General features: G+C 65.8%; 102 protein-coding genes (1 of these 102 running past the window's edge). 57 read left to right on the top strand and 45 right to left on the bottom strand.

Annotated elements, in window-relative coordinates; genetic code table 11:
• The 3 genes in view from nuoN to AC1DYS_RS23025 are tightly spaced (at most 7 nt apart) and all read left to right on the top strand, a layout consistent with a single transcriptional unit that may run on beyond the window.
• Positions 1-658, top strand: the 3' portion of a protein-coding gene (gene nuoN / locus AC1DYS_RS23035; protein WP_477903486.1) for an NADH-quinone oxidoreductase subunit NuoN. The gene continues 824 nt to the left of window position 1, outside the view; the window shows 658 of its 1,482 coding nt (coding positions 825-1,482); the start codon falls outside the window, past its left edge; it ends in the stop codon at positions 656-658.
• Positions 659-665: 7 nt separating this feature from the next.
• The gene (locus tag AC1DYS_RS23030) at positions 666-1,268 is read left to right on the top strand and encodes an NUDIX domain-containing protein (protein WP_477903484.1); all 603 of its coding nucleotides are present in this window, start codon (positions 666-668) and stop codon (positions 1,266-1,268) included.
• A gap of 7 nt (positions 1,269-1,275) precedes the next feature.
• Positions 1,276-1,740: a DUF1178 family protein gene (locus tag AC1DYS_RS23025; RefSeq protein ID WP_477903482.1), complete on the top strand. Its 465-nt coding sequence runs from the start codon at positions 1,276-1,278 to the stop codon at positions 1,738-1,740.
• On the opposite strand, the gene AC1DYS_RS23020 is transcribed toward AC1DYS_RS23025, so the two are convergent.
• Complete coding sequence (locus tag AC1DYS_RS23020) at positions 1,734-2,012, bottom strand: DUF2917 domain-containing protein (protein ID WP_477903480.1); 279 nt, start codon at positions 2,010-2,012, stop codon at positions 1,734-1,736. The genes AC1DYS_RS23025 and AC1DYS_RS23020 overlap by 7 nt on opposite strands.
• Positions 2,013-2,166: 154 nt before the next feature.
• Here AC1DYS_RS23020 and gcvA point away from each other — a divergent pair, with 154 nt between their 5' ends.
• Positions 2,167-3,099: a transcriptional regulator GcvA gene (gene gcvA, locus AC1DYS_RS23015; RefSeq protein WP_477903478.1), complete on the top strand. Its 933-nt coding sequence runs from the start codon at positions 2,167-2,169 to the stop codon at positions 3,097-3,099.
• Here gcvA and AC1DYS_RS23010 read toward each other — a convergent pair.
• From AC1DYS_RS23010 to AC1DYS_RS22990, 5 genes are read right to left on the bottom strand one after another with little or no spacing between them, the layout of a single operon-like run.
• Entirely contained in the window at positions 3,064-4,563 is a 1,500-nt protein-coding gene (locus AC1DYS_RS23010) for an amidohydrolase family protein (protein WP_477903476.1), read from the bottom strand. The two genes, gcvA and AC1DYS_RS23010, sit on opposite strands and share 36 nt — an antisense overlap.
• 17 nt (positions 4,564-4,580) lie before the next feature.
• Positions 4,581-5,708 carry a cyanuric acid amidohydrolase gene (atzD, locus tag AC1DYS_RS23005; protein WP_477903474.1) on the bottom strand — a complete coding sequence of 376 codons (1,128 nt, stop codon included), beginning with the start codon at positions 5,706-5,708 and terminating at the stop codon, positions 4,581-4,583.
• Positions 5,705-6,523, bottom strand: a complete 819-nt coding sequence (locus AC1DYS_RS23000) for a cysteine hydrolase family protein (protein WP_477903472.1) — start codon at positions 6,521-6,523, stop codon at positions 5,705-5,707. The genes atzD and AC1DYS_RS23000 overlap by 4 nt, the downstream gene beginning before the upstream one ends.
• A 59-nt stretch (positions 6,524-6,582) precedes the next feature.
• Positions 6,583-7,986, bottom strand: coding sequence for an FAD-binding oxidoreductase (locus AC1DYS_RS22995; RefSeq protein ID WP_477903470.1), 1,404 nt, complete (start codon positions 7,984-7,986; stop codon positions 6,583-6,585).
• Positions 7,983-8,390, bottom strand: a complete 408-nt coding sequence (locus AC1DYS_RS22990; protein ID WP_477903468.1) for a DUF2069 domain-containing protein — start codon at positions 8,388-8,390, stop codon at positions 7,983-7,985. The genes AC1DYS_RS22995 and AC1DYS_RS22990 overlap by 4 nt, the downstream gene beginning before the upstream one ends.
• 20 nt (positions 8,391-8,410) lie before the next feature.
• Here AC1DYS_RS22990 and AC1DYS_RS22985 point away from each other — a divergent pair, with 20 nt between their 5' ends.
• Complete coding sequence (locus AC1DYS_RS22985) at positions 8,411-9,646, top strand: YihY family inner membrane protein (RefSeq protein ID WP_477903466.1); 1,236 nt, start codon at positions 8,411-8,413, stop codon at positions 9,644-9,646.
• Here the strand turns inward: AC1DYS_RS22985 and AC1DYS_RS22980 are convergent.
• Genes AC1DYS_RS22980 through AC1DYS_RS22965 form a run of 4 tightly spaced genes read right to left on the bottom strand, consistent with a single transcriptional unit; the run spans position 9,636 to position 13,392 of the window.
• Positions 9,636-10,928 carry a sensor domain-containing diguanylate cyclase gene (locus tag AC1DYS_RS22980; protein ID WP_477903464.1) on the bottom strand — a complete coding sequence of 431 codons (1,293 nt, stop codon included), beginning with the start codon at positions 10,926-10,928 and terminating at the stop codon, positions 9,636-9,638. The two genes, AC1DYS_RS22985 and AC1DYS_RS22980, sit on opposite strands and share 11 nt — an antisense overlap.
• A gap of 18 nt (positions 10,929-10,946) precedes the next feature.
• The gene (locus AC1DYS_RS22975) at positions 10,947-11,276 is read right to left on the bottom strand and encodes an Mpo1-like protein (RefSeq protein WP_477903462.1); all 330 of its coding nucleotides are present in this window, start codon (positions 11,274-11,276) and stop codon (positions 10,947-10,949) included.
• Positions 11,273-12,094: an alpha/beta fold hydrolase gene (locus AC1DYS_RS22970; RefSeq protein WP_477903460.1), complete on the bottom strand. Its 822-nt coding sequence runs from the start codon at positions 12,092-12,094 to the stop codon at positions 11,273-11,275. The genes AC1DYS_RS22975 and AC1DYS_RS22970 overlap by 4 nt, the downstream gene beginning before the upstream one ends.
• The gene (locus AC1DYS_RS22965; protein WP_477903458.1) at positions 12,091-13,392 is read right to left on the bottom strand and encodes an O-acetylhomoserine aminocarboxypropyltransferase; all 1,302 of its coding nucleotides are present in this window, start codon (positions 13,390-13,392) and stop codon (positions 12,091-12,093) included. Before AC1DYS_RS22965 ends, AC1DYS_RS22970 begins: the two co-directional genes overlap by 4 nt.
• A 141-nt stretch (positions 13,393-13,533) precedes the next feature.
• On the opposite strand from AC1DYS_RS22965, the gene AC1DYS_RS22960 reads away from it, so the two are divergent.
• From AC1DYS_RS22960 to AC1DYS_RS22935, 6 genes are all read left to right on the top strand, one after another.
• A complete protein-coding gene (locus AC1DYS_RS22960; protein WP_477903456.1) occupies positions 13,534-14,013 on the top strand; it encodes a CBS domain-containing protein in 480 nt (159 codons plus the stop codon).
• A 198-nt stretch (positions 14,014-14,211) separates the two neighbouring features.
• A complete protein-coding gene (gene aroC / locus AC1DYS_RS22955; RefSeq protein WP_477903454.1) occupies positions 14,212-15,327 on the top strand; it encodes a chorismate synthase in 1,116 nt (371 codons plus the stop codon).
• A 141-nt stretch (positions 15,328-15,468) separates the two neighbouring features.
• Positions 15,469-17,448 (top strand): methyl-accepting chemotaxis protein, encoded by a 1,980-nt coding sequence (locus tag AC1DYS_RS22950; RefSeq protein WP_477903452.1) that lies wholly within the window; start codon positions 15,469-15,471, stop codon positions 17,446-17,448.
• A gap of 143 nt (positions 17,449-17,591) precedes the next feature.
• Positions 17,592-18,617, top strand: coding sequence for an aldo/keto reductase (locus AC1DYS_RS22945; RefSeq protein ID WP_477903450.1), 1,026 nt, complete (start codon positions 17,592-17,594; stop codon positions 18,615-18,617).
• Positions 18,618-18,801: 184 nt separating this feature from the next.
• Positions 18,802-19,974, top strand: a complete 1,173-nt coding sequence (locus AC1DYS_RS22940) for an efflux RND transporter periplasmic adaptor subunit (RefSeq protein WP_477903448.1) — start codon at positions 18,802-18,804, stop codon at positions 19,972-19,974.
• A gap of 27 nt (positions 19,975-20,001) precedes the next feature.
• Complete coding sequence (locus AC1DYS_RS22935; protein WP_477903446.1) at positions 20,002-23,214, top strand: efflux RND transporter permease subunit; 3,213 nt, start codon at positions 20,002-20,004, stop codon at positions 23,212-23,214.
• 184 nt (positions 23,215-23,398) lie between these two features.
• Here AC1DYS_RS22935 and gntR read toward each other — a convergent pair whose 3' ends face one another.
• Entirely contained in the window at positions 23,399-24,421 is a 1,023-nt protein-coding gene (gntR, locus tag AC1DYS_RS22930) for an HTH-type transcriptional regulator GntR (protein ID WP_477903444.1), read from the bottom strand.
• Between the two features lie 205 nt (positions 24,422-24,626).
• On the opposite strand from gntR, the gene AC1DYS_RS22925 reads away from it, so the two are divergent.
• From AC1DYS_RS22925 to AC1DYS_RS22910, 4 genes are read left to right on the top strand one after another with little or no spacing between them, the layout of a single operon-like run.
• Positions 24,627-25,142: a gluconokinase gene (locus AC1DYS_RS22925; RefSeq protein ID WP_477903442.1), complete on the top strand. Its 516-nt coding sequence runs from the start codon at positions 24,627-24,629 to the stop codon at positions 25,140-25,142.
• Positions 25,139-25,639 carry a TRAP transporter small permease subunit gene (locus AC1DYS_RS22920; protein WP_477903440.1) on the top strand — a complete coding sequence of 167 codons (501 nt, stop codon included), beginning with the start codon at positions 25,139-25,141 and terminating at the stop codon, positions 25,637-25,639. Before AC1DYS_RS22925 ends, AC1DYS_RS22920 begins: the two co-directional genes overlap by 4 nt.
• A gap of 40 nt (positions 25,640-25,679) precedes the next feature.
• Positions 25,680-26,969: a TRAP transporter large permease gene (locus AC1DYS_RS22915; protein ID WP_477903438.1), complete on the top strand. Its 1,290-nt coding sequence runs from the start codon at positions 25,680-25,682 to the stop codon at positions 26,967-26,969.
• A gap of 28 nt (positions 26,970-26,997) precedes the next feature.
• Entirely contained in the window at positions 26,998-28,020 is a 1,023-nt protein-coding gene (locus AC1DYS_RS22910; protein WP_477903436.1) for a TRAP transporter substrate-binding protein, read from the top strand.
• A gap of 86 nt (positions 28,021-28,106) precedes the next feature.
• Here AC1DYS_RS22910 and AC1DYS_RS22905 read toward each other — a convergent pair whose 3' ends face one another.
• Positions 28,107-29,339: a polyhydroxyalkanoate depolymerase gene (locus tag AC1DYS_RS22905; protein WP_477903434.1), complete on the bottom strand. Its 1,233-nt coding sequence runs from the start codon at positions 29,337-29,339 to the stop codon at positions 28,107-28,109.
• A gap of 127 nt (positions 29,340-29,466) precedes the next feature.
• On the opposite strand from AC1DYS_RS22905, the gene AC1DYS_RS22900 reads away from it, so the two are divergent.
• Complete coding sequence (locus tag AC1DYS_RS22900; protein ID WP_477903432.1) at positions 29,467-30,222, top strand: glutathione S-transferase family protein; 756 nt, start codon at positions 29,467-29,469, stop codon at positions 30,220-30,222.
• Between the two features lie 38 nt (positions 30,223-30,260).
• On the opposite strand, the gene AC1DYS_RS22895 is transcribed toward AC1DYS_RS22900, so the two are convergent.
• The 4 genes from AC1DYS_RS22895 to AC1DYS_RS22880 form a co-directional block, all read right to left on the bottom strand.
• Positions 30,261-30,683, bottom strand: coding sequence for a cupin domain-containing protein (locus AC1DYS_RS22895; RefSeq protein WP_477903430.1), 423 nt, complete (start codon positions 30,681-30,683; stop codon positions 30,261-30,263).
• Positions 30,684-30,801: 118 nt separating this feature from the next.
• Entirely contained in the window at positions 30,802-31,998 is a 1,197-nt protein-coding gene (locus AC1DYS_RS22890; RefSeq protein WP_477903428.1) for an amidohydrolase family protein, read from the bottom strand.
• Between the two features lie 30 nt (positions 31,999-32,028).
• Positions 32,029-32,766 carry a TetR family transcriptional regulator gene (locus tag AC1DYS_RS22885; protein WP_477903426.1) on the bottom strand — a complete coding sequence of 246 codons (738 nt, stop codon included), beginning with the start codon at positions 32,764-32,766 and terminating at the stop codon, positions 32,029-32,031.
• Positions 32,767-32,779: 13 nt separating this feature from the next.
• Entirely contained in the window at positions 32,780-33,553 is a 774-nt protein-coding gene (locus AC1DYS_RS22880; RefSeq protein WP_477903424.1) for a ferredoxin--NADP reductase, read from the bottom strand.
• A gap of 139 nt (positions 33,554-33,692) precedes the next feature.
• Here AC1DYS_RS22880 and AC1DYS_RS22875 point away from each other — a divergent pair, with 139 nt between their 5' ends.
• From AC1DYS_RS22875 to AC1DYS_RS22785, 19 genes are all read left to right on the top strand, one after another.
• Positions 33,693-35,309 (top strand): 6-hydroxynicotinate reductase, encoded by a 1,617-nt coding sequence (locus AC1DYS_RS22875; protein WP_477903422.1) that lies wholly within the window; start codon positions 33,693-33,695, stop codon positions 35,307-35,309.
• A 1-nt stretch (position 35,310) separates the two neighbouring features.
• The gene (locus AC1DYS_RS22870) at positions 35,311-36,219 is read left to right on the top strand and encodes a UPF0280 family protein (RefSeq protein ID WP_477903420.1); all 909 of its coding nucleotides are present in this window, start codon (positions 35,311-35,313) and stop codon (positions 36,217-36,219) included.
• A gap of 36 nt (positions 36,220-36,255) precedes the next feature.
• On the top strand, positions 36,256-36,897 hold the full coding sequence (locus tag AC1DYS_RS22865; protein WP_477903418.1) for an amino acid synthesis family protein: 642 nt from the start codon (positions 36,256-36,258) through the stop codon (positions 36,895-36,897).
• Positions 36,898-36,916: 19 nt separating this feature from the next.
• Positions 36,917-37,501 carry an amino acid synthesis family protein gene (locus AC1DYS_RS22860; protein WP_477903416.1) on the top strand — a complete coding sequence of 195 codons (585 nt, stop codon included), beginning with the start codon at positions 36,917-36,919 and terminating at the stop codon, positions 37,499-37,501.
• A 63-nt stretch (positions 37,502-37,564) separates the two neighbouring features.
• Positions 37,565-38,761 carry an ABC transporter substrate-binding protein gene (locus AC1DYS_RS22855; RefSeq protein WP_477903414.1) on the top strand — a complete coding sequence of 399 codons (1,197 nt, stop codon included), beginning with the start codon at positions 37,565-37,567 and terminating at the stop codon, positions 38,759-38,761.
• Between the two features lie 6 nt (positions 38,762-38,767).
• Positions 38,768-40,654, top strand: coding sequence for an ABC transporter permease (locus AC1DYS_RS22850; RefSeq protein WP_477903412.1), 1,887 nt, complete (start codon positions 38,768-38,770; stop codon positions 40,652-40,654).
• The gene (locus AC1DYS_RS22845) at positions 40,651-41,418 is read left to right on the top strand and encodes an ABC transporter ATP-binding protein (protein ID WP_477903410.1); all 768 of its coding nucleotides are present in this window, start codon (positions 40,651-40,653) and stop codon (positions 41,416-41,418) included. The genes AC1DYS_RS22850 and AC1DYS_RS22845 overlap by 4 nt, the downstream gene beginning before the upstream one ends.
• On the top strand, positions 41,415-42,140 hold the full coding sequence (locus AC1DYS_RS22840; RefSeq protein ID WP_477903408.1) for an ABC transporter ATP-binding protein: 726 nt from the start codon (positions 41,415-41,417) through the stop codon (positions 42,138-42,140). Before AC1DYS_RS22845 ends, AC1DYS_RS22840 begins: the two co-directional genes overlap by 4 nt.
• Positions 42,141-42,199: 59 nt before the next feature.
• Positions 42,200-42,922 (top strand): bifunctional nicotinamidase/pyrazinamidase, encoded by a 723-nt coding sequence (pncA, locus tag AC1DYS_RS22835; RefSeq protein WP_477903406.1) that lies wholly within the window; start codon positions 42,200-42,202, stop codon positions 42,920-42,922.
• A complete protein-coding gene (locus AC1DYS_RS22830) occupies positions 42,919-43,401 on the top strand; it encodes a (2Fe-2S)-binding protein (protein WP_477903404.1) in 483 nt (160 codons plus the stop codon). Before pncA ends, AC1DYS_RS22830 begins: the two co-directional genes overlap by 4 nt.
• Positions 43,398-47,024, top strand: coding sequence for a molybdopterin cofactor-binding domain-containing protein (locus AC1DYS_RS22825; RefSeq protein ID WP_477903402.1), 3,627 nt, complete (start codon positions 43,398-43,400; stop codon positions 47,022-47,024). The genes AC1DYS_RS22830 and AC1DYS_RS22825 overlap by 4 nt, the downstream gene beginning before the upstream one ends.
• A 167-nt stretch (positions 47,025-47,191) precedes the next feature.
• Positions 47,192-49,099: a protein-disulfide reductase DsbD gene (gene dsbD, locus AC1DYS_RS22820; RefSeq protein WP_477903400.1), complete on the top strand. Its 1,908-nt coding sequence runs from the start codon at positions 47,192-47,194 to the stop codon at positions 49,097-49,099.
• Positions 49,100-49,170: 71 nt separating this feature from the next.
• The gene (locus AC1DYS_RS22815) at positions 49,171-49,824 is read left to right on the top strand and encodes an acetyltransferase domain-containing protein (protein WP_477903808.1); all 654 of its coding nucleotides are present in this window, start codon (positions 49,171-49,173) and stop codon (positions 49,822-49,824) included.
• Positions 49,825-50,051: 227 nt separating this feature from the next.
• On the top strand, positions 50,052-51,161 hold the full coding sequence (locus tag AC1DYS_RS22810; RefSeq protein ID WP_477903398.1) for an ABC transporter substrate-binding protein: 1,110 nt from the start codon (positions 50,052-50,054) through the stop codon (positions 51,159-51,161).
• 117 nt (positions 51,162-51,278) lie between these two features.
• Positions 51,279-54,089, top strand: coding sequence for a response regulator (locus AC1DYS_RS22805; protein WP_477903396.1), 2,811 nt, complete (start codon positions 51,279-51,281; stop codon positions 54,087-54,089).
• 36 nt (positions 54,090-54,125) lie between these two features.
• Positions 54,126-54,488, top strand: coding sequence for a response regulator (locus AC1DYS_RS22800; RefSeq protein WP_047484486.1), 363 nt, complete (start codon positions 54,126-54,128; stop codon positions 54,486-54,488).
• A gap of 22 nt (positions 54,489-54,510) precedes the next feature.
• Positions 54,511-55,245 (top strand): 23S rRNA (guanosine(2251)-2'-O)-methyltransferase RlmB, encoded by a 735-nt coding sequence (gene rlmB, locus AC1DYS_RS22795; protein WP_477903394.1) that lies wholly within the window; start codon positions 54,511-54,513, stop codon positions 55,243-55,245.
• A gap of 172 nt (positions 55,246-55,417) precedes the next feature.
• Positions 55,418-56,044, top strand: coding sequence for a uracil phosphoribosyltransferase (gene upp, locus AC1DYS_RS22790; protein ID WP_047484489.1), 627 nt, complete (start codon positions 55,418-55,420; stop codon positions 56,042-56,044).
• A 200-nt stretch (positions 56,045-56,244) separates the two neighbouring features.
• A complete protein-coding gene (locus AC1DYS_RS22785; protein ID WP_477903392.1) occupies positions 56,245-56,703 on the top strand; it encodes a hypothetical protein in 459 nt (152 codons plus the stop codon).
• Between the two features lie 18 nt (positions 56,704-56,721).
• On the opposite strand, the gene AC1DYS_RS22780 is transcribed toward AC1DYS_RS22785, so the two are convergent.
• From AC1DYS_RS22780 to AC1DYS_RS22770, 3 genes are all read right to left on the bottom strand, one after another.
• Positions 56,722-57,258 carry a chromate transporter gene (locus AC1DYS_RS22780; RefSeq protein WP_477903390.1) on the bottom strand — a complete coding sequence of 179 codons (537 nt, stop codon included), beginning with the start codon at positions 57,256-57,258 and terminating at the stop codon, positions 56,722-56,724.
• The gene (locus AC1DYS_RS22775; protein WP_477903806.1) at positions 57,255-57,812 is read right to left on the bottom strand and encodes a chromate transporter; all 558 of its coding nucleotides are present in this window, start codon (positions 57,810-57,812) and stop codon (positions 57,255-57,257) included. The genes AC1DYS_RS22780 and AC1DYS_RS22775 overlap by 4 nt, the downstream gene beginning before the upstream one ends.
• Positions 57,813-57,890: 78 nt before the next feature.
• Positions 57,891-58,901, bottom strand: a complete 1,011-nt coding sequence (locus AC1DYS_RS22770) for a D-2-hydroxyacid dehydrogenase family protein (protein WP_477903388.1) — start codon at positions 58,899-58,901, stop codon at positions 57,891-57,893.
• Between the two features lie 78 nt (positions 58,902-58,979).
• Here AC1DYS_RS22770 and AC1DYS_RS22765 point away from each other — a divergent pair, with 78 nt between their 5' ends.
• Together AC1DYS_RS22765 and AC1DYS_RS22760 are read left to right on the top strand one after the other, a co-directional pair.
• Complete coding sequence (locus AC1DYS_RS22765; RefSeq protein WP_477903386.1) at positions 58,980-59,489, top strand: DUF1993 domain-containing protein; 510 nt, start codon at positions 58,980-58,982, stop codon at positions 59,487-59,489.
• Positions 59,490-59,496: 7 nt separating this feature from the next.
• On the top strand, positions 59,497-60,135 hold the full coding sequence (locus tag AC1DYS_RS22760; protein ID WP_477903384.1) for a LysE family translocator: 639 nt from the start codon (positions 59,497-59,499) through the stop codon (positions 60,133-60,135).
• Between the two features lie 25 nt (positions 60,136-60,160).
• Here the strand turns inward: AC1DYS_RS22760 and AC1DYS_RS22755 are convergent, their stop codons facing one another.
• Entirely contained in the window at positions 60,161-60,496 is a 336-nt protein-coding gene (locus AC1DYS_RS22755) for a hypothetical protein (protein ID WP_477903382.1), read from the bottom strand.
• A 165-nt stretch (positions 60,497-60,661) separates the two neighbouring features.
• Here AC1DYS_RS22755 and AC1DYS_RS22750 point away from each other — a divergent pair, with 165 nt between their 5' ends.
• Both AC1DYS_RS22750 and AC1DYS_RS22745 read left to right on the top strand, forming a co-directional pair.
• Positions 60,662-63,085: a penicillin acylase family protein gene (locus AC1DYS_RS22750; RefSeq protein ID WP_477903380.1), complete on the top strand. Its 2,424-nt coding sequence runs from the start codon at positions 60,662-60,664 to the stop codon at positions 63,083-63,085.
• Between the two features lie 267 nt (positions 63,086-63,352).
• Entirely contained in the window at positions 63,353-64,837 is a 1,485-nt protein-coding gene (locus AC1DYS_RS22745; protein WP_477903378.1) for a hypothetical protein, read from the top strand.
• 79 nt (positions 64,838-64,916) lie between these two features.
• Here AC1DYS_RS22745 and AC1DYS_RS22740 read toward each other — a convergent pair whose 3' ends face one another.
• The 5 genes from AC1DYS_RS22740 to lexA are packed head-to-tail and all read right to left on the bottom strand — an operon-like array spanning position 64,917 to position 67,486.
• Positions 64,917-65,447: a DUF3224 domain-containing protein gene (locus tag AC1DYS_RS22740; RefSeq protein WP_477903376.1), complete on the bottom strand. Its 531-nt coding sequence runs from the start codon at positions 65,445-65,447 to the stop codon at positions 64,917-64,919.
• 31 nt (positions 65,448-65,478) lie between these two features.
• Entirely contained in the window at positions 65,479-65,880 is a 402-nt protein-coding gene (locus AC1DYS_RS22735; protein WP_477903374.1) for a VOC family protein, read from the bottom strand.
• Positions 65,881-65,901: 21 nt separating this feature from the next.
• Positions 65,902-66,411 carry a P-loop nucleotide/nucleoside kinase family protein gene (locus AC1DYS_RS22730; protein WP_477903372.1) on the bottom strand — a complete coding sequence of 170 codons (510 nt, stop codon included), beginning with the start codon at positions 66,409-66,411 and terminating at the stop codon, positions 65,902-65,904.
• A 44-nt stretch (positions 66,412-66,455) separates the two neighbouring features.
• Complete coding sequence (locus AC1DYS_RS22725) at positions 66,456-66,797, bottom strand: helix-hairpin-helix domain-containing protein (RefSeq protein WP_477903370.1); 342 nt, start codon at positions 66,795-66,797, stop codon at positions 66,456-66,458.
• An 11-nt stretch (positions 66,798-66,808) separates the two neighbouring features.
• A complete protein-coding gene (lexA, locus tag AC1DYS_RS22720; RefSeq protein WP_477903368.1) occupies positions 66,809-67,486 on the bottom strand; it encodes a transcriptional repressor LexA in 678 nt (225 codons plus the stop codon).
• Positions 67,487-67,568: 82 nt separating this feature from the next.
• On the opposite strand from lexA, the gene AC1DYS_RS22715 reads away from it, so the two are divergent.
• Positions 67,569-68,516, top strand: coding sequence for an asparaginase (locus tag AC1DYS_RS22715; protein WP_477903366.1), 948 nt, complete (start codon positions 67,569-67,571; stop codon positions 68,514-68,516).
• Positions 68,517-68,601: 85 nt separating this feature from the next.
• On the opposite strand, the gene AC1DYS_RS22710 is transcribed toward AC1DYS_RS22715, so the two are convergent.
• The 3 genes from AC1DYS_RS22710 to abc-f all read right to left on the bottom strand — a co-directional run bounded on the left by AC1DYS_RS22710 (position 68,602) and on the right by abc-f (position 71,645).
• Positions 68,602-69,027 carry an organic hydroperoxide resistance protein gene (locus AC1DYS_RS22710; protein ID WP_477903364.1) on the bottom strand — a complete coding sequence of 142 codons (426 nt, stop codon included), beginning with the start codon at positions 69,025-69,027 and terminating at the stop codon, positions 68,602-68,604.
• Between the two features lie 42 nt (positions 69,028-69,069).
• A complete protein-coding gene (locus AC1DYS_RS22705; RefSeq protein ID WP_477903362.1) occupies positions 69,070-69,558 on the bottom strand; it encodes a MarR family winged helix-turn-helix transcriptional regulator in 489 nt (162 codons plus the stop codon).
• Positions 69,559-69,668: 110 nt separating this feature from the next.
• Positions 69,669-71,645 (bottom strand): ribosomal protection-like ABC-F family protein, encoded by a 1,977-nt coding sequence (gene abc-f, locus AC1DYS_RS22700; protein WP_477903360.1) that lies wholly within the window; start codon positions 71,643-71,645, stop codon positions 69,669-69,671.
• A 53-nt stretch (positions 71,646-71,698) separates the two neighbouring features.
• On the opposite strand from abc-f, the gene AC1DYS_RS22695 reads away from it, so the two are divergent.
• The 3 genes from AC1DYS_RS22695 (at position 71,699) to AC1DYS_RS22685 (ending at position 74,885) form a co-directional block, all read left to right on the top strand.
• On the top strand, positions 71,699-72,931 hold the full coding sequence (locus AC1DYS_RS22695; protein ID WP_477903358.1) for a cystathionine gamma-synthase family protein: 1,233 nt from the start codon (positions 71,699-71,701) through the stop codon (positions 72,929-72,931).
• A gap of 70 nt (positions 72,932-73,001) precedes the next feature.
• Positions 73,002-73,628: a TetR/AcrR family transcriptional regulator gene (locus AC1DYS_RS22690; protein ID WP_477903356.1), complete on the top strand. Its 627-nt coding sequence runs from the start codon at positions 73,002-73,004 to the stop codon at positions 73,626-73,628.
• A gap of 39 nt (positions 73,629-73,667) precedes the next feature.
• Positions 73,668-74,885 (top strand): MFS transporter, encoded by a 1,218-nt coding sequence (locus tag AC1DYS_RS22685; protein WP_477903354.1) that lies wholly within the window; start codon positions 73,668-73,670, stop codon positions 74,883-74,885.
• A 1-nt stretch (position 74,886) separates the two neighbouring features.
• Here AC1DYS_RS22685 and prmB read toward each other — a convergent pair whose 3' ends face one another.
• The 7 genes from prmB to queF are packed head-to-tail and all read right to left on the bottom strand — an operon-like array spanning position 74,887 to position 81,693.
• Positions 74,887-75,771, bottom strand: a complete 885-nt coding sequence (gene prmB, locus AC1DYS_RS22680) for a 50S ribosomal protein L3 N(5)-glutamine methyltransferase (RefSeq protein WP_477903352.1) — start codon at positions 75,769-75,771, stop codon at positions 74,887-74,889.
• Positions 75,768-76,913, bottom strand: a complete 1,146-nt coding sequence (dapE, locus tag AC1DYS_RS22675; RefSeq protein ID WP_477903350.1) for a succinyl-diaminopimelate desuccinylase — start codon at positions 76,911-76,913, stop codon at positions 75,768-75,770. The genes prmB and dapE overlap by 4 nt, the downstream gene beginning before the upstream one ends.
• A complete protein-coding gene (locus tag AC1DYS_RS22670; protein ID WP_477903804.1) occupies positions 76,913-78,133 on the bottom strand; it encodes a PilT/PilU family type 4a pilus ATPase in 1,221 nt (406 codons plus the stop codon). Before AC1DYS_RS22670 ends, dapE begins: the two co-directional genes overlap by 1 nt.
• Positions 78,134-78,193: 60 nt before the next feature.
• A complete protein-coding gene (gene dapD, locus AC1DYS_RS22665; RefSeq protein WP_477903348.1) occupies positions 78,194-79,018 on the bottom strand; it encodes a 2,3,4,5-tetrahydropyridine-2,6-dicarboxylate N-succinyltransferase in 825 nt (274 codons plus the stop codon).
• A 6-nt stretch (positions 79,019-79,024) separates the two neighbouring features.
• Positions 79,025-80,239: a succinyldiaminopimelate transaminase gene (dapC, locus tag AC1DYS_RS22660; RefSeq protein ID WP_477903346.1), complete on the bottom strand. Its 1,215-nt coding sequence runs from the start codon at positions 80,237-80,239 to the stop codon at positions 79,025-79,027.
• A gap of 7 nt (positions 80,240-80,246) precedes the next feature.
• Positions 80,247-81,224 (bottom strand): DUF72 domain-containing protein, encoded by a 978-nt coding sequence (locus AC1DYS_RS22655; protein ID WP_477903344.1) that lies wholly within the window; start codon positions 81,222-81,224, stop codon positions 80,247-80,249.
• 31 nt (positions 81,225-81,255) lie between these two features.
• Positions 81,256-81,693: a preQ(1) synthase gene (gene queF, locus AC1DYS_RS22650; RefSeq protein WP_477903802.1), complete on the bottom strand. Its 438-nt coding sequence runs from the start codon at positions 81,691-81,693 to the stop codon at positions 81,256-81,258.
• Positions 81,694-81,843: 150 nt separating this feature from the next.
• On the opposite strand from queF, the gene opgC reads away from it, so the two are divergent.
• Positions 81,844-82,977, top strand: a complete 1,134-nt coding sequence (opgC, locus tag AC1DYS_RS22645) for an OpgC domain-containing protein (protein ID WP_477903342.1) — start codon at positions 81,844-81,846, stop codon at positions 82,975-82,977.
• Here opgC and AC1DYS_RS22640 read toward each other — a convergent pair.
• Positions 82,922-83,734 (bottom strand): SGNH/GDSL hydrolase family protein, encoded by an 813-nt coding sequence (locus AC1DYS_RS22640; RefSeq protein WP_477903340.1) that lies wholly within the window; start codon positions 83,732-83,734, stop codon positions 82,922-82,924. The genes opgC and AC1DYS_RS22640 overlap by 56 nt on opposite strands.
• Before the next feature lie 251 nt (positions 83,735-83,985).
• On the opposite strand from AC1DYS_RS22640, the gene smc reads away from it, so the two are divergent.
• From smc to AC1DYS_RS22605, 7 genes are all read left to right on the top strand, one after another.
• Positions 83,986-87,501, top strand: coding sequence for a chromosome segregation protein SMC (gene smc / locus AC1DYS_RS22635; RefSeq protein WP_477903338.1), 3,516 nt, complete (start codon positions 83,986-83,988; stop codon positions 87,499-87,501).
• Between the two features lie 40 nt (positions 87,502-87,541).
• Positions 87,542-88,597: a cell division protein FtsZ gene (locus tag AC1DYS_RS22630; RefSeq protein ID WP_477903336.1), complete on the top strand. Its 1,056-nt coding sequence runs from the start codon at positions 87,542-87,544 to the stop codon at positions 88,595-88,597.
• A 48-nt stretch (positions 88,598-88,645) separates the two neighbouring features.
• Complete coding sequence (ligA, locus tag AC1DYS_RS22625) at positions 88,646-90,721, top strand: NAD-dependent DNA ligase LigA (RefSeq protein ID WP_477903334.1); 2,076 nt, start codon at positions 88,646-88,648, stop codon at positions 90,719-90,721.
• 145 nt (positions 90,722-90,866) lie between these two features.
• Entirely contained in the window at positions 90,867-91,571 is a 705-nt protein-coding gene (locus tag AC1DYS_RS22620) for a J domain-containing protein (RefSeq protein ID WP_477903332.1), read from the top strand.
• A gap of 45 nt (positions 91,572-91,616) precedes the next feature.
• On the top strand, positions 91,617-92,198 hold the full coding sequence (locus AC1DYS_RS22615; RefSeq protein WP_477903330.1) for a hypothetical protein: 582 nt from the start codon (positions 91,617-91,619) through the stop codon (positions 92,196-92,198).
• Between the two features lie 251 nt (positions 92,199-92,449).
• Positions 92,450-94,048: an ABC transporter substrate-binding protein gene (locus AC1DYS_RS22610; protein WP_477903328.1), complete on the top strand. Its 1,599-nt coding sequence runs from the start codon at positions 92,450-92,452 to the stop codon at positions 94,046-94,048.
• A gap of 31 nt (positions 94,049-94,079) precedes the next feature.
• A complete protein-coding gene (locus AC1DYS_RS22605) occupies positions 94,080-97,424 on the top strand; it encodes a response regulator (protein WP_477903326.1) in 3,345 nt (1,114 codons plus the stop codon).
• Here AC1DYS_RS22605 and AC1DYS_RS22600 read toward each other — a convergent pair.
• A complete protein-coding gene (locus tag AC1DYS_RS22600; RefSeq protein WP_477903324.1) occupies positions 97,400-98,974 on the bottom strand; it encodes an ABC transporter substrate-binding protein in 1,575 nt (524 codons plus the stop codon). The genes AC1DYS_RS22605 and AC1DYS_RS22600 overlap by 25 nt on opposite strands.
• 289 nt (positions 98,975-99,263) lie before the next feature.
• Here AC1DYS_RS22600 and AC1DYS_RS22595 point away from each other — a divergent pair, with 289 nt between their 5' ends.
• Positions 99,264-100,187: an amidohydrolase family protein gene (locus AC1DYS_RS22595; protein ID WP_477903322.1), complete on the top strand. Its 924-nt coding sequence runs from the start codon at positions 99,264-99,266 to the stop codon at positions 100,185-100,187.
• Between the two features lie 30 nt (positions 100,188-100,217).
• Here AC1DYS_RS22595 and AC1DYS_RS22590 read toward each other — a convergent pair whose 3' ends face one another.
• Both AC1DYS_RS22590 and AC1DYS_RS22585 read right to left on the bottom strand, forming a co-directional pair.
• Entirely contained in the window at positions 100,218-100,901 is a 684-nt protein-coding gene (locus tag AC1DYS_RS22590; protein ID WP_477903320.1) for a haloacid dehalogenase type II, read from the bottom strand.
• Between the two features lie 45 nt (positions 100,902-100,946).
• Positions 100,947-101,690, bottom strand: a complete 744-nt coding sequence (locus AC1DYS_RS22585; RefSeq protein WP_477903319.1) for a dienelactone hydrolase family protein — start codon at positions 101,688-101,690, stop codon at positions 100,947-100,949.
• Positions 101,691-101,836: 146 nt separating this feature from the next.
• Between AC1DYS_RS22585 and def the strand changes: the two genes are divergently transcribed.
• Both def and AC1DYS_RS22575 read left to right on the top strand, forming a co-directional pair.
• Entirely contained in the window at positions 101,837-102,373 is a 537-nt protein-coding gene (gene def, locus AC1DYS_RS22580; protein ID WP_477903317.1) for a peptide deformylase, read from the top strand.
• Between the two features lie 126 nt (positions 102,374-102,499).
• A complete protein-coding gene (locus AC1DYS_RS22575) occupies positions 102,500-104,794 on the top strand; it encodes a DUF6600 domain-containing protein (RefSeq protein ID WP_477903315.1) in 2,295 nt (764 codons plus the stop codon).
• A gap of 37 nt (positions 104,795-104,831) precedes the next feature.
• Here the strand turns inward: AC1DYS_RS22575 and AC1DYS_RS22570 are convergent, their stop codons facing one another.
• Complete coding sequence (locus tag AC1DYS_RS22570) at positions 104,832-105,488, bottom strand: arylesterase (protein ID WP_477903313.1); 657 nt, start codon at positions 105,486-105,488, stop codon at positions 104,832-104,834.
• A gap of 16 nt (positions 105,489-105,504) precedes the next feature.
• Between AC1DYS_RS22570 and AC1DYS_RS22565 the strand changes: the two genes are divergently transcribed.
• Positions 105,505-106,179 (top strand): ABC transporter ATP-binding protein, encoded by a 675-nt coding sequence (locus AC1DYS_RS22565; protein WP_477903311.1) that lies wholly within the window; start codon positions 105,505-105,507, stop codon positions 106,177-106,179.
• A 154-nt stretch (positions 106,180-106,333) separates the two neighbouring features.
• On the opposite strand, the gene AC1DYS_RS22560 is transcribed toward AC1DYS_RS22565, so the two are convergent.
• From AC1DYS_RS22560 to AC1DYS_RS22540, 5 genes are all read right to left on the bottom strand, one after another.
• Positions 106,334-107,149, bottom strand: a complete 816-nt coding sequence (locus AC1DYS_RS22560) for a peptidylprolyl isomerase (protein ID WP_477903309.1) — start codon at positions 107,147-107,149, stop codon at positions 106,334-106,336.
• A 111-nt stretch (positions 107,150-107,260) separates the two neighbouring features.
• A complete protein-coding gene (locus tag AC1DYS_RS22555) occupies positions 107,261-107,527 on the bottom strand; it encodes a BolA family protein (protein ID WP_477903307.1) in 267 nt (88 codons plus the stop codon).
• A 9-nt stretch (positions 107,528-107,536) separates the two neighbouring features.
• Positions 107,537-108,187: a septation protein A gene (locus AC1DYS_RS22550; protein ID WP_477903305.1), complete on the bottom strand. Its 651-nt coding sequence runs from the start codon at positions 108,185-108,187 to the stop codon at positions 107,537-107,539.
• A gap of 36 nt (positions 108,188-108,223) precedes the next feature.
• Positions 108,224-108,625 carry a peptide-methionine (R)-S-oxide reductase MsrB gene (gene msrB / locus AC1DYS_RS22545; RefSeq protein WP_477903303.1) on the bottom strand — a complete coding sequence of 134 codons (402 nt, stop codon included), beginning with the start codon at positions 108,623-108,625 and terminating at the stop codon, positions 108,224-108,226.
• Positions 108,622-110,094: a protein adenylyltransferase SelO gene (locus tag AC1DYS_RS22540; RefSeq protein WP_477903301.1), complete on the bottom strand. Its 1,473-nt coding sequence runs from the start codon at positions 110,092-110,094 to the stop codon at positions 108,622-108,624. Before AC1DYS_RS22540 ends, msrB begins: the two co-directional genes overlap by 4 nt.
• Before the next feature lie 145 nt (positions 110,095-110,239).
• On the opposite strand from AC1DYS_RS22540, the gene AC1DYS_RS22535 reads away from it, so the two are divergent.
• Entirely contained in the window at positions 110,240-111,886 is a 1,647-nt protein-coding gene (locus tag AC1DYS_RS22535) for a 3-(methylthio)propionyl-CoA ligase (protein ID WP_477903299.1), read from the top strand.
• A gap of 139 nt (positions 111,887-112,025) precedes the next feature.
• On the top strand, positions 112,026-113,237 hold a 1,212-nt coding region (locus tag AC1DYS_RS22530), incomplete at its 3' end, for a branched-chain amino acid ABC transporter substrate-binding protein (protein WP_477903297.1).

Here is a 113,237-nt window from a genome sequence, read left to right as displayed (position 1 = left end):
GATACTGCTTTCCGTGGCGTCGATGCTGCTGGGCAACCTGGCTGCCATCGCGCAGAGCAACCTGAAGCGCATGCTGGCCTACTCCACCATCGGCCAGATCGGTTTCATGCTGCTGGGCTTCACGCCCACGGTGATCTCGAACAACACCTTCTCGGCCGCCAACGGCTACTCGTCTGCATTGTTCTACCTGATCAGCTACGTGCTGACGACGCTGGGCACCTTCGGCATCATCATGCTGCTGTCGCGCCGCGGCTTCGAGAGCGAGCAGATCGACGACCTGAAAGGCCTGGCCAAGCGCAGCCCCTGGTACGCCGCGGTCATGGCGATCTTCATGTTCTCGCTGGCCGGCATTCCGCCGACCGTGGGCTTCTACGCCAAGCTCGCAGTGCTGCAGTCGCTGGTCTCTACCAACGACGCCACCTACGTGGTGCTCGCCGTCATTGCCGTGGTCCTGTCGCTGGTGGGCGCGTTCTACTACCTGCGCTTGGTCAAGGTCATGTACTTCGACGAGCCGCGCGAAACGGCGCCGATCACCACCACCGGTGACGTGCGGGTGTTGCTCTCGCTGAACGGCGCGGCGGTGCTCGTCTTCGGCCTGTTGCCCGGCTGGCTGATGACCATGTGCGCCAACGCCGTGCTGCAAGCACTGAAGACCTGACCGTCCAATGGCCGACGAGCACCTGCGCGAAGAGCTGGTCAGTTCGCAGCGGGTCTATCGCGGTCACTTTCTCGATGTGCGGCGCGACGAAGTCCGTCTGCCCGATGGCAGCCTCGCCGGGCGCGAATACGTCGTCCACCCGGGTGCGGTGATGATCGTGCCGCTGCTTGACGATGGCCGCTTGGTTGTCGAGCGCCAGTTCCGCTACCCGATGGGCCGGGTGATGCGCGAGTTTCCTGCCGGCAAGCTCGACGCTGGCGAGCCTCCGCTCCACTGTGCCGTTCGAGAGTTGCTCGAAGAAACCGGCTACCGCGCTCGCGAATGGGCGCGTGCCGGCATCCTGCACAACGCGATCGCCTACTCGAACGAAGGCATCGAAGTCTGGTTTGCCCGCGGCTTGGAGTTGGGCGAACGCCGCTTGGACGCCGGAGAGTTTCTCGACGTCGAGATCGCCTCCTTGGCGGAGCTCGAAGACCAGGCCCAGCGCGGTGACCTCACCGATGCCAAGACATTGATCGGCCTGTTGTGGTTGCAAAATTGGCACTCTGGCCGTTGGCAACTCACTTGGCAGATGACCCCAGCAAGCGCGCCGGGGAGCACGTCCCCATAATGCGGTCATGAAAGTTCTCAACCTGCGCTGTGCCCATGCGCATCAATTCGAAGGCTGGTTCGCCTCCGAAGAAGACTTCCAATCGCAATTCGAGCGTGGTCTGGTCGAGTGCCCGTTGTGTGCCGACAAGACCATCAGCAAGCTGCCGACGGCCCCGCGGCTGAATGTCTCCGGTGCGCGCGAGCCCTCGACCGAGATCGTCGCCGTCAATCCGCAGCCCACACCCGCCTTGTCGCCCGAGGCGATGACGATGCAGTCGATGTGGCTGCGCGCAGTGCAACACGTGATGGCGAATACCGATGACGTCGGCGAGCGTTTTGCTGAAGAGGCCCGCCGCATCCACTACGGCGAGACCGAGGAGCGGGCCATTCGCGGCCAGGCGACACACGAAGACGCCATCGCTCTGCAAGAAGAGGGCATCGACGTGATGCCGCTGCCCATACCAGCCGCAGTCAAGGGCCGCATTCAGTAGGCTGCGCTTTCGGCTGGCGTTTGGGGCGGTACCGGTGCGGCGTCGGTGCGCAGCACGAAAGACGCATCTTCCAGCGCCGAGACCAAGGTGTGGCCCGAGCGATCGAGCGTGAACGACTCATCGCTGCCGAGAATCACATCGCGCGAGTCGCCGTCCTGGGTGACCCAGATTTGGCCGGTTCGGCATTCGATGCGCTGGCCCTTGCGCGTGCGCAGATTGAATGTCTGGCGGCGCATCAGGTAGGCTGGTTGAGAGACGGTTGCAAGGTGCATGGTGGGCTCCTGGAGTTTCACTTCGCATGCCACCTGATCATGTGATCGAGCCAGGCTGCAGAGAACGTAGCCAGAGTGTCCATGGCGGTAGGCGGGTTCGCAAACGCTATGTCATCATGCGTTGCATGCGAAATTGGAATGTGAAGAGGCATCCTTGAGACGCTACCAATTGCCCCCGCTGGACTTGCTCGAAGCGTTCGAGGCCGCAGCCCGGCACCTGAGCTTCACCCGGGCCGCCGACGAACTGTCTCTCACGCAGTCGGCCATCAGCCGGCAGATCGCCGCACTCGAGGAGCGGCTGAACGTGCCGCTGTTCCAGCGCCTGCACCGCGCGCTGCGTCTCACCGAGGCGGGGCAGCAACTGCACGTCACGGCCAGTGCGGTGCTGCAGCAGTTGCACAGCGTGACCGAACAGCTTCGCCAGACCCCGAGGCAGAAGACGGTGGTGGTGACCACCACGCCAGGATTCGCGGGCTTGTGGCTGATCCCCCGGCTCACGAGCTTCACGGTTGCGCATCCCGATGTCGACGTACGCATCTCGGCCGGCCTCAAACTCGTGAACCTCGAACGCGACGGCGTGGACCTGGCCGTGCGCTACTGCGCGACCAGCAATGCCGGCCCGCAGGCGGTGAAGCTGTTCGGCGAGGTGATGACGCCGGTCTGTAGCCCGTCGCTGCGCAAGCAGGCTGGCAAGCCGCTGAAGCGTCCTGAGGACCTGCAGCATCACACGCTGCTGCACACCGAAACCCACAACGACGCGCACGTGCCCGAGTGGTCGCTGTGGCTGCGGGCAATGCAGATCGAGCGGCTCAAGTCAGCCGGCTCTCTGCATTTCTCCGATTACGACCAGATGATCCAGGCCGCCATTCGCGGGCAGGGCGTGGCTCTTGGGCGCATCCCGCTGGTCAGCCACCTCATCAAGGAGCGCAAGCTGGTCGCGCCCTTCGGGCACAAGATGGCGTCGCCGCACGGCTATCACCTGCTGCGCTCGATTGCGTCAGAGCGCAAGCCCGAGGTGAACGACTTCGCCGAGTGGCTGCTTGCCGAAGCTCTAAGCGCCCAGTCGGCGAGCAAGGTGGAACGGTGACTGGCCGACGCCGCAGCAGAAAGCGCTGACCCACGGGCGCAGCGCTTGCGCCAGGTGTCGCCCTTCGGCGTTGAGCGCGTCCAGCCGTTCGGCAGCCGCCTGAGCCTGCCGGCGCAAAGCCGCTTCGTTGATGGTCAGCAGGCGGCCCTGTTCGACCACCACTTGGCCACCCACCAGCACACGATCCACCGCGGCGCCGTTCTCGCCGTACACCATCTGCCGCAAGGCATGCCGCAGCGGCACATAGATGGGCTGCGCGAGATCGAGCAACACGAGGTCGGCTTGGTAGCCGGGCGCGATGCGGCCCAGGCGCCGGCCCCAGCCCATCGCATGTGCGCTGTGCTCGGTGCCCATGCGGAAGACCTCATGGGCGGACACCCAGCGCGCTTCGTCGGACCCGACCACACGCGAGAGGTAGGACGCGAGCCGTGCCGCTTCAAAGAGATTCTGCGTGTCGGAGGTGTTGGCCCCATCCGTGCCCAGCCCCACGCGCAGGCCACGCTCGATCATGCGACGCAGCGGTGCCACACCCGAGCCCAGGCGCAGGTTGCTCAGCGGGTTGTGGATGGCAGTGACATCCGCCGTGGCCAAGGTGCTGATGTCGTCGTCCGAAATCCAGATGGCGTGCGCAACGCTCAGCCGTGGGCTCAACACGCCGAGCCGCGACAGGTGCGCGACCAGGCTGCGCCCGTAACGTTTCTCGCCGAACACGGCTTGCTGTTGGCTTTCGGCCAGGTGCGTCTGCATCGGCAGGCCGAATTCTTCGGACAGCGCGGCGCAGCCCTGCATGAACGCGTCGGAGCAATTCAGCGGAACGGTGGGTGCGATGCCCAGGCGCACACGGTCGCTGTCGAACGGCCAATCGTTCGCAGCCTGCCGAACCACGGTCAGGCACGCGTCGGTGTCAGAAGCCCGCAGTCCCGCCAGCCCAGGCTGCATCGCCTCGGGCAGGCTGGCCAGCAGCTCCGGATAGGCCTGGTAGAGCGTGCGGTCGGCCATCATCGGTGCGACCACGGCACGAATGCCCACGGAGGCATACGCATTCGCCACCGCGTGCAAGCCGGCCACGGAGGGCAAGGGGAGTTCGAGCGCCATGTCGAAGAGGGCGGTGCAACCCTTCTTCAGCAGCTCGGCACCGGTGAGCGTGGCGCTGAGTGCGATGTCGTCGAGCCCGCGCTGCCCGTTGATCGAGGGCGACGCCGCCAGAAACCCTTCGAGCGCCACATCGGCCACTGCGCCGCGGCCCAAACCCCCGTGCGCGTGGGTGTGTCCGTTGACGAGGCCGGGAATCACCAGCCGGTCGGTCGCGTCGATGACGCGCGAACCTTCAATCGCCGCGATGAACTGCCCCGGGACGCCGATCTCGCGGATGCAGCCATCTTCGACCAGCATGTCCGCGGGCCGCGCGTCTTGTGCGGCATCGGGCAGCACCAGGCCGTTGATGATCAGCAGGCGATCGGTCATGTGGCGTTGAGGCGTTGTCAGGCCACGCGCAGGATGGCAGCCACCGGCCCACCACCCGCTGGGCCCTGGTGCTCGGCACCGCCTGACACATAAAGCGCCGTGTGGCCCACCACCGAGGCGAGAACGCCACCGACCACGGCGCGTGCATGGCGTGTGGCGTTGATGTCCGAGTCGTTGAGCATCGTGTGGCGCTCGCCGCGCACGCTGCCGCTGGGGCTGGCTTCGGCTTTCGCGAGCAGGTTGACGAGTCGACCGGCAAGCGTGTCGGCATCATGTTCCGCATCGAGGTCAAAGGCTTCTCGCAGCAAACGGCGCACGGCCATGGCGTCGATGGCGTCGTGCATCACCGTGTGTGCAATGCGGTAGGGTGATGCGGCGCCGACGGCTTCTCCGAGCACGATCACGACGTTGCCTTCCAGCTCGATGCCGGCCGACGCCGAGGCGCGCGCCGAGAAGAGCGAGAAGTCGCTCAGCACCGATTCGTCGCGGATCGCGCTGCGCTGCACTTCCCCCAACGCTACCGCCACGCCCAGCGCCGACGCGCCACGCGAATAGCCCATCGACTCATAGGTGTCACGCGTGACGGGCACTGCGCCGCGCGCCACCGCGTCGTTCACCTTGGTCGATGTCAACAAGGGGCATTTCACCTGGACGAAGTGAACGTCTGCCGTGTCGCTGATGTCGGCATCCGCCATCGCGTCACGCACCGCTTGTGCCGTGGCGTCGATCTGCGCCGCGCGGCCGATCTCCTCGGGTGCGAACCCGCGCGTGTGCGCGGTGCCGACCACCAGTCGCTTCTCATCGTGTGCCGAGGCATCACCTGTCACCCATCGCCGCGTGAACACCGTGAAATGGGGCGACAGCACGCCCTCGGTGCCGCCAGACATCACGAGTGCCACGCGCTGCTCCACCTCGTGCGGTGTGCAACCCAGCGGTCCGCTGAGCAGGTGGCACCACGCCATCGAGGCGTATTCGCGCGTGTGGTCGTTGACGCAGCCGTTGCCTTCGGTCTTGCCCATCACCGCGACGATGTCTGCAGGAACGAGCGTGCCGGTGTCGATCAGCGCCTGCACGCCGCGCAGGTCGCCAGGCCCCTGGCAGCCAATGCGAAACACTTCCACGTGCTGGTGGCGAGGCAATGTCATGTTGGCTGCTCTGCAGTTGAGGGAAGTTCGGCCAGCGCCGCGCGCACTGCGCCCACGCTGGCGTTGAAACCGTGCAGCTGCTGCACCATGAAGTGGATGGCGCGGCTCACGTAGGCGGGCGAGCTGCTGCTGCAGGCGTCGTTCAGCAGGATGCAGTCGTAGCCCAGGAAGCCGGCGTCCTGCAGCGTCGAGAACACACAGCGGTCGGTGTTCACGCCGGTGAACAAGAGGGTCTGCACGCCGGCCTGGCGCAAGACGCTGTCGAGCTCGTTGTCCCAGAAGCCGCTCAGGCGGTGCTTTAGCACGGTGGTGTCGTCCGCGGCCACATCCAGGTCATCCACCACCTGTGCGCCCCAACTGCCAGGCACGAGACTCGGGCCATGGTCTTCGGGCGAGACTTCGGCAAATCCCACGCCGTCTGCGCTGCGCTTGCCCTTGAACTGCACCGTGGGCGACAAGTTCAGGCGGTCAGGCCGCACGCCCCAGTTCAGCCACACCACCTTGGCGCCAGCCGCCCGCCAGGCGGGCAGCAAGCCGGCCAGTACCTTGATGGGTTTGCGCATGGTCTTCATGTTGACGCCTCGCTGGCCGAACCAGCCGCGCGGGTGGCAGAAGTCGTTCTGCATGTCGACCACGATGAGCGCGCTGCGCGCCAGGTCGATCTCGATGGGCTGCGGCAGCGCCTCGATCCAGAGCGGGCGCGCCGCCAACGGGGTGCGCACCAGGCTCAGGTGCGTGTCGCGCAACGTCCAGGCGTTTTGTGGGGTAGGGCCGAAGGTCGCTGGCAGTGCAGGGCGAGGCGCTTTGTCGGTCATGGCCACGGAGCACAGCAGTGTTCGTGCCCGGTCGCGCCCGCAAGCGGGAGGCGCCTGCCTCAGAGCATGCGACCGGGATTCATCACGCCTTGCGGATCGAGCGCCTGCTTGATCGCCCGCATCATCTGCAGGGCGACGGGCGATTTGCGTTGTGCCAGTTCATCGCGTTTCAGGCTGCCCACGCCGTGCTCGGCTGAGATCGAGCCGCCGTGCGCCATCACCGCGTCGTACACCACCGTGTTGACCGAATGCTCATGCTCGCGCAGGAAAGCCGCACCATCCACGCCGACGGGTGCCTGCAGGTTGTAGTGCAGGTTGCCGTCGCCCAGGTGGCCGAAATTCACTGAGCGGGTGCCGGGGTGGGCAACTTGGAGCGCCACGTCGGTGGCCGCCACGAAAGCGGGAATCCGCGACACCGGGATCGAGATGTCGTGCTTGATGTTGGGGCCTTCTTCGGGCTGCGCCAGCGGGATCGATTCGCGCAGGTGCCACATCGCGCGCGACTGTTCGATGCTCTCGGCGACCGCCGCGTCGCTGATCAGGCCGTTCTCCATCGCCGATTCGAGCAAGCCTTCGAACAGCGAACGTGCGTGCGACTCGCTCTCGGTGTCCGACTGCTCGAGCAGCACCGTCCACTCGGCCTCAGGCAAAGGCTGCCGCAGCTGCGGAAAGTGCTTGCGCACCAGGGCCAGCGAAAACCGGTTCATCACCTCGAAGCCGGTGAGCCCGGCACCCAGGCGCGACTGCGCCAGTTGCAGCAATGACACCGCGGCTTCGAGCGAGGGCAGCGATGCCAGTGCGGTCGTGCGTGCGGCGGGTTGCGGATAGAGCTTGAGCGTGGCGGCGGTGATCACGCCCAGCGTGCCTTCGCTGCCGATGAAGAGGTCGCGCAGGTCGTAGCCGGTGTTGTCCTTGCGCAGGCCGGCCAAGCCGTCCCACACCTCGCCCTGGGCGGTGACGACTTCGAGGCCCAGGCAGAGTTCGCGTGCGTTGCCATAGCGCAGCACCTGCGTGCCGCCGGCGTTGGTGGCAAGGTTGCCGCCGATGGTGCAGCTGCCTTCCGCGGCCAGGCTCAGCGGGAACAGGAAGCCTTGCGCGGCAGCCGCCTCCTGCACGGTTTGCAGCACGCAGCCGGCTTCGACCGTGAGGGTGAGGTTGGCACTGTCGATGCCGCGCACGCGGTTCATTCGTGTGAGGCTCAGCAGCACCTGGGAGCCGCTGTCGTCGGGCACCGAGCCGACCACGAGGCCGGTGTTGCCACCCTGTGGCACCAGCCCGGCACCGTGGCGCGCGCACAGCTTGACCACCGCCGCCACTTCGGTGGTGTTGCCCGGCCGCACCACCGCCAACGCGCGGCCGCGATACCGTTTGCGCCAGTCTTGCTCGTAAGCCGAGAGGTCGCCCTCGACCAGCACGTTGGCCGCGCCGACCGCAGTGCGTAATGCGTTGAGTAGATTGTTCATGACACCACCCCAGCCGGTTGAGGGTGACGCAGCCGCCACCGCACATGCATCGCACAAGCGCCGAACAGCACCAGGCACAACAGCACTTCGATCATTGCCAGCGGCGCGCCCAAGCCGCGGTCGCTGGTGGCGCGCACTGCGCCTTCGGTGAAATACAGCCACACCAGCAGGCTGACCCAGCGGTAGGTGTACATGCGGTTCTTCAGCAGGCCGGCCAGCGGCAAGGTCAGCGGCAGGGCTTTGAGCGCGAGCCAGGAACCGCCGGGGCGCAGCGGTGCGAGCCACAGCTCCCACAGCAGGCTTAACACGATCAGGCCGAGCAGGCTGCCGACGGCGAGCGCACGGGTGCGGCTCACGAACGGCGGGAGGGCGGGGGGCAGGGAGGTGGGAAGGGCATCAGTCATCGCTGGCTATGATGCCGCAAATGAATTTACTCTCGTGGTTGAAGCCCCGTTGGCGAAAGCCGATCGCCGAGCTGCTGGCCACCCTGCAGAACTGGCCCTGGCTCGACACGCTGCGCACGCTGCGCCAGCGTTTTCGCGAAGACCGCCTCGGTCTCACGGCCAGCAGCCTGACGTTCACGACCCTCATCTCGCTCGTGCCGCTGGTCACGGTGATGTTGGCGCTGTTCACCGCCTTCCCGATGTTCGCCAAGTTCCAGGACGCGCTGCAGAAGTACTTTCTGCAGACCCTCGTGCCCGACAGTATCGCCCGCCCGGTGCTGGGTGCGCTCACCCAGTTCGCGGCCAAGGCCAACCGCCTGGGTGGCTTCGGCCTGGTGGTGCTGCTCTTCACCGCCGTGACGCTGATGCTCACCATCGACCGCACGCTCAATGGCATCTGGCGCGTTCGCAAGCCGCGGCCCATCGCGCAGCGCGTGCTCATCTACTGGGCTGCCGTTACGCTCGGGCCCTTGCTGCTGGGCGTGAGCCTGACCTTCACGTCGTACGCCATCTCGGCGAGCAAAGGCCTGGTGGCCGACATTCCCGGCGGCGTGAGCATCATCCTCAACGCACTGCAGTTTTTGTTGCTCTCCGGCGCCATTGCAGGCTTGTTCCACTACGTGCCCAACACGCACGTGCGGTGGCGGCACGCGCTGGGCGGGGGCGTGTTCGTGGCCGCCGGCTTCGAGCTGGCCAAGCGCGGCCTGGGCTGGTACCTCAGCAGCGTGCCCACCTACGCCACGGTCTACGGCGCCTTCGCCACGGTGCCCATCCTGCTGATCTGGATGTACCTCGGCTGGGTGATCGTGCTGCTGGGTGCCGTGGTCGCAGCCTATGCGCCGAGCCTGCAGATGCGCGTGGTGCGGCGGCCCGCGGTGCCCGGTTATCGCTTCGAGCTGGCGGTCGGCATGCTGCGTGAACTGTCGAATGCACGCACCGGCACCCGGCACGGCCTGAGCGCCGCGAAACTTTCCGAGAACCTGCGCACCGACCCCCTGCAGATCGAGCCCCTGCTCGACATCCTGGTCGCCATCGACTGGGTCGGCCGGCTCGAAGAAGCGGGCAGTGCCCGCTACGTGTTGTTGTGCGACCCGGCCACCACGCCGGCCGAGCCGATGCTCGCCAAGGTGCTGCTCGATCCGTCGCCCAACGTGCGTGGCTTCTGGGACCGCGCAGGCTTCGCGAACACCACGCTGCAGGACCTGATCAGCGACTAGGCAGGGCGGGACCGGGCGCGGTGGTACGCGATGCGCCGCCGTACACCACGCGGTCCTTGCCCAGGCGCTTGGCCTCGTACATGGCCTCGTCGGCCAGCTGCAGCAGCTTGAGCGGTTGTTGCGAATCGGTGGGTGCCAGGGCGTAGCCGATGCTCGCGCTGACCGGGTGGTCCGGCAGGCCGCGCACCGCGGCGAGCATGTGCAGCGCCAGCGCATGTGCCCCCGCCGCGTCGCGGATGGGCGCGAGCACGAGGAACTCGTCTCCGCCGAAACGCGCCACTGAGTCTTCGGCGCGCACCGCGCCCTGGAGCGCGCGGGCCACGCCGATCAGCACGCTGTCGCCGGCGCGGTGGCCGAGCCGGTCGTTCACTTCCTTGAAGCCGTCGAGGTCGACGAAGAACAGCGCCATCGGCGTCTGGTGCGAGGTCGCCAGCGCGGCTTCCAGCCGGTCCATCATCGTGCGCCGGCTCAGCACGTCGGTGAGCGAATCGCGTTCGACGCTGCGCTTGAGGTTTTCTTGCGCCAGCGTCAGCTCGTGCACGTCGATGGTGACGGTGTAGAGGCCGATCACCTCGCCGTCGTCGCCGAAGTCGGGCACGTAGCTGGTTCGCATCCAGCGCGGGCCTTCGGTCGCCAGGTCGACCAGGCGGGTGTAGTGCACCGGCTTGCCTTCGAGCGCCCGCTCGAAGTAGGGCTTGTGCTCCTTCCAGCGTTTGGCGCCGCGCACATCACCGATCGGTTGCCCGAGCAGCTGCTTGGGTTGCTGGCCGGTGGCTTCGATGTAGGCCTTGTTGACGAAGAGCAGCACGAAGTTGCGGTCGACGTAGGTCAGCGGGTAGGGGATGTTCTCGGTGAAGCGGTCGAGGCGCTCCCGGGCGGCCGTGAGCGCTTCACGTTGCACCACGTCGTCGTGAATGTCGAACGCGATGGTGAAGATGCTGTCGACACGCCCCTGCGCGTCAGCATCTGGGAAGGCCTGGATGCGCGCCCAGCGGCCCCCTTTTCCGACATGCGTGAGCCGGCGCTCGTAGGTGACGGTGCGGCCCTGGAACGCCGCTTCGAAGGCTGGCTGCGCGCATTGCCACGCCTCGGTGCCGAAGATCTCCTGCAGGGTGCGGCCGATCAGTTCCTCACGCGTGCGAGCGGCCCATTGCAGGTAGGGTTTGTTGCAGAAGACCAGGCGGTTGCCGGCATCCCAGCGGCCGATGGGCAGGTCGATCGCGTCGACCAACCTTTCGTTGTGGGAGAGTCGTTCGGCGGCGGGCGGGCCGGTGGGGTCCATCGCGTGTGCATCCTTCGATCAGAAGGGAATCTTGCCGGTCCAGATGTCTTTGTACATGACCCAATCACCCATGAAGCTGAACAGCGGCCGCTTGAACGAGGCAGGCTTGTTCTTCTCGAAGCCGAAATGCCCGACCCAGGCAAAGCCATAGCCGCACAGCAGCCCGTACAGCAGGAAGGCAGGCTGGCCACGCACCACGGCGGCCATCAGGCAGAGCAATGCAAGTGTCGAGCCCACGAAGTGCAGGCGCCGGCAGGTTCGGTTGCTGTGTTCACTCAGGTAGAACGGGTAGAACTCGGCGAAGCTCTTGAGCGTGCGCGGATCGACGGGGGTGGCAGCAGTGTTCATGGCGTGCTCCTGGTCAGAAATGACCGTATGTCATTCAACACGCCGTCGGGTGCTTCTCCCATCAGGGAATGTCCGGCGGGCAGCGTGATGCTTTCGGCACGCAGGGCGCTTGCCAGTGCCGCGCTGGTCCTGGCTGGCGTCATCTGGTCGCTGCGCCCGAGAATCAGCCGGCTCGGGCAGCGCACCCGGCCTGCGGATTCGAGCCCGGCGGTGTAGCCGTCACACATCTGGAAGTCGTGGTGGAACAGGTTGCAGTGGCCGCCAGCGGCATAAGCGGCCTGGAGCCTGCGCATCAGCGCCCGGTTGGCGCCGTGCAGCCAAAAGCCGGGTGCAGGCGCCGATGGCTTGGCGGCCAGGGTGGAATACGAGAGCGCGTTCACCATGTCGATCGCCTTCAGCGGCTGCTCGAGCGCGGTGCTCAGCAGCACAGGCGACACCTTCATCGGGAAGGTGCTGGCCACCAGCACCAGATGGGTGGCACGTTCTCCGAGCAGGGCCGCCGCTTCCAGGGCAATCAGCGAACCGAGGCTGTGGCCCACGAGGGCAGCGCGTTGCACGCCCGCTGCTGCGATCAGGTCGGCCACCCACCGGGCCGCGGCTTCCACGCTGGCCGGCGCCGGGCCGACGCTGCGGCCATGGCCGGGCAGATCGACGGCGAGCACCCCAAAACCCTGGTGCGCCAGGGCGCGGGTCTGCAGCCCCCACACGCTGTGGTCGTGCATGGCGCCGTGGATGAACACTATGGTGGGCAGGCTCGTGTCGAAGGCCTTGCCACCGGTGTAGGCAAAGGCCTCGCAGTCGTTCACGCTGAGCTTCATGTGCCTGCCTTCTGCGCCGCCTTGAGCGCGCGCGACAGGTCGTCGAGCAGGTCGTCGGCATCTTCCAGCCCGATCGACAGGCGGATCGTGCCCTGCGTGATGCCAGCCTGCGCCAGCGCGGCATCGTCCATGCGGAAATGCGTGGTCGAGGCCGGATGGATGACGAGCGAGCGGCAGTCGCCCACGTTGGCTAGGTGAGAGAACACCTTCAGCGCCTCGATGAAGGCCTTGCCCTGCGTGCGGTTGCCTTTCAGGTTGAAGCTGAAGACCGAACCGCAGCCGCGCGGCAACAGCTTGGCGGCGAGTGCATGGCTCGCGTGGCCCGGCAGCTCGGGGTAGCCCACGCTGTCGACCATCGCGTGCGAGGCCAGAAACTCGACCACCTTGCGCGCATTGCTCACGTGCCGCTCCATGCGCAGCGACAAGGTCTCGATGCCCTGCAAGATCAACCATGCGGTGTGCGGGCTCATGCAAGCGCCGAAATCGCGCAAGCCTTCTCGACGTGCGCGCAGCAGGAACGCACCGACGGTGCTCTCTTCGCTGAACACCATGTTGTGGAAGCCGGCATAGGGCTGTGCCAGCTCAGGGAAACGGTCGGATGAACTCCAGTCGAACTGCCCGCTGTCGACCAGTACGCCGCCCACCACGGTGCCATGCCCACTGAGGAACTTGGTGGCCGAGTGGTAGACGAGGTCGGCTCCGTGATCGAAGGGCTTGATCAGGTAGGGCGAGGTGAGGGTGGAGTCCACCATCAATGGCAGGCCGTGTTCGTGCGCGATGGCGCTGAGGGTGGGAATGTCCAGCACGTCGAGGCCGGGATTGCCGAGCGTCTCGCCGAACAGCATGCGTGTGTTCGGGCGGATGGCAGCACGCCAGCCGTCGATGTCACCCGGCTTGACGAAGGTGGTCGAGATGCCGAAGCGCGCCAGCGTGTAGTGCAAAAGGTTGTGCGAGCCGCCGTACAGCGCGCTGCTCGAAACGATGTGCGAGCCGGCACCGGCCAACGTGGCGATGGCAAGGTGCAGGGCCGCCTGGCCGCTGCTGGTGGCGATGGCACCCACGCCGCCTTCGAGTGCCGCCACGCGCTCTTCGAGCACGGCCGTCGTGGGGTTCGAGATGCGGCTGTACACATGCCCCGAGCGCTCCATGTTGAACAACGAGGCCGCGTGATCGCTGCTCTCGAAGACGAAGCTGGTGCTCAGGTAGATGGGCACGGCGCGTGCGCCGGTGGTCGGGTCTGGCCCTGCACCGGCATGCAGTGACAGGGTGTCGAATCCAGGGTCGGAATGGCCAGGCATGGGGTCTCCGTGTGTTGCGCATGCCCAGGTCTGCGGGAGGGATGCAAACATCGGTGGCCCGGCGCTTGCCCTGGGAACTGCATCTGTTGCTCTCAGGAATTGTGGGCTATATTGACCCGACACCTGCCACGGGAGATCACCATGAAAGTCGCAGACATCCTGCGTGTCAAAGGAGGCACGCTGTTCACCGCGTCGCCCGATCAGGCGCTGGGCGAAGCCGTGGAGGCCATGGCCGAGCGCGACATCGGCTCGCTGGTCGTGATGGACCACGGCGAGCTCACCGGCATGCTGACTTTCCGCGAGGTCATCCAGGCCATCGTGAAGAACGGCGGCTCGGTCGGCAACACCACCGTGCGTGGCGTGATGGACGACCACCCGCTCACCTGCACCCCCGAAACCGAGATCGACGAAGTGCGCCGCATGATGCTCGAGCGCCACGCGCGCTACATGCCGGTGATGACGCAGCGCACGCTGATGGGCGTGATCTCGTTCTACGACGTGGCCAAGGCCGTGGTCGACAGCCAGGATTTCGAGAACCGCATGCTCAAGGCCTACATCCGCGACTGGCCAGTGGAGAACGAGAGCCCCCCAGTCGCTTTCGCTCCTGCTCCGAGGGGCTGAGCCCGGATGCATCTCGTCCTGAGGACGAGATGCCCCTGGCGAAGAGCCGGGCGTCCTCGCCCGGCGCGGCCTGCAAGGCCTGACCAAGACGGCCGGGAGACCCGGTCCATCGGTCATTGCTTGAGGGTCTCGCCGGCAAGGAAGCGGTTGCGCAGCGCCTAAAATTGGCGCCTCCCGCAAGCCCCTTTCAAGGCCCTCATGTCCGGCAGCACACTCGGCACTCTCTTCTGCGTCACCAATTTCGGTGAATCCCACGGCCCGGCTATTGGCTGCGTGATCGATGGCTGCCCACCGGGGATGGAACTGTCCGAGGCGGACATTCAGCCCGAGCTGGACCGCCGCCGGCCGGGCACGTCGCGGCATGTGACGCAGCGCAGCGAGGCCGATGCGGTCGAGATCCTGTCGGGCGTGTTCGAAGGCAAGACCACGGGCACGCCGATCTGCCTGCTGATCCGCAACACCGATCAGCGCAGCAAGGACTACGGCAACATCCTGCAGACCTTCCGCCCAGGCCATGCCGATTACACCTACCTGCACAAATACGGCCTGCGCGACCCACGGGGCGGTGGGCGCGCGTCGGCCCGCCTGACGGCGCCGACGGTGGCTGCCGGGGCGGTGGCGCGCAAGTGGTTGCAGCAGCAGTACGGCACCACCTTCGTCGGCTACATGACGCAGATCGGCGACATCGAGATTCCATTCGAATCGCTGAAGCACATCCCTGACAACCCGTTCTTCGCGCCGAACGTGAGCGACATTGGCCGGCTCGAGGCCTACATGGACGAGCTGCGCAAGGCCGGCGACAGCTGCGGTGCGCGCCTGTCGGTGGTGGCGCACAAGGTACCTGTTGGCCTCGGTGAGCCGCTGTACGACAAGCTCGACGCCGACATCGCCTACGTGATGATGGGCCTCAACGCCGTCAAGGGCGTCGAGATCGGCGCCGGCTTCGGCAGCGTCACTCAGCGCGGCACGACGCATGGCGATGAACTGACGCCGCAAGGCTTTCGCAGCAACAACGCAGGCGGTGTGCTGGGTGGCATTTCGACCGGGCAGGACATCACCGTCTCGATCGCGGTCAAGCCCACCAGCTCGATCCGCAGCCCGCGCCAGTCCATCGACCTGCAGGGCGACCCGGCCGTCGTGGAGACCTTTGGCCGGCACGACCCGTGTGTGGGCATCCGTGCCGCGCCGATCGCCGAGGCACTGCTCGCGCTGGTGGTGATGGACCACGCGTTGCGGCACCGCGCGCAGTGCGGCGACGTGACTGTCGCCACACCGCCGATCCCAGGCGAAGTCGACGCGGGCCCCGCCGACTGAGATTTATCCCCGGTTCCTTGCCCTGCGCTGCAGGGCGTTTCTCAAGTTGCCTTGGATCCAGCCGAATAGCCGGTGGAGCGCCAAGATCCAGAGGGCGCCTGTGCCGGCATACCGGCCACGAGACAACACAGGAACCGTGTGATGGACCAATCCCTTGGAGCGAGGCCGACGGCCGCGCCTGACTCGACGCAAGCCGCCACAGGCCCGACCGAATTCTTTCGGTACCACAGCGTGTGGGCACCCGGCATCCGCTTGTTCCGCCAAGTGCACTTCAAGACCAAGGCCGCGATGGTGTCGGCCATGTTCCTGGTGCCGGTGCTGGCGCTCGGCTGGAGCTTTTACACCGACAAGGCCGCATCGATCGAGTTCTCGGCCAAGGAACGCCTCGGCATCGAATACGTTCGCGACCTGATGCCTCTGCTGAAGCTGTCGGTGCAGCAGCGCACGCTGGCCGGCACGCCATCGGCAGCCGACATGCGCAGCAAGGTCGACGCGCAGCTCAAGGTCGTTGGCGCCACTGAGGCTCGCCTCGGCGCGGGTCTAGGCACCAGCCCGCAATTTGCCAAGGTGACCGAAGCGGCCTCGAAGCTCGCCGCGTCGGCAGGCAACGCGGAAGCCGCGTTCGATGCCCACACGCGTTTCATTGCCGCGCAGCTCGATGTGCTCGGGCAGGCGACCGACGGCTCCAATCTCATCCTCGACCCCGATCTCGACACCTACTACCTGATGGATCTGTCGACCACGCGCGTCCCGCAGCTCATCGAGCTGATGGCACGCGTGCAGGCCGCTGCAGCGCAGGCGCTGGCGGCACCTTCGCCTGATGCGATGCGCGTGATTGCCGACCGCATGCCGCTGGTCGAGTACCACGAAGACCAGACCAAGATCGGCCTGGCGAAGGCCACCACGGCCACACCCGAGCTCGTGGGCTCGCTGAAGGCCGACGCGGCAATGAAACCCTTGCGCGGCTTCATCGAGCTGTCGCGCAGCAACCTGCTGGGTGCCGACGGCGCCAAGGGCGATAAGGCGGCGTACAACGATGCCGCCAGGCTGGCGATCGATGCCCAGTTCGACTTCTCGACCCACCTGCTCGATGACCTCGACCGCCTGATCGAGAAGCGCATCGCCGGCATGAAGTCAGTGCGCGACGTGACGACGGCGATCGTCGCCGTGGCGCTCGCTGCCGGGGTCTACCTCTTCTACTGTTTCTTCCTCGTCACCCAGGGCGGCCTGCGAGAGGTGCAGAAGCACCTCGAAGCGATGACCTCCGGTGACCTGACGACTCGGCCTCGCCCCTGGGGCACGGACGAGGCCGCCAAGCTGATGGGCACGCTGGCCGACATGCAGGCCTCGTTGCGGAACATCGTCTCGAAGGTGCGCGGCTCGTCAGGGCTGATCGTGCAGGCCAGCTCCGAGATCGCATCGGCATCGATGGACCTGTCGGCCCGCACCGAGCAGACAGCCTCCAACCTGGAAAAGAGCGCCTCGTCGATGGAACAGATCTCGGCCACGATCAAGAACACGGCCGACAACGCGCATCAGGCCTCGGTGGTGGCGGTTGCCAACTCCGGTGTGGCCGCGCGCGGCGGCGAGGTCATCGGCCAGGTGGTCACGACCATGCAGCAGATCCACGCGTCGTCGAGCCAGATCAGCGACATCATCGGCGTGATCGACGGCATCGCATTCCAGACCAACATCCTCGCGCTGAATGCCGCCGTGGAAGCGGCGCGTGCGGGCGAGCAGGGCCGCGGTTTTGCTGTCGTGGCCGGCGAAGTGCGCAGCCTGGCGCAGCGCAGCGCCCAGGCGGCCAAGGAGATCAAGGGCTTGATCACGACCAGCGTCGAGCGGGTCGATTCGGGCACGCGCATCGTCGAAGGTGCCGGCGTCACGATGAAGGAACTGGTGAGCAACGCCCAGCGCATGAGCGACCTGCTGCGCGAGATCTCGGGTGCCGCGAAGGAAGAAAGCTCGGGCGTGACGCAGATCGGCGGCGCGGTGCAAGAGCTCGACCGCATGACTCAGCAGAACTCCGCCCTGGTGGAGCAGACCGCGGCAACCGCGTCGACGCTCAAGGGCCAGGCGCTTCAGTTGGCCGAAGAAGTGGCCATGTTCAAGCTGCCCTGAGATCAAAGCTTGCAGCGGCAGTGCCGCTTACCGGTCCCGATGCCGTTGACCGGCAGCGACCGCCTCACAAACGTGGGGGAGCCAGCGCGCCTGAGTTGACCTAAGCTCTCGGTTTGCCGCCCGCACGGCGAACCGGAGCCTCCATGAAATACACCCGCCTCGGGTCCACCGGCCTCAACGTTTCCCGCCTCTGCCTGGGCATGATGACCTACGGCACACCGGCCTGGCGCCGGTGGATTCTTGATGAAGCGGCGAGCCGTCCGCTGGTCAAACGCGCGGTCGAGCTGGGCATCAACTTCTTCGACACCGCCGATACGTACTCTGCCGGCCAGAGCGAGGTGATGACCGGCAAGTTTCTCGGCGAGTTCTGCAAGCGCGACGAAGTAGTCATCGCCACCAAGCTGTTTTTTCCGGTGAGCATGACGGAGGCCCGCTTCACCGCCGGCTCGACCTCGCAGGTGCCACCGAACACGCAGGGCCTGAGCCGCAAGCGGATCTTCCACGCCATCGACGCAAGCCTGAAGCGCCTGAACACCGACTACATCGACCTGTACCAGATCCACCGCTGGGATGCCCACACGCCGATCGAAGAAACGATGGAAGCGCTGCACGACGTGGTCAAGGCCGGCAAGGCCCGCTACATCGGCGCGAGTTCGATGTGGGCCTGGCAGTTCGCCAAGGCGCAGCAAGTGGCCAAGGAGAACGGCTGGACGCGCTTCGTCAGCATGCAGAACCACTACAACCTGGCCTACCGCGAAGAAGAGCGCGAGATGCTGCCGCTGTGCCGCGACCAGGGCATTGGCGTGATCCCCTGGAGCCCGCTGGCGCGCGGCTTCCTGGCCGGCAACCGTGCCAAGGACGACAAGACCAGCGGCAGCACCTCGCGCGCTCAGACCGACGACCTGGCGCAGAACTACTACTACCGCGACAGCGATTTCGCCACCGTCGAGCGCCTGAAAGCCATGGCAGCGCAACGCGGCGTGAGCGCCGCCACGCTGGCCTACGCCTGGCTGCTGCACCAGCCAGGCATCACCGGGCCCATCATCGGCGCCAGCAAGCTGCCTCAGCTGGACGACGCGGCGGCCGCCGTCGAGCTGCGCCTGTCGGCCGACGAACTCAAGACGCTGGGTGAAGGCTACGAGCCGCACCCGGTGCTTGGTCACGCATAGGAGCATTTCAGCCACGAGTTCCGGCCGCCCGTCGCCTACCGGCACGGTTCGGCCCCTTCAATCTGCAGTTTGTCGCAGCACCGGCTTGGCAAGGGAACCCCGCCCATAAACTGCCGCCGGTAACGACATCTGACAAACAACAGGGCGCATCCCCACAAGGGCTGGCGCAGCAGGAGAGAGCAGGATGAGCATTTCAAGAAAGCGGCTCTGGGTCAGCGGCTTCATCGTCGCGGCCGTGGTGGCAGGGATCGGGCTGGCAGTCGTGCCCCGCATGGGCAACGGAGCCAAGGACGCGCCGTCCAAAGATGGCAAGAAGCCCGACGTGCCGCTCGAATTCACCACCCGCGAGGTGGTGCAACCCCTGCTCACGGTGATGCCCGTGACCATCGAGTTCTCGGGACCGCTGGTCGCACCGCGAACCGCGGTGGTCAAGGCCAAGGCGGCCGGTACCCTCCTGGCACTGAAGGTGAACGAGGGCAGCCGCGTCAAGGCGGGACAGGTGCTCGGCGACATCGACCTGGCCGACCTGCAAAGCCGCGTCACCGAGCGCTCGGCGAGCGTTGAATCCGCCCAGGCCTCGGTGGACGAAGCCGAGCGCCAGCACCAGGCCAACATCAGCCTGGCCAGCCAGAGCTTCATCTCCTCGACGGGCCTGCAGTCGTCACAGGCACGGCTCGACGCAGCCCGTGCGCAGCTCAAGTCGGCCCAGGCCCAGCTGTCGACCGTGCGCCTGGGTGTGAAGGAAGCAGCGCTGGTGGCACCGATCTCCGGCATCGTCGGCAAGCGCCACGTGGTGCCTGGCGAGAAGGTCAGCGCCGAGCAGCAACTGCTCACGGTGGTGGACCTGTCGACGCTGGAGCTGGCCGGCATGGTTGGCACGCACGAGGTCTCGATGCTCAAGGCAGGCCAGGCGGTCAAGGTGAGGGTGGAAGGCCAGGGCGAGCCGGTTGTCGGCCGCATCGACCGCATTGCGCCTGCGGCTGAACCGGGCACGCGCGCCATCGGCGTGGTGGTGGTGCTCGAGAACCAGCGAGAGCTGTTCCGCGCCGGGCAATACGCCCAGGCGAGCGTCGAGCTGCACGACGACACCAAGCGCCTCACGCTGCCCGACAGCGCACTCGGCCAGGCCTCGGGCCAGGACTTCGTGTGGACGGTGGAAAAGGGCGCGCTGGTGCGGCGCATCGTGATCACCGGCCGCAAAAGCCCGGGGACGGGCCGCATCGAAGTGATCCGCGGCCTGGCCGCCGATGCCCAGGTGCTGGGCTCGCGCTTCGACAACCTGAAGGAAGGCTCGCCGGCCAAGGTGGTCGAGGTGCGGTCGGCGCCGGCCGCATCTATCTCGTCGGCCAAGTCCTGAACGCGCAGCGAACTCACGGAGCATCACATGTGGTTCACCCGCGTTTCCATCAACAACCCCGTCTTCGCGACCATGATCATGGTCGCGCTGTGCGTACTCGGGCTGTTCTCGTACAGCCAGCTGCGCGTCGAGCGCCTGCCCGACATCTCGCCGCCCATCGTGTTCGTGAGCGTGGCCTACCCGGGGGCTTCGCCCGACGCGATCGAGACCGAACTCACGCGACCGATCGAACTCGCGCTCAACGGCATTGCCGGCGTGAAGATGATCCGCTCCAACAGCTTCGAGGGTCGCAGCGAAACGGTCGTCGAGTTCCAGCTCAGCGCCGACATGACACGCGCCGTGCAGGATGTGCGCGACAAGATCGCCGCTGCGCAGGCCAACTTCCCGCGTGACGCCAAGACGCCGTTCGTCAACCGTTTCGACGGCGACAACGCGCAACCCACGGTCTATCTGTCACTGCTCTCGCCGACGCGCAGCGCACGCGAGCTCTCGCTGCTGGCCGACCAGGTCGTGCGCAAGCGATTGGAGCGCACAGGTGGTGTGGCCCGCGTCGACGTGGGCGGCCTCACAGTGCGCCAGGTGCGCATCGACCTCGACCCGCAGCGCCTGCGTGCCTACCAACTGACGCCCAGCGACGTGTCAGCCGCGCTGCTGCGCGCCAACGCCGACATGCCGGTCGGCCTGCTGAGCGGCGCGAAAGAAGACACCATCGTCCGCGTGGAAGGCAAGATGCGCGACGCCAAGGCCTTTGCCGACGTAGTGGTGGCCACGCGCAATGGCGCAGTGATCCGCCTCGCCGACCTGGGCGAGCTGGTCGAGCGCGAGCGCGAGCCGACATCGATCTCCCGCGTCGACGGCGTGCCGGCGATCTCGTTCCAGGTGTTCAAGCAGCAAGACGCCAACATCGTCGAGACCGGCCAGGGCATCAAGGACGCAGCTGAAGAACTGCGCAAGCAGATGCCGCCCGGCGTGGAGCTGCGCCTGGTCTATGCCGACAGTGACTGGGTGGCCAACTCGCTCTCAGGCGTGAAGCACACGCTGATCGAAGGCGCGCTGCTCACGGTGGCGATCGTGTTCTTGTTCCTGCACTCCTGGCGCAGCACCATCATCACCGGGCTCACGCTGCCGATCGCGGTGATCTCGTCGTTCATCGCCGTCTACGCCTTCGGCTTCACGCTCAATTTCATGACACTGATGGCGCTGAGCCTGTGCGTTGGCCTGCTGATCGACGATGCGATCGTGGTGCGAGAAAATATCGTGCGGCATGTCCACATGGGCAAGGACCACCATACCGCCGCGAGCGACGGTACCAACGAAATCGGCCTGGCCGTGATGGCTACCACCTTCGCCATCTGCGCGGTGTTCGTGCCGGTGGCGTTCATGAAGGGCATCGTCGGCAAGTTCTTCTTTCCGTTCGGCATCACCGTCACGGCGGCGGTGCTGGTCTCGCTGTTCGTGAGCTTCACGCTCGATCCGATGCTCTCGAGCATCTGGCGCGACCCGCCCACCAACCGCCTGGCTCGACTGCCGGTGCTCGGCCACCTGATGCGTGGCACCGACCGCCTGCTCGACCTGATGCACGGCATCTACGAGCGCCTGATCCACTGGGTGTTCTCCGGCCAACGCTATCGGCTGCTGGTGCCGCCGATTCCGGCCTACGGCCACCCATTCGACGACGCCGGCAAGCGCGACAAGGCACAGCCACGGCGCTTGCGCTTTGCCACGCTCACGCACCGCGGCGTGGTGGTCTGGCTCGGGCTCGCCAGCTTCGTCGGCGCGATCATGCTGGCGCCGTTGGTGGGCAGCGAGTTCATCCCCGAAACCGACAACAGCTACATCCAGATGAACGTGACGCTGCCGGTGGGCACGAGCCTGCAGCGCGGCAACGAGAAGCTGGCGCAGATCGAGTCGGTGGTGCGGCAGTTTTCCGAGGTGCGCCTGATGTCGGCGACGCTGGGCGATACCGGCAGCACGGCACGCAACAGCGCGGCGCTGAGCCTGCAGCTCGTCAAGCCGCACGAGCGCAAACGCACGCAAAGCGAAGTCGAGCAGGCGCTGCGTGAGGCGCTCAAGCCCATCCCCGGCATCGAGCTGTCGTTGGGCAACCTGCCGATCTACGTGGCGCTGCTCGGCCCCGACCCCAACGTGCTGGAGGCCGAAGTGCTGCGTCTGCGTGACAAGGTGGCCAAGGTCAAGGGCATCAGCGACCTGACCACCTCGGTGAAGCCCGGGCTGCCGGCCTATGCCGTTCGCCCGAAGCCCGACGCCGTGCGCGAACTCGGGCTGACGTCGAGCCAGTTGGCCGCCAGCCTGCGCAGCTTCATCAACGGCGATGTGGCAACGTACTGGACGGCACCCGACGGCGAGCAGGTCGAAGTGGAGCTGCGCTTGCCGCAAGCCTCGCGCGAAACCATTTCGCAGCTCGACAACCTGCCGGTGGCGTACGCCAAAGACGGCACGCCGATCGCGCTCTCGCGCGTGGCCGACATCGTGCCCGTGGTCAACCCCGAGGTCATCAAACGCCAGGACCTGCAACGCCGCCAGGCGATCTACGCCGGCGCACAAGGCCGCCCGAGTGGTGACGTGGGCGCCGATGTGCAGAAGCTCGTCAAGGAAACGCAGCTGCCTCCTGGCTACCGCTTCGACGTGGGCGGCCAGACCAAGGACCAAGAGGAAGCCTTTGCCGGCATCCTGATGGCGCTGGGCGCGGCGGTGATCTTCATCTACATCGTGCTCGCATCGCAGTTCGGCAGCTTTCTCCAGCCGCTGGCCATCATGGCCTCGCTGCCCCTCGCGCTCATCGGCGTGATGCTGGCCTTGCTGATCACGCGTTCAACGCTCAATCTGTTCTCGATGATCGGGCTGGTGATGCTGATGGGCCTGGTGACGAAGAACGCGATTCTGTTGGTCGACTTTGCCAACCACGGCCGCCGGGCTGGCCTGAGCGTGCCCGAGGCCTTGCTGCAAGCCGGGCTGGTGCGCATGCGCCCGATCATGATGACCACGGCCGCCATGGTGTTCGGCATGCTGCCGCTGGCGCTGGCGCTGAATGAAGGTGGCGAGATCCAGGCCCCGATGGGGCGCGCGATCATCGGCGGCGTGATCACGTCGACCTTGCTCACGCTCGTGGTGGTGCCGGTCTTGTATTCGTACCTGGTGCGCGACAAGAAGGTGAAGGTCGAAGAGTCCGAGTCTGCTGCGGGCCCGAGCGTGATGCCGGGCGATCTGATCGCCAAGTGATGTGACGGAGCGGCAGCGCCTAGGGCGACGCTGAATAAGTTCCTGCGAGGCGGCGCGCCTCGGTTTGGGATGGGCTGCAAGGCGCAAAGCGCAGCGATACCCACAGGTATCGCGAGCATTTGCAACGCCGCAGACCGCCCAAAACGAGGATGCGCCGTCCGCGAGGGACTTGTTCAGCGTCGCCTTAGGTGCTGCCGCGCACGATCAGCTCGTAGCCCACGTCGATGCAGGTTCGCGCGAGCGGCTCGCGGCGCATCAGTTGCAGCAGCATGCGCGCCGCTTGCTCGCCGATCTCGGTGCGAGGTGTGTGCACCGTGGTCAAGGGCGGCAGCATCTGGTCGCTGCCATTCAAGTCGTTGAAGCCGGCCACGGCGATGGTGTCGGGCACTTTGACGCCGATGCGCAGAGCGGCGAGCAAGCCGCCCTGGGCCAGGTCGTCGTTGCAGAAGAAGATCGCGTCGACATCTGAGTGCATGCGCAGCATCTGTTCGAAGAGCTGGCTGCCGAGCGCCAGCGACGAGGGTTCGGGGTTGAGCAGCTCCAGCTTCGGGTCGTAGAGCCCGGCCTCGCGCAGGCAGCGCCGGTAGCCTTCGGCGCGCTGCATCACCCGCGGGTCGAGCTGCGAGGCGACGAAGGCGATGCGCTTGCGTCCGCGCGCGAGCAGGTGGGCGGTGATGGCATGGCCGGCGTCGGTCTGCGAAAAACCCACGCTGTGCACGCCTTGCGCCGTCGTCATCTCCATCACGTGCACGCAGGGCACCTTGCTGGCTGCGATCAACTGCCGGCTGGCTTCGGTGCGGTCGAAGCCTGTCACCAGCAGGCCGGCGGGCCGGTGTGCCATGTAGCTGTTGAGCAGCAGCTCTTCTTCGTGAGGGTCGTAGTGCGTGACGCCGATCAGCGTCTGGTAGCCCGCCGGCAGCAGCGTGCGGTGCACGGCTTCGAGCAGGTCGACGAAGAGCGCGTTCGTCAGCAGCGGGATCAGCACCGCCACGTGCGAGCTGCGGCTGGAGGCGAGGGCACGCGCTGCCGGGTCGGGTACGTAGCCGAGCTGAAGCGCTGCGGCGCGCACCTTCTCCACCAACTCGGCGGCCACGCTGCGCTCGCCGCGCAGCGCGCGTGAGACGGTGATGGGGCTGACGCCGGCGGCAGTGGCCACATCGTTCAGGGTCACGCGGCCAGTGGCGCGGGGGCGGTGGGGTGATGTCATCGGGAGCGAGTGTCGCAGCAGGTGGGTTGCGGGTAATCCCGGATGGGTGGCCGCTGATTCGCCCGTAGGATAGCGCTATCTCGCGAGTGGCAGCAAGCTTGGCGGCAGTGAGTTCTCCTGTGGACGGAGGCACCGAAACGCATGGCGATACCTGCCCGATCTCGCATATTTTTTCGACATTTGAGATAGCGCTATCCCAGACGAGATGACGAGTTCAGCGGTGTTCATGGGTGTGGCCGGTTGCGGCAAGTCGAGTGCAGCGAGTGCCGTGGCCGCGCGCATGGGCTGGCCGCTAGTGGAAGGTGACGACTTCCACTCCGAAGCGAGCAAGACCAAGATGCGGCAGGGCATCGCCCTTGACGACACGGACCGCGCTGCCTGGCTCGCCAAGCTCGGCGATCTGCTGGCTGAGCACCAGCGCCGCGGCGAGCCGGTCGCGCTAACCTGCTCGGCGCTGAAGCGTAGCTACCGCGATGGCCTGCGCCGCCACGATCCCGGCCTGCGCTTCGTCTTTCTCGAGATCGACAAGCCGCATGCGCTGGCCCGCGTAGCTGCCCGCGCCAGCGCCCACCTGTTTCCACCCAGCCTGGTCGACAGCCAGTTCGCAACGCTCGAGCCGCCTCACGGCGAAGCCCGCGTGCTGTGCGTCGACGCACTGCGCGAGCGCGACGACCTGGCTCAAGAGATCGCCACCTGGCTCGCGACGAGGAGTACCCCATGAACGTGCCCGCCCCGCGCAACCGCTGGCAGCGGCTTGCCGACACCTCGATGGCCGTGACGCTGGGCGTGATGGCCTTCGCGGTGTTTCTCAACGTGGTGCTTCGCTATGGCTTCGGCAGCGGCATTGCGGCGAGCGAAGAACTGTCGCGCCTGCTGTTCGTCTGGATGGTCTTCATCGGCGCAACGGCCGCGTACCCGCTGGGCGAGCACATGGCCTTCACGAGCCTGCTCCATCCCTTGCAGGCCAAGCCGGCGGTATTGAAAGTCGTCACGCGTGTCATCCATGCGTTGGTCGTGCTGACCTGCGTGCTGGTGGCCTGGGGTGCCTGGCAGCAGGTCGTCGTCGGCATGGACAGCAAGAGCGTGGTGCTGGGCTACCCGTCCGCACTGTTGCCGCTGCCGGCGTTTCTTTGTTCGGTGGCGATCGGCGTGATGGCATTCGTCAACTTCGTTCGAGGCAGCGCCATTGCCTTCGACCACAGTGCAGAGGTGGAGTGATGGCGACCCCAACGCTCACTTTCTTCACGGGACTTGCCGCATGAACCAAAGTCTCGTCGCCGTCATCTTCATCGTCGCCATGCTCGGCTTCATGGGCCTGGGCGTGCCGCTCGCTTTCTCGCTCGTGCTCACCGGCGCGTCGATGGCCTGGGCACTCGGCTTCTGGGACACGCAGCTCTTCGCGCAGAACCTCGTGGCCGGCATCGACAGCTTCCCGCTGCTGGCCGTGCCGTTCTTCATCCTTGCCGGCGAGTTGATGAACGCGGGCGGTATCAGCCGCCGCATCATCGAGATGGCGCAGGCCTGGGTCGGCCACATTCGCGGCGGGCTCGGCTTTGTCACCATCGGCGCGGCGATCCTGATGGCCAGCATGAGCGGCTCGGCGTTGGCCGACACCGCGGCGCTCGCGACGATCTTGCTGCCGATGATGCGGGCGCACGGGTATCCGATGGCCACATCTGCCGGGCTGATCGCCTCGGGCGGCATCATCGCGCCCATCATTCCGCCGTCGATGCCGTTCGTGATCTACGGTGTGACGACCAACACGTCCATCTCGTCGCTGTTCCTCTCGGGCATCGTGCCGGGGCTGATCATGGGCACGGGCCTGGTGATCGCTTGGAAGCTGCAGCTGCGGCAAATGGATCTGCCGGCCGGTGTGGCGGTGCCAGTCACACAGCGCCTGCGCGCCACGGCCAAGGCCTTCTGGGCGCTATTGATGCCGCTCATCATCATCGGCGGCATGAAGACCGGCTGGTTCACGCCGACCGAGGCGGCGGTGGTTGCGGCTGTCTATGCGCTCGTGATCGCGTTCTTCGTACACCGCGAGATGACGCTCGGCCAGTTTCACGGTGTGCTGGTGCGTGCCGCCAAGACGACGGCCATCGTGATGTTTCTCTGCGCTGGAGCCCAGGTGGCTAGCTACATGGTCACGCTGGCCGACCTGCCGGCCACGATGACGGGCTGGCTCGGGCCGCTGGTCGAGTACCCGCGCGTGCTGATGGCGGTGATGATGATTCTGTTGGTGCTCATCGGCACCGCGCTCGACCTCACGCCCACGATCCTGATCTTTGCGCCGGTGATGCTGCCGATCGCCACCAAGGCTGGCATCGACCCGGTCTACTTCGGCCTGATGTTCGTGCTCAACGGCGCCATCGGCCTCATCACGCCGCCCGTGGGCACGGTGCTCAACGTGGTGGCCGGAGTAGGGCGCATGCGGCTCGACGAAGTGATTCGCGGTGTGAACCCGTTCCTCATCACCTACGTCGCGATCCTCGCGCTGTTCACCCTGTTCCCGCAGATCGTGACCGCACCGCTGGTGTGGCTGCGCTGATTTTCACAAGACCTTGAAGGAGACCTCCATGACTCAACTGATTCGCCGCAGCGTGCTCGCGGTTGCCGTGGCACTCGCGACGACTGCTCTCACACCGGCCTTTGCGCAAGACATCAAGCCCCGCCTCATCCGCTTCGGCTACGGCCTCAACGAACAATCGAACCAGGGCCGCGCGACCAAGGTCTTCGTCGACGAGGTCGACAAGCTCTCGGGCGGCAAGATGAAGATCCGCGCCTTCGGTGCCGCGAGTCTCGGCTCGGACGTGCAGATGCAGCAGGCGCTGGTAGGCGGCGCACAAGAAATGATGGTCGGTTCCACCGCCACGCTGGTCGGCATCACCAAAGAGATGGCGTTGTGGGACACACCATTCCTGTTCAACAACGCGCGGGAAGCCGACGCTGTGCTCGACGGGCCGGTGGGCACCAAGGTCAAGGCCAAGCTCGAAGAGAAGGGCCTCGTCGGCCTCGTCTACTGGGAGAACGGCTTCCGCAATCTCACCAACAACAAGCGCGCCGTTGCCAAGCTCGAAGACCTGGATGGCATCAAGCTGCGCGTGATGCAGAACAACGTCTTCCTCGACAGCTTCAGAACGCTCGGCGCCAACGCCATTCCGCTGCCCTTCAGCGAGCTGTTTAGCGCGCTCGAGACCAAGGCCGTCGACGGACAGGAGAACCCGTTCAACACCATCCTCTCCAGCAAGTTCTACGAAGTGCAGAAGTACCTCACCGTCACCAACCACGTCTACAGCCCGTGGATCGTGACGGTCAGCAAGAAGTTCTGGGACGGCCTCTCGCCCGCCGAGAAGAAGGTGCTGACGGACGCCGCCGTGAAGAGCCGCGATTTCGAGCGCAAGGACACGCGCGACGAAGCCGCCAAGGCGCTCGCCGATCTCAAGGCCAAGGGCATGCAGATCAACGAACTCTCGCCTGCCGAAGCCGGCCGCATGCGCGACAAGCTGACCAAGGTGAACGCCTCCGTCTCTGTGAGCGTGGGCCAAGACTTGTGGAACGACACGCAGGGCGAGCTGGCCAAGATCCGCGCCAAGAAGTGACTTGAACCGGGTGGCCGGGCACTCGCCGGCCGCTCACGCGAGGAAATCCTGGAGGTCGACACCGCCGCGGCTGCGCTTCAGTCGGTTTACTGTGAGACGTGGATCACGCCGCGAACCACTGGGTAGATCTGGTTCTGCCAGCGCCGGCCGCTGAACACGCCGTAGTGGCCCACGCCGGCCTGCACGTAGTGCGTGCGCATGTAGGGCCGCAAGTTGCTGCAGAGGTCCTGTGCCGCGAGCGTCTGCCCGGTGGCGCAGATGTCGTCTCGCTCGCCTTCCACCGTGAGCAGCGCGGTGCGGCGGATGGCCGCCGGGTTGATGGTGCGGCCGCGAAACTTCAGTTCGCCCAGCGGCAGCGCGTACTCCTGGAACACCTTGCTCACGGTTTCGAGATAGAACTCGGCCGGCAGGTCGGCCACCGCGAAATACTCTTCGTAGAACTTGCGCGTGTGCTCGGCCTTCTGCAGCTTCTCTTCGTCGGGATCGGACAGGTTGGCGTAGTACTCCTTGAAGGCGGTGACGTGCCGGTCCTTGTTCATCGCCATGAAGGCGGTGAGCTGCATGAAGCCGGGGTAGACCTTGCGGCCACCGCCGCGAAAGCGCCAGGGCACGGTGCTCACGAGGTTCTTCTCGAACCAGTCGATGCCCTTGGTCATGGCCAGCTTGTTGACCTCGGTCGGGCTGATGCGGCAGTCGATGGGCCCCGCCATCAGCGTAAGGCTGGCCGGCGTGGCGGGGTGCTTGTCTTCCGACATCAGCGCCACCGCGCTCAGCGCGGAGACGCAGGGCTGGCAGATGGCCATCATGTGGCTGCCCGGGCCGATGACATCGAGGAAGTTGATCAGGTGCTCGGTGTACTCGTCGAGCCCGAAGCGTCCGGCAGAGAGCGGTACGTCACGTGCGTTGTGCCAATCGGTGATGTAGGTGTCGTGGTCGGGCAGCACGGTCTGCACGGTGTCGCGCAGCAAGGTGGCGAAGTGGCCCGACATCGGCGCCACGATCAGCACCTTGGGTTGCGGAACGGCGGGGCTGAATTCTTTCTTGAAGTGCAGCAGCGTGGCGAAAGGCGTCACATGCGCGGCTTCTTCGGTGACGGCGATGGCTTCGCCCTTGAGCGTGACGCTCGTGATGCCGAACGGCGGGCGCTTGTGCGTCACCTCGCCCAGCTTCAGCACCTCGCAGGCGGCGGCTAGCTTGCGGTTGGAGTCGAACCCCGCCCAGCCGAAGCTGTTGTCGTTGAGCATCGGCAGGGAGGTCTTGGCCCAGGCACGCAGCGGCCACATCAGGTCGGTATGGGCTTGGTAAGCCTGGTACATCATGGATTCTCCCCCTCGCTGTGATCGGCTGACGCGAGCAACTAACGCGCCAGCAAGGAGCGCATGAGCGCGCACAGAGATGGCACACGCCTTGCAATGGGCCAGGGACACGCACCAGGAGACAACGCCCATGTCGCAAGTCGCCACCAAGCCTGCCAAGGCAGCCGCCAGCAAGGCCGCAGCCAAGAAGGCCACCGCGAAGCCCAGCCCTGCAGTGCGTGCCAGCACGAAACCCACCGCTACGCTGAGCCTGAGCAGCAAGAACTACTCGTCGTGGTCGCTGCGTGGCTGGCTGATGGCCCGCTTTGCCGGGCTCGAGTTCGAAGAAGTGATGGTCTCGCCCGACGATGCAGACGCCCGCAAGGAGCTGCTGCTGCTGGCTCCGTCGATACGCGTGCCTTGCCTCACGCACGAAGGTGCCAAGGTGTGGAACACCCTTGCAATCGCGCAGTACCTCAACGAGATCAAGCCTGACGCCGGCCTGATGCCTGATGACCGCATCGCGCGCGCGCATTGCCGCTCGGTCAGCGGCGAGATGAACTCAGGCTTTGCGAACCTGCGGGCTTCACTGCCGATGAACCTGAAGGCGCGCCACCCCGGCTACAAGATCTGGGCCGGGGCTCAGCCCGACATCGACCGCGTCGTCGAGATCTGGACCGAGTGCCTCGCCACTTACGGCGGCCCGTACCTTTTCGGCAAGCGACGCGGCATGGCCGACGCGATGTTTGCGCCGGTCGCCACACGCTTTCTCACCTACGACGTGAAGCTCAACAAGCCGTGCATCGAGTACTGCCAGACCATCATGGCGATGCCGGAGATGAAGGAGTGGGTAGAGGCTGCGAAGAAAGAGCCCGATGACATCGAAGAGTTGGACATGGACTTCTAAAGAGAGGACTCAGCCGCGCCAGCGTCCTTTTGGAGTGGCTACTTCCAGGGGGTAAACGGCGGCACGTCGCAGGGCGCTTCGGCATCCACCGTCTTGAAGTCTGCAGGGCTGACGATCTCCAGGTACTCCATGTCGGGCGAGTAGTCGAAGAGGTAGTGCACGATGCCGGGCCGCTGGTGGACGCAGTCGCCGGCGGAAACGAGCGTCTCCTGGTCGCCGTACATGAACTTGGCCCAGCCCTTGGTCATGATGACGATCTGGAACTCCGCTTCATGGCGGTGCCACCCGGTGCCCTTTTCGGGTGCCATGTTGGCCTTGACCAGGTGGGCGATGACCTTGCCCTGCGTGGCTTCGGCCACGCCCAGGTCCTTGTAGAGGAAGAAGTCTCGCAAGCCATCGCTGCGCCAGCCAGTGTCTTCGGGTTTCACATGCGAAAACTTGGTCGCTGTCGTGTCCAACATGGCGAGGCTCCCGGGGGCTGCGATGCAGGCTCCGTATGCATGAAGCGTTCCAGAAGCAAGCCTTGATCGGGTGCGAGCGCCGCCGATCAGCGCGACGCGTCAACCTGGCAAGGCGCCGTCAGTGCTGTGTCACCACCGCGGGAATCTCGGTCGCCGGCGGCGTGTTGCGGCTGCGTCCACAGCGCACGATGCCGTCGATCATCACCATGCCGACGCCCGGAATGTCGCCGAGCTGAACGCTCTCCATCAGCGTGCGGCCGGCGGTGTGCTGCGCCCGGTCCATGAATACGAAGTCGGCGGCCCGGCCGACCTCGATCAGCCCGCAGTTGAGCTTGCGGATGCGCGCGGTGTTGCCGGTCGCGAAACAGAACACCAGCTCGGCCGGAATGCCGCCGAGGCTGGACAGCAGCGCCACCATGCGCAAGATGCCGAGCGGCTGCACGCCCGAGCCCGCCGGCCCATCGGTGCCAAGGATCACGCGGTGCGGGCACTTCAGCTGCAGAGCCGCCTGGGCTGCGGCGATCGCGATCTTCTCGTTGCCGTTGTGCACGATCTCGATCGCACGCGACGACTTCTCGCACAGCTCGCACACGTGAGCTTCGGGCAGGGCAGTGTGACCGCCGTTGATGTGGCCGATGATGTCGGCGTCGGCCTCGAGCACCACGTCCCTGTCGATCAGGCCCGACCCCGGGATCGACGGGCCTCCCGTGTGAATGGTGCTCTGGATGCCGTGCTTGCGTGCCCAGGCCACCATGCGCTGCGCTTCCTGGCCGGCCTTCACCGAACCGAGGCCCACCTCGCCGAGCAGCGTGACACCGGCATCGGCCAGGTCCTTGAAGTCTTGCTCGACCATCCCTTGTTCGATGACCGGCGCGCCTGCGAGCACCTTGACGCCACCGGGGCGGAAGTTGTCGAACGCGCGTTGTGCGGTGATCGCCAGCGCCTTCAAACCGACGATGTCCTTCGGCCGGCCGGGCAGGTGCACTTCGCCGGCAGAGATCATCGTGGTGACGCCGCCGTTCATCGTCGAATCGATCCAGCCGAGCTGGTTCTGCCGCGGCGTCCAGTCGCCGAACACCGGGTGCACGTGGCTGTCGATGAGGCCGGGGCAGACGCAGGTCTTGCGCGCGTCGATCACGGTAGTTGCGCCTTCGGCGTCGCAGTCGACCTCTTTTCCGACTGCGGTGATCAGGCCATCGACGACGATGATCGTGTCGGCATCGAGCACCGGCTTGTCGATGTCGCCAGACAACAGCAGCCCGATGTTCTTGATGACGACCTTGCCTGACTTCGCACCCGCTGCCGCTTCTGCCATGGAATCACTCCGTCTTGAAAGGGTTCGCCTTCACGCTGCCAGCACGCCGGCGGCGGTGACCGGTGCAACCGCGCGCATCGTGGTGTCGATGACGAAGTCTTCCCAGTGCGTCAGCGCAGCCGGGGCCTCCAGGTCTTCGCTCAGGAACGCCGAGAGCGTGTAGCGGTTGGACTGATAGAAATAGCCCAGCGCAGCAATCATCAGGTAGAGGTTGCGGGCCGACACATCGGGGCGGAACACGCCCCGCTCGGCACCGCTGCGCAGCAACTGGTCGACGACACCGATCGCCGCGGATGAATATTCGTGAGCCCGCAGCGACTTGGCGATGTGCTTGCCGCGGTGCAGGTTCTCGCTGTTCAGCAGCGTCACGAACTCAGGGTGCTTGCTGTAGTAGCCGACCATGAAATGGATCACCGCCTTCAACGACTCGATCGGCTGCTCTGTGTTCAGCTCGAGTGCCGATTCGGCCTCGTTGAAGCGGCGGTAGGTTTCTTCGAGCACCGCGATGAACAGGCCTTCCTTGCTGCCGAAGTAGTAGTAAATCATCCGGTCGTACGACTTGGCGGCCTTCGAGATCTTCTCGACGCTGCCTCCGTCGTAGCCGTGCTTCGCAAACACCTTGATCGCTGCCCGCAGGATGCTGTCGCGCGTCGCCTGTGCAGCGAGCTCACGCACGCCGGGGCGCCGCCCGACCGGGGCGACCTTCGCTGTCTTGGCCGCCTTAGCAGTCTTGACGAGCGCCTTGCGTGGCGTGGTCCGCGAAGTCATTGCACGCGTCGCGCTACTGTTCGGCGAAGGCCCGTTCGATCACGAAGTCACCCGGTGTGGAGGTGTTGCCTTCCTTGAAGCCACGCCCTTCGAGCATGTGCTTCAGGTCGCGCAGCATGCCAGGGCTGCCACAGATCATCACGCGGTCTTCGGCGGGGTTGAGCATCGGCACCTGCAAATCAGTGGACAGCTTGCCGCTTTCGATCAGCTCGGTCACGCGGCCCATGTTGCGGTAGGCCTCGCGTGTCACGGTGGGGTAGTAGCGCAGCTTGCTGGTGACGAGTTCGCCAAGGAATTCATGGTTGGGCAGGTGCTCGACCAGCAGGTCGTGGTAGGCCAGCTCGTCGACCTGGCGCACGCCGTGCACGAGGATGACCTGCTCGAACTTCTCGTAGGTCTCGGGGTCGCGCACGATGCTCATGAACGGCGCCAGGCCGGTGCCAGTGGACAGCAGGTACAGCCGCTTGCCGGGCACCAGGTAGTCGATCACCAGCGTGCCGGTGGGCTTGCGGCCAACGACGATGCTGTCGCCGACCTGGATGTGCTGCAGCTTGGACGTTAGCGGGCCGTCGGGCACCTTGATGCTGAGGAACTCGAGGTGGTCTTCGTAGTTCGCGCTGACGATGCTGTAGGCACGAACCAGCGGCTTGTTGTTGACCTTCAGGCCGATCATCGTGAAGTGGCCATTCGAGAACCGCAAGGCCGGGGCTCGCGTGGTCGTGAAGGTGAACAGCTTGTCGGTCCAGTGATGCACGCTCAGCACGCGCTCTTCGTTGAATGCACTCATGGTCGAATCGGTTGGTCTGCAGAAGCCCGTTGTCAGTTCACACGGGATGGGTTAGATTTCGCTTCATGTAGTGATTGCAACATGAAAGTCAAGTGAATACTACATGACGTCCCTGGCTGCGACAAGTGGATCGAAGGCGATGACCGAACACACCAAGACCGATGGACTGCCCGGCATCGAAACGCCTGCGCTGCCCCTGGTACTCGAGCGTTCGCGGCCGCGCAACGAGCGCATGGCAGGCGACAAGATCGAGTGCAATGCCTGCCCGGTGCTGTGCCAGATCAGCGCCGGCCGCAGCGGTGCCTGTGACCGCTATGCCAACCACGAAGGCACGCTGATCCGCGTTGATCCCGTGCTCTTGCTGCGCAAGACGCTGGCGGCGGACGATACACCGCTCGTCGCCTTCGCCGATCGTCCGGCCCCGCTGAACGAAGACGCCGCCTCATCTGCCGAGGCCGAATGGAGCGGTGACCTGCTGCTCACCGACGAGGTGTTCGTCACCGGCGTCGGCTCATCGACCACCTACCCCGACTACAAGCCCGCACCCTTCATCGTCTCGGCCAAGGCGGCTGGCGTCGACATGGTGACCGTCGTTACCGAAGGCATCTTCAGCTACTGCAGCTTCAAGGTGAAGATCGACACCGACCGCTACCTCGGCCCCGAGCAGGCCAACGTGCGCGCCAAGGGCGAGGTGGTCGGCCATGTGACGACGGCCGAATACGGCTCACAGATGTTGTCGCTCGGGGGCGTGCACCACCTCACCGGCGGCAGCAAGAAAGAAGGCCGCGTCACTGTCGAGATGATGGAGTCGCTCGGCAACAAAGAGGCCGTCGAGCTCACCATCGATGGTGGTTCGCAAGTCGTCATCCAGGCAGGCCGCGCGCCCATCGTCAATGGCGTCGAAGAGCAGCGCATGCGCGTGGGCTGCGGCTCGGCGACGATCGGCATCTTCGCCAAACAGCTGTTCGGGCAGGCCGACGAGGTTGTGGTGGTCGACGACCACATCACCGGCGTGCTCACCGAACATCAGGCGGGCCGCTGTCTCGACATGCGCCGTTCGGGCATCAAGATGCGCGGGCGCAAGTCCACACCGGGCCGCTACTTCCAGGTCGCCAACCCCGGCACCGGCTGGGGCGGCACCGACATCGCCGACCCGCTGTCCATCATCGAAGGCTGGGACGCGCAGGTGGCGTGGCCCGGCTTGCGGCTGCTGATGACATCGACCACTGGCGAGCATGCATCGTGGTACGTGCTCGACGAGGCGCTGACGCCGCACGAGCACGAGATGCCAGCCGACGTGCGGGCCGTCGTTGCACGCATCGGCGAGAACTGCGAGCCCTCGCTGTGCACCGTGCTGTTCCTTGCCGGTGCCGGCGGCAGCCTGCGTGCAGGCGTCAGCGAGAACCCGGTGTTGCTGACGCGATCGATCAAGAACGCATTGGTCAACGTGACGTGCGGCGGCGCGCCAGCCTATGTGTGGCCGGGCGGTGGCATCACCGTGATGGTCGACGTGATGCGCATGCCCGACCGTAGCTTCGGCACCGTGCCCACGCCAGCGATCGTCGCGCCGATTGAGTTCAGCATGCGCATGGACGACTACCGCATGCTCGGTGGCCACCTCGAACATGTGCGCTCACTCGAAGACGTGCTGCGCCGCGGCGCTTGGCACAACGACGGTGCGCCGACTTCGCGCCGATGGGTGCAGCACGCGTCCGCCAACCCGTGGCCGCTTGGCCAGCCGCCGTTGCTGGGTTGACATGGCCGCGCAGCGCGCTCTCCTGTCCGACGGCCGCTGGCATTTCCAGCATGGCCCGATCGACATCGTGATTGGTGCCGACGGCGATGCGCCAGCCGTCGAAGCCGCACACGCCGCGGCCTGGCACCGTTTCGAGTCGGTGCTCGACGAGCTGGTGGCCGAGCTGCCGCTGTTGCGCCAACCGGTGCGCGGCCCGTGTCCGCTGCTGGGTGGCATGGCGCGGCGCATGTGGTGGGCATGCCGGCCGTACCACTCTGCATTCATCACACCGATGGCTGCGGTGGCCGGCTCGGTGGCGCAGGAGTTGATCGCCAGCTACCAGCGTGAAGGCGTGGAGCGCGCCTGGGTCAACAACGGCGGCGACATCGCGCTGCATCTCGCGCCGGGCCGCTCGCTTCGTGTCGGCCTGTACGCCGACCTGGCGCGCCTCGATCCGCAGCAAGTGCGAGATGGCATCGATGTCGACGGGCACTTCGACGTGTTGCATGCCACGCCGGTGCGTGGTGTCGCTACCAGCGGCTGGCGCGGGCGCAGCTTCTCGCTTGGTATTGCCGACAGCGTGACGGTGCTCGCTCAGACGGCCGCCGAGGCCGATGCCGCAGCAACCGTGATCGCCAACGCGGTGGACGTCGAAGACGAGCGCATAGTTCGCCGCCCGGCCTGCGAGCTGAAGGACGAGAGCGACCTGCGCGACATTCCGGTCACCGCCGAGGTGCCACCGCTCGGCAGTGAGGCGGTGCTATGCGCGCTTCGCCAAGGCCTGCGCCGCGCGCACGAACTGCAGTCGACCGGCCTGATCTGGTCGGCCGTGCTCGTGTGCCAGGGGCAGGTGATGACGACCGAATCGCCGGCCATGGCGAAGGCCGTTCCGGCCGCGCGGCAGCGTGCCGTTGGTTCAGTATTTGCTTAATGAAACCCACGAGATGAAACGCATGAGGCCAGCACGATGATCGAGATCCGTCGCATCCTCACCCACGTGGAAGACATCCACCACGAGTTCGGCCCGGTGGCTGCGCAACCCTTGCGCCGCGGTGCCATTGCGGCGGTGCTGCGCAACCCGTTCGCGGGCCGCTATGAGCCCGAGATCCTGCCGATGATGGACGCACTCGGTCCCGTCGGTCTCGACATGGCGCAGCGCCTGCGCGCTGCGATGGACGTGCCGGCCGAGCGCATCGAAGGCTATGGCAAAGGCGCCATCGTCGGCGCAGCCGGCGAGCTGGAACACGGCGCGTTGTGGCATGTGCCCGGGGGCTATGCGATGCGCGAACTGCTCGGCTGGAAGGGCGACCGCAACGCCTACGCAAAGGGGCAGGGTGGCGAGAAGAAGGGCCAGCCCGCCAATGCGCTCGCCATCGTGCCGTCGACGAAGAAGGTCGGCCCGCCCGGTGCGGCGCTCGACGTGCCGCTGACGCACATCAACGCGAGCTACGTGCGCAGCCATTTCGATGCGATGGAAGTGCGCGTGCCGGGTGCGCCGGCGGCCGATGAGATCGTGTTCATTCTGGTGATGAGCACCGGGCCACGGGTGCACGCGCGAGTCGCCGGCCTGAAGGCGGCCGACATCGCCCAATGGGACGGACTGCGGTGACCGCAAGAGGAGCAACAGCATGATGGCGAAGATCAGGAAATTGATCGTGCAGGTGGACGAGACACGCATCGAAATGGGCAAGCCGATCGACCCGCCCACGCGGCGCGCGCTCGCGATGGCGGTGATCGAGAACCCGTTCGCGGGTCGCTATGAGGAGAACCTCGATGCGCTGATCTCGATCGGCGAAGAACTTGGCGGGCTGCTCGGCGACAAGTGCGTTGCCGCGCTCGGCATCGCGCCGGGCAACGCGCAGAGTTACGGCAAGGCAGCGATCGTCGGCGAGGCCGGTGAGCTCGAACATGCGGCCGCGATCCTGCACCCGAAGCTCGGTGCGCCGCTGCGCAAGGCGGTGGAGAAGGGCGCCGCGCTGGTGCCGTCCAGCAAGAAGCGCGGCGGCCTCGGCACCGCGATCGACGTGCCGCTCGGCCACAAGGACGCCGCCTTCGTCCGCAGCCATTTCGATGCGATGGAAGCGCGTGTGGCCGATGCACCGCGCGCCAACGAGATCGTCGTCGCCGTCGTCGTCACCGACAGCGGCCGGCCTCTGCCGCGCATCGGTGGCCTGCAGGCGAATGAGATCAAGGGCGAAGACGGCCTGCGGTAGGCCGTCTCCGATTCGCTGACGTACACCCACAACTATCCCGTCTCGACCCACCCAGGAGCATCCATGATCCAACGCCGTCACCTCACACTCGCCGCCGCCCTCGTCGCCACCGGCGTCTCTGCGCAGGCGCAGACCACCATCAAGATCGGTGAGGTCAACAGCTACAAGGCGCAGCCCGCGTTCCTCGAGCCCTACAAGAAGGGCATGGAGCTGGCAGTCGAAGAGGTCAACGCGGCCGGTGGTGTCGACGGCAAGAAGCTCGAGCTGATCACGCGCGACGACAACGCGAGTCCGGGTGATGCAGTGCGTGCCGCCGAAGAGCTGGTCTCGCGCGAGAAGATCGACGTGCTCGCCGGCGCCTTTCTGTCGAACACCGGCCTGGCGCTGGCCGACTTCGCCAAGCAGAAGAAGTTCTTCTACCTCGCCGGCGAGCCGCTCACCGACAAGATCATCTGGGGCAGCGGCAACAAGTACACCTACCGGCTGCGCCCTGGCACCTACATGCAGGCCGCGATGCTCGTGCCCGAGGCGGCCAAGCTGAAGAAAAAGCGCTGGGCCATCGTCTACCCGAACTATGAATACGGCCAGTCGGCCGTGGCCGCGTTCAAGGAATTGCTGAAGGCCGCGCAGCCGGACGTCGAGTTCGTTGCGGAACAGTCGCCGCCGCTGGGCAAGCTCGACGCCGGCAGCGTGGTGCAGGCCTTGGCCGATGCCAAACCCGACGCGATCTTCAACGTGCTGTTCGGTGCCGACCTGGCGAAGTTCGTGCGCGAGGGCAACACCCGCGGCCTGTTCCAGGGCCGCGAAGTGGTCAGCGTGCTGACCGGCGAACCCGAGTACCTCGACCCGCTGAAAGACGAATCGCCCAACGGCTGGATCGTCACCGGCTACCCCTGGTACGGCATCCAGACGCCCGAGCACAAGGCATTCTTCCTCGCGTACCACGCGAAGTTCAAGGACTACCCGCGTCTCGGCTCGGTGGTGGGCTACACGATGATCAAGTCGATCGCCGCCGGCGTGAAAAAGGCCAAGAGCACCGAGACCGAAAAGCTCGTCGCCGCGTTCTCCAATTTGCAGGTCGACTCGCCGTTCGGCAAGTTCATCTACCGCGCCGAAGACCACCAGTCGACCATGGGTGCCTTCGTCGGCAAGACCAAGAACGAAGGCGGCAAGGGTGTGATGGTCGACTACAAGTACCTCGACGGCGCGAAGTTCCTGCCGAGCAACGAACAGGTGAAGAAGCTACGCGCGGCCGACTGATCTGAAATGAACCTCTCCGGCTTCGTCGTCCAACTGCTCAACGGCCTGGCCGGTGCCTCCTCGCTGTTCCTGGTGGGGGCGGGCCTGTCGCTGATCTTCGGCGTCACACGCATCGTCAACTTCGCGCACGGCTCGTTCTACATGCTGGGCATCTACATCGCGTACATGCTGGCCGAGAAGATGGGTGGCGGCGCGTGGTTCTGGCCTGCGCTGCTGTTCTCGGCCGTGGCGGTCGGCATCATCGGCGCATTGGTCGAGATGCTGCTGCTGCGACGTGTCTACCGCGCACCTGAGCTGTTCCAGTTGCTCGCCACGTTCGCGTTGATGCTGGTGATCAAGGACGCCGCGCTGTGGATGTGGGGCCCGGAAGACCTGCTCGGCCCGCGTGCGCCGGGGCTCGCGCACGCGGTGTCGATCTTCGGCCGGCAGTTTCCGACCTACGACCTGTTCCTGATCGTCGTCGGCCCGGTCGTGCTGGGTCTGCTGTGGTTGTTGTTGACGCGCACGCGCTGGGGCACGCTGGTGCGCGCCGCAACGCAAGACCGTGAGATGGTCAGCGCGCTGGGCGTGAACCAGGCCTGGCTGTTCACGGCAGTGTTCGCACTCGGCACCATGCTCGCCGGCCTGGGCGGTGCGCTGCAGCTGCCGCGTGAACCGGCAAACCTTGGGCTCGATCTGCAGACCATTGGCGATGCGTTCGTTGTCGTCGTGGTCGGCGGCATGGGCTCGATTCCGGGCGCGTATGTGGCGTCACTGCTGATCGCCGAGATCAAGGCGATCTGCATCGGCATCGGTAACGTCGAGTTCTTCGGCATCGCGTTCAGCTTCTCCAAGCTGACATTGGTGGTCGAGTTCCTGGTGATGGCGATCGTGCTGGTGGTGCGGCCATGGGGCTTGATGGGCAAGCCGCAAGCGGTGAGCCGCAATTCGGCGCCGCCGGAAGCGCCGCTGCGCCGTGCCGACACCTTGACCAAGCTCGCCGGCGGCGCGCTGCTGCTGGCCCTGATCGCCTGGCCGATCGCCACCGCCGGCTCGCCGTACCTCACCGTGCTCRCGATCGACCTGCTGACCGCGGCCCTCTTCGCCGCGAGCCTGCACTTCATCATGGGCCCGGCCGGTATGCACTCGTTCGGCCACGCCGCGTACTTCGGCCTTGGTGCCTATGGCGCGGCGCTGCTGGTGCGTGCCGCGCACCTGCCGATGGAGTTGACGCTGATCCTTTCGCCGTTGGTGGCCGCGATCGGTGCGCTCGTGTTCGGCTGGTTCTGCGTCCGGCTCTCGGGCGTGTACCTGGCGATGCTCACGCTGGCCTTCTCGCAGATTGTCTGGTCGGTCGTGTTCCAGTGGGACGATTTCACCGGCGGCAGCAACGGCCTCACGGGCGTGTGGCCGGCAGAGTGGCTGGCCGACAAGCGGGCCTACTACTTCCTCACGCTCGCGCTGGTGGTCGGCGGCGTGCTGCTGATCCGCCGTGCGCTGTTCGCGCCTTTCGGCTACGCGATGCGCGCCGGCCGCGACTCACCCTTGCGTGCTGACGCGATCGGCGTCGACGTGAAGCGCATCCAGTGGGTTGCGTTCGTGATCGCTGCGGTGTTCGCGGGCCTGGCGGGGGCGCTGTACGCGTTCTCCAAGGGCAGCATCTCGCCGGACACGGTAGCCGTCGGCCRCTCGGTCGACGGCCTGGTGATGGTCTTGCTCGGTGGCCTTCAAACGCTTGCTGGCCCGGTGGTTGGCGCCGTCACCTTCACCTGGCTGCAGGACGCGGTGGCGCGCAACACCGACTACTGGCGTGCGCTGCTCGGCGGCATCATCCTGCTGCTGGTGCTGGTGTTCCCACAGGGCATCGCCGGCTTCGTCGGCCAGCTGTTCGAACGTCGCAAGGTGAATGCATGAGCCTGCTCCGAGTCACCGACCTGGGCAAATCCTTCGGCGGAAACCGTGCGGTCGATGGTGTCAGCTTCGAGGTCGCCGCGGGCGAGTTGCTCGCGCTGATCGGCCCCAACGGTGCCGGCAAGTCGACCACTTTCAACATGGTCAACGGCCAGCTGCGTGCCGACTCGGGCTCGATCAAGCTCGACGGTGTGGAGCTCATCGGCCGCAAGCCGCGCGACATCTGGCACCGCGGCGTCGGCCGCACCTTCCAGATCGCCGAGACCTTCGCGTCGCTCACGGTGGTCGAGAACGTGCAGATGGCGCTGATCTCCGCCGACGCCAAGCTGTATGCGTTGTGGAAGCGCGCCGCAGACCACCGGCGTGACGATGCGCTGGCCCTGCTCGACCAGGTCGGCATGAAGGCCCAGGCCGATCGGCCGTGCAGCGTGCTGGCCTATGGCGACGTGAAGCGCGTCGAGCTCGCGATCGCGATGGCCAATCGACCGAAGCTGCTGCTGATGGACGAGCCCACCGCCGGCATGGCGCCGAAGGAGCGCAACGAATTGATGGCGCTCACCAAGCGGCTGGTCATCGAGCGCCAGATGGCGGTGCTGTTCACCGAGCACAGCATGGACGTGGTGTTCGCGCACGCCGACCGCATGATCGTGCTTGCCCGCGGGCGGCTGATCGCGCAAGGTGGGCCAGCGGAGATTCGCGACCACCCGAAGGTGCAGGAGGTGTACTTCGGTACTGGGAAGACTTTTGAGAAGAAGGTCGCCGCATGAACACCTTGCTCGATGCCAAAGGCCTCAACGCGTGGTACGGCGCGGCGCACATCCTGTTCGACGTCGACCTGCAGGTGAACCGCGGCGAGGTCGTCGCACTGATGGGCCGCAACGGCGCCGGCAAGTCGACGACGCTGAAGGCGCTGATGGGCATGCTCGCCAAGCGCAAGGGCACGGTCTCATTCCTCGGTCGCGACGTGTCGCGCGCCGAGCCGCATGAGGTGGCTCGCCTGGGCCTCGGCTACGTGCCCGAAGACCGCCGTGTGTTCGCCGACCTCACGGTGATGGAGAACCTCGAAGTCGGCAAACAGCCCCCGCGCACCTGGGCCGACGGCAGCGCAGCGCCGGTGTGGACGGCCGAAAAGCTGTTCAAGCTGTTCCCCAACCTCGGCGAGATGCCCGACCGCCCCGGCGGCCGCATGAGCGGCGGCGAGCAGCAGATGCTGACAGTTGCGCGCACGCTGATGGGCAACCCGTACCTGGTGCTGCTCGACGAGCCCAGCGAGGGCGTGGCGCCGGTGATCGTCGAGCAGATGGCGCAGATGATTCTCGAGCTGAAGGCGCAGGGCGTGAGCATCCTGCTGTCGGAGCAGAACATGCATTTCGCGGAGCTGGTGTCCGACCGGGCCTATGTGCTCGAGAAGGGCCAGATCCGCCACCAGTCTTCGATGGCCGAGCTGTCGGTCAACGAAGAGGTGCGGCGCAATTACCTCAGCGTCTGAGACGCCTGCCGGCATCTCGCTTGCTTTTGCCCCTCCATCCCAACCCCAGGAGTTTCACCATGCACACGCCCGCCCGCCGCACCCTGTTGAAGGCCTTCGCCGGCACCGGCCTCGTCGCCTTGACGGGTGGCAGTTTTGCCGCCGCGAAGATCACGCCCGATGCGAAGAGCGCGTTGATCGTGGTCGACGTGCAGAACTGCTTCGTCACCGGCGGCACGCTGCCGGTGAAAGATGGCGAGGCGGTGGTGCCGGTGATCAACAAGCTCTCGGCAGCCTTCCAGAACATCGTCGTGACGCAGGACTGGCATACGCCCGGCCACGCCTCGTTCGCCAGCACCTACCAGGGCAAGAAGCCGTTCGAGACCACCAAGCTGAACTACGGCACCCAGGTGCTGTGGCCCGACCATTGCGTGCAGGGCACCGATGACGCGGCGCTGCACAAGGACCTGAAGTTGCCGACCACGCAGATCATCATCCGCAAGGGCTTCCACAAGGAGATGGACAGCTACTCGGCATTTGACGAAGCAGACCACAAGACCGCCACCGGCCTGGCCGGCTACCTGAAGGCACGCGGCATCAAGACGGTCTACGTGACTGGCCTTGCCACTGATTTTTGTGTAGCGTGGACGGCGATGGATGCACGCAAGGCCGGCTTCGAGACCTATGTGATCGAAGACGCCACACGCGCCATCGACCTCAACGGCTCGCTGGCGGCTGCATGGAAGCAGATGGCCACTAAGGGCGTGAAGCGCATCCAGTCGGGAGACATCGTCTTGGGATGAGCGCCATGCTGAGCCTCACGGTCAACGGCCACACCCACAGCTTGCCTGTGCCGGCCGATGCACCGTTGCTCACCGTGCTGCGCAACGACCTCGGCCTCAACGGGCCGAAGTTCGGCTGCGGCCTCGGCGAGTGTGGTGCCTGCACCGTGCTGGTCGACGGCACTGCGGCGCGGGCCTGCGTGATCCCGGTGGGCGGTGTCGCCGGCCGCAGCATCACCACGCTCGAAGGCCTGGGTACACGCGATCAACTGCACCCGGTGCAGCAAGCCTTCATCGACGAGCAGGCCGCGCAATGCGGCTACTGCCTCAACGGCATGATCATGATGGCCACGGCCTTGCTGGCGCGTGAGCCCAACCCGAGCGAGGCGCGCATTCGCAGCGAACTGTCGGGCAACCTGTGCCGCTGTGGCACGCATGTCGAGATCGTGCGGGCCGTGCAGCGGGCGGCGCAGCTGTTGGCGCTTGCGGATCAGCGATGAGCCGGCGCGCTGACGTTCCACATACGCGCGAAAGTTTCCATGCGGCCGCGGGTGTGCTGCTGGTCGTTCGTGACCCGCCACCGTCGCTGCCACCTGTCGCAGGCCAACCCGCGCAGGTGGCGGCCAACCCGGCCGAAGGGGTCGAGATCCTGATTGCGGTGTGGGACGACGGCAGTGTCACTGCGCTGAACGGCCATGTGGACCTGGGCACCGGCATCCGCACGGCGCTCGCGCAGATTGCCGCCGAAGAACTCGACGTGTCGCTGGCGCAGCTCAACATGGTGCTGGGCGACACCGCCCGCGCGCCCAACCAGGGCGCGACGATCGCCAGCGCGTCGATCCAGATCCACGCGCAGCCGCTGCGGCTGGCAGCGGCGCAGGCTCGCCATTGGCTCGTGGCCCGTGCGGCCGAAGTCTTGAAGGCACCGGCCGAAGCGCTGGCGGTGCGTGACGGTGTCGTGTGCATCGCCGCCGACCCGTCGCGCAGCGTGCGTTATGCCGAGCTGGTCGCGGGTCAACACGTCGAGTTGCGGCTCGACCTCACCACACCGCTGAAGCCCCCAGGCGATTACCGCCTCGTCGGCACCTCGCAGCCACGGGTCGACATTCCTGCCAAGGCCACCGGCGAGCTGAGCTTCGTGCACGACATGCGCGTGCCCGGCATGCTGCACGGCCGCGTCGTGCGCCCTCCGTATGCCGGTGCCGACCATGGCGACTTCATCGGCAACACGCTGGAGGCGGTCGACGAGTCGTCGATCGCGCACATTCCCGGCGTGCGCGCAGTGGTCGTGATTCGCGACTTCGTCGGCGTGGTTGCCGAGCGAGAAGAGCAGGCCGAACAGGCCGCGCGTGAACTGCAGGTGCGGTGGCGCGGGTGGCCGGGCTTGCCGGATGTCAGCGACCTGGCCAGCGCACTGCGCGCCAACCCGTCGACGCAACGGCGGCTGGTCGATGAAGGCGACGTTGACGTTGCGCTGGCGGCTGCCGACCAGGTCATGCCGCGCAGCTATGTGTGGCCCTATCAGCTGCACGCTTCCATCGGCCCGTCGTGCGCGCTGGCCGAGTGGTATGGGGAATCGGACCAAGGGCCACGCATGACCGTGTGGGCCGGCACGCAGAACCCGCACGTGCTGCGCGCCGACCTGGCCCGCTTGACGGGGCTGGCCGACGTGGCGATCGACGTGATCCGCATGGAAGCCGCCGGCTGCTACGGCCGCAACGGTGCCGACGACGTGGCCGCGGATGCGGCGCTGCTGTCCCGCGCGGTGGGAGCGCCCGTGCGCGTGCAGCTCACGCGCGAGCAGGAGAACGCGTGGGAGCCCAAAGGCGCTGCGCAGCTGATGGAGGTCAACGGCGGCCTCAACGCCGACGGCTCGGTCGCGGCCTACGACTTTCAGACCTCGTACCCGTCGAACGGCGCGCCGACACTCGCGCTGTTGTTGACCCGCACGATCGAACCAACCGCGCAGGCCTACGAGATGGGCGACCGCACGGCGCGCCCGCCCTACGACTACGGCAACCTGCGTGTCAGCGTCAACGACATGCCGCCGATCCTGCGCGCGTCGTGGCTGCGCGGCGTGTCGGCACTGCCGAATTCGTTCGCACATGAGTCCTACGTTGACGAACTGGCGACTGCGGCAGGTGCCGACCCGGTCGAGTTCCGCCTGCGTCACCTCAAAGACCCGCGTGCCGCCGAATTGGTGGAAGCGACTGCCCGTCGGGCCGGCTGGCTGGCACACACGAAACCGCAGCAGCAGGGCGCCAGCGGTGATCTGCTGCACGGCCAGGGCTTCGCCTACGCGCGCTATGTGCACAGCCGCTGGCCCGGATACGGCGCCGCGTGGGCGGCCTGGGTGGCCGACGTCGAGGTGAACCGGACCACGGGTGAGGTGCACGTCAAGCGCGTCGTCGTCGGCCACGACGCGGGCCTGATGGTCAACCCGGCGGGCGTGCAGCACCAGATCCACGGCAACGTGCTGCAGACCACCAGCCGCGCGCTGAAGGAGCGGGTCGACGTCGACCGCCAGACCGGCGTGCAAAGCCTCGAGTGGGGCAGCTACCCGCTGCTGAGTTTTCGCGAGGTGCCGGTCATCGAGGTGATGACGATGCCGCGGCCCAGCGAGCCGCCACTGGGGGCGGGCGAGTCGTCGTCGGTGCCCGGCACGGCGGCGATCGCCAACGCGATCTTCGACGCCACCGGCGTGCGCTTTCGCCAGCCGCCGTTCACACCTGAGCTGGTGCGCGCAGCATTGAATGCGCTGCCGGCGCCGGACGCATCGGCCGCTTCTGCGCCTGAGCCTCGGCGTTCACCGCCTGCTGACGCGCCGTGGCCACGAAGGCGCGGAGCGTGGGCACGCGCCGGTGCGCTGCTGGCGGGAACGGTGGGTCTCGGCGCGGCCATCGTTGGTTGGCGGCCAGCGATCGCCCCGGTCACGCGGCCCGATGCATCGGTCTACACAGCAGCCACCATCGAACGCGGCCGCCAGCTTGCAGCGGTTGGTGACTGCGCGGTCTGCCACACGGCCGCGGGCGGCCTGCCGAACGCAGGCGGGCGGGCGATGGAGACACCGTTCGGCACGGTCCACACGACGAACCTGACGCCCGACGTCGAGACCGGCATCGGCCAGTGGTCGTTCTCCGCCTTCCAGCGGGCGATGCGCGAAGGCATCTCGCGCGACGGTCGCCACCTGTACCCGGTGTTCCCGTACACCGCCTTCGCGAAGACCAGCGATGACGACCTGACCGCGCTGTACGCCTACCTGATGGCGCAGCCCGCGGTGCGCTCGGTGACACCCGAGAACGCGCTGCGCTTCCCGTTCAACCAGCGCTCGCTGATGGCCGGCTGGAACGCGCTGTTCCATGACCCCGCGCCCTACCGCGCCGACCCGGCACGCAGTGCGGAATGGAACCGCGGCGCCTACCTCGTCAACGGCCTCGGCCACTGCAGTGCGTGCCACACCCCCCGCAACGCCTTCGGCGCGGAGCAGGGTGGGCAGGCCTACCTCGCAGGCGCCATGGTCGAAGGCTGGGAAGCGCCGGCACTGACTGCGCTCAGCCACGCCCCGCTGCCCTGGTCTGCCGATGAGCTGTACCGCTACCTGCGCCACGGCCACACGCAGCAGCACGGCATCGCCGCCGGGCCGATGGCCCCGGTGGTGAAGGAGCTCAGCTCGCTGCCCGATGTCGACATCCGCGCCATGGCGGGCTACCTCGCTTCCTTCAACCCCGCCGCCGACGGATTGCCGCAGCGCGCCGAGCAGATCGTGGTCGACGCGCAGGCCCGGTCGGCGGCCCGGCTCGATGCTGGCCAGCGCCTGTTCAGCGGTGCCTGCAGCGCCTGCCACCACGACGGCGACGGGCCGACGCTGCTCGGCGTGAACCTGCCGCTGGCGCTCAACAGCAACCTGCACAGCACAAGGCCCGACAACCTGGTCCGCGTGATCCTCGAGGGCATCCAGCGGCCGGCCTCGCGCGACATCGGCTTCATGCCGGCGTTTCGCCACAGCCTGAACGACCGGCAGATCGCCGAGCTGGCCAGCTACATGCGGCAGCGGTTTGCGCCTGATAAACCGGCGTGGACGGACCTGGAGGCAGCGGTCGGACGAATCCGCGCCACCCACTGAGACCGCAGCACGGGCGTCCCGCCAAGCGAAATCCACGGCTCGGGCACGATGTCACGTTACGGATGGGAACGCAGGGTCGTTTCTGCAGTCGCACAATGTGGCCTGTCTGGGCACGGCCAGATGAACAGCGAGATGACATGAAGACCTGGGGATTCCCTCGATACGCAATGCGCGCCCTGTTTGTGGCGCTGACCGGGCTGGTGCTTGCAAGCGCCGCCTTGGCCGCCGATGACTTTCTCGACCCGGAGCAGGCATTTCGCCTCTCCGCTCGCTCGGTCGACGCCACCCACGTTGAAGTGCGCTTCGACATCGAACCCGGCTACTACCTCTACCGCGAGCGCCTCAACGCTGAGATCGCGCCCGACAGCGTGAAGATGGCCGAGCTGCAGGTGCCCAAGGGCAAGATCAAGTTCGACGAGACCTTCCAGAAAGACGTCGAGTACTACCGCGACTTGGTCACCCTCGTGGTCCCGCTGCAGCAGGCCCCGACGACCCCATACAAGCTGAGCGTGGGCAACCAGGGTTGTGCCGACAAGGGCCTGTGCTATTCGCCGCAGAAGCGGGCGTTCAAGGTCGAACCCGGGCAAGGGCCGGGCGGTGGCGCGCGCTTCACCTTGCTGAGCGAAGCCCAGGCTGCGGCCTGGCCGTCGGCTGGTGTGACAGCAAACAGCCAGGCCACACTCTCGGCCCTGGCGCCCGCGGCTCAAAGCACCGCCGCCGCATCCACCCAGGTCGGCGCAGCAGCCGGCGCCGAAGAGCAGGGAGAGGTTTCGCGCGCATTGAAGTCCGGCAATCCGGCCCTCGTGATCGGGCTCTTCGTGCTGCTGGGCCTGGGCCTCTCGTTCACACCCTGCGTGCTGCCGATGATGCCGATCCTCTCGTCCATCATCGTGGGGCAGGGCGGCGGCACCTCCAAGGCGCGTGGGTTCTCGCTCGCGCTGGCGTATTCCCTGGGCATGGCGCTGGTCTACACCGGCTTCGGCGTGGCCTCGGCGCTCGCTGGCGAAGGCCTGGGCGCGGCGTTGCAGAACGCGTGGGTGCTTGGCGCCTTTGCGCTGGTGCTGGCGGTGTTCTCGCTGTCGATGTTCGGTGCCTACGAGCTGCAGATGCCTGCCGCGCTGCAAAGCAAGCTGACCCAGGCTTCGCAGGGCCTCAAGGGCGGCCAGCACCTGGGCGTGTTCGTGATGGGCGGCATCTCGTCGCTGATCGTCGGCCCGTGCGTGGCCGCACCGCTAGCCGGCGCACTCGTCTACATCAGCCAGACGCGCGATGTGGTGCTTGGCGGCACCGCGCTCTTCTCGATGGCCGTGGGCATGAGCGTGCCGTTGCTGCTGCTGGGTTTGTCGGCCGGTGCCTTGCTGCCGCGTGCCGGTGGCTGGATGGAGCATGTGAAGCATGCCTTCGGCGTGATGCTGCTGGCCGTGGCGGTGTGGATGGTGTCGCCGGTGCTGCCGATCTCGGCGGTCATGCTGCTGGCTGCGGTGGTGCTGGTCGTGGCTGCGGTCTACCTCGGCGCGCTGCGTTCGTTGCCCACGCCGTCGACGCCGGTGCAGCAGATTGCCAAGGGTCTCGGCCTCTTGCTCGGCGTGTTTGCGGTGGCTCAGGTGCTCGGTGCTGCATCGGGCGGCCACGACCTTGCGCGCCCGCTGGCGCATCTGCGTGGCGGTGCGGCGCAGCAGGCTTCAAGTGCCGAGTTGAAGTTCCAGCCGATTGCGAGCCTGGCCGACCTCGACGCTGCCGTTCGCAGCGCCACCAAGCCCGTGATGCTCGACTTCTATGCCGACTGGTGCGTCGCCTGCAAGGAGTTCGAGAAGTTCACCTTCACCAATGAAGCAGTGCGCCAGAAGATGGCGGGCCTCACGCTGCTGCGAGTGGACGTCACGGCCAACAACGAGAACGACAAGGCGCTGCTGCGCAAGTACACCTTGTTCGGCCCGCCCGCCTTGCTGTTCTTCGCGCCCGCTGGCGGCGAGCTGGCCGGCTCGCGCGTGATCGGCTTCCAGGATGCAAGTACCTTCGGCGCCCACCTCGACCGCATCGACGCGATGACGGTGTCTCGCGTGGGCATGAAGTAATCGTGCAGGCTGAGCGATCGGCGAGCCGCTTCGACCGCCTCGATGCCTTGCGCGCCGTGGCCATCCTGTGGATGGCGGCGTTTCATTTCTGCTTCGACCTGAACTACTACAAGTTCATCCAGCAGAACTTCTACGGCGACCCGTTCTGGACGGTTCAGCGTTCGGTGATCGTGAGCGTGTTTCTCTTCTGCGCCGGCTTCGGGCAGGCGGTAGCGTGGGAGCAAGGGCAGGGCTGGCCGCGCTTCTGGCGGCGCTGGGCGCAGGTGGCGGGTTGCGCGCTGCTGGTCACGGCCGGCTCGTACCTGATGTTCCCGCGCAGCTACATCAGCTTCGGTGTGCTCCATGGCATCGCGCTCATGCTGATCATCACGCGGCTCACGGCCCGCTTCGGGCCGTGGCTGTGGCCGCTGGGCCTGTTGGCCATCGCCTTGCCGCATGTCGTGCGAGACAGCTTCTTCGACTCGCGTCTCACCAACTGGGTGGGCCTCGTGACGCAAAAGCCCGTCACCGAAGACTACGCGCCGCTGCTGCCCTGGATCGGCGTGATGTGGTGGGGCCTGGCCGCCGGCCAATGGGTGCTGAAGAACCGGCGCGAGTGGGTCACTGGCGCACTGCCTGCGGTCATGTCGCCGCTGGCCACGCTGGGCCGCTGGTCGCTCAGCTTCTACATGCTGCACCAGCCGGTGCTCATCGGACTCTTGATGGCCGTGCGAGCGCTGCAGTGACGCGTGGAACCAAGGGTTTGCACTAGGTGATGCCTAGCGCACGCAGTGCGCGAATGCACGAGCGGCGCAGTGCAATCGATCACGTCTTCATCGTCTGCAAGCACATCGCGTGAACTTGTTCGCCTTTTGGGGTGAGCAAAGTAAGTGCGCTGCCGACTAAGCTCGATCCACTCAAGCGGCGCCGTGATGGCGCCCGTCGCCTGATTCCTCGTGGTTGGAGAGCTGACATGAAGAAGAGCATTGCCGTCCTGTTGCTGGCCTTGACGGGCGCACAAGCGGCCTGGTCGCAAGACATCGTGATCGGACAGTCGGTCGCCTTGAGCGGCCCCAACGCCGACATCGGCCGCGACATGCGCGATGGTGCGCTAGCCGTGTTCGCCAAGGCCAACGCAAGCAACGCGCTGCCCCACAAGATCCAGCTCGTGACGCTCGACAACGCCAACAACCGCCAGCGCGCGCTCGAGAACACTCAGCAGCTGATCAGCCAGAGTGGCGCGATGGTGCTGTTCGGCTACAACTCGGCCACCAACAGCATCGACTCGCTGCCCATCGCGGCGCAGAACAACATGCTGTTCTTCGCGCCCTTCAGCGGCTCGGCCAGCCTGCGCAGCCACGCCAACGTCTTCACCATCCGTGCGTCTTACAAGGAAGAGGCCCAGAAGATCGTGGAGGCCAAGCGCAGCGTCGGTTCGACCAAGGCGGTGGTGCTGCACTACGACGACGAAGTGGGCCGCAGCAACTACGAGACCGTCGCCAGCGCGTTCACTGAAGCCAGCCTGGCGAAGCCCAAGGGCGTGGCGGTGAAGCGCGGCGCGCCGATGGACGCAGCCGCGATTGACGCTGTGCTCAAGGATGCTCCCCACTACGTGCTTGCCACCACCCAGTACAGCGCCGTCAGTGACTTTCTCAAGGTGTCCAGCGAGAAGGGCACCGTCGTGCCCGTGGCAGCCTTGTCGTTCGTCAACCCGGATGAGCTCGCCGAATCGGTCGGCGGCCTGGCGCGCGGCACCATCGTGGCCCAGGTGATCCCGTCACCCCGTGCATCCAACCAGGTCTCGGTGCCGTTGGTGAAAGAGTGTGCCGAGGCCTTGAACGCTCTCAACGGGGCCAAGCTCGACTACACCTCGCTCGAGTCGTGCATCGCGGCCAAGGCACTCGTGGCTGCGCTGAAGAAGGCCGGCCCCAAGCCCACGCGCGAAAGCATCCTGCAAGCCATGGGCTCGCTGGGCCGCGTCGACCTGAACGGCTACTCGCTCAACTTTTCGCCGACCAGCCACCAAGGCAGCAACTGGGTCGAGCTGACCATCCTGTCGCGCGGCAACCGCTTCGTGCAGTAGCGATTCGCTAGTTCAACCGGCCGCGCACCGCGGCCACCCTCTCGTTTTCCTCCCTGACACTTGTGTCAGTTGAAGGGTCTTGTGCACGCCGCTACCGTGCGAGGCCTGAGGAGTGCAATGAGATCCCTGTCAACGCAACAACTCGCCATGGGCGGCATCACCGCCGCTGCCGTCGCCATCCTGGCGCTGGCCTGGTTCGCATGGGACTTCTCCCAGCAGACGGTGGCCGCTTCGGCCTACGTGAGCCACACGCATCAGGTCAGGAGCGTCATCAACGACCTGGAGTCCAGCGTGTACCGCGCCGAGGCCGGGCAGAGGGCCTTCCTGGTCACGCGCAACACCATCTACCGTGGCGAACGTGACGAGGCCGTCGGATCGATCGAGACAGGCCTGGGCGAACTGGGCCGCCTCACCGCCGACAACGCTTCGCAAAGCGAGCGGCTGACCATCCTGCGGCGCGAGCTGGACATTCGCATCCAGCTCTATCGCAGGGCCGAGGCCCTGGTGATCAGCGGTACCAATTATTCGCCCGAGCAGCGCATCGAGATGGGCGCGCAAGCGCTGAACAACGTCCGGCCGCTCATCGATTCGATGAGCCAGGAAGAAGACCGTCTGCTCGCCCTGCGCCAAGACCTGGAGCAGCAGCGGTCGAACGCCACGGCGTGGATCTTCGCGGCCTTCGTTGCCTTGCTGCTGGCCCTGCTGCCGATGGTTTTCTGGCGCATGTACAAAGACCTGCGGGCGCGCCAGATGGCTGAAGTGCAGGTGGCTGGAGAGCGCGCCTACGACACGGTTCATGCGCGGGCATTGACGCTCTACAACGCCGAGAACGACCGCGCTGCGGTGCTCCAAGGCACGCTCGAGCTGCTGTGCGACAACCCGCTGTTTCCAGTGGCCGCCTTTTATGCGCATGAGGAGTGGGGCGGCGCACTGCGCCTGGCCGCCTCGCGCGCCACGCCGGCCGACATCAAGAGCTCGCTGCGCATGGACGAAGGGCCGATCGGTGCCGCCGCGCGCAACGGCAAGTCGGTGTACCTCGAAGGCTTTGACAACGCCGCGGGCTGGCGCATCGAAACCGGCCTGGCCACTGTGCACCCTGCCGCCATGCTGACCTGCCCGGTGCAGCACCAGGGGCGCTTGCTGGGCGTGCTGGTGCTGGCCGCGAGTGCGCGCCTGGCCGACCGCGACCGCGAGTTCGTCGATCGCCTGGGGGCGCAATTGGGCGTGGCCCTGCACAACCTCGGCCAGCTCGAAGAGTTGTCCTTGCTGGCCGATCAGCTTCGTGCGCGCGGCGAAGACATCCAGCGCAAGAACGCCGAGTTGGAACGGGCCAGCCGAATGAAGAGCGAGTTCCTCGCCAACATGTCGCACGAGCTGAGAACGCCGCTGAACGCGATCATCGGCTTCTCCGAGATCATGAAAGACGGCATGACCGGCGAGATGCCGGCCGAGCAGAAGGAATACATCGGCGACATCCATGCCAGCGGCAAGCACCTGCTCTCGCTGATCAACGACATCCTAGATCTGTCCAAGGTGGAATCGGGCCACGTGCAGCTCGAACTCGAAGTGGCCGAGCCGGCGCAGCTGGGCGACAGTGCCTTGTCGGTGCTGCGCGAGCGGGCGACCGCGGCGCGGGTTCGCCTCAGCGTCGAGACGGCAGCCGAGCTAGGCCGCATGCGCATCGACCTGCGCAAGGCCAAGCAGATCGTCTACAACCTCGTTTCCAACGCGCTCAAGTTCACGCCCGAAGGCGGCAGCGTGGTGCTCTCGATCGAGCGCGTGCCGAGCCAGATGGTCGAGGCCATGCGCGATGCGGCAGACACGCGGGTGTTCAAGCCGGAACGCATCGACTGCGAGCGCTACCTGCAGATCCGCGTCACCGACACCGGCATCGGAATCGCGCCGGACGACTTGCAGCAGCTCTTCCAGGCCTTCGTGCAGATCGATTCGTCGCTCTCGCGGCAGTACGCGGGCACAGGGCTGGGGCTGACCATGGTCAAGCGGTTGGCCGAGTTGCATGGTGGCGGCGTGATGGTGCGCAGCGCCGCAGGAGGCGGTTCCGTCTTCACGGTGTGGTTGCCGTGGCGAGAAGCCGAAGAACCGGTCGAGCTGGTACCGGAGCAGATCATCGTGCAAGGCGTGCTCGGCGAGCCTGGTGAAGCGGAGCCGGGCTCCGGCCCAATGGTTCTGGTGATCGAAGACGACCCGCGCGCCGCCAACCTGATGCGACTGCAGCTGCAGTCACAGGGCTACCGCGTGGAGTTCTCGCGCAACGCCGAAGAGGGCCTGGCACGCGCGGCCGTGCTGCGCCCGGCCGCGCTGGTGCTCGACATCATCTTGCCGGGAATGGACGGCTGGGAGCTGCTGGCGCGCCTGAAAGACCAGCCCGAGACGAGCCACATCCCGGTCGTGATCGTCTCCATCACCGACGAAGCGCAGCGCGGCTTTGCACTCGGTGCCTCGCAGGTGCTGGTGAAGCCGGTAACGCAGGGTGAGCTGCTGGCCGCGCTGGCCGCCGCGGGGCTCGATGAGCCGCCCACCGATGCCCGGGTGATGGTGGTCGACGACGACCCCAAGGCCGTGGCACTCGTCAGCAAGTACCTGCAGGTCGCGGGCTACATGCCGCTGGGCGTGTATGGTGGGCAGGAAGCGCTCGACCAGGTGCGCAACGAGCCGCCGGCGCTGATCGTGCTCGATCTCATGATGCCGCAGGTGTCGGGTTTCGACGTCGTGCACGGCCTGCGCAACAACCCCAAGACGGCGAACATTCCGATCATCGTGCTCACTGCCAAGCTGCTCACCCGCGACGACCGCGAGCGGTTGCGCGGCAAGGTGCAGCAGGTGATGGAGAAGACCCACTTCAACTCCATCGGCCTGGTCGCCGAGGTGAAGCGTGCGTTGGCGCGAAAGCGGCAACCGGATGCCTGAGTCTCGGTCGCGGCACGGCACCTGAGGGAAACTTGCATGGCCACCATCCTCGTCGTCGAAGACAACCTGCACAACCTCAAGCTCGCGCAGCTGGTGCTGCAAAAGGCCGGGCACGCGGTGCTGCCCGCCGGCAGCGGAGAAGACGGCCTGCGCATCGCCGGAGAGCAGCTGCCCGACCTGATCTTGATGGACGTGCAGATGCCGGGCAAGGACGGCCTGGCCATCACCCGCCTGCTCAAGCAGGCGCCGAAGACCGCGCACATCAAGGTGGTGGCGCTCACGGCGCTGGCGATGAAAGGCGATGCCGAGCGCATCCTCGCTGCTGGTTGCGATGCCTACCTGGCCAAGCCGTACCACTACAACGACCTGATCGCGGTGGTGGATCGGGCGCTGGCGTGAAGGCGGCAGCTACCATCGGAACATGAGCAATAAGATCCTTTTCGGCTTCCACGCCGTCACGGTGCGGCTGAAGACCGCACCCAAGTCCATCATCGAGATCCACGTCGACGCGACACGGCGCGACCAGCGCATGAAGCAGTTCGTGGAGCGCGCCAAGGAGGCCGGCGCGAAGCTGGTCGACAGCGACGACGACCGTCTGCAGAAGATGTGCGGCACGCACCGCCACCAGGGCGTGGTGGCGCGCGTCGAGGTGGTGGCGATGAGCCATTCGCTCGATGACACGCTCGATGCCGTCGACGGCCCGGCGCTGCTGCTGGTGCTCGATGGCATCACCGACCCGCACAACCTGGGCGCGTGCCTGCGCGTGGCCGACGGTGCGGGCGCGCATGCCGTGATCGCACCCAAGGACCACGCCGTCGGCGTGAACGCCACGGTGGCCAAGGTGGCGAGCGGTGCGGCCGACACGGTGCCGTATTTCATGGTGACCAACCTCGCGCGCACGCTCAACGAACTGAAGGAACGAGACATCCGCATCATCGGCACCTCGGACGACGCGCAGAAGTCGCTTTACGAGCTGGACCTCAGCGGCCCGGTGGCCTTGGTGCTCGGCGCCGAAGGCGCGGGCATGCGCCAGCTCACCAGCCGCACCTGTGACGAGCTGGTTCGCCTGCCGATGAAGGGCGCGGTGGAAAGCTTGAACGTGTCAGTGGCTTCGGGCGTGTGCCTGTACGAGGCTTTGCGTCAGCGCGGCGGGTGAAGAAAGCTCAAGGGGTTGACGCAAGGAACGCAAGGAAGAACGCAGAGAACGCCAAGGAAACATTTTTTCTTTGCGACCTTTGCGTCTTCCTTCGCGACCTTTGCGTCCAAAAGAATGCCTTTCACAGCACGGTTGCTGCCAGATTCGCTCGTCACTTCACTGAGAGACCGTCATGCCCGTCATCGAAGTCAATCACCCTCTCGTCAAGCACAAGATCGGCCTGCTGCGTGAGCACGACATCTCGACCAAGAAGTTCCGCGACCTGACCAATGAGCTCGGCCGATTGCTCGCATACGAAGCGACCGCCGATTTCCCGCTTGAGAAGACCACCATCGAATGCTGGAGCGGCCCGGTCGAGATCGACCAGGTGAAGGGCAAGAAGGTCACCGTCGTGCCAATCTTGCGAGCGGGTCTCGGCATGCTCGACGGTGTGCTCGACATGATCCCCAATGCCAAGGTCAGCGTCGTGGGCCTGAGCCGCAACCACGAGACCTTGCAGCCCGAGCACTACTTCGAAAAATTCGTGGGCCACCTCGATGAGCGCACTGCGCTGATCGTCGACCCGATGCTCGCAACTGCTGGCTCGATGATCGCGACCATCGACCTGCTCAAGCGCCGTGGCTGCACGGACGTGCGTGCGCTGGTGCTTGTCGCTGCGCCCGAGGGTGTGGCTGCGCTGCAGAAAGCGCACCCCGAAGTGCGCTGCTGGACGGCAGCGATCGACAGCCACTTGAACGAGATCGGCTACATCATCCCGGGTCTGGGTGACGCGGGCGACAAGATCTTCGGCACGAAGTAAAGCTCTCGACGAAGGATCCGAGAAACCCACGCTGGAAGTGGGTCAACTGCGTGTCACACAGGACGCGCATATTGCTTCGCACAAGGCTCTGTCGCCGATGCTGCGGTGCGACATAAACCTTTACTTTTTTTAGCCGGCAAACGCCTTGACCCTCATGGAGTCGAGCCGTAAGGTCTGCCGCTCGTGCCCAGGAGAAGTTGATGAAGAACCCGTTTCGCTTTTGGATGACCAGCGGCATTGCGATCATGGTGGCTGCCGTCAGCGGGGGCCGTGCCTTCGCCGGCGAAGAGCGCCTCACGCTGACGCGGGTCAGCCGATACAGCGTCTCCGAGACGGTGCATCGCATCGAGGCGAGCGCACAGCGCCATGGCATGCACGTGCTGGCCTGCCTGCCGCAAGTGGTCAACGCGCAAACGGGCGAGTCACGCTATGTGATCGTGCTCGAGTCGTCGCAGGGCGGCACGCCGGTGCAGATGGAAACGCCCGATGCACAGCCCGATCTGCTGATGAGCGTGGTACTCAAGATCGGCCAAGAAGGTGGCACCGAAGTCTTCATGTACAGCGGCGCGCTGCGCGACTTGCCCGAAGGCCTGTCGGCACAAGTGCAGAACGACCTGGCCGACATGCCGGCCATGCTCGAAGAAGCGCTTTCCGTCTGAGGGAGAGCCGCCAGCTTCTCAGGCCAGCCCGAGCATCCCTGCGACCGCACCCAGCGCGATCAGCCACATCGGGCTCACCCGCGTCTTCACCATCACCAGCACGGTGACGGCCACCAGCACGACAGCGCCAATGCTGTCTCGTGCGGGCTCCGACAAGATCCACCCCGTCGACAACAGCAGACCCAAGGTCAATGGCGCGAGGCCGGCATTGAAGGCCCGCACGCCGATCGTCTCGCGCCGTGCGCGTGCCCATCGCGTCGCATAGAGCGTCAGCGTGCTCGAGGGCAGCATGATGCCGGCCATCGCAGCCAGCGCACCCGCCAGACCCGCCACGTTGTAGCCGATCACCGCGACGAAGAGGATGTTCGGCCCTGGGGCGGCCTGCGCCAGCGCTACCGAGGCAGTGAACTGCTCGTTGCTGATCCAGCCATGCTCGTTCACCAGGTAGCGGTGCATGTCGGGTGCGGTGGTGATGGCGCCGCCCACGGCGATGAGGCTCAATGCAGCGAAGTGCATGAACAGCGCAAAGAACTGCACAGCGGTGAGCGAGTTCATTGCGGCTGCTTGAGCTTGAGCCAGGCCACGGCCACGGCGAGCGAACCCAGCCCGAGGACCACCCACCACAGCGGCAGGCGCAGCACCGCCACCAGCACGAAGGTGAGGGCGCCGACCAGCAGGCTGCCGACGCGGCCCAGCGGGTTGCCCTTGAGCGTGGGCAGCAGCTTGATCGCGGTGGCGATGATCAAACCGGCCGCCACGGCCCCCATGCCGCGCAGCGCCTGGTTCACCAAGGGGTGATGTGCGTATTGGGCATAGAGAGCGGCTGCTGCCAGCACGATGACCAGCGGCACGAGCAAGATGCCACCCAACGCAGAGAGGGCGCCGCGCAGCCCGAAGAAGCGGTCGCCGATCATCAGCGCGAGGTTCACCACGTTGGGCCCGGGCAGCACCTGTGCGGTCGAGAGCAGTTCAAGAAACTGTGGCGGGTTCAGCCAGCGCTGCCGCTCCACCAGCTCCCGCTGCGCGACCGCGAGCACGCCACCGAAGCCTTGCAGGGCGAGCCGCGTGAAGACGACGAAGAGCTCGGTGCACGACGTGGGCTCGCGCATCGCGGGCTCGTCATCGTGCTGGGGCAAGGATGCAGCTCCGGGCTCTGAACTGTTGGTGCGCGGCGACTCCGCCTTCGATCATCCGCGCAAGACCTTGAGTGCCGCGGGGTTCACGATGCCGGTGGGGGTGCCGTTGACGAAATTCACCACGTTGTCGAAGGCGGCGCCAAAGTAGAGCTCGTAGCTGTCTTGCTCCACATAGCCGATGTGCGGCGTGCAGACAGCGTTTTCGAGCCGCAGCAGCGGGTGGCCCTGCAGGATGGGTTCGGTCTCGAACACGTCGACGGCCGCCATGCCCGGGTGGCCGCGATTGAGTGCCGACACCAGCGCGCCTTCTTCGATCAGCTCGGCGCGCGAGGTGTTGACCAGCAGCGCGGTCGACTTCATGCGCGACAGGTCTTCGAGCGTGACCATGCTGCGCGTGCCGTCGACCAGCCGCAGGTGCAGCGTGAGCACGTCGCTCGCCTCGAAGAAGGCCTCGCGCGACTCGGCTGCGGCGTAGCCCTCGGCGCGGGCGCGTTCGCGCGCCTGCTCGCTGCCCCAGATCAGCACGTTCATGCCGAAGGCCTTGCCGTAGCCGGCCACCAGTTGGCCGATGCGGCCGAAGCCCCAGATGCCCAGCGTCTTGCCCTTGAGCACCATGCCGATGCCGAAGTTCACCGGCATCGACGCAGCCTTCAAGCCCGACTGCTGCCAGGCGCCGTGCTTGAGGTTGCCGATGTACTGCGGCAGGCGGCGCATGGCGGCCATGATCAGTGCCCAGGTCAGCTCGGCGGCAGCCACCGGCGAGCCCACGCCTTCGGACACCGCAATGCCGAGGCGTGTGCACGTCTCGATGTCGATGTGGGAGCCGGCCTTGCCCGTCTGCGCAAGCATCTTGAGCTTGGGCAGCTTCTCGAGCAGTTGCTTCGGGAACTGCGTTCGTTCGCGGATGAGCACCAGCACCTCGGCGTCGCGCAGGCGCACCGAAAGCTGGCCGATGCCCTTGACCGTGTTGGTGAAGACCTTGGCGTTCAGGTGCTCCAGGCGGGCGGCGCACTTGAGCTTGCGCACGGCGTCCTGGTAGTCGTCGAGGATGATGATGTTCATCAGTAAGGTACTGCTGGCGGGAAATGTCGATTGTGCCGCTTCAACGTAGCATGCGGGCTCGACAAATCCGGAGACACCATGTCCATCACCATGTATTCGGCCAGCGTGCCGGTGTTCGTTCGACTGCTGGGCAATCTGAGTGCCTGGCTCGACAAGGCCGCAGCACACGCCGAAGCCAAGAAGTTCGACCAGAGCGTCTACATCACCAGCCGGCTCGCGCCCGACATGCTGCCCTTCCCGAACCAGATCCAGATCGCCTGCGACGGCGTGAAATTCGGCGTGGCGCGGCTGAGCGGCGTCGAGGCACCGAAGTTCGAGGACAACGAGACCACGCTGGCCCAGCTGAAGGAACGCATCGCCAAGACGCTGGCCTTCGTGCAATCGGTCGATGCCGACAAGATCATCGGCACCGAAGAGAAAGATATCAACGTGCCGCGCCGCGCCGGCGTGCTCGTGATGAAGGGCGAGCGCTACCTGCACCAGTTCGTCATGCCCAATTTCTACTTCCACGTGACGACCGCGTACGCCTTGCTGCGCCACAACGGCGTCGAACTGGGCAAGGCCGACTTCCTCGGCAGCTTGCAGTGAGCTGAACATGCTGGAGACGCTGGGCATTCACGACTTGCCGCTGTTCATTGCAGCGGGCTTGCTGCTGAACGTGACGCCCGGCGTCGACCTGCTCTATGTCGCCGGCAACACTGCCACCGGCGGGCGCCGAGCCGGCGTGCTGGCCGCACTGGGCATCGGGGCAGGGTGCCTGTTCCATGTGACGCTGGCGGCACTGGGCCTGTCGGCCTTGCTGGCGGCCTCTGACCTGGCGTTCACGCTGGTCAAGTGGGCTGGCGCGGGTTACCTTGTGTGGATGGGCATCGGCATGCTGCGGTCAGCGGGCGGTGCTGCGCTGCCGCCGGCTGCCGTCGACCCCCGCCGCGTGTTCTGGCGCGGTGTGTTGACGAATGCGCTCAACCCCAAGGTGGCTCTGTTCTTCCTGGCATTCCTGCCGCAGTTCATCGAGCCTCACGGCGGCCACCAAGCCGTGGCATTCGGGTTGCTCGGCCTGCTGTTCACACTGGGCGGTACGGCTGTGTCGCTGGTCGTGGCCTGGGTGGCGGGCATGGCACGCGATAGGCTGGCAGGCAGCACGCGTGCAAGCCGTCTCGGCACGTGGCTGCAGCGCGCTGCGGGCGCGATGTTCGTGGTGCTGGGCGTGAAGCTGGCCGTGGGCGGCCGCTAGACGCACCTCAGCGGCGGAGAGCCGCTTACAGCGGCAAGAAAGCCGTGTTGCCTTCGCCTTCGGGAAAGGCGCTGTCGATCTGCTGCATCAACTCCTGGCGGTGCATCTCGCTGTTGGCCTGACCCGCTGGCAGCGCGCTGAGCAGCGCGTGGCGCAGGCGCCAGAGTTCGATCACCTCGGTGGCCGTGCGCACCTGGCGTTGCAGCAGGGCGCCGGTGTTGCCTTCGATGTCGGCCGCGGCGCGCATGAAGCAGGTCTTCATCTCGACGAAGGCACGACGTGCGGCCATGCGCGCCAGCCGGTCTTCCGGCATGCCGAAGGCAGGCAGGTGGTCGGCGTGGTTGAAGGTGAGTTCTTGCATGGCGGTGTTCATGTAAGGAATTGTGGGCAGCCCGCTACCCGCCCAAAGCGTAAAAAGCGACGCACTGGCCGCCCACTTCGCTGTGGCGGCGTGGGCAAGCCCCATGGGGTGTGACGCAATCGACGGGTTACGCTCTCGCCCCATGAACGGAGACGGGAAGAACGCATGAAATGGCTTCGCCGCGGCGCATGGACGCTGCTGATCGTGTTGCTCATCGTGGCCGCCGTGTTGTGGATCTACAGCCGCCGCGTGTTGCCGATCACCAAGGGCACGCTGGTGATGCAGGGGCCGCACGCCGAAATCAGCATCGCGCGCGATGCCAATGGCATCCCAACCATCAAGGCGGCCTCGCGCGACGACGTGATGTTCGGCCTGGGTTATGCGCACGCGCAAGACAGGCTGTGGCAGCTCGAGACGCACCGGCGCATCGGCTCCGGCCGACTGGCCGAAGCCTTCGGCGAGTCGGCGATCGAAGCCGACAAGTTCCTGCGCGCACTCGGCGTGCGCCGCGTCGCTGCAGAGCAGTACGCGCAGGCCAGCCTCGATTCGCGCGCCGCATTGACGGCCTACGCCGCCGGCATCAACGCCTATGTGCAGAACGAGCTGAGCGCCAGGCCGCCGGAGTTCATGCTGCTCGGCGTGCAGCCCGAGCCGTGGACGCCCGAAGACAGCATGGCCTGGGCCACGATGATGGCCTGGGACCTGGGCTCCAACTGGTCGGCCGAGCTGCTGCGCCTGCGCATGTCGCTCAAGTTTCCGGTTGATCGCGTCAACGAACTGCTGCCGCCGTACCCCGGTGACAAGCCCTTGCCCACGGCCGACTACGCCGCGCTGTTCCGCGGCCTGAAGCTCAGCGCCACCACGGGCCAGCAGGCACTGAACGCCGCACCCGAGTCGGGCGTGGAAGGCATCGGCTCCAACAACTGGGTGGTGCATGGTTCGCACACCGAAAGCGGCAAGCCGCTGCTCGCCAACGACCCGCACCTCAAGCTCACCGCGCCAGCGCTGTGGTACCTGGCGCGCTTGGAGGCGCCGGGCTTCAAGGTGGCTGGCGCCACGATGCCGGGCTTGCCCTTCGTCGTGATCGGGCAGAACGAGCACCTGGCCTGGGGACTCACCAACACCGCACCCGACGTGCAAGACCTCTACCTTGAGCGCATCAAACCCGACGATGCCACGATGTACCAGACGCCCGAGGGTTGGGCCAAGTTCAAGAGCGTCGAAGAGATCATCAAGGTGAGGGGCAAGCCTGACGTGACGCTGATCGCGCGCAGCACTCGCCATGGGCCGGTGATCTCGGACGCCGGCGGCGCCACCGAAGGCCTTACCGGTGCACCGGCGCCCGGCGCGCCATCGGCCTATGCGCTCGCGATGCGCTGGACGGCGCTCGACGTGGACACCGGCACCATGGACGCCGGCCTGGCCTTCAACACCAGCCGCACGGTGGCCGACGTGATGGCCGTGTCGAGCAAGTACCTGGCGCCGATGCAGAACATCGTGATCGCCGACGACCAGGGCCACATCGGCATGGTGTCGGCCGGCCGCGTGCCGGTGCGCAAGCCCGAGAACGACCTGAAAGGCCTGGTGCCCTCGCCAGGCTGGGATGCGCGCTACGACTGGGCCGGCGTGCTCGAGCCGACGTGGACGCCGCGCGAGACCGACCCGCCGCGCGGCTGGATCGCCACCGCCAACCAGCGCATCCACCCGCTCGACTACCCGCATTTTTTGACCAGCGAATGGGCCGCGCCGTACCGCCACCAGCGCATCGAGCAGCTGCTGGCCGCCAAGCCCAAGCACGACCTGGAGAGCCTGCGCGCCATCCAGGCCGACGAGTTCTCCGCAGCGACGATGCGGCTGATGCCTTACCTGCGCAAGGCCACGGCGGCGCACCCGCTTGCGCAGGCCGCGCAGCACGAGCTGGCGGCGTTCGATGGGGTGATGTCGGCCGACAAGGCTGCACCGCTCATCGCCTGGGCCTGGGCGCGGCAGTTGACGCAGGCGATCTTTCGCGACGAGATCGGCGACCCGTTGTACGAGAAGCAGATCAACACCCGCAGCTTCCGCGAGGCGCTCGAAGGCGTGCTCGAACGCAACGACGGATGGTGGTGCGACAACAAGGCCACACCGGCCGCCGAGACCTGCGGCGAGCAGGTCAACACTGCGTTCACGCTCGCACTGGAAGAGCTCCAGGCCGCCCAGGGGGCAGACGTCACGGCATGGCAATGGGGCAAGGCGCACATCGCGCGCTCGGAACACCGGCCGTTCACCCGCGTGAAGCCGCTCAACCGATGGTTCGAGCTGCGCACGCCGGTGGGCGGCGACACCTACACCGTCAACTACTCGCGCGTGAGCATCAAGCCCGACGTGACGACCGGCGAGCTCTACCTCGACGAGTCGGGCACCTCGTTCCGCGCGCTGTTCGACCTGGGCGAGCCCGCGCAGTCGCGCTTCATGTTCTCGAGTGGGCAATCGGGCATCGTGTTCTCGCCGCTCTACAGCCGCTTCGTCGAGCCCTGGCGCAAGGTGCAAGACGTGCCCGTGTGGGGTGGCGAGGCGGTGCGGACGCTGGTGCTCAAACCGAGGCCTTGATCCGTCGCCTCCAGGTGCGCTGAGGCGAGTGGCCGTCAACCAGCAAGCCTTTGTGGCAGCAGCGTGTGAACTGTGTGAGGAAAAGAACGGACGCCGCTCATGGCGTGACGCCCGTTGACGAGGGCGTTCGCACCTGCGCGGCTGTGAAGGCGGTCAACTCTCGGTCACTCCATGCGCATGACTTGAGTGGACGCTGCGGTTGAAATGCGTGTCGGCACGCCGCGCACCCAAGCGGCGTTTGCCGCAATCCAACAAGAGACCTTCGCCATGGCTTCCAGTCGAACACCCCTGTCCGCGCGTGCGCTCCGTGTGACCTTGCTGATGAACATGGCGGCGGTGCTCGCTGCATGCGGCGGTGGATCGCAGGATGGTGTGTCCGGTACGCCCGTAGCGACTGCACCTGCACCTGCACCTGCACCTGCACCTGCACCTGCACCTGCACCTGGCCCAGCTCCGGCACCCGCACCCGCACCCGCACCCGCACCCGCACCCGCACCAGCGCCCGCGCCAGCGCCAGCGCCAGCGCCAGCGCCCGCGCCCGCGCCCGCGGCCTGCGACCCGCTGGACAAACGGGTGCGCTCGACCGCGCTGGCGGTCGGCGGCAACGCGGCGCCCAACGACGAATACACGCCTGCCGTCATGGCCCCACGCAGCGACGGCAGTGCGCTGCTCGCCTGGACCGACAAGGGCACCCAGTCGATCAAGATGGCGTTGCTGACCGCGGGCGACGCGCTTGCCCAGACCTTGCCCGGTGTCGCAGGGCTGGAAGTGCACGCCATGCTCGCCACGGCGAACGGTGCGGCACTGGCTGTGATGGCCAATGACCCGGACATCTACTCCTCCAAGTACTGCCAATCGAGCGCCACGCCGAGCAATTCGGTGTGCGGCAAGATGGACCTCGTGCGTGTCGATGCAGCTGGCACCACGCTTACCCGGACCACGCTGACGAAGAAGGGCAACGTCGACAGCGTCGGTGCCCAGTTCATCTGGTGGTACGGCCACACCGCACGGCTGGCCACCGACGGCTCGAAGATCGGCGTGTACTACCGCTCCGCACTGTCGACCGAGCGCCCCAACGTGGCTGGCGAGGTCGACATCCATGCGGGCGACACGCTGAAGTTCGTCGATGGGGCCACCGGCGGCTTGCTCTCCGGCGGCTGGGATTGGGGTTGCAGCCACAGCTGGTCGGTGCGGCTGGCCCACAACGGAACGCAGTGGGGCGCCGCCTGCCATGGCGATGCCTACCCGAATGCGATGCAGGTGGCGCGCTTTGCCAGCACCTCGTCATCCGCCAGTTCGTTGCAGTGGGTGAGCGGCACCGACCCGGCGCAGCGCGCCCTCGGCGGCCTGGTGCCCACCAGCGGCGGCCATTGGCTCAACTACATCGAGTCGAGCGGCGGCAAGCTGGCGTTGAAACTGGCCAAGGTGCCGGAGAGCGGCAGCGCGCTGACCGCCGTCACCACGGTGACCGATGCCACCGGCATTGATGCGACCTATCCGTTTCGGCCTTACATGGCGGCCTACGGCGCCGGCAAATTGCTGATGGGCTGGAAGGCCGGTGGCAAGCTCGTGCTGGCCGTGGCTGATGCCACCACCGGTGCCATCCTCGAAGGGCCCGTCACGACCACGCTCGCGATCGACCAGTTCCAGGAGATGACGAGCACACCTTCCGGTGATGTCGTGTGGGCCTACAGCCCGGGCGGCTCCAAGGTCCAGGTGCAGCGGGTGTCGGCGTGCAAGTTGCCGTCATGACGGCGCCCGGCAGCCATGCCGTCGTCGGTGCACTCGTCGACTGACCAACTGGCACAGAGAGCCTGCGGCCCGTCGCGCCTTACTGCTTGGCGGGCAGCACATAGTCCATCGTGTAGAGGTGCTTGCCGTCGACGATGTCGATGGTCAGCGTGCCCGAGAGTCCGGTCAATTCGTCTGTGCCGGAATCGGGAATGACCAGCACGGTCAGCGACGGAGCGCCGCGGTTCATCGTGCCCAGGTGCTGCAGCATGAAGGACCCGGTGGGGCCGTGGAGCGTGCCAGTCACGCGCTCGATCGCGACGTAGCCAGCCGACCCCTTCACCGCCGTACCGCCCGCGAGCATCTCGCCCTTGCTCGTGCCTTGCAGGTCTCCGCTGAAGACCTTGTCGATGGACATGCGCCCGAGGCCCGACTCGGCGTCGGCGAGGGGTTGCGGCTGCAGCTTGACTTCGAACGTACCAGTGGCGTGGATGGACATGGGATTGACCTTCAGCTTGCGCGGCGGCGCGATGGAGGAGGACTGGGCACTCGCGGGCTCGCACATGCCCAGGCTGGTGGCGGCGCGCAACAGAGCGACGGCTGCAGCAGAACGAAGACGTGTCGACTCCATGGCATTTGATTTGCGCGGCAGGCGCTTTTACTCAGGCAGGCGGCCTGGGTTGAATCAAGTCCCACTGGTTGCCATAGAGATCCCGGAACACGGCGACGGTGCCGTAGGACTCTTCCTTCGGCTCGCGAATGAAGACCACGCCCTTGCCCTGGTAGTTGCGAAAGTCGCGCCAGAAGTCGTCGGTGAAGAGAAACAAGAACACCCGGCCGCCGGTCTGGTTGCCGATGCGCGAGGCCTGTTCGTCGTTGCCGGCTCGGGCGAGCAGCAGGCGCGACTCAGTCGATCCCGGTGGCGCGACGATGACCCAGCGCTTGTCCTGGCTCGCGATGTAGGTGTCTTCGACCAGCGTGAAGCCAAGCGTCTTCACATAGAAGTCGATGGCTTCGTCGTAGTCGCGCACGACGACGGAGATTTGGCCGATGGACTGTTTCATGGTCAGTTACCGGGCGAATGTTTACTCTATGCGTTCAAAAAAATAATCAGAGCATTCATGTGGGCGTTGTTCGACGTGATACATGAAGTCGCTTTGCTCTGGCTCTCCTGGAGTGCTGCCAGGGTCGCCTTCGAAACTTGAAAGATGAAACCCATCGTGCCAGAGCCCGCCTTCCGTCATGCGTTTCACATAGATGTACTTCGCTGCAGAAACGCCAGCTCTAGCCAAGATGTTGCGCAGACAAATTCCGTCAACTACGACGGACAACCGGAGAACCGCCGCTTTCTTGATTTGCGTCTGCAGACGTTCGTAGTCGACAAGTTCTTCGTAGGGACGGCTGGAGTTGGCTGGAGTTACGACGTCGTCGGTATGTACAACTAAAAGGCTAAGCCGCGAACCGATTGAAGAAGCAAGATGAGACTTGCCTGCGCCCATGAAACCTTCTACACCAATGACCGACCCCGGCTCACACTCAGACAGTCGCGAACATAGTTCGTCGATATCCAGAAGCTCAGGCAACGCGGTGCTCAAGTGCTCAGTGCGGACTTGCTGCGCCGGTCTCCCAGACCGGCTTGTCACACCTGCCCGAACAACGCTTTGCGCTGAGCCGTATAGCTCCACCACGGCGCTGGCGCCGCGCCGGCCATGAAGTCGGTGGCGGCCATGAAGGTGTCGAGAACGCACGGGTCGTGGCGCTGGCCGGTGATGGCACACAGCTGCTGGTAAAGCACGAAGGCGTCTTTGCCGCGCAACTGTTTGGGGTGATCGATGCCGATCAGGCGCAGGTCTTCAGCCAAGGCAGGGCCGATGTTGGGCAACTGCTCGAGCGCCTGGCACTCTGCTGCGCTGTGCGCCTTCGGAGCTTTGATTGCCGGCGCCTTGACGGCCTGAGCTTTGACGGATGAGGCAGTGGCCATGACAACTTCGCTCACATCGGCATGTTGTTGCGGATCAAGCCGACCGCCAGGCCTTCGAGTTCGAAATCGACGTCACCGAAGGGGATGACGATGGGCTGGAAGTCGGGGTTCTCGGGCAGCAGCTCGATGCTCGTGCGGGTGCGCTTGAAGCGCTTGACGGTGACCTCGTCGCCCAGGCGCGCGACGACGATCTGGCCGTTCTTGGCATCCTTGGCTTTCTGCACGGCGAGCAGGTCGCCGTCCATGATGCCGGCGTCTCGCATGCTCATGCCCTTGACCTTCAGCAGGTAGTCGGGCCGGCGCGGGAACATGCTGGCTTCCATCAGGTAGGTCTGGTCGATGTGTTCTTGCGCGAGGATGGGGCTACCGGCTGCCACCCGGCCCACCAGCGGCAGCGTGAGCTGCGACAGGCTGGGCAAGGGCAGGCTGTACTGCTTGCCGCGGCTCTCGTTGAGCGCACGCAATGTGTCAGACTTCAAACGGATGCCGCGCGAGGTGCCACCCACGAGTTCGATGACGCCTTTGCGGGCGAGGGCCTGCAAATGTTCTTCGGCCGCGTTGGCCGATTTGAAGCCGAGTTCGGCAGCGATTTCTGCCCGCGTGGGCGGCGCGCCGGTTCGTTCGATGGCGCTTTGCACCAGGTCGAGAATCTGCTGCTGGCGGTCGGTCAGTTTGGGCGCTTCGTACATGGCAATCCTTGTAGCGACAGGGCGGAACGTTCGAGGCTGAACATCCATCCAGTGGCTGTATTTTCATCCAGCTTTGAGAAAAATGCAAAAGAACGCAAGCACGATCGTGGTTCTCGGCACCGGCGGCACCATCGCCGGCACATCGGCCGTGGCCGGCGACAACGTGGGCTACACCGCGGCGCAGATCGGCGTGTCGCAACTCGTGCAGGCCGTGCCGGCCTTGGCTGCCGTGCCGCTCGAATGCGAGCAGGTCGCACAGCTCGACAGCAAGGACATGAGTTTTGCGGTGTGGCGCAGCCTGGCGCTGCGCGTGGCGCACCACCTGGCGCGAGCGGACGTGGCCGGCATCGTCGTGACCCACGGCACAGACACGCTCGAAGAGACGGCCTACTTTCTGCAGCGCGTGCTGGCACCAACCAAGCCGGTGGTGATGACGGCTGCGATGCGCCCGGCCACCTCGCTGCATGCCGATGGCCCGCAAAACCTGCTCGACGCGGTGCGGGTGGCGAGCCATGCTGGCGCGCGGGGCGTGGTGGCGGTGGTGAACGGCCAGGTGCACGGCGCGCACGACGTGCGCAAGACCCACACCTACCGGATCGACACCTTCAGCTCGAGCGATGCCGGGCCGCTGGGCGTGATGGAAGAAGAGAAGCTTCGCCTTTGGCGCGCGTGGCCGCAGGGCGTGGCGATGGGCGCCGAGCGCCTGCCGGCAGACGTGAGTGCGTGGCCGCGCGTCGAGATCATCGGCAGCTATGCCGGCGCGAGTGGTGCGGTGGTGCGGGCGCTGTGCGCAAGCGGTGTGCGGGGGCTCGTGGTGGCGGCCACCGGCAACGGCACGGTGCACCATGAACTCGAAGCCGCGCTGCTGGAGGCGCAGGCGAGCGGGGTTCGGGTGTTGCGCAGCAGCCGCTGCTTGAACGGCAGGGTGCTGGGCCAGGCCGACGACAGGTTGCCGTCGGCCGACGACCTCACGCCGGTGAAGGCGCGGGTCGAGCTGATGCTGGGAATGATGTCCCTGCTGAAAGCCTGAACTGCTCCTCCGTTCGAGCTGAGCTTGGCGAAGGCTGCGCAGTGTGCGAAGGCCCATCGACTGGCTCAGCGCCAACGAGAAAGGCTCAGACCACCGTCAGCGTGACGTCGATGTTGCCGCGGGTGGCGTTCGAGTACGGGCACACCTTGTGGGCAGCAGCGACCAATGCTTCGGCCTGGGCCTTGTCGAAGCCGGGGATCGTGATGGCCATCGCCACCTGGATGCCGAAGCCGCCGGGGATCGGGCCGATGCCGACGTCGGACGTGATCGACACGTCGTCCGGCAGCTTGATCTTCTGGCCGCCGGCAACCGCCTTCATCGCACCGATGAAGCAGGCCGAGTAGCCGGCAGCGAACAGCTGCTCGGGGTTGGTGCCAGCGCCGCCTGCGCCGCCCAGTTCCTTCGGGGTGCTGAGGTCGACCTTCAGGGCGCCATCAGACGATGAGGCGACGCCGGTGCGGCCGCCGGTGGCTGTGGCGTGGGCGGTATAGAGAACTTTTTCGAGTGCCATGGTGTGCTCCTTCAGGGGTGGATGGGTCTAAGGGTCTAGCGGTCAATGCGCTTTGGAGAGCGCGTCTTCATCAGCGCCCTGCAACTGCGCACGCAGTTGCTGAAGGCGTTGTGTCAGGGAGGCCAGCTCGTCGACACCGCAACGGGTGGCTTCGGCCAGCTGCAACGGTACGCGCTTCGCCTTCTGGCGCAAGGCACGGCCCTCGGTGGTGAGGCTCACGATCACGCGGCGCTCGTCGTCGGCGGCGCGCTCGCGCTGCAGCCAGCCCGAGGCTTCCATGCGCTTGAGCAGCGGGGTGAGGGTGCCCGAGTCGAGGAACAGGCGTTCGCCCAGTTCGCTCACCGTGAGGCCATCACGCTCCCACAGCACGAGCATTGCCAGGTACTGCGGATACGTGAGGCCAAGGGGCGCCAGCAAGGGTTTGTAGATCTTGGTCATGGCCAGCGACGTGGAGTACAGCGCGAAGCAGAGCTGCTGGTCGAGCAGCAGCCAGTCCTTCGACTTGTCTTCGCGTTGGGTCGTCTTGTCCATGGGCTGAAGTATATCGAATGTTCACAATTGAATTGTGAACAATATATTTACCCCGATGCCGCCAGGGACTTGGGCCTAGGGCGAGGTGGGCCATGGCCCACCTCATGTTGTCACGCGTCGCCGGTTGCGACCAGGGCGTCGATCTGCGTCGTGAGTTCGAGCCAGCGAGCCTCGGCCTGCTCTGTATCGTCGGCGATCTTCTTCAAGCGCTTGCCTTGCTCGACGCGCTGCGCCGGGCTCACGTCGGATTGAGCAGCCGCCGCCTCGATGTTGGCTTTCTCTTGCGTCATCGCGGCCAGGCTGCGTTCCAGCCCGGCCAGCTCGTTGCGCAGGGGCTTGGTCTGTTCGGCCAGTTTCTGGCGTGCCTGACCCGAGGCCTTGCGGTCCTTGGACGATGGTGCGGCGACGGGGGCCGCCACGGGCGCGGCAACGGCTGCCTGTGCTTTTTCCTTCTTCGCCTTGACCTTGGCGTTGCCGGCGTCGCGCGCGGCACGGGCCATCTCGCGCGAGGTTTCAAGCAGCCACTTCTGGTAGTCGTCGAGGTCGCCATCGAAGGGCTGCACGCCGCCGCCGGTGACGAGCCAGAACTCATCGCACACCTCACGCAGCAGGGCGCGGTCGTGGCTCACCAGCATCACCGTGCCTTCGAATTCGTTGAGCGCCATGCTCAATGCTTCACGGGTCGTGAGGTCCAGGTGGTTGGTCGGCTCGTCGAGCAGCAGCAGGTTGGGGCGCTGCCACACCAGCATCGCCAACACCAGTCTTGCCTTCTCACCACCGCTGAGTGAGCCCACGGCCTGCGTGACCATCTCGCCGACAAAGCGGAAGGAGCCGAGAAAGTCTCGCAGCTCCTGCTCGCGAGCCTGTGGCCCGACGTCACGTGCGAGGCGGATCATGTGCATCAGCGGGCCGTCGTCAAGCGACAGCACGTCGAGCTCCTGCTGCGCAAAGTAGCCGATGGACAAGCCCTTGCCCTCGGTCACTTCGCCGGCGATCAGCGGAATCTCTTTCGCGATGGTCTTCACCAGCGTCGACTTGCCCTGGCCGTTGGCGCCGAGGATGCCGATGCGCTGGCCGGCGAGCACCGAGCGGTTGATGTTGCTGATGATCGGCACGCCGTTGTAGCCGCAGGCCATCACCGAGAACGCGAGCATCGGGTTGGGCAGGCTTTGCGGCTCGCGGAACTCGAACTGGAAGTCGCTACTCGTCAGCACCGGCCCGAGCTTTTCCATGCGGGCCAGCGCCTTCACACGGCTTTGCGCCTGCTTGGCCTTGCTCGCCTTGGCCTTGAAGCGGTCGATGAACTTCTGCAGGTGCGCCATGCGCTCCTGCTGCTTGGCGAAGCTGGCCTGGGCCTGCAAGAGCCGCTCGGCGCGCATCTCTTCGAAGGCGGTGTAGTTGCCGGTGTAGCGGGTCAGGCGCGTCTCGTCGAGGTGCAGCGTGACCTTGGTGATGGCGTCGAGGAATTCGCGGTCGTGGCTGATGACGATCATCGTGCCTTCGTACTTCTGCAGCCAGGCTTCCAGCCAGACCAGGGCGTCCAGGTCCAGGTGGTTGGTGGGTTCGTCGAGCAGCATCAGGTCGGCCGGGCACATCAGTGCGCGTGCGAGCTGGAGTCTCATCCTCCAGCCGCCCGAGAAGCTGTTGACCGGGTCGTCGAGCTGGTCGACGCGAAAGCCCAGGCCCATCAGCAGCGCCTGCGCCTTGGGGCGAGCTTCGAAGCCGCCGGCCTCGGCGATCTCTTGGTGGGCATGGGCCATGGCATTGCCGTCGTCGGCCGCTTCGGCGGCCAGCAGCGCGGCATTGGCGGCTTGCAGGCGCGTGTCACCTTCGAGCACGTAGTCGGTGGCGCCGTCTTCGGTCTCGGGCATGTTCTGCGCCACCTCGCCCACCAGCCAGCGCGGCGGGATCGACACGTCGCCTGCGTCGGACTGCAGCCGGTGCGTGAGCAAGGAGAACAGCGATGACTTGCCGGCGCCGTTGCGCCCGACCAGGCCGATCTTCTCGCCGGGCTGCAGCGTGACGCTCGCGTCTTGCAACACGATCTTGGTGCCGCGTCGCAGCGTGATGTTCTTGATGACAATCATGATGAAATCGAATCTACCAATCTGAAAACTCAAAAACCGAGAGCAAAGCGACCATGAGCCGAGGCCTGACCACTCAAATCCTGCATGCCGACCGCCTTTTCGGCGCGGAGCATGGCGCTACCCACAAGCCTCTTCACGTGTCGGCGGCTTTTGGCTACGACACGGCCGCCGAACTGGCCGCCGTGTTCCAGGGCGACCGCAGTGGCCATGTCTACGCCCGCCAAGGCAACCCGACCAGCCAGGCCCTGGAGCAGAAGGTCACGCTGCTCGAAGGCGGCGTGGGCACCGTGTGCTTCGCCACCGGCATGGGCGCCATCGCCTCGCTGCTGTTTGCCTTGCTGAAACGGGGTGACCATGTCGTGGCCAGCCAGTTCCTGTTCGGCAACACCAGCAGCCTCTTGCAGACCCTTGAAACCCTGGGCTGCCAAGTGACGCTGGTTGATGCCACAGTGGCCGATCACGTGGCCGCCGCCATTCGGCCGGAAACCCGTATTGTCTTCGCAGAAACGATTGCCAACCCCCGCACGCAAGTTGCGGACCTCGAAGTCATCGGGCGGGTCTGTGCAGAACGCGGCATTCTGTACGTGGTCGACAACACCATGACGACGCCGTACCTGTTCCGCCCCTCGCAGGTGAAGGCCGGGCTGGTGGTCAATTCGCTCACCAAATCGATCAGCGGCCATGGCAACGCACTGGGCGGCGCCGTCACCGACACCGGGCTCTTTGAATGGGCTGCCTTCCCCAACATCCAGGCCTCGTACAAGAAGGGCGCGCCCAAGACCTGGGGCTTGCTCCAAATCCGCAAGAAGGGCCTGCGGGACATGGGTGCCACCATGGGCGCCGAGGCGGCACACCGCATCGCCACCGGCGCCGAGACGCTGGCCTTGCGCATGGACCGCGCCTGCGAGAACGCGCTCAAGCTCTGCACCTGGCTCGAAGCGCAACCCCAGGTGGCACGCGTGCATTACCCCGGCCTGGCGAGTCACGCGCAGCACGACAAGGCTCGGCAATGGTTCCGCGCATTCGGGGCGCTGATGAGCTTCGAGCTGAAAGAAGGGCACGACACCTTCGCCTTCCTCGACGCCTTGCAGCTGGTCATCAAGTCCAGCCACCTCGGCGACAACCGCACGCTGGCCATTCCGGTCGCGCAGACCATCTTCTGGGAGATGGGCCTGGAGCGGCGCCAGCGCATGGGCATTGCCGAATCGCTGATCCGCGTGTCGGTGGGCATCGAAGACTTCATCGACCTGCGGGCCGATTTCGCGCAGGCACTGAACAAGCTCTGAGCCCCTTCGGTTTGAATGGGCATCCGCGCTGCCCGGGTTAATTTGGAAATGATCAATCCATAATCGATCCATGCCTGCACACGCTGTCATCGATCGCCCACGCGGGCCCGGCCGACCCCGAGAGTTCGATCTCGATGCGGTGCTCGTGAGCGCTGCGGACGTGTTCAGCGAGCGCGGTTACCACGGCACCTCGATCAACGACCTGGCCGTAGCCACCGGTCTCAGCGCAGGCAGTCTCTACAAGGCCTTTGCGGACAAGCGTGCGGTGTTTCTCGCCACGGTGGAGCACCAGTCGCTTCGGCGCGGCAAAGAGCTGAGCGATGCCATCGCGTCGGAGCAGCTCGGGCTGAACAAACTGCGAGCTGCGCTGACGCACTACGCCGCCATTTCGTGCGGGGTCGACGGCCGCCGAGGTTGCCTGGTCGTGAACACGGCGGTGGAGCTGGCTGCCGGCGACGATGAGATCGCACGTCTGGTCAAAGCCGCCTTCCGGCGCCGCGAGGCTCTGCTGGCCGAACTGGTACGCCAGGGCCAGGCTGATGGCTCGGTCGCGACTGACGTCGATGTCGATGCGGCGGCCCGCTTTCTGCTGAGCCTCATGCAAGGCCTGCGCGTCGTGGGCAAGAGCATGCCCACGCGCAGCGAGATGAAGGCCGCTGTCGACGTCGCATTGCGGGCGCTCCACGTGACGCGCTGATTTCTGACCTCTGAAATTTCTTCCGACAAGGACGTTCACTTGACCTCCACCTCAACTGCCACCGCACCAGCCGCCGCGGTCCCCGGCATCCAGAACTGGCTGATGCTGCTCATGGCCACGGCCTGCGGCCTGATCGCCGCCAACCTGTACTACGCCCAACCCCTCATCGGCTTGATCGGGCCGGCGGTCGGCATCGATTCGCGCGGCGCGAGCCTGATCGTCACGCTGACGCAGATGGGCTACTGCGCCGGCCTGGTGCTGCTGGTCCCGCTCGCCGATCGGCTGGAGAACCGCCGCCTTGTCATCACGACGCTGGTGGCGGCCTCGGTCGCGTTGGCCGCCGAGGCACTCGCGCCGAACGAACCCATCTTCCTGCTCGCCGCGCTGTGCGTTGGGCTGGCCTCGGTGGCGGTGCAGATGCTGGTGCCGATGGCGGCGCACATGGCGCCCGAAGCTTCGCGCGGCCGTGTGGTCGGCAAGGTGGTGAGCGGCCTGCTCGCCGGCATCATGCTCGCGCGCCCGGTGTCCAGCCTCATCGCCGATGCGTGGGGCTGGCGTGCCGTGTTCGGCCTCTCCGCCGTGCTGATGATCGTGATGGCGCTGGTGCTCCACAACCTGCTGCCACAGCGCCGCCCGAACAACACGCAGACCTATGCGTCGCTCATCCGCTCGCTGTGGGCGCTGTTGCGTGACACCCCGGTGCTGCGCCGCCGTGCGGCCTACCAGGCCGCCGCCTTCGCAGCCTTCAGCCTCTACTGGACGGCGGTGCCCCTGATGCTGGCCGGCCCGGAATTCAATCTGTCGCAGCGAGGCATCGCCTGGTTCGCACTCGCCGGCGTGGCAGGCGTGTTCGCTGCCCCCGTCGCCGGCTGGATGGCGGACAAGGGTCACACGCGTCTAGGCACCGGCGTTGCACTGGTGATGATTGCGCTCGCCTTTGCGGGCAGTGCGATCGGCGTGAGCGGCTCGCTCATCGCCTTGCTGATAGGCGGCATCGTGATCGACCTGGGCGTGCAGGCCAACCTGGTGCTGGGGCAGCGCGCCATCCTTACTCTCGGAGAACACGTTCGCAGCCGGCTCAACGCGTTGTACCTCGCGCTGTTCTTTGCCGGCGGTGCGCTGGGTTCAGCGGTGGCGAGTGTGGCCTTCGTTCACGGCGGCTGGTTGTGGGTCAGCCTCATCGGCACCGGCTTCCCGGTGTTGGCACTGATCCTGTTCGCCACCGAAACGCACGCCGGCGCGAACGCTCACGCGTGAACTAACGAGCCCACTTCACCAGCGCATCGCGCGCGACCAGCAGCACCTGGTCGTCGCCTGCGCTGGTGTCGAGCCAGACCACCTCGAGCTTGCGGAAGGCGTGTTCGAAATGCGCACGTTCGTTGCCAATCTCCAGCACCAGCACGCCGATCGGGCTCATCCTCGAGGGAGCGTCTTTCAGGATGCGGCGCACCAGGTCCATGCCGTCGTCACCACCGGCCAGTGCCAGCGCGGGTTCGTGCCGGTACTCCTGCGGCAGCTCGGCCATGCTGCGCGAATTGACGTAAGGCGGGTTGCAGACGATCAGGTCGTAAGGCCCCGTCACGTCGTTCAGAAGATCTGACTTAACGAGCGTGATGCGCTTGCCGAACTTGTGCTTGTCGACGTTGATGCGCGCGATGGCCAGTGCATCGTCAGAGATGTCGGCCGCATCGACCTTCACCTCGGGGTAGGCCATGGCGGCGATCACCGCCAAGCTGCCGTTGCCGGTGCACAGATCGAGCACGCGATGCGTTTCGTCCGAGAGCCAGGTGTCCAGCGTGCCTTCGCCTTCACCGTCGGCCAACAGCTCGGCGATGAAGGAGCGCGGCACGATGCTGCGCTCGTCGATGTAGAAGGGCACGTTCTGCAGCCAGGCTTCCTTCGTGAGGTAGGCCGCAGGCTTGCGGGTCTCGATGCGTTCGGTGACCAGCGCTTCGGCCTTGGTGGTCTCTTCGGGGCTGAGCTCGCGCTTGGCGTGCTGCTCCAGCGCGTCGAGTGGCATGCCGAGTGCCCACAGCACCAGCCATGCACCTTCGTCGAAGGCGTTGTTCGTGCCGTGCCCAAATGAAACGCCCGCCTGTTTGAGGCGGGCGGTTTGCGCCGTGATGAAGTCGATGAGGTTCATAGGAGCAGCCCTTCGAGTGTCTTGCGATAGATTTTCTTCAGCGGTTCGATGTCCGCCACGACCACGTTCTCGTCGATCTTGTGAATGGTTTCGTTGAGCGGCCCGAACTCGACCACTTGCTGGCAGATCTTCGAGATGAAACGCCCGTCGGATGTGCCACCGGTCGTCGACAGTTCGGTGGCGACGCCGGTTTCGCTGCGGATCGCATCGCTCAGCGCCTTGACCAGGTCGCCCTGCGGCGTGAGGAACGGCTCGCCGCTCAGCGTCCAGGCGAGCTCGTAGTCCAGCGCATGGTTGTCGAGCACCGCATGCACGCGCGATTTCAGCGACTCGGGCGTCGATTCGGTCGAGAAGCGGAAGTTGAAGTCGACCACCAGTTCGCCCGGGATGACGTTGCCCGCGCCGGTGCCGGCATGGATGTTCGACATCTGCCAGCTCGTCGGCGGGAAGTACTCGTTGCCAAAGTCCCACTCGATGCGCACCAGCTCGGCCAGTGCCGAAGCCACGAGGTGGATCGGGTTTCTGGCCAGTTGAGGGTAGGCGATGTGGCCTTGCACGCCCTTGACGCTGAGCTTGCCCGTGAGCGAGCCGCGGCGGCCGTTCTTGATCATGTCGCCCAGGCGGTGGACCGAGGTGGGCTCGCCGACGATGCAGAAGTCGATGACCTCGCCGCGCTGCTTCAACACCTCGCAGACCTTCACCGTGCCGTCGACCGACGGGCCTTCTTCGTCGCTGGTGATCAGCAGCGCAATGCTGCCGCAAGTTTCACCATGCTCGGCAATGAACTCTTCGATCGCCACCACCATCGCAGCGATCGACGTCTTCATGTCGGCAGCGCCGCGCCCATAGAGCTTGCCGCCGCGGTGCGTCGGCACGAACGGGTCGCTGTGCCACTGGGCGAGCGGGCCGGTCGGCACCACGTCGGTGTGGCCGGCGAACATCAGCAGCTTGCCGCCTGGGCGGCCCCGCCGCACCGCCCACAGGTTGGTGACGCGAAAGTTGTCCGGCCCGAAGCTCAGCGTCTCGCACTCGAAGCCGAGGGGACGCAAACGCTCGGACAACAGGTCCTGGCAACCGCCGTCATCGGGCGTGTGGGAACGCCGAGCGATCAGCGCTTCGGTGAGTTGCAGAGCCGCCGACATCAGTATCTGGGCATGAAGCCGCTCGAGCGGCCATCGTCCGTGTGGACATCCAGTTGGATATCGGTGAACGTGGGCTGATCGTCGCTGACGTCATCCTTTTTGGGCTGCAGACGAGACACGGGTTCCATGTCGTTCTGCAGGCGCCACATCAGGTTGGTCGGCGAGTCGGCGTAGGCCAGGCCTTCGTCGCGCGTGATCACGCCTTCGCCGATCAGCTTGGCGAGGTCGGCCTCGAAGGTCTGCGAGCCTTCGGCCAGCGACTTTTCCATCGCTTCCTTCACGCCGTTGAAGTCGCCTTGTTCGATCAGTTCCGACACCAGCTTGGTGTTGAGCATCACCTCGACCGCCGGCCGGCGGCCACCCGCCGATGCGCGCACCAGACGTTGCGACACGATGGCGCGCAGGCCCGACGACAAGTCGGACAGCAGCGCGGGCCGCGATTCAGGCGCGTAGAACGACAAGATGCGACCCAGCGCGTGGTAGCTGTTGTTGGCGTGCAGTGTTGATACGACCAGGTGGCCAGACAGCGAATACGAGATCGCCATGGTCATCGTTTCGCGGTCGCGGATTTCGCCGATGTAAATGCAGTCAGGTGCCTGGCGCAGCGCGTTCTTCAGCGCCACCTGCAGCGACTGCGTATCACGTCCGACCTCGCGCTGATTGATCATCGAGCGCTTGTTGTGAAACATGAACTCGATCGGGTCTTCGATGGTCAGGATGTGCCCGGCCATCTGCTGGTTGCGCTGCTCGATCATCGACGCGAGCGTCGTGCTCTTGCCGGTGCCGGTGGCGCCCACCAGCAGGATCAGCCCGCGCTTCTCGAGGATCAGGGTGCTCAGAACCGGCGGCAGGTTCAGGCTGCCCAGCTGCGGAATGTCGTGTGGAATGCAGCGGAACACCGCGGCGATGGAGCCGCGCTGGCGGAAGGCGCTCAGGCGGAAGCTGCCGACGCCACTGATGCCGATGCCGACGTTCAGCTCGCCGGTGTCTTCCAGGTCTTCGAGCTGGCTGGGCGTGAGCAGTTCGGCCAGCAGCTGGCGCGGCTGGGCGGCGCTCAACGGCTGGTCGGAGAGCTGAAGAATCTGCCCGTTGATCTTGATCAGTATGGGCGTCGCGGCGGACAGGTAGACGTCAGAAGCGCTCTTCTCGGCCATCAGCCGGAGCACGCGCTCCATGTTGCCGCCTGTGCCTGCGCTGCTGCTGGTGGCGCCGTTCGTCATGGTGTTCATGGAAGTCCTTTCAGGCCCATGTGTCGATCAAGAAGGAGAGGGGAGAGCTTCTCAGCTGCGCAGCAGTTCGTTGATGCTGGTCTTGCTGCGCGTCTTCGCGTCGACGCGTTTGACGATCACCGCACAGTACAGGCTGTGGCTGCCGTCGGCGCTGGGCATGTTGCCCGCCACCACCACCGAGCCCGAAGGCACGCGGCCGTAGATCACCTCGCCGGTGGCGCGGTCGAGAATCTTGGTGCTCTGGCCGAGGTAGACGCCCATCGAGATCACCGAGTTCTCTTCGACGATCACGCCTTCGGCCACTTCGGACCGGGCACCGACAAAGCAGTTGTCTTCGATGATGGTCGGGTTGGCCTGCAGCGGCTCGAGCACGCCGCCGATGCCGACGCCGCCGCTCAGGTGCACGTTCTTGCCGATCTGAGCGCACGAACCGACGGTCGACCACGTGTCGACCATGGTGCCTTCATCGACGTAGGCGCCGATGTTCACGTAGCTGGGCATCATCACCACGTTCTTCGCCAGGTAGGCGCCGTGGCGTGCCACGGCCGGCGGCACGATGCGCACACCGGCTTCGCGCACCTGGCTCTCGTCGAGGTGCGAGAACTTGGTCTTGACCTTGTCGAAGAAGGCCAGCTCGCCGGCGTGCATCAGCGCGTTGTCGCTCAGGCGGAACGACAGCAGCACGGCCTTCTTCATCCACTGGTTGGTTGTCCACTGGCCCACGCCCTGGCGCTCGGCGACGCGGATGCGGCCCTTGTTCAGGTCGTTCAGCACATGGTCGACGGCCTCGCGCACTTCTTTGCTGGCGCTCTGTGCGTTCAGGGTCGCACGGTCTTCCCACGCGTTGTCGATGAGGGTTTGCAGTTGTTGGGTCATGGAGGGTTACCGTGGGGTGACGTAAGAGCGAACAAAGGAGGCAATGCGTTCTGCGGCTTCCAGGCATTCATCGGCTTCGGCCACCAGGGCCAGCCGGATGCGCCCTGCGCCCGGGTTGATGCCATGTGCGTCGCGTGCCAGCAGGCTGCCCGGCAGCACCGCCACATTGTATTGAGCCAGCAGCTCCAGCGCGAAGGCGATGTCGTCGCCGCCTGCGATGTGCTTGGGCACCCCGGCCCAGAGGTAGAAACTCGCGTCGGGCAGCTTCACGTCAAGCACCTGCGACAGCACCGGCGTGACCTGCGCGAATTTGCGGCGGTATTTGTCGCGGTTGGCCACCACGTGCGCTTCGTCGTTCCAGGCGGCGATGCTGGCGTGCTGGATGGTCTGGCTCATCGCGCTGCCGTGGTAGGTGCGGTACAGCAAGAAGTGCTTGATGAGCTGCGCATCGCCCGCCACGAAGCCCGAGCGCATGCCCGGCACGTTGGAGCGCTTCGAGAGGCTGGTCAGCGCGATCAGGTTCTTGAAGTTCTTCACGCCGAGCTGCGTGGCGGCTTCCAGCGAACCCAGCGGCGGCTCGTCGCGGAAGTAGATCTCCGAATAGCACTCGTCCGAGGCGATGACGAAGCCGAAGCGCTCGCTCAGCTCGAACAGGTGTTTCCATTCCGACAGCGGCATCGTCGCCCCGGTCGGGTTGCCGGGCGAGCACACGTAGACGAGTTGCGTTCGCGCCCACACGCTCTCGGGCACCGCGGCCCAGTCGGCAGCGAAGTTGCGCGCCGGGTCGCTGTTGACGAAGTACGTTTCGGCGCCCGACAGCAGCGCCGCGCCTTCGTAGATTTGATAGAACGGGTTGGGGCAGACCACGGTGGCGCGCGGCTTCGTCGGGTCGATGACCGTCTGGGCCAGCGCGAACAAGGCCTCGCGCGAGCCGTTGACCGGCAGCACCTGCGTGGCCGCATCCACCGCCACACCGTAGCGCCGCGACAGCCAGCCGACACAGGCCTGGCGTAACGCAGGTTCGCCGGCAGTCGCCGGGTAGCTGGCCAGGCCGCCCAGGTTGTTCTTGATAGCGTCGAGGATCAACTCGGGCGTCGCGTGCTTGGGCTCGCCGATGCCGAGGCTGATGGCCTTGAGCGCCTTGTTGGGCTGGATGTCTTGGGTGAGGGCGCGCAGGCGCTCGAACGGGTAGGGGTGCAGCCTGGCGAGAAGCGGATTCATTCCCCGATTATCGGGGAGCGCGCTTGCTGAACCCTTCCGCGCTGGCGCGCACAGGCGGGGCCTGCCAGCCGGGCGGCCAGACCGGCTGGCCGTGCTCACCGAGGAGGCTCGTGAGGCCGAGCTTGCGCATCAGTGTGGCGGCGTCGTAGGGTGCATGCACCTTCACGTCGTTGTCGAAGTAGACGTAGATGTCGCGCGAGGCTCGCGGGGGAGCCGGTTTGTCGGAGGCGAGGCTCGCGTCCTCCACCTGCCCGCCCTGGCTCCAGGTGCGGATGCGGGCTGCCCAGCGCTCGAGTGCAGCGTCGCTGTAGCCACTGGCGTAGAGCTCCTTGTCGCCGTGCAGCCTCAGGTAGACGAAATCGGCGCTCAGGTCTTCGAGCAAAGGCCACTTGCCCGCCGTGTCGGCCACCACCAGCGCGATGCGGTAGCGGCGCAGCAGAGCAACGAAGGCCGGGTCGACGAAGCTCGGGTGGCGGATCTCCACCGCATGCCGCAGGCGGCGCTTGCGATCGGGTTCCACGCTGACCCGACCGTTCAGGCGCTCGCTGTGCCGTGCTGCGAGCTCGGCGGCCTGCTCCGTGTCGTGCGGCAGTTGCGCGAAGAAGGGCTCGAAGCGCTCCGGCTTGAAAGGAAGGTAGGGCGGAAACTGCCACAGGATGGGGCCGAGCTTCTCCTTCAGTTCGAACAAGCCGCTGGCGAAGAAGTTGGCCAGCGGCGTCTCGATGTCCTTGAGCCGCTTGTTGTGGGTGATGTACTTGGCCCCCTTGGCCGAGAACACGAAGTCATCCGGCGTGTCCTCGTACCACTGCGCGTAGTACTCGGGCCGCTGCAGCGAGTAGAACGAGCCGTTGATCTCGATCGTGGGCAGCATGCGCGAGGCGTATTCCAGCTCGCGGCGCTGCGGCAGTTTCTCGGGGTAGAACACACCACGCCACGGCGTGTAGCGCCAGCCGGAGATGCCGATGCGGATGTCAGCGCGGGTCATGCCCCTTGCGGGGCAATCGGGATGCCGAGTCTTAGAGCAGGCCGCGTTCGGTGGAATGCGCGGGCAGGTCGATCACCGGCTGTGGCTTCCAGCCCTTCTTTCGGTGCTCGGCCACCACGTTGGTGTAGATGCCGCCGCGCACGTACCACTTGGCGGTGATGCGGACGAAACGTGGGTCGGTGGCGCGCACGATGTCGTCGAGGATGGTGTTGGTCACCTTCTCGTGGAACGAGCCTTCGTTGCGGTAGCTCCAGAAATACATCTTCAGGCTCTTGAGCTCGACGCAGAGCTTGTCCGCAATCATGTCGATCGTGAAGTGCGCGAAGTCGGGCTGGCCGGTCAGTGGGCAATTGCAGGTGAACTCAGGTACCTGAAATTGAATCGCGTAATCACGGCTTGCCGCAGGGTTCGGGAAGACCTGCAGGTCTTTCGACGGCTGCGACGGCGGAGTCGCCGGTACCGGCCGCATCGTGGCCGAGGTGGTCGCGGCTTTTCGGCTGGGCTTGGATGGGCGGGATGGGGGTGTTGTCTTGGGCATGTTGACTGCGGGGGCAAAGGCGACGTGGCGCCGCCGGAAGGCGGGGGATCGTAGCACCGGCACGGCTGCCAGCGTGCGCCGATGAGCACCGCCCGCCGCTGGGAGATCGATGCGCTGCGCGGGCTGATGCTCGTGCTGATGACCGTCACCCATTTGCCCACGCGATGGGCCTCGCCACTCAGCCAGCCGTTCGGCTACGTGTCGGCCGCCGAAGGGTTCGTGCTGCTGTCGGCCTACATGGTCGGGCTGGTCTATGCCCAGAAGCGCCGCCGTGTCGGCGAAGCTGGAATGAAGAAGGCACTTCTCGACAGGGCCTGGAAGATTTACCTGTGCCAGGCGGCCTTGCTGGTGTTCCTGTTCAGCATCGTCGCGGCGATCGGGGTGACGCGTCACCAGCCGGCCGTGACGGACATGCTGAATTTCTACTTCGAGCAGCCGCTCACCGCCTTCGTGAGCGGCATGCTGCTGGTCTACAACCCGCCGCTGCTCGACATCCTGCCGCTGTACATCTTTTTCCTGGTGCTCAGCCCCTTGCTGATGGTCCACGACACCGAGCGTGGTTGGCGAGTCATCCTCGGCCTCAGCCTGGCTCTGTGGTTCGGTGCCCAGTTCGGGCTGGGGCCTTTTCTGTACCGCACCCTGGTGACGTCGTTCGGCGTGAAGGTGCCCGTGTCGGACACCGGCGCCTTCGGTGCGCTCGCCTGGCAGCTGCTCTGGGTGATCGGGCTGTGGATGGGCTCGCGCCAGGCGGCGGCCCAGCCGATCGCGGGGCGCTTTCCGCCCTGGATGGTGGCGGTGGCAGTGGGCTATGCGCTGACTTGCCTCATCGCGCGCCACGCCATGGGCCAGCTCCCGGCGACGGATGCCTCGACGCTCGGTGCACTCTTCGACAAATGGGACCTCGGCAGCCTGCGGCTGATCAACCTGTTGGCCCTGATCGTGGTCGTGATGCATTTCGGCCCGCGCTGGATCGCACGGCTGAACGGGGTGCCAGCGCTTGAGCTGCTGGGCCAGGCGTCGTTGCCCGTGTTTTGCGCGCACCTGGTCGCGACCTTGCTCGCGCTGGCGATCATCGGAGCGGCCGTTCCGGAGCGGCCGATCTGGGTCGACGGTGCGCTGATGGGCGTGACCTTCGCGGCCTTATACGCCGTGGCCTGGGTCAGTCGTTGGCCTTCGCGTCGGCGGGCGTCGTCGGCGCATGCACGGCCGGCTTGACCTGAAGCGTGCTGACGGTTGTCGTTCCGCCCTTGTTGCCCGAAGCGGTGGCCGGCGCTGCAGAGGGCGCCAGGTGCTTGGCGATCACCTGGCGCCACAGCGCGTAGCCGTCGGCGTTGAGGTGAAGCGAGTCGCCGCTGAAAAGCTCCTTGCGGGCGAGCCCGTCCGCGCCGAGCATGGGCGTGTAGATGTCGATGAAGTCGGTGTTATCCGTGCGTTCGGTGTACGCCTGGATCAACGCGTTGGTCGCTTGCACCCGTTGCTGAAGGTGAGCCCGCGCCGGGCTCGGCTTGATCGACACGTAGGCGACGCGGGTCTGCGGCAAGGCTTCCCGCACACCAGTGACGAAGCGCTCGAATTGAGCCGCCACCTCTTCGGGCTGCGCGCCTTCTGCCAGATCGTTGTCGCCGGCATAGACCACCACGATGCGTGGCTGGTAGGGCGTGACCAGCTTGTCGATCAGCGACGCGCAGTCAGAGAGGCGTGAGCCGCCGAAACCCCGCTTGATGATGGTGGAAGCGTCGCCAAAGCCTGTTTCCAGGCCGTCCCACAGCCGGATCGACGAACTCCCTACGAACAGCACGCCGCCGGTGGGTGGGGCTTTCAGCCGGTCGGATGCAGCAAAGTCATCGAGACTGCTCTGCCACCGGCTGGCGACGGTTTGCGTCGTGGGGCGTGCGGCGGTGACCGGTTGGCCATGCGCCGTCAACCATGCGCCGAGAAGGCCCAATCCAATCCATGCGGAACGCTTCAACATCCAGGCTCCCTTCAAACACGCAGCCGTGGCTGCACCTCTGTTGCGAACCCTGTCAGCGCCCGAAGTTCCCCATGAATCCCGCCCTGCTGCCATGGGGTCTGCCACCCATGGCTGCCTTGGGTGCCGGTGCTATCATCCGGCCCGCTCGGCTCCTTCGCAATGCGCGGGTTTTCCTAAAAAAATCAAGGACTTAGCGTTGCCGCAAGTCCTGCTGAATGTGCAACGGACCGCGGTCCCACGCCACTTCTTCCATGCGCCTCAATTCCATCAAACTCTCCGGCTTCAAATCGTTCGCCGAACCCACGAATTTCCAGCTGCCTGGCCAGCTGGTCGGGGTGGTCGGACCCAATGGTTGCGGCAAGTCCAACATCATGGATGCCGTGCGCTGGGTGCTCGGCGAATCCAAGGCCAGCGAGTTGCGCGGCGAGTCGATGCAGGACGTAATCTTCAGCGGCTCGGGCAATCGCAAGGGCGCAAGCCGTGCGAGCGTCGAACTCGTGTTCAGCAACGAAGACGCGCGCGCCGGCGGGCAGTGGAACCAGTTTACCGAGATCGCCGTCAAGCGCACGCTCACGCGCGACGGCACCAGCAGCTACTTCATCAACAACCAACCGGTGCGCCGCCGTGACGTGCAAGACGTTTTCCTCGGCACCGGCCTCGGCCCGCGCGCCTACGCCATCATCGGCCAGGGCACCATCAGCCGCATCATCGAGAGCAAGCCCGAAGAGCTGCGCATGTTCCTCGAAGAGGCAGCCGGCGTCTCCAAGTACAAGGAGCGCCGCCGCGAGACCGAGAACAGGCTGAAGGACACGCGCGAGAACCTCACGCGCGTCGAAGACATTCTTCGCGAGCTCAACAGCAACCTCGACAAGCTGGAGAAGCAGGCCGAGGTGGCCAGCCAGTACCGCGGCCTGCAGGAATCGGGCACGCTGAAGCTGCATCAGCTGTGGTTCCTCAAGCACCGCGACGCGGCCAGCGAACAAGAGCGCGTGAAGAACGAGGTGATGGCCGCGACCAACGCCTTCGAAGAACGCATGGCCGAACTGCGCCATGGCGAAGCCGAGCTCGAGACCATCCGCCAGGCGCACTACGCCGCAAGCGACGAACTGCACACGGCGCAAGGCTCGCTGGCCGAAGCTGCGCTCGAAGTGAGCCGGCTTGAAGAGCGCATCCGCTACGTCGTCGAAGGCAGGCAGCGCGTCGAGCAGCGCCTGGTCGAGCTGAAGTCGCAGACCGAGCAGTGGCAGGAACGCCAGACCGAGGCGCAAGACGAGCTGGAGCAGATCGCCGAGCAGATTGCTGCGGCCGACGAGCAGAGCGAAGTGCTGGCGGCGCAGGCCGAAGAACAGGCAGGCAACCTGCCGACGGTGGAAGACGCAGTTCGCGCCGCGCAGAACCGCAGCAACGAGCAGCGCACCGTGGTCGCCAGCGTGCAGCAGCAGATCCAGGTGCTGGCTGCCGAAAGCCGCAACCTCGACGAGCAGCGCAAGCAGTTCAACGGCCGGCGAGAGCGGCTCGATGCCGAACGCCGCCAGCTCGCCGCGCCCGACATGGACCGGCTCGCCGAGCTGAAGACGCAGTACGCGGTTGCCGAAGAAGCGCAGACGGTCGCCGATGCGCGCCTGCACGAGCTGAACGAGCAGGTGCCGGCCCTCGATGAAGACCGCCGCGCCAAGCAGGAACAGCTCAACACCGAAGGTGGCAAGCAGGCCGACCTGAGTGCGCGGCTCGATGCCTTGCGCGCGTTGCAAGAAAAAGTGCAGACCGAAGGCAAGCTCAAGCCTTGGCTCGCGAAGCATGGCCTCGAAGGCCTGCAAGGGCTGTGGACCAAGATCCATATCGAGTCGGGCTGGGAAACGGCGCTCGAATCCGCGCTGCGCGAGCGCATCAATGCGCTCGAAGTGGGCCGCATCGAGACCGTGCGTGCCTTCGCCACCGACGCGCCTCCCGCCAAGCTGGCCTTCTACACGCCGCCTCGGGCTGCCATTGCCAACACGCACCAGACCCTGCCGCGCCTGAGCGACTTGCTGCGCCTGGGCGATGCGGGCCTCAAGGCCTTGCTCAACGACTGGCTCGAGGGCGTCTACACCGCCGCGAACATCGACGAGGCGCTGGCCGCGCGCTCGAAGCTCACGCATGGCGAAGTGATCATGACCCGTGAAGGCCACGCCGTGAGCCAGTTCGCGGTGGCCTTCTATGCCCCCGATTCCGAGCAGGCCGGCATGCTGGCCCGCGCGCAGGAAATCGAGAACCTGGAACGCCAGCTGCGCGCCCAGGCGCTGATCGCTGAAGAGACGCGCAGCAGTCTGATCCGCGCCGAAGCGGCCTACACCGAGGCCTCGCAGCGCCTGATCGCCGCGCGCCGCGAAGCCGGCGAGACGCAGACACGCGCGCATCAGCTGCAGGTGGAGTTGCTGCGCCTGTCGCAGCTCGCCGAGCAGACCAGCTCGCGGCGCAACCAGCTCGACAGCGAGCTGGCCGAGGTCGACGCGCAACTCGAAGAGCTCAACGAGCGCCGCGCCACCGGCGAGGCCCGATTCGAAGAGTTGGACATGCAGCTGGCGACGACGCAGGAGCGCCATGCCGAGCTCGACGAAGCCGTCATCACCGCCGAGCGCAAGCTGACCGAAGCGCGCGAGCAACTGAGGGCGCTCGAGCGGCAAGCGCAAGAGGCGCAGTTCTCGTCGCGTTCGCTCGCGGCGCGCCGTGGCGAGCTGCAGCGCAGCATCGAGACCGCGGTGCAGCAGGCGGCGAGCAACGAGCAATCGGCCGTGACGCTGAAGGAAGAGCTGGAGCGCCTGACCGATGCATCGGCCCAGGTTGGCCTCGAAGCCGCACTGGCGCTGAAGCTCGACCGCGAGGCAGCGCTCGGTGCCAAGCGCAGCGAGTACGACGACCTGACCATGCGCCTGCGCCGTGCCGACGAGCAGCGCCTGCAGCACGAGCAAAGCCTGCAGCCGCTGCGTGACCGCATCACCAAGCTGCAACTCGAAGAGCAGGCCGCGCAACTCGGTGGCGCGCAGTTCATGGAGCAGCTGACCGCCGCCGAGGTCAACCTCGAGGCACTGGCCCAGAACATTGCCGACAACAACGTCAAGCTCTACGGCCTGCAAGGCGAGATCGACCGCATCAACCGCGAGATCAACGCACTGGGGGCCGTGAACCTGGCCGCGCTGGACGAGCTGACCGCGTCGCGCGAGCGCAAGACCTTCCTTGATGCGCAGAACGCCGATCTGAACGAGGCCATCACCACGCTCGAAGGCGCCATCCACAAGATCGACCTCGAAACGCGCGATCTGCTGGGCACCACCTTCAACCAGGTCAACGAGCATTTCGGTCGCATGTTCCCGAGCCTCTTCGGCGGCGGGCAGGCCAAGCTCATGATGACGGGCGACGAGATCCTCGACGCCGGCGTGCAGGTGATGGCACAGCCGCCGGGCAAGAAGAACAGCACGATCCACCTGCTGTCGGGTGGCGAGAAGGCGCTCACCGCCATTGCGCTGGTGTTCGCGATCTTCCAGCTCAACCCGGCACCGTTCTGCCTGCTGGACGAAGTGGACGCGCCGCTCGACGACGCCAACACCGAGCGCTACGCCAAGCTGGTGAAGGAAATGAGCAAGGGCACGCAGTTCCTCTTCATCAGCCACAACAAGATCGCTATGGAAATGGCCGAGCAGTTGATCGGCGTGACCATGCAGGAGCAGGGCGTGTCGCGCATCGTGGCGGTCGACATGGAAGCCGCGGTCAGCCTGGCCGAAGCCGCATGACGGGCCACCCCCAGAGCGCCTGCGTCGACGGGAGCAGGCCGTGAGCAGCCTGACCATCGCGCTGGCGTGTGTCGGGGGCGTAGTACTCGCCGGCGTGGTGGCGCACGGTGCGTGGCAGGCGCGCAAGGCCGGCCCCAAGCGGCCGGAAGAGCAGGTCATGGAGGCCCGCGAGCCGGTGCTGCAAGAGCCCACATTCGATGACGCAGAGCGTATCGAACCTGCGCCCACTGAAGACGAACCCGCGCCGCCGCTGCCCGTCGTCCCGCGCAAAGCCAGCCTGCGCATCGACGCGCTGATCGATGCCATCGCCTCGCTCACTGTCGAATCCCCGGTCAGCGGTGAGATGGTTCTCGGTCACCAGCCGACCACTCGCCGTGCCGGCAGCAAGCCCTTCCTCATCGAAGGCATGAACGCTGAAAGCGGCGAATGGGAAGCGCCTCTGCCGGGCCAGCTCTACAGCGAGCTGCAGGCTGGCGTGCAACTCGCCAACCGCACGGGGGCGCTCAACCAGATCGAGTACTCCGAGTTCGTGCAGAAGATCGAGCCGTTTGCTGAAGCCATCGGCGCGATGGCCGACTTTCCCGACATGCTCGACGCGGCAGGCCGCGCGCGTGAGCTCGACGCCTTCGCCAGCCAGTGCGACGCGCAACTCGCCGTGCACCTGCAGGCGCGGTCTGCGGCGTGGAGCGTGGGCTACATCCACCAGCACGCCGCCCGCCACGGTTTCGTGCCGGGCGTGCTGCCCGGCCGGCTGGTGCTGCCGTCTGCAGAAGAGGGCGCACCGCCCGTGCTCACGCTCACCTTCGACTCGCAAGCCGCTTTGGCAGATGACCCGAACCGCGCCGCCGTGCGAGACGTGACGTTGAGCTTCGACGTGCCGCAGACCGACCCGGCCGCCGAGCCTTTCGTCGCCTGGCAGGCCAGCGCGCAGGCGCTGTCGCTCGGCATGGATGCAGTGATCGTCGACGACAACGGCCAGCCGCTCAGCCCTGAAGGCTTTGCAGCCATCGGCAACGAGCTGAGCCAGCTCTACGACGCGCTGTCTGGGCGGGACTTGTCGGCCGGCTCTGCTGCAGCGCGGCGTCTGTTCAGCTAACGCCCGAAGCAAGGCCGGCAGACCCGGCGCTTGTCGCAAAATCGGCGCATGACCTCGCCTGCCAAATCTCCCGAGAACCGCGCCGCCGAGTTGCGCGAACAACTCCACCACCACGCTCACCTGTACTACGTGCTCGATGAGCCGAGCCTGCCTGATGCCGAGTACGACAAGCTCTTCCAGGAGCTGCAGGCGCTAGAGGCTGAACACCCCGAGCTGTTGACGTCTGACTCGCCCACGCAGCGGGTGATCGGCAAGGTGCTCGATGGTTTTGCGGTGGTTCACCACACGGTGCCGATGCTGAGCATCCGCACCGAGACCAACACCGAGTCCACCGGCGCGGCCGCCTTCGATGCGCGGGTGCGGCGCGAGCTGGCGTTGACGGAGGCCGATCCGCCGGTGGAATACGCGGCGGAGCTGAAGTTCGATGGCCTCGCCATCAACCTGCGCTACGAGGGTGGGGTGCTGGTGCAGGCTGCCACGCGCGGCGACGGCGAGAAGGGTGAAGACGTGACGCAGAACATCCGCGTCATCAATCAGATTCCGCTGCGTCTGAAAGGCATGAAGGCGCCGGTGATCGAGGTGCGCGGCGAGGTGTACATGCGCCGCGACGACTTCGAAGCTGTCAACGAACGCCAGCGCGAGCTGATCGCCAAAGGGGCGAAGAACGAGAAGACCTTCGTCAACCCGCGCAACGCGGCGGCGGGTGCGGTGCGTCAGCTCGACCCGGCACTGTCTCGCAGGCGGCCGCTGAGTTTCTTTGCGTACGGGCTGGGCGACGTGCAGGGCTGGGAGATCCCGCCAACGCACAGCGGCTTGCTCGACGCGCTGGCGGTGTTCGGCCTGCCGGTGAGCCCCGACCGCGTGGTCACGCAGGGGGCCGAAGGACTGGTCGCCTTCCACAAGGCCATGGGTGAGAAGCGCGACAGCTTTCCGTTCGACATCGACGGCGTGGTCTACAAGGTCAACTCGCGCGAGCTGCAGAAGAGGCTCGGTTTCGTCTCGCGCGAGCCACGCTGGGCGGTGGCGCACAAGTACCCGGCGCAAGAGCAGATGACGGTCGTGCGCGACATCGACATCCAGGTCGGCCGCACCGGCAAGCTCACGCCGGTGGCCAAGCTGGAACCGGTGTTCGTGGGTGGCACCACGGTGAGCAACGCCACGCTGCACAACGAAGACGAGACGCGGCGCAAGGACGTGCGCATCGGTGACACGGTGGTCGTGCGCCGCGCGGGCGATGTGATCCCCGAGGTGGTGAGCGTGGTGCTGGAGAAACGCGCTGCCGATGTCAGCGAGCCCTTCGACCTCTACAAGAAGCTCAAGGGCAAGTGCCCCATCTGCAGCAGCGACATCGCGCGCGAAGAAGGAGGCGCCGACTGGCGCTGCACCGGCGGGCTCTTCTGCCCTGCGCAGCGCAAGCAGGCCATCCTGCATTTCGCCGGGCGGCGGGCGATGGACGTGGAAGGGCTGGGCGACAAGCTCGTCGACCAACTGATCGAGTCCAAGGTCATCCACACCTTGCCCGACCTCTACAAGCTCGGCCTGGCGAACCTCACCGCGCTCGACCGCATGGGCGAGAAGAGCGCGCAAAACCTCTTGGCCGGCCTGGAGAAGAGCAAGCGCACGACGCTTGCGCGCTTCTTGTATTCGCTCGGCATCCGCCAGATCGGCGAGACCACGGCCAAGGACCTGGCCAAGCACTTCGGCTCGCTCGACCGCATCATGGACGCGAGCGTCGAGCAACTGCTCGACGTGAACGACGTCGGCCCGATCGTCGCGGAGAGTATCCACACCTTCTTCGAGCAGCCGCACAACCGCGAAGTGGTGGAGCAGCTGCGCGCCGTCGGTATCCACTGGGACGAGAACGAGGGCGCCGGCGACCTGAGCCCCAAGCCGATGGCCGGCAAGACCTTCGTGCTGACCGGCACGTTGCCTGTGCTCACACGCGACGAAGCCAAGGAGATGATCGAAGCCGCGGGCGGCAAGGTCTCGGGCTCGGTGTCCAAGAAGACGACCTACGTGGTGGCCGGCGAAGAAGCCGGCAGCAAGCTCGACAAGGCACGTGAACTCGGCGTCGAGGTGATCGACGAAGCAGGCCTGCGCGCCTTGCTGCCCGTCAGCGGATGAACGGTCGCGAAACGAGACACGGCCGGCGTCGTCGCGGGGCGATCCTGCAATAGACTCGTAACCCATTGAAACGCGGCGCGCAGACAGCATCGCGAACATGAGGAGCGGGTGTGAGGGCACATGCTGAATTGAATCCGGGTGGCGCATGACGGATAGCTCGAACAAGAAAACCTTGTACGAGATCCTGGGCGTGAAGCCCGATGCGAATCTTGTCGACATCCAGATCGCCCACGAGGGGCTCCTGGGTGCCGCAGAAGGTGCGCTCGACGCGGCCGAGCGCGTGGCCTTAAAAGAGGCCTACCGCATCCTCGCCGACTCGCGGCGACGGGCCGCCTACGACCAGTCGTTGCGCCGACGCGCGCGTGCCTCGGTCGAGTCCGTTGATGAGGACGACGAGCCTTCGGGCCGCAGCAAGACCCCCTTGGTGGTCGTGGCAGTGGTGGTGCTGCTGGTGGGTGGCTGGTGGTTCACGAGGAGCCCTGAAAAATCGGCGAGCTCCGCCGCCGTGCCGGTGGCTCGTGCGACGCCTGCGGCGACCGCGGAGCCGAACGCCGCGCCTGCAGCCGCCAGCGCGGCGGGGGCCGAGGTGGCAACCGACAAACTGCTGCTCGGCACGTGGCATTGCAAAGGTCCGCTGACCGGCAATGGACTGGACCTGAACTTCGCATCCGACGGGGGCTACACAGGGCAGGTGGAGGGTCAGCAGCTGCGTGGGGACTACATCGTCAACGGGGCCGCGCTGACGTTTCGCGACGCGGAGCAGTCCAACGGTTTCGCCATCGAAGAGCTTTCGCCGCAACGCCTGGTGATCCACCGTGGCGAGGGCAAGCGCCTGAGCTGCAACCGCTGACATTCCCGCCGATCGTTTGCTGAAGTTCTTGCCGAGGGTTTCACCATGAGCCGCATCGTTTCCCCATTCGTCACCCTCCACCGCGCAGCGGGCTTCGGCTTGATCGCTGCGATGGCCAGCCTTCCCATCAGCGCACATGCCACCTGGGCCTGCACCAACGCGGCAGGCAAGACCAGCTTCCAGGACCGGCCTTGCGAGACCAAGGCGCCGTCCGTCAAATGGGTGGCAGTCAAGTCTGCGGAGCTCACGATCGCGGGTGCCGAAGAAACGCTGCTTCGCTTCGACGGCGCCATCAACGAACGAGACATGGCCTCGGCCGGCCGGCTGCTGTCGAAGAACTTCAAGTCGAAGGTGGTGGACAAGCGCGGTCGCACCGAAGTCGGCCGTGACGATTTCATGGACGCGATCACGCGCACTGTGCAGGCGTCTAAACGCTACCAGCTCGATCGCCAATGCACCGATGCGAAGCCGGACCCCTTGTCGCAGACCTTGCGCTTGCAGTGCCGCAAGGTCGAGCGCGTCGACGTGTTGCGCCGTGCGACCAATGCCGAAACGCTCGAGCGGGTCAGCATGGTGCTCGAAGGCGACGAGATCCGGATCGCCGAGATCAGCAACCTCCAGCCGTAGCGGTTGCGCCACGGCCTCGCGGCCGTGCCCATGGACGCGCCGGCGTGCTGCGCCGCGACAGAGGAGCACCACCCTCTCGTTTACCCTGGAAACGCCTTCGCCAGCCGCAAGATCGGCAGCCGAAGGCGCAAGATCGTGACCGTCCAACGAGGCAAGCCGAAGGCGACGCTGAATAGGAAGGACTTGTTCAGCGTTGCCCCAAGCCCGAAGGGAGCATGCCCGATTGCTCAGCGAGCGTTGAGGAGACGAACATGGGTCGGAACCAGGGGTCAGTGCGGGCCGTATCGGCACTCGCAACGAGTCTGTTCGTTGCAGGCCTGGCACAAGCAGCCGATCCACCCGCCAAGCTGAAGGGTTCTGACACGACGGTCGTGCGCCCCAGTGATCTGTTGCCGCCGCGTGTGGTGCCACCTTGCAAGCCGGGCCATTGCCCGTTTGCCGGCCAGCATGTGACGGTGTTGGTTGTCGACGGCCAGGCGATCGGCACGCCCTTGCTGGAGTTGAAGCAGGAGTACGAGGCGGCCACCGGCGCCACGCTCGAGGTGGTGCAGGTGCCGCACGAGGAGGTGTTCGCCAACCTGATAGCGGACCTGAGCAACGGCACCGGCCGGTATGACGCCTGCATCGCTGGCGCCTGGTGGATCGGCGAACTCGTTGGCAGCAACTACATCCTCCCCTACGACCGCTACTACAAGGATCCGCGCTTCCCGGCGTGGGACATTGACCAGGTGCTGCCGGCGCCGCGCAGCCTGCTCGAATTCGCCGGCCACAAATACATGGTCGCCAACGACCACGACGGCCAGGTGATGTACTACCGCCGCGATCTGCTGGCCGACCCGAAGCACCGCGCCGCCTTCCAGAAAACCTATGGCTACGCGATGGCAGTGCCTGCCACCTGGAAGCAGTTCCGCGACGTGGCTGAGTACTTCAACGGCAAGGACATCAACGGCGACGGCGAGCCGGACCACGGCGTGCTGCTGCCGCTGCGGGCTGGCGCGCAGGGCATGTTCCATTTCATGTCGCTCTCGGCGCCCTTCGTGATCGGCCCAGAGAACCCAAAGTCGTACTGGTTCGACCCGCACACCATGAAGCCCTTGCTGGACGGCCCGGGCCACGTGCGGGCCCTGACCACGCTGGTGGATCTGGTGCAGTTCGGGCCGAAGGAAATGCTCAACTGGGATCTCGGCCGTGGCTGGGACTATTTCCTCTCCGGCCGCGCTGCGCTCACGCTTACCTGGGGCGACCTTGGCGCGTTGGCGCAGCAGCCAGGCAGCAAGGTGCGTGGCAAGGTCGGCTCGGCTCAGCTACCGGGCACGCTCGAGTACTACGATGCGGCCCGGCAGAAATGGGTGAAGACGGAGCAGCCCAATCGTGTGGGCAACAACACTGGCGGGTCGTGGGCGGGTGTGATCTCCCGATTCTCGAAGGCCCCGGCCGCCACCTACTACCTGCTCGCGTTGATGGCCTCGGAGCCCAAGTCGCGCGTGTACGCTGCGCGCGGCTGGGACGGCATCGACCCCGGGCGCCGCTACCACCTGCTGCCGCCCAAAGGCACCGGCAAGCTCGACGACTACCTCAAGGCCGGGTGGGACGGCGCTGACGTGCGCGACTTCCTGCAAGCCTACGACGACACGTTCAGCAACCCGCTGCAGTTGCCGTACCTTCGGATTCCCGGTGCGTTCAGTTACTGGCAGTCGCTGGACCTGCGCCTGGCTGCGGCGGCGAGCGGGCAACTGACACCCCAGGCCGCGCTCACATCGGCATCGGTCGACTTCGAGGAGATCACGGTTCGGCTTGGACGCCAGGCGCAGCGCAGCGCCTTCCGCGCCTCCCTCGGCCTGCCACGCTGAACCTGAACCCATTTGGCGCACTCCCCGTGACATGACAGAAGTACCGTCTGACACACCCGCCGTGCCCATTGCGCCTGCCACGCCCGACGCCCCCGCGGTGAAGGCAGGGCGGTGGTATGAGCTTGGAATTGCCGGCAAGCTGACGGTGGCCTTCGGCGTCCTGGCCGGTGTCACCGTGCTCGTGGTGGTGCTGGCGCTGCTGGGCGGGCAGCGGCTCACCCGCGACATCGCGCTGGCCGAGAACCTGCGCCGTCCCGCGTCTCTCGCCTCCACGCAGGCACAAGCGAGCCTGCTCAGCATGCAGCTGCATGTGCGCGGCTACCTCGTGCTCAGCGACCCGCAAGACGTACAGCAGTACCAGGCGGCGCGCCGCGAGTTCGAGCGCAGCCTGGCCTCGCTGCAGGCGATGTCGAACAGCTGGCCCGAAGTCGAGGCGGCTCGCCTGGTCAGCGATTTGACCGCCGACTATCGCCGCTGGGAGGGCTTGCCGAAACAGCTGTTCGACCTGCACGACAACCCGCTCAAGAACCAGCCGGCGCTGCGGCTCTCGCGTGTCGACGTGCAGGCGCGGCGCGTCCAGGTTCTGGACGGCATCAGCAGCATCATCGAGCTGCAGAGGTCTCGCCCTTCGAGCCCGCAGACGCGTGAACTGGTGGGAGACCTGCTGCGCTTCCAGACCTCGTTCGACGCGATGGTGACGAACCTCATCGCCTACGGCGCGTCGGGGGAGCTGAGCTTCAAGTTGGCCTACGGGCCGCAGCTGTCTAACAATGCCGCTGCATGGAATTCGGTGGTGGCCGGTCGCGCCATGTTCGACAAGCAGCAGAACGTGCTGCTCGATCACCTGGCGCGCCAGCGCGCCGAGGTGACTCAGCTGGCACTGCAGATCGTCAGCATCCTGAATGGCGAGCGCGCCTACGAAGACCTCTATCTGTACCGCACCCAGGTGGCGCCGCAGGCCGAAGTGATGCTCGAGCGTCTGGCCAAGCTGACGGCGGACCAGCAAGTGCAGCTGGGCAATGCGCTCACCGGCATGGTTCGCACCATCACCGGGGCGCGGCTCGCCGCCGCGGCGGTCGCCCTGCTGGCACTGCTGGCGGCGGTGGTCCTGGCCTATTGGTTCCAGCGCAGCATCGTGGGGCCAGTTCGCCGCCTCACGGGTGTGGCCGAACGCGTCGCTGCCGGCGACCTCTCGGCACGCGCCGCGGTCGAGTCGAGCGACGAAATCGGGCTGCTGGCGCGCAGCATCAACACCATGACGCAGCGGCTGGCGGACACCATCGCCCACCTCGAATCGGTGTTCATCGAAGCGCAGCGCGCCAAGGACGCCGCGGAGATCGCCAACCGTGCAAAGGGCAGCTTCCTGGCCAACATGAGCCACGAGATTCGCACGCCGATGAACGCGATCCTCGGCATGTCGCACCTGGCCTTGCAAAGTGGCCTCGACCCGAAGCAGCACAACTACATCCAGAAGGTGAACGCCTCGGCCGAATCGCTGCTGGGCATCATCAACGACATCCTCGACTTCTCGAAGATCGAGGCCGGCAAGCTTGACATCGAGTCCATCCCGTTCGGGCTCGGCGATGTGATGGACAACCTGAGCAACGTGGTCGGCATGAAGACCGACGAGAAGGACCTGGAGCTGCTGCTGGAGATGCCGTTGCAGCTGCCGACGGCGCTGGTGGGCGACCCTTCGCGGCTGGGCCAGGTGCTGCTGAACCTGGGCAACAACGCCGTCAAGTTCACCGAAAGGGGCGAGGTCATCGTGGCGGTGAACATCCTCGAACAAGACGCCACCTCGGTCCGGCTGCGCTTCGAGGTGCGCGACACCGGCATCGGCATGAACCCAGAGCAGCAGGAGCGCCTGTTCCAACCCTTCACCCAGGCCGATGCCTCGACCAGCCGGCGCTATGGCGGCACGGGTCTGGGCCTCGCGATCAGCCGGCATCTGGTGCACCTGATGGGCGGTGAACTCGCGGTCGAGAGTGTGCCGGGCCGCGGCAGCCGCTTCTACTTCGAGATTGGCTTTGGGCTGCAGCCAGGCGCCGCGGCAGAGCAGCGACTCAGCGGTGACGACAGCCTGTCCGGCACCCGGGTCCTGATCGTCGACGACAACGCCGCCGCGCGCGAGGTGCTCATGGCGATGAGCCAGGCGCTGGGCCTGCAGGTCGATACCGCCACCGGTGGCGAAGAAGGGCTGCGGTACGTGAAGCAGGCGGACGCAAGCGACAAGCCCTATCAGTTGCTGCTGCTGGACTGGAAGATGCCCGGTATGGACGGCGTGGCCTGCGCGCAGGCGCTCGTCGATGGCGCGGGACTGCGCCACCCGGCACCGCTCGTGATGATGGCCACGGCATTCGCGCGAGAAGAAGTGCGCCAGCACCTGGCCGATCGGCAGTTGAAGGTGGGCGCGCTGCTGACCAAGCCGGTGACGCCCTCGGCGCTGCTCGATGCTTGCGTCACCGTGCTGGGCCGCGCGCCGCTGGCCCCCACGCGCAGCGCGCGGCGGGCCGATGCGCTGCTCGACCGCCGGGCGGCGCTCGCGGGAGCGCACATCCTGCTGGTCGAAGACAACGCGTTCAACCGCGAATTGGCCGTGGACCTGCTGAGCCGCGTTGGTGTTGTCGTCAGCGTCGCCTGCGATGGCCAGGAGGCCTTGGATGCGCTGGCCCGCGAACGCTTCGACGCCGTGCTCATGGACTGCCAGATGCCGCACATGGACGGCTACACCGCGACCCGGTTCTTGCGGGAGCGGCCGTCGCTGCGAACCCTGCCGGTGATCGCGATGACGGCCAATGCGATGGTCGGCGACCGCGAAGCCGTGCTTGCGGCCGGCATGGACGACCACATCGCCAAGCCCATCGTCGTCGAGGAGATGTTTGCGACCCTGGCGCGCTGGATCAAGCCGGCGCGGCTGGCTACGGCGCAGGGCGAAGCAGACACTGGCGTGGGCAGCCCACCGCAATCGCCCCGCGTCGACAAGACGAGCGGCCTGGCCAATGCCGGAGGCAGCGACGCGCTGTACCGCCGCATGCTCAACCTGTTCTCCGAACGCGAGGCGGGGTTCGTGCAGCGCTTCCGTGCCGCGCGAGCTGCAGGAGATCCCGAGGCGGCCATGCGCGCTGCGCACGACCTGAAGAGCGAGGCCGGCACGCTGGGCATGCCGGCGCTGGAAGAAGCCGCCGCTGCGTTGGAGCGGGCTTGCATCGACGGTGCAGGCGACGCTGATGTGGATGCACTGCTGCAGAAGGCCTCCGCACAACTCGACGAAGTCTTCGACGAACTTCGTGTCGCCGAGACCGCCGAGGCAGCGCGGAAACCTCCCGATCGGCTGCCGGAAAGTCTCGCGTCCTACAGCCCCAAGGACTTCCGGTAGGCGCTGCGCTGCCGGTCGCGGCCGAGGCGCAGCGTGATCTCCTCGAAGTCGACCGCGGCGGCCTTCAATGCCATCTCGGCGCTCAGTTGCCCGGCCACCGCCTCGCCCAAGTGCACATCGAGCGCCTGCCAGTAGCTGAAAGCACCGGGGATGCGCAGGTAGGGGAACTGCAGCTTGTTGTTGAAGTTCTCGTAGTACGCATGCAGATAGTCTCGAACGTCGCGCTCGTCCCATCCGGCATTGAGGTAGGTCTCGATCTTTCCGGAGCCGTCGGGCGGCAGGAAGTGGAACGTGCGCCCAGGGTCGATGCCGTCCCAGCCACGCACCGCGTACACCTGCGACTTTTCCTTGGTCGCCAGCAAGGCGAGCAGGTAGTAGGTCGCCTCGGGCGCCTTCGAGTACTTCGAGATCACTCCCGCCCACGACCCACCGGTGGTGTTGCCCACCACGTTGGGTTGAGTGACGGCGATCCAGTTGTTGCGCGCCGCGCTGAAGTACTCGCGCGTGCCAGGCACCGGGGCCGAGCCGATCTTGCCCTTGACCTTGCTGCCCTTGTCCTGCGCCAGCGCGCCCAGATCGCCCCAGGTGAAGGTGAGCGCAGCACGGCCCGCAAGCAGGTAGTCCCAGCTTTGGCCGAGGTCCCAGTTGCGCATGTCCTTGGGCCCGAACTGAACCAGGTCCACCAGCGCCTCGAGCGCACGCACGTGGCCCGGGCTCGCGATCAGCGGCCGCATGTTCTGGGGATCAAACCAATACGACTTCGGATTGTCTGGGCCGATCACGAACGGTGCCGAGAACGACATGAAATGGAACATGCCCTGGGCGCCGACCTTCAGGTGCATGGACAGCCCATGGTCGGCCACGCCGTCGCCGTTGAGATCCCGCCCGTTGAAGTACTCCGCCACATCACGGAACTGCGCCCAGGTCTTCGGCACGTCGAGCGCATAGCCGTACTTCTGGCGAAACGCCGTGCGATGCTGCGGGTCTTCGATCAGGTCGCGCCGGTAGTACATGATCTGCCCATCGTGGTCGTTCGCGACCATGTACTTCTTGCCCGCATACGACAACAGGCTGCGCGGCCCGGGCAGCACGTCGTCGAAGCTCCACTTGGGGAAACGCGGGTCCTTCAGGTACTTGTCGTACGGCAGGATGAAGTCGCCAGCCACCAGTTCCCCCAGCCACCAGGCGCCCGCGTAGGCCGCGTCGTACTGGCCCGCATGGGTGGTCAGGTCGGACATGAAGGTCGGGAACAGATCCTGGTGCGTGAACTGGGCCAGGTTGAGCTTTGCACCGGTGGCTGCTTCGAATTCAGCCTTCAGTTCGCCCAGCGCTCCTTCGTTGGCTTCCTTCACGATCATCATCGTGACGGTCTGTCCGGCGAAGGGGCAGCGACCCGGTTTGCAGGGTGGAACCACCTTCGGTGGAACGACGTCGCCGACGTTCACTGTCGAAGCCTTGTAGACCTCGGTCTTCGGCTTCGCGTCCTGCGCTGACACCATGGTTGCGAACGTTGCGATCAGCAAGCCCGCCCACTTCGATCCTGCGCTCATGGCCGTCTCCTCTGGGTTGTCGGCACAGGTGCATTCTGCTCCGGCGCTTGCCCGTGTGGACTCTTTCAAGGCATGGGGTGAGCGAGGATTGCGCTGGCGGAATTGGCTGTATGCGGCGCCAAGCTTCACGCCTCCTGCCGGTTCAATCTCTTTGCTGCTCAGCAGAGGAGTGCTGCGTAGCTCGGGCGCATGAGTGTCGCAACCTGACAGCCTTCGGCCGAACAGGCTTACCGGCTTTGGATACTCTTGAGGTCCCGTGCTGCCAGCTCGTAACCCAAGGATCGCCCGCATGTCGATGACGCTCTCTTTTCACCATGCCCTCCGCGGCGCATCCTTCGTCGTCCTGGCGGCGCTTCTCGCTCTGCACGGCGCTCACGCGCAGGCGCAGCAGGCAGCTGCGCCATACGCCGGCCCGCTGTTCGACGCGCACATGCACTACAACGTGGAGGCGGTCGAGCCGCACCCCGTGCCGGATGTGCTGGGCCGCATGCAGCGCAGTGGCGTGCGTGCGGTGGTGTCCAACAGCCGGCCCAACGATGGCACCAAGGCATTGGCGGCTGCACGCGAACAGACGCGGCGTGCGGGTGTGACGGTGGTGCCGTTTGTTCGGCTCTACCGCAATCGCGCCGACTACAGCGGCTGGCACGCGGACCCGAGCATCGTGGAGATGGTGTTGAGCGAACTGGCGGCTGGCACCGAGACCGGGCCTTACCGCGGGCTGGGTGAGTTTCATCTCTACGACAGCGCCAATGCAGACGGCCCCACCGCGCGGCGGTTGATGCAACTGGCCGAGCAGCGCGGCCTGGCGGTGCTGGCGCATGTGGACGATGTGGCGATCGAGAAGCTGATGGCCCACGCGCCGAAGACCAAGCTGATCTGGGCGCACACCGGCATCGGCGGTGTGCCGATCGAACGCGTGCGCGCGCTGCTGCAGCGCCATCCTACGTTGATGGGTGAGCTGTCGTACCGGCCCGGGTTGACACAGGCTGGCGGCGGGCTGAGCCCGGCATGGCGTGCGCTGTTGACCGAGATGCCCGAGCGCTTTCTGGTCGGCTCGGACACCTGGATCAACGAGCGGTGGGACGACTACGAGAACCTGATGCAGCAGGCCCGGCGCTGGCTCGGTGACCTGCCGCCCGCGGCGGCTCGCCGCATCGCCTGGGGCAATGGTGCCGCGCTGTTCGGTTTGCCAGCAGTACCGGACCGCGAGTGAGGCCCCGCCGGAACTCGCGACTGCCCGGCGTCAGCTTCGTTGCAAGGCCGAGAGCAGGGGCCCGACGGCGCTGATGCTCGTGACGATGTGGTCGGGCTTGCGACCCATCTCGTCGAAGGTGCCGCTGCGGTTCACCCAGCAGGTGGGGTAGCCGAAGTAGCTGGCGCCGGTTGCGTCCCACGCGTTGGATGAGACGAACAGGATGGACGCCCGCTCCACGTGCAGTTGGCGCTCTGCGAGCTCATACACCGTGGCATGTGGCTTGAAAGTTCGCACGCTGTCGACGCTGATGAGGTGCTTGAATTCAGCGGACAGCCCCGCGTTGCGAACCACGGTGTCGATGGAGTGGGTGGAGCCGTTCGACAGGATGGCGAGCGCGTATCCGAGGCTGTTGAGTTGCTTCAGCGCGGCGGGCACATCGGGAAAGGGTGCGAGCCGCAGGTAGGCGTCGCACAGCGTTGTCTTGCCGACCGCGCTCAAGTCGAGCTGGAGAAACTTGCACGCATACACCAGCGCATCGGCCGTGCATTGCTCGAAGTCGGCGTACTGCTGCATCAGGCTTCGAAGCCAGGTGTATTCGAGCTGCTTCTGGCGCCAAAGTGCGCTGATTTCGCGGCCGCGTCCGGGGTATTCGCTCTCGCAGGCTGCGGCGACCGAATGCACGTCGAACAAGGTGCCGTAGAGGTCGAAGACGATGGCTTTGATCTGTGGCATGGCGTGGTTCTCCGACGTGACGCTGTGAATCCACCCGCTCGCTTCTCAGGCCGCGGCGTGGCCGAGATGCCGCCTGAACAGGCTGAACAGCCGCTCCCAGTGCCGCTCGGCCGCCGGCTTGTTGTAGATGCCGACGCGCAAAGGGAATGCGAAGCCATGCTCCGCACCCGGATACCACTCGACGCGGTGCGGCGTGCCGGCGGCCTCGAGCGCCGCCTTCAACTGCGCGACCGCAGGTGGCGGTGCCCACTTGTCGATCTCGGCACAGGCGAAGTAGGCCTCGCAGCGGACCTTGTTTACCACGCGGTGCGGTGAGTCTGGCTGGTCGGTGACCATGTTGGCGCCGTAGATCGACGCGATGCAGCGCAGCCGCTCGGGGAAGGCCCCTGCCGCCCACACGACGAAGGGCCCGCTCATGCAGTAGCCCACCGCGCCGACGCGCGAGGTGTCCGCTTGCGGCAGGCTGTCGACGAAACGCAGCATCGCTTGCGTGTCGCACTCGGTGGTGAGGCGGTTCAGCGAGTGCATGTGGCCGAACATCTCGGCCATGCCCGCTTCGGTGCGCTCGAGCAGGCGATAGTCGCGGCTTCTGCGGTAGTAGAGGTTGGGCAGCACGACGCAGTAGCCCACGGTCGCGAGGCGCCGGGCCATGTCGTGCAGCTCCTCGCGCTTGCCCGGTGCGTCCATGTAGAACAGCACGGTGGGGAAGGGGCCGCCTTCGTCGGGGTAGGTGACGAAGGTGTTCATGGCGCCGTCGGCGGTCGGGATGTCGATGTGTTGTTCGATCAAGGTTGTCTCCTTGGTGTTCTGATGGGGTGGAGATTCGCGGTCTCGCACTGCCGGGCAACTCTATCCGCTCCATACCCACAGCGCGTCAGGCGTGAGCGGCTTGGATCAGAATCAAGGCTTCCGCGTTCTAGATTCGAGAGCTTGCCGTGACAGTCAGAGAAATCCTCAAGATGGGCGACCCGCGCTTGCTGCGCGTGGCCAAGCCGGTGAAGCAGTTCAACACGCCCGAGCTGCACGCGTTGATCGTCGACATGTTCGACACCATGCATGCGGCCAACGGAGCGGGCCTGGCGGCACCGCAGATCGGCGTCGACCTGGCGCTGGTGATCTTCGGATTCAAGAAGAACGACCGCTACCCTGATGCCCCTCCGGTGCCCGAGACGGTGCTCATCAATCCGCAGATCACGCCCTTGGCGGATGACGAAGAAGAGGGCTGGGAAGGCTGTCTGTCAGTGCCCGGCCTGCGCGGCATGGTGCCGCGCTTCGCGCGCATCCGCTACACCGGCTTTGACCCCAAGGGCCAGCCGATCGACCGTGAGGCCGAGGGTTTCCACGCACGCGTGGTGCAGCACGAGTGCGACCACCTCATCGGTAAGCTTTACCCGATGCGGGTGCGCGACTTCTCGCAGTTCGGCTTCACAAGCGTGCTGTTTCCCGAGCTGGACCCGGCAGACGACGATTGATTTGCCCGGCGCCCGAGCCCGAAGGTTTGCTAAGAAACGTTTCCCGGTCAGCGCATTGCGTGTCCAGCGCGTTGTAGACGCGTGGAACCCCTGCGGTTCGCTCTGCTCCAACGCGAGACCATGCACATGAAACATCTGGAACCTGGCGCGCGAGCGCGCGCATTTCAAGCTCGGCCCTGGCTGGGTCTGCTGATCGGCCTGGTGTTGGCAACGCTGCTGGCTGCCGTCTCGATGCAGTCGGCCCGCGCTGCCGACGCATCCGATCCCCCGGAGCGCGCCGGCCGCCTGGCCGAGGTGAATGGCCAGGTGTGGATCTATGCCACCGACAGCGGGGAGTGGGTTGCCGCCCAGCGCAACCGACCCATCACGACCGGTGACCGCCTCTCGACCGAGAACGACGGCCGGGCCGAAGTGCGGGTTGGCTCCTCGGTGCTGCGCATCGCCGGCAACACCGAGATCGAGGTGCTGCAACTGGACGACGACCACGTCAGCGTGCAACTGCACAGCGGCAGCGCCACGGCCCGTTTGCGCACGCGCGAAGCCGCCAATGAATTTGGCCTCGCCACCGAGGAAGGGCGCTTTCGCACCGAGCGCCCAGGTAGTTACCGGTTCGACCGCATCGACGACACCAGCAGTGCCACCGCGCTCAGCGGCCAGGCCGTCTACGAAGGCGATGGCACCGCGCTGACGGTGCAGCAAGGCCAGCGCGTCGAGTTCTGGAAAGAGCGTGGTGCGGCGCAGTACTCCATCACCGAGCCCAAGCGCGACAGCTTCGGCGACTGGGTGGCCTCACGCGATTCACGCGAAGAACGCAGCGTCTCGACGCGTTATGTGTCACCCGAGATGACTGGTGCCGAAGACCTCGACCGCTACGGCAGCTGGGAGCAGACCCCCGACTACGGCGCCGTGTGGATTCCACGTGAAGTGGCTCCCGGCTGGGCGCCTTACCGCATGGGCCACTGGGCCTGGGTCAGCCCGTGGGGCTGGAGCTGGGTTGACGATGCGCCCTGGGGCTTTGCCCCGTTCCACTACGGCCGCTGGGTCTGGCTGCGCAACAGCTGGTGCTGGACGCCTGGGCGCTACGTGGCTCGCCCGGTCTACGCGCCGGCTCTCGTCGCTTGGGTGGGTGGGTCGAACCTGAGCGTCTCGATCACGGCGGGCCGTGCGCCCACCGTCGGCTGGTTCCCGTTGGCGCCGCGCGAGGTCTACGTGCCTGGCTACCGCGTGAGCCCCCGCTATGTGCGCAATGTCAACGTGACGCAGGTGACCAACATCACCAACATCAACGTCACGAACATCGTCAACAACCCCGGCCGCGCGATGGCCGACACGCCCTACGTCAACCGCCGTCTTCCGCATGCGGTGACGGTGGTGCCGGCATCGGTGGTCGAGCGGCGTCAACCGGTGGCTCCGGCCATCACGACAGTGAACGATCGGGTGTTGCGCGACATGGTGCGCGAGCGTCCGCGTGCCGACGCCCCGGTGGCTGCACCTCCGCGCTTTGCCCCGGGCACGCGCCCGGTCGGCGACCCGCGCATGTCGCGCCCGGGTTCGCCGTCGAACAGCGCCGGCTTTGCTCCGGGCGCTCCGGGTCAGCAAGCTCAGCAGCCGGGCGGACCGCGCGTCAATGGCGAGCGGCCTGGAGATCGAGTCGGCGACCGTGGTGACCGACCTGGTGACCGCGCCGGTGACCGCGCAGGGGAGCGCCCTGGAGACCGTGCCGGTGATCGACCTGGCGACCGCGTTGGCGAACGCCCAGGCGACCGGGCTGGAGCAACGCCTCCTGGCGCCGTGCGCACACTGCCTGCCCCGGCCACCGGTGTCGCTGCCCAACCGCAGCAGCCGGGTGCCACCCCGCCGCGTGCGGGTGGCAACAACGGCGGTGAAYGTCCGAACGAACGCCCAGGGGACAACAACCGACCCACGCCGCCCGTAGCGAACACCGCACCCGAACCGGCCGCACCCGTGCAGCGCCCGCAAGACACCCGTGAGCGTGAACGTGATCGCCCGGGCCGCGGTGGTCCTACCGCTGTGGTTCCCACGGCACCTGTGAACCCAGGTGCGCCGGTGGCCAACGCACCGCCGCCGCAGCGCGGAGGCTTCGTGCGCAATCAACCGCCACCCGCACCGGATCGTGCAATGGCACCGCAACGCGAAGAGCGCGTTCGCCGCAACCCCGAGATGCCTGGCCCGCCGCGCGCTGCTGTGCAGGCGCCACCTGCGGCGCAACCGCATCCGCAAGCGCCGCCACCTCAGGTTGCGAGGCCGGCTCCTGCTCCACACGTTCCTGCGCCGGCTCCGGCTGCGCGTCCGCCTGAAGTTCAGCGGCCGCCGCCGCAAGCCGCGCGCGAAGCACGCCCGCAGCAACCCGAGGGGCGGCCGGGCCAGCGTGAAGGGCGGGGCGGAGACAGGGAGCGCTGATCGCTTTCTGATCAGCGCGACGTTTCGCTGCCGAGGTTCAGCGCAGCATCGGCTTCAACCCCACCCACACGTTGGCCAGCATCGTGGGGTGGGCTTGTTCTTTCGGGTGAATGCGATCGGCCTGGAACAGCGATTCGAAGTTCGGCACATCGGCCACACCCTTCAACAGAAAGGGAACGAGCGCCGCGTTTTCCGTCTTCGCAACATTCGCGAAGAGCGCTGCAAAATCGTCGCTGTACTGCCGACCGTAGTTGGGTGGCACCTGCATGCCCACCACCAGCACCTGTGCACCCGCCGCCTTCGCGGCACGCGTCATGGCCAGCAGGTTGTCGCGCGTGCTGTTCAAGGGCAGGCCGCGCAGAGCGTCATTGCCGCCGAGTTCGATGATCACGATCGTCGGCTGGTGCTGCTTCAGCAAAGCCGGCAGACGCGAGCGGCCGCCGGAGGTGGTGTCACCACTGATGCTGGCATTGATCACTGTGGCCGATCGCTTGTCTTGCACCAGGCGCTGATCGAGCAGAGCGACCCATCCCTTGCCGCGCTCCAGGCCGTACTCGGCCGAGAGGCTGTCGCCCACCACCAGGATCACCTGCTTCGCCGCACCCTGGGCCGCGTGGGCCATTCCGGGCAACACCATGCTGGCGAGCGCAAGCGCGGTACAGTGCCCCAGCCATTTTCTGCGCGTCATTCCCATTCGATACCGGCCTTTCATGTCTGAATCCATCATTGCTGTCGAGCGCGTCACCAAACAAGTGCAGGACTCCAGCGGCCTGCTGACGATTCTCCATGAGATCGACTTCACGCTCGCGGCCCGGCAGTCAGCAGCCATCGTCGGCGCCAGCGGGTCTGGCAAGAGCACCTTGCTTTCGATCATTGCGGGTTTGGACACGCCGACCACCGGAACGGTTCGCCTGGGCGGCACCGATTTGTTCGTGCTCGATGAAGACGCCCGCGCAGCCGTCCGCGCAGCCAAACTCGGCTTCGTGTTCCAGAGCTTCCAGTTGCTCGGCAATTTGACGGCGCTAGAGAACGTGATGCTTCCCCTGGAACTGCAAGGCCGCAACGACGCCCGCGTGCTGGCGACAGAGATGCTGCAACGCGTGGGGCTCGGCGAGCGTTTGTCGCACTACCCCAAGGTGCTCTCAGGCGGCGAGCAACAGCGCGTGGCACTGGCCCGAGCCTTCGTCGTAAAACCCTCCGTGCTGCTGGCCGACGAACCCACCGGCAGCCTCGACTTCGCCACCGGCGAGAAGGTGATGGAACTCATGTTCGAACTCAACCGCGAAGCCGGCACGACGCTCGTGCTCGTGACCCACGACCGCTCAATCGCAGCACGCTGCGATCGGCAACTCCGAATAGAAGCCGGCCGCGTCGATCTGAGCTGAACAAAAACAAAAGGCGCTCCGAAGAGCGCCTTTTTGTATCAGCCGATCGCGGAAGCAAAGCGACCCGCCCCTCAAGCAACGCCAGTGGATCCGGCTTTGCCGGTCCACCAGGCGGCGCCCCTCGGGGGCAGGAGCACAGCGACTGGGGGGCCCATCACTCTCCGGTGAACTTGTAGTCGGTCTTGGCCTTGGCCTTGATGTCATCACGGAACTTCGTCAGGCGCTGCTGACCCAGGCGCTGCTGGATCTGCGGCTTCACTTCGTCGAAGCCCGGGAACTGCGCTTCACGCGTGTCTTCGAGCTTGATGATGTGATAGCCGAACTGCGTCTTCACCGGCGTCTGTGTCATCTCGCCTTTCTTCAGCGCCGACAGCGCTTGCGAGAACTCGGGCACGTACGAGTTGGGGTTCGCCCAGTCGAGGTCGCCACCGTTCTGGCCCGATCCCGGGTCCTTCGAGTTCTTCTTGGCCAGCTCTTCGAAGCTGGCGCCGCCCTTGATCTGCGCGATCAGGGCCGTGGCGTCTTCTTCCTTCTCGACCAGGATGTGGCGCGCGCGGAATTCGGTGCCGCTGGACTGCGCCTTGAACTTGTCGTACTCGGCTTTCATCTCGGCGTCGGTGACCGGGTTCTTCTTGGTGTAGTCGTTGAAGAGCTCGCGGATCAGGATGCTCTGGCGCGCCAGTTCCATCTGCGTCTTGTATTCCGACGATGCAGCCAGGCCGCGCTTCTCGGCTTCCTGCATGAACATTTCGCGCAGCACGACTTCGTCTTTCACCTGGGCTTCGAGTTCAGGCGTGCGTGGCTGGCCGCCTTGCTTGGTGGCTTGCTGCAGCAGCGTTTCAACGCGCGACTTCGGTACGGGCTTGCCGTTGACGATGGCCACGTTCTGCGCTTGTGCGCCAGCGGGCAACAGCAGCGCAACGGAGACTGCCAGCAACGATGCGTGGGCAGCAAGAGACAGCTTCTTCATGGGCTTGGGGCCTTTCAACGGGAATGGAAACAGGGGAGGCGAGAGGGCTGTTCGATGACACGGCCGGGGACGCTGATGCGCGGGCGGTGTGTGGTCGGTGTCAGCGGGTGTTCAGCTTTCGCCCGGAGCGCGGGCGTCGATGGCGAGCGCGTGGATACCGCGCGGAATCAAAAGGTGAAGGGCATCATATACGAGGCGATGCCGCTTGATGCGTGACAGATCGTTGAAGCGTTCGCTGACGATTCGCACGCTGAAATGCCGGCCCTCGCGCGCGCCTGCATGGCCAGCATGGAGGTGGCTGTCGTCGGTGATTTCGAGTGCTGCGGGCTGCAACGTTTCGCGAAGCGCGGCTTCGATGTCTTGTGCGGTGACGGCCATCGTGTGCGCTCAGCCAGGCAGCTTCGGCGTGTCGGATTCGCCGGCTTCCGGCTTGATGTGGCGCGTGAGGTAAACGCCTTGCGCGACCACGAACAACACCATCAGCCCGGTGAAGCCGAAGAGCTTGAAGTTGACCCACGCGTCGGTGGAGAAATTACGCACGACGTACAGATTGATGAAGCCCATCGCGCCGAAGAACGCGACCCACGCGAGGTTGAGCCGGCGCCAGATGGCATCGGGCAGATCGATCTGCTTGCCCATCATGGCTTTGATGAGGTTCTTGCCGAAGAAGCTCTGGCTGATCCACAGCGACAAGGCCATGAACCAGTGCAGCACGCTGGGCTTCCACTTGATGAATTCTTCGCTGTGGAACCACACCGTGGCGCCGCCGAGCGTGACCACGATGCCCAGCGACACCCACAGCATCATGTCGACCTTCTTGCCACGTGCCAGCAGGTAGATCACCTGCAAGGCCGTGGCGGCGATCACCACCAGCGTGGCGAGCAGCACGGGTGCTTCGCCCGGGCCGACCACACCGCCGGAGACGAGAAAGCCGAAATGGTCGGAGGCAAAACGCGCCGCCCAGTCCTTCTGGGCTTCGGCGTACTTGAAGGTTCCGAAGAACAGGACGATGGGCAGGAAATCGAACAGGAGTTTCATCGGAACGGGCGCGCGGCACTCTCTCGGGTCAGGGGTTCAGGTCGTGGGCTTGAAGTCTATCGCTGCCGAGTTGATGCAGAAGCGCTCGCCGGTCGGCTCGGGGCCGTCTTCGAACACATGGCCCAGGTGCGAGCCACAGTTGTTGCAGCGCACTTCCACCCGCACCATGCCGTGGCTCTTGTCGACGACCCGTTCGACCACTTCGCCGTTGATCGGTTCCCAGTAACTGGGCCAGCCGCAGCCAGCATCGAACTTGGTATCTGACCTGAACAGCGGGGTACCACAGCCGACGCAGTTGTACTGGCCTTCCTTGAAATGGTCCCAGTACTTGCCGGTGAAGGCACGTTCGGTGGCGGCATGGCGCGCAACCTCGTACTGCACCGGGTCGAGTTGCGCACGCCACTCGGCGTCGGTTTTCTCAACTTTGTACTTGCTCATGATGAACAGGACACCTCGATGGTCTGCGCCCAGTCGGGCGGAAAGTCGGCATAGGCCGCGTGTTCAGGCTGCTCGTCGAAGGGGCGCTCCAGAACTTTGAGGAGGCGCTGCGTCTCCGTGAAGTCTCCCGCCTGGGCTTGCTGGATGGCCACTTCGGCCAGATGGTTGCGAAGCACATACTTGGGGTTGACCCGGTTCATTCGCAAGGCGCGTTCGGCGTCGACGCTGCTTTCGGCACGCAGCCGTGCGGCGTAGCCCGTGGCCCAGGCGTCGAAGGCTTCGCGGTCCAGAAAGAGGTCGCGCACCTCTGCGTTCGCTGCGTCTTCCGCGGTGCTGAACTGGGCCAGCCGACGGAAGGTGATGCTGAAGTCGGCCTTGTTGTCGGCCATGCACTTGAGCAGGCCATCGATCAGCGTGCGGTCGTCTTCCTGTGCCGTGGCGAGGCCCAGCTTGTCGCGCATCTTCTGTTCCAGCGCCTGCGGGAAGGCGGTCTTGTACGCCTCCAGCGCTTCGAGCGCGTCGTCCGGCTCGCCGATCAGCGGCAGCAGACCCTGGGCCAACGCATGCAGGTTCCAGAACGCGGCATTCGGCTGACGCGCATAGGCATAGCGGCCCTGGTGGTCCGAGTGGTTGCAGATGTGGCCAGGGTCGAAGACATCGAGAAAGCCGAAGGGGCCATAGTCGATGGTCAACCCGAGGATCGACATGTTGTCGGTGTTCATCACGCCGTGGCAGAAGCCGACTGCTTGCCAGTGCGCCATCAGCTCGGCGGTGTTGCGGGCCACGGTTTCGAGCAGCGCCACATACGGCTGTGGCGCCTCGCGGCACTCGGGGTAATACGCGTCGATGACGAAATCAGCCAGCTGCTTCAACGCTTCCGGGTTTGCGGCGGTGTGCGCAAAGTGCTCGAAGTGGCCGAAGCGGATGAAGCTCGGTGCCACCCGCGTCACGACCGCGGCGGTCTCGATGGCTTCGCGGCGCACCGGCAGCGCGGAACCCGTCACGCACAAGGCCCGCGTGGTCGGAATGCCGAGCCCGGCCATCGCCTCGGAGCCGAGGAACTCGCGGATCGACGAGCGCAGCACGGCCCGCCCGTCACCCATGCGCGAATACGGCGTGAGGCCGGCGCCTTTGAGTTGCACTTCCATCGGGCCATTCGGCGTCTCGACTTCGCCGAGCCAGTGCGCGCGGCCGTCACCGAGCTGGCCGGCCCAGACGCCGAACTGGTGGCCGCTGTAGACGCTGGCCAGTGACTGCATGCCGGCACCGAGCGCATTGCCGCTCAAGACCTGCAGCGTTTGGTCATCGGTGGGTTGCTGCGTGTTCGCGAGGCCCAGCAACGCCGCGCATGAAGGGCTCCACGCCACCCAATGCGGGTCGGGCAGGCCCTGCGGGAGCAGCGCGGTGTAGAAGGTTTCGCCCAGTGACGCAAAGCGGTTCGACCACCGTTCGCCCCACAGTGCAGACATGTTCGCGACATCGAGTACAGCAGCCATCGCGGCAGTTTAGCCAGTGGCCCGAATCTCATTCTCTCTAGGGGTAAACAGCAGGAATTCAGGGGGCAGGGGCCTTCCTATCATCCTTGCATTGCCCTCACTGAACCTGGAGAAGAACATGTCTCGCCTGCTTGGCCAAATGATGGAAATGCCGCTGATGATCTCGTCGCTGATCGTGCATGCGGCGCGGCATTCCGCCGACACCGAGATCGTGTCGAAGCGCGCCGAAGGCGACCTGCATCGCTACACCTACAAGGACTGCGAGCTGCGTTCGCGCAAGGTTGCCCAGGCCCTGGCCCGGCTCGGCTGCGAGGCCGGCGACCGTGTCGGCACGCTGGCCTGGAACGGATACCGCCACCTGGAGATCTACTACGGCACCTCGGGTTCGCAGCTGGTGTGCCACACGATCAACCCGCGCCTCTTCCCCGAGCAGATCGTCTGGATTGCCGAAGACGCGAAGGACCGCGTGCTGTGCTTCGACCTGACCTTCCTGCCGCTGGTCGAGAAGATCGCGCCGCTTCTCAAGAGCGTGAAGCACTTCGTGCTGATGACCGACCGCGCGCACATGCCGGCCAGCACCGCGATCCCCAAACTGCTGTGCTACGAAGAGCTGGTCGAAGCCGAAARCGGTGTCTACGCCTGGCCCGAGTTCGACGAGCGCACGGGCTCGAGCATCTGCTACACCTCGGGCACCACGGGCAATCCGAAGGGTGCCGTCTACAGCCACCGCTCCACCTTGCTGCACACATTCGCGTCGGCCTTGCCCGATTCGCTCGGCTGCTCTGCGAAGGACGTGATCCTGCCGGTGGTGCCGATGTTCCACGTCAACGCATGGGGCCTGCCGTATTCCGGCCCGCTGGTGGGCGCCAAGCTGGTGATGCCCGGCCCGCACCTCGACGGCAAATCGCTCTACGAGCTGTTCGAGAACGAGAAAGTCACCTTCAGCGCGGGCGTGCCGACGGTGTGGCTCGGCCTGCTCAACTACGTGGTGCAGAACAAGCTGAAGTTCAGCACCTTCAAACGCACGGTGATCGGCGGCTCGGCCTGCCCACCCGCGATGATGCGTTCGCTGCAAGAAGATTTCGGCGTGGAGGTGATCCACGCTTGGGGCATGACCGAGATGTCGCCGCTCGGCACGCTGGCCAAGCTCAAGGGTAAGCACCTCGACCGCGACCGTGAGCAGCAGCAACGCCTGCTCGCATCGCAAGGGCGCGTGGTCTACGGCGTCGACATGCTGATCCTCGACGACGACAACAAGCCCTTGCCGTGGGACGGCAAGTCGTCGGGCAACCTGGTGGTGCGCGGGCCGTGGGTCATCAGCAGCTACTTCCAGCGCGACGAGTCGCCGCTCGTGAAGGTGGATGGGCAGGACTGGTTCCCGACCGGTGACGTGGCCACCATCGATGCCGACGGCTTCATGCAGATCACCGACCGCAGCAAGGACGTCATCAAGTCGGGTGGCGAGTGGATCAGCTCCATCGACCTCGAGAACATCGCGATGTCGCACCCTGCGGTGCACGAAGCGGCTGCCATTGCATGCCGTCATCCAAAGTGGGACGAGCGTCCCTTGCTCGTCGTCGTGAAGAAGCCCGGCGCGCAGCTCACGCGCGAAGAGATGCTTGCCTTCTTCGAAGGGCGCATTGCTAAGTGGCAGATCCCCGATGACGTCGCATTCGTCAGCGAGATTCCTCACACCGCGACGGGCAAGATCCAGAAGCTCAAGCTGCGCGACCTCTTCAAGGATCACGCGTTACCGATGGCTTGATCACAGCGTTCCGCAGAGCAGTTCTGCGCGTGGGTTTCACTTTGCATTGCCGTGCATTTCCGGGTATTCCTTGAAGCTTGGCAATGCCTTGTTCAGTTAATGTCACCACGTCGGTTCTTAGTACCTCAGGAGACATTCAATGAAGCTCACGAAGAAGATGTTCGGCGTATCGGCCGCGGCTGTTCTTGTGCTGCACAGCGGCCTGGCCGCAGCGCAAGCCGGTGAAACGGTGAAGATCGCTTTCATCGATCCGCTGTCGGGGCCGATGGCCAACATCGGCACGAACATCCTGCACACCTTCCAGTTCATGGCCGAGCGTGAAGGTGGCAAGGCGAACCCGGCAGGCGTGAAGTATGAAATCGTTCCCTTCGACAACAAGGGCTCTCCGCAAGAAAGCCTGAGCGTACTGAAGGCCGCGACCGACCAGGGCATTCGCTACGTGGCGCAGGGCAACGGTTCGGGTGCTGCGGCCGCGCTCAGCGACGCGATTACCAAGTACAACGAACGCAACCCCGGCAAGGAGATGGTGTACTTCAACTACGCAGCCGTCGACCCTGATCTGACCAACAGCAAGTGCAGCTACTGGCACTTCCGCTTCGACGCCGACACCTCCATGAAGATGGAGGCGATGACGACGTACATGAAAGACGATGCGTCGGTGAAGAAGGTCTACATCATTGGCCAGAACTACGCGCACGGCCACCAGGTTGCCAAGTACGCCAAGGAAACGCTGGCTCGCAAGCGGCCCGACGTGCAGATCGTCGGCGAAGACCTGCACCCCATCGGGCAGGTGAAAGACTTCGCTCCGTACGTTGCCAAGATCAAGCAGTCGGGCGCGGACACCGTGATCACCGGCAACTGGGGCAACGACATGTCCCTGCTGTTCAAGGCAGCCAAGGACGCTGGCCTCGTCGTCAACTGGTACACCTACTACGCAGGCGCCACCGGCTCCCCGGCCGCCCTGGGCGACTATGGCATCGGCAAGGTGAAGTACGTGTACGGCTCGTACCCCAACCTGCCGGGCGAAGGCATCAAGGTGCTCGAAGGTTTCGAAAGCAAGTACAAGGGCGAAGACTTCAGCACCGCCACCGTGATCCACCTCTTCAAGACGCTGGGTGCCTCGATCGCCAAGGCGAAATCGACCGACCCGGTGAAGGTGGCCAAGGCCATGGAAGGCATCTCGGTGAAGAGCTTCTCGGGCGACATCACGGTGCGCGCATCTGACCACCAGCTGCAGCAGACGCTGTACCTCGCCACCTGGCAGAAGGCCGACAAGAAGAACCCGATCGCACGCGAAGGCACGGGCAACACCTGGATCGCCGAGAAGGTCTTCGAGCCCTATGTATCCAGC

The sequence above is a fragment of the Rhizobacter sp. P2_G4 genome (assembly GCF_056403575.1).
This window is presented reverse-complemented; position numbering and strand designations above follow the sequence as displayed.

Bases quoted from the DNA above. Each gene is read 5' to 3' on its own strand.
- AC1DYS_RS22885 (WP_477903426.1), bottom strand. From the start codon at position 32,766: ATGACTTCGCGGACCACGCCACGCAAGGCGCTCGTCAAGACTGCTAAG.
- AC1DYS_RS22940 (WP_477903448.1), top strand. From the start codon at position 18,802: ATGAGCATTTCAAGAAAGCGGCTCTGGGTCAGCGGCTTCATCGTCGCG.
- AC1DYS_RS22915 (WP_477903438.1), top strand. From the start codon at position 25,680: ATGAACCAAAGTCTCGTCGCCGTCATCTTCATCGTCGCCATGCTCGGC.
- AC1DYS_RS22825 (WP_477903402.1), top strand. From the start codon at position 43,398: ATGAGCCGGCGCGCTGACGTTCCACATACGCGCGAAAGTTTCCATGCG.
- AC1DYS_RS22800 (WP_047484486.1), top strand. From the start codon at position 54,126: ATGGCCACCATCCTCGTCGTCGAAGACAACCTGCACAACCTCAAGCTC.
- AC1DYS_RS22735 (WP_477903374.1), bottom strand. From the start codon at position 65,880: ATGAAACAGTCCATCGGCCAAATCTCCGTCGTCGTGCGCGACTACGAC.
- msrB (WP_477903303.1), bottom strand. From the start codon at position 108,625: ATGAGCAAGTACAAAGTTGAGAAAACCGACGCCGAGTGGCGTGCGCAA.
- AC1DYS_RS22900 (WP_477903432.1), top strand. From the start codon at position 29,467: ATGTCGCAAGTCGCCACCAAGCCTGCCAAGGCAGCCGCCAGCAAGGCC.
- AC1DYS_RS22815 (WP_477903808.1), top strand. From the start codon at position 49,171: ATGGCGGCGTTTCATTTCTGCTTCGACCTGAACTACTACAAGTTCATC.
- ligA (WP_477903334.1), top strand. From the start codon at position 88,646: ATGACCTCGCCTGCCAAATCTCCCGAGAACCGCGCCGCCGAGTTGCGC.
- AC1DYS_RS22595 (WP_477903322.1), top strand. From the start codon at position 99,264: ATGTCGATGACGCTCTCTTTTCACCATGCCCTCCGCGGCGCATCCTTC.
- atzD (WP_477903474.1), bottom strand. From the start codon at position 5,708: ATGACATTGCCTCGCCACCAGCACGTGGAAGTGTTTCGCATTGGCTGC.
- AC1DYS_RS22695 (WP_477903358.1), top strand. From the start codon at position 71,699: ATGAGCCGAGGCCTGACCACTCAAATCCTGCATGCCGACCGCCTTTTC.
- AC1DYS_RS22880 (WP_477903424.1), bottom strand. From the start codon at position 33,553: ATGAGTGCATTCAACGAAGAGCGCGTGCTGAGCGTGCATCACTGGACC.
- dapD (WP_477903348.1), bottom strand. From the start codon at position 79,018: ATGACCCAACAACTGCAAACCCTCATCGACAACGCGTGGGAAGACCGT.
- AC1DYS_RS22890 (WP_477903428.1), bottom strand. From the start codon at position 31,998: ATGGCAGAAGCGGCAGCGGGTGCGAAGTCAGGCAAGGTCGTCATCAAG.
- AC1DYS_RS22560 (WP_477903309.1), bottom strand. From the start codon at position 107,149: ATGAAGAAGCTGTCTCTTGCTGCCCACGCATCGTTGCTGGCAGTCTCC.
- AC1DYS_RS22690 (WP_477903356.1), top strand. From the start codon at position 73,002: ATGCCTGCACACGCTGTCATCGATCGCCCACGCGGGCCCGGCCGACCC.
- aroC (WP_477903454.1), top strand. From the start codon at position 14,212: ATGTCCGGCAGCACACTCGGCACTCTCTTCTGCGTCACCAATTTCGGT.
- AC1DYS_RS22555 (WP_477903307.1), bottom strand. From the start codon at position 107,527: ATGGCCGTCACCGCACAAGACATCGAAGCCGCGCTTCGCGAAACGTTG.
- dapC (WP_477903346.1), bottom strand. From the start codon at position 80,239: ATGAATCCGCTTCTCGCCAGGCTGCACCCCTACCCGTTCGAGCGCCTG.
- AC1DYS_RS22945 (WP_477903450.1), top strand. From the start codon at position 17,592: ATGAAATACACCCGCCTCGGGTCCACCGGCCTCAACGTTTCCCGCCTC.
- AC1DYS_RS22950 (WP_477903452.1), top strand. From the start codon at position 15,469: ATGGACCAATCCCTTGGAGCGAGGCCGACGGCCGCGCCTGACTCGACG.
- AC1DYS_RS22860 (WP_477903416.1), top strand. From the start codon at position 36,917: ATGATGGCGAAGATCAGGAAATTGATCGTGCAGGTGGACGAGACACGC.
- AC1DYS_RS22875 (WP_477903422.1), top strand. From the start codon at position 33,693: ATGACCGAACACACCAAGACCGATGGACTGCCCGGCATCGAAACGCCT.
- AC1DYS_RS22590 (WP_477903320.1), bottom strand. From the start codon at position 100,901: ATGCCACAGATCAAAGCCATCGTCTTCGACCTCTACGGCACCTTGTTC.
- AC1DYS_RS22725 (WP_477903370.1), bottom strand. From the start codon at position 66,797: ATGGCCACTGCCTCATCCGTCAAAGCTCAGGCCGTCAAGGCGCCGGCA.
- AC1DYS_RS22715 (WP_477903366.1), top strand. From the start codon at position 67,569: ATGCAAAAGAACGCAAGCACGATCGTGGTTCTCGGCACCGGCGGCACC.
- AC1DYS_RS22785 (WP_477903392.1), top strand. From the start codon at position 56,245: ATGAAGAACCCGTTTCGCTTTTGGATGACCAGCGGCATTGCGATCATG.
- AC1DYS_RS22775 (WP_477903806.1), bottom strand. From the start codon at position 57,812: ATGCGCGAGCCCACGTCGTGCACCGAGCTCTTCGTCGTCTTCACGCGG.
- AC1DYS_RS22830 (WP_477903404.1), top strand. From the start codon at position 42,919: ATGAGCGCCATGCTGAGCCTCACGGTCAACGGCCACACCCACAGCTTG.
- AC1DYS_RS22770 (WP_477903388.1), bottom strand. From the start codon at position 58,901: ATGAACATCATCATCCTCGACGACTACCAGGACGCCGTGCGCAAGCTC.
- smc (WP_477903338.1), top strand. From the start codon at position 83,986: ATGCGCCTCAATTCCATCAAACTCTCCGGCTTCAAATCGTTCGCCGAA.
- AC1DYS_RS22975 (WP_477903462.1), bottom strand. From the start codon at position 11,276: ATGAACACTGCTGCCACCCCCGTCGATCCGCGCACGCTCAAGAGCTTC.
- AC1DYS_RS22610 (WP_477903328.1), top strand. From the start codon at position 92,450: ATGGGTCGGAACCAGGGGTCAGTGCGGGCCGTATCGGCACTCGCAACG.
- AC1DYS_RS22845 (WP_477903410.1), top strand. From the start codon at position 40,651: ATGAGCCTGCTCCGAGTCACCGACCTGGGCAAATCCTTCGGCGGAAAC.
- AC1DYS_RS22765 (WP_477903386.1), top strand. From the start codon at position 58,980: ATGTCCATCACCATGTATTCGGCCAGCGTGCCGGTGTTCGTTCGACTG.
- AC1DYS_RS22745 (WP_477903378.1), top strand. From the start codon at position 63,353: ATGGCTTCCAGTCGAACACCCCTGTCCGCGCGTGCGCTCCGTGTGACC.
- AC1DYS_RS22970 (WP_477903460.1), bottom strand. From the start codon at position 12,094: ATGAAGCTCAGCGTGAACGACTGCGAGGCCTTTGCCTACACCGGTGGC.
- AC1DYS_RS22760 (WP_477903384.1), top strand. From the start codon at position 59,497: ATGCTGGAGACGCTGGGCATTCACGACTTGCCGCTGTTCATTGCAGCG.
- AC1DYS_RS22865 (WP_477903418.1), top strand. From the start codon at position 36,256: ATGATCGAGATCCGTCGCATCCTCACCCACGTGGAAGACATCCACCAC.
- prmB (WP_477903352.1), bottom strand. From the start codon at position 75,771: ATGAACCTCATCGACTTCATCACGGCGCAAACCGCCCGCCTCAAACAG.
- AC1DYS_RS23010 (WP_477903476.1), bottom strand. From the start codon at position 4,563: ATGACCGATCGCCTGCTGATCATCAACGGCCTGGTGCTGCCCGATGCC.
- AC1DYS_RS22620 (WP_477903332.1), top strand. From the start codon at position 90,867: ATGACGGATAGCTCGAACAAGAAAACCTTGTACGAGATCCTGGGCGTG.
- AC1DYS_RS22960 (WP_477903456.1), top strand. From the start codon at position 13,534: ATGAAAGTCGCAGACATCCTGCGTGTCAAAGGAGGCACGCTGTTCACC.
- AC1DYS_RS22990 (WP_477903468.1), bottom strand. From the start codon at position 8,390: ATGACTGATGCCCTTCCCACCTCCCTGCCCCCCGCCCTCCCGCCGTTC.
- AC1DYS_RS22905 (WP_477903434.1), bottom strand. From the start codon at position 29,339: ATGATGTACCAGGCTTACCAAGCCCATACCGACCTGATGTGGCCGCTG.
- AC1DYS_RS22710 (WP_477903364.1), bottom strand. From the start codon at position 69,027: ATGGCACTCGAAAAAGTTCTCTATACCGCCCACGCCACAGCCACCGGC.
- AC1DYS_RS22870 (WP_477903420.1), top strand. From the start codon at position 35,311: ATGGCCGCGCAGCGCGCTCTCCTGTCCGACGGCCGCTGGCATTTCCAG.
- AC1DYS_RS22550 (WP_477903305.1), bottom strand. From the start codon at position 108,187: ATGAAACTCCTGTTCGATTTCCTGCCCATCGTCCTGTTCTTCGGAACC.
- gntR (WP_477903444.1), bottom strand. From the start codon at position 24,421: ATGACATCACCCCACCGCCCCCGCGCCACTGGCCGCGTGACCCTGAAC.
- AC1DYS_RS22805 (WP_477903396.1), top strand. From the start codon at position 51,279: ATGAGATCCCTGTCAACGCAACAACTCGCCATGGGCGGCATCACCGCC.
- AC1DYS_RS22600 (WP_477903324.1), bottom strand. From the start codon at position 98,974: ATGAGCGCAGGATCGAAGTGGGCGGGCTTGCTGATCGCAACGTTCGCA.
- upp (WP_047484489.1), top strand. From the start codon at position 55,418: ATGCCCGTCATCGAAGTCAATCACCCTCTCGTCAAGCACAAGATCGGC.
- rlmB (WP_477903394.1), top strand. From the start codon at position 54,511: ATGAGCAATAAGATCCTTTTCGGCTTCCACGCCGTCACGGTGCGGCTG.
- AC1DYS_RS22780 (WP_477903390.1), bottom strand. From the start codon at position 57,258: ATGAACTCGCTCACCGCTGTGCAGTTCTTTGCGCTGTTCATGCACTTC.
- AC1DYS_RS22670 (WP_477903804.1), bottom strand. From the start codon at position 78,133: ATGACGAACGGCGCCACCAGCAGCAGCGCAGGCACAGGCGGCAACATG.
- AC1DYS_RS23030 (WP_477903484.1), top strand. From the start codon at position 666: ATGGCCGACGAGCACCTGCGCGAAGAGCTGGTCAGTTCGCAGCGGGTC.
- AC1DYS_RS22980 (WP_477903464.1), bottom strand. From the start codon at position 10,928: ATGGACCCCACCGGCCCGCCCGCCGCCGAACGACTCTCCCACAACGAA.
- AC1DYS_RS22925 (WP_477903442.1), top strand. From the start codon at position 24,627: ATGACGAGTTCAGCGGTGTTCATGGGTGTGGCCGGTTGCGGCAAGTCG.
- AC1DYS_RS22705 (WP_477903362.1), bottom strand. From the start codon at position 69,558: ATGGACAAGACGACCCAACGCGAAGACAAGTCGAAGGACTGGCTGCTG.
- pncA (WP_477903406.1), top strand. From the start codon at position 42,200: ATGCACACGCCCGCCCGCCGCACCCTGTTGAAGGCCTTCGCCGGCACC.
- AC1DYS_RS22755 (WP_477903382.1), bottom strand. From the start codon at position 60,496: ATGCAAGAACTCACCTTCAACCACGCCGACCACCTGCCTGCCTTCGGC.
- lexA (WP_477903368.1), bottom strand. From the start codon at position 67,486: ATGTACGAAGCGCCCAAACTGACCGACCGCCAGCAGCAGATTCTCGAC.
- AC1DYS_RS22965 (WP_477903458.1), bottom strand. From the start codon at position 13,392: ATGCCTGGCCATTCCGACCCTGGATTCGACACCCTGTCACTGCATGCC.
- AC1DYS_RS22750 (WP_477903380.1), top strand. From the start codon at position 60,662: ATGAAATGGCTTCGCCGCGGCGCATGGACGCTGCTGATCGTGTTGCTC.
- AC1DYS_RS22570 (WP_477903313.1), bottom strand. From the start codon at position 105,488: ATGGGAATGACGCGCAGAAAATGGCTGGGGCACTGTACCGCGCTTGCG.
- opgC (WP_477903342.1), top strand. From the start codon at position 81,844: ATGAGCACCGCCCGCCGCTGGGAGATCGATGCGCTGCGCGGGCTGATG.
- dapE (WP_477903350.1), bottom strand. From the start codon at position 76,913: ATGTCGGCGGCTCTGCAACTCACCGAAGCGCTGATCGCTCGGCGTTCC.
- AC1DYS_RS22655 (WP_477903344.1), bottom strand. From the start codon at position 81,224: ATGACCCGCGCTGACATCCGCATCGGCATCTCCGGCTGGCGCTACACG.
- AC1DYS_RS22995 (WP_477903470.1), bottom strand. From the start codon at position 7,986: ATGAACAATCTACTCAACGCATTACGCACTGCGGTCGGCGCGGCCAAC.
- AC1DYS_RS22855 (WP_477903414.1), top strand. From the start codon at position 37,565: ATGATCCAACGCCGTCACCTCACACTCGCCGCCGCCCTCGTCGCCACC.
- AC1DYS_RS22910 (WP_477903436.1), top strand. From the start codon at position 26,998: ATGACTCAACTGATTCGCCGCAGCGTGCTCGCGGTTGCCGTGGCACTC.
- AC1DYS_RS23025 (WP_477903482.1), top strand. From the start codon at position 1,276: ATGAAAGTTCTCAACCTGCGCTGTGCCCATGCGCATCAATTCGAAGGC.
- AC1DYS_RS23000 (WP_477903472.1), bottom strand. From the start codon at position 6,523: ATGACCGACAAAGCGCCTCGCCCTGCACTGCCAGCGACCTTCGGCCCT.
- AC1DYS_RS22640 (WP_477903340.1), bottom strand. From the start codon at position 83,734: ATGTTGAAGCGTTCCGCATGGATTGGATTGGGCCTTCTCGGCGCATGG.
- AC1DYS_RS22895 (WP_477903430.1), bottom strand. From the start codon at position 30,683: ATGTTGGACACGACAGCGACCAAGTTTTCGCATGTGAAACCCGAAGAC.
- dsbD (WP_477903400.1), top strand. From the start codon at position 47,192: ATGCGCGCCCTGTTTGTGGCGCTGACCGGGCTGGTGCTTGCAAGCGCC.
- AC1DYS_RS22615 (WP_477903330.1), top strand. From the start codon at position 91,617: ATGAGCCGCATCGTTTCCCCATTCGTCACCCTCCACCGCGCAGCGGGC.
- queF (WP_477903802.1), bottom strand. From the start codon at position 81,693: ATGCGGCCGGTACCGGCGACTCCGCCGTCGCAGCCGTCGAAAGACCTG.
- AC1DYS_RS22740 (WP_477903376.1), bottom strand. From the start codon at position 65,447: ATGGAGTCGACACGTCTTCGTTCTGCTGCAGCCGTCGCTCTGTTGCGC.
- AC1DYS_RS22565 (WP_477903311.1), top strand. From the start codon at position 105,505: ATGTCTGAATCCATCATTGCTGTCGAGCGCGTCACCAAACAAGTGCAG.
- AC1DYS_RS22840 (WP_477903408.1), top strand. From the start codon at position 41,415: ATGAACACCTTGCTCGATGCCAAAGGCCTCAACGCGTGGTACGGCGCG.
- AC1DYS_RS22935 (WP_477903446.1), top strand. From the start codon at position 20,002: ATGTGGTTCACCCGCGTTTCCATCAACAACCCCGTCTTCGCGACCATG.
- AC1DYS_RS22920 (WP_477903440.1), top strand. From the start codon at position 25,139: ATGAACGTGCCCGCCCCGCGCAACCGCTGGCAGCGGCTTGCCGACACC.
- AC1DYS_RS23020 (WP_477903480.1), bottom strand. From the start codon at position 2,012: ATGCACCTTGCAACCGTCTCTCAACCAGCCTACCTGATGCGCCGCCAG.
- AC1DYS_RS22985 (WP_477903466.1), top strand. From the start codon at position 8,411: ATGAATTTACTCTCGTGGTTGAAGCCCCGTTGGCGAAAGCCGATCGCC.
- AC1DYS_RS22810 (WP_477903398.1), top strand. From the start codon at position 50,052: ATGAAGAAGAGCATTGCCGTCCTGTTGCTGGCCTTGACGGGCGCACAA.
- abc-f (WP_477903360.1), bottom strand. From the start codon at position 71,645: ATGATTGTCATCAAGAACATCACGCTGCGACGCGGCACCAAGATCGTG.
- AC1DYS_RS22540 (WP_477903301.1), bottom strand. From the start codon at position 110,094: ATGTCTGCACTGTGGGGCGAACGGTGGTCGAACCGCTTTGCGTCACTG.
- AC1DYS_RS22605 (WP_477903326.1), top strand. From the start codon at position 94,080: ATGACAGAAGTACCGTCTGACACACCCGCCGTGCCCATTGCGCCTGCC.